The sequence below is a fragment of the Aurantiacibacter marinus genome, from assembly GCF_001021555.1.
Lineage (GTDB): Bacteria > Pseudomonadota > Alphaproteobacteria > Sphingomonadales > Sphingomonadaceae > Alteraurantiacibacter > Alteraurantiacibacter marinus.
In genome coordinates, this window is sequence record NZ_LDCP01000002.1 from 227,275 (window position 1) to 339,749 (window position 112,475).

Sequence of the window (112,475 nt, forward strand, 5' to 3'; positions counted from 1 at the left end):
GATATCATTCCAGAGCGATTGCATGATGCCGAAGCGACGGTGAACCTGCTGGGCGAATTGCTTGGGTTTACCGAAGTCGAAAAGATCGACCTTCTGGAACGGGTGGAAGACTCGCGCGGTTTTGCCGCGGTGCCCGTCGCAAACGGGCTGCAATACGAAAAATTTGCTGCTGTAAGCGTGAGACTACCGGAATTGCCCGGCGTTGTTCCGCAGCGCGGTTTTTCCCGCTTTTATCCAACCGGCGCCTCTGTTGGCCATCTGATAGGTTATGTCGGTGCACCCAGCCGGGAGGAGTATGAGATGGAACCGCAGCCTTTGCTGCTCACCCCCGGCTTCAAGATGGGCAAGGACGGACTGGAACAGCAGTTCGAACAGACTTTGCGCGGAGAGCCCGGCGCGCGCCGCGTTGAAGTGACTGCATCGGGCCGCATCGTGCGCGATCTTGAAACACGCGATGATGTGCAGGGGCAGGCTGTGCGGCTGACGATCGACGGCCCGCTCCAGGACTATGCTGCGCGGCGTATTGGCCTTGAATCAGGTTCGGTCGTGGTCATGGATTGCATGACCGGCGACCTTTTGTGCATGGCCTCCATGCCCAGTTTCGATCCTAACAGCTTTTCCGATGGCATCGGCCGGCTGGAATATTCGATGCTGAGCGAGAACGACCGGGTCCCACTACGTAACAAGGTGCTGCAAGGCCTGTACCCGCCCGGCTCAACCGTGAAGCCTACAGTGGGTATGGCCCTGCTTGGTGAAGGTGTTGACCCGGATCAGACGGTGAATTGCAGTGGCGGGCTTCGTGTCGGCAATCGCGTTTTTCGCTGCTGGAAGCGCGGTGGGCACGGTAGCGTAGATCTGGCCAAGGCCATCTACCAAAGCTGCGACGTGTATTTTTATGCGATGGCTCAGCGCACAGGCATGTGGCCCATTGCAGAAGCTTGCAAGAAGTACGGAATGCAACAGCAGTTCGATTTGCCTGTTGTCAGCCAGTTTTATGGAACGGTGCCCGATCCTGACTGGAAAATGGAGAAGTACGGGCGCGAATGGGCCGCGTTCGACACAGTGAACGCGACGATCGGACAAGGTTACATGCTGGCCAGTCCCCTGCAACTCGCAGTTATGGCCTCTCGTCTCGCCACATCGGAAATGGTGACGCCGCGCCTTGTGCTGAACAACACCAGGCCGCAGTTTGCCGGTATGGGTGTCAGCAGCGAATACAAGGCATACATTCGCCAAGCGATGAGCGATGTCGTCAACGGCCCTGGCACCGCTGGCCGCGCGCGCTTGCCCGTCGAAGACGTGCTGATGGCTGGCAAGACCGGAACAGCGCAGGTCGTTGGCCTGAACCTGTCGGATGGACGCACAGGACCGTGGCGTTACCGCGACCATGGGCTCTTCATTTTCTTCGCGCCATTCGACAATCCGCGCTACGCCGGTGCAGTGGTGATCGAACATGGCGGTGGTTCAGGCTCTGCCTACCCCGTAGCGCGTGACGTCATGACGTTTCTGTTTGATCCGCAAAAGGGTCTTGATGCGCTGCACAGCCTTGAAGCCCAGTGGGGCGGGACGGCGCAGGAACGGCTCGACCGGCAGTATAATGCATATGCCACCGCAGCAGGTGTCGATCTTCCCCCTGCTCCTCCGCCAATCACTCTGGCACGGCAGGTCGATGCAGAGGCACGCGCCGCAGTTGCCGAACCGCAAGTTGCAGACACCGACGCCTTTACTCCGCGCGAAGATGCAACGCCGCGGTCTGATGAAAACGTAACATGAGAGGTGCTGTCGCCCTTCCCCCCGTGGTAGCGGAGTTCCCTTGGCGCGTCGTAATTCCATTGACGCTCTTGGTAGCGTTCGGGGCTGCGGTTCTGCACTCTGCGGCAGGCGGCTCGATGAGCCCTTATGCCTCGTCGCACCTCATACGATACGGCGTGTTTCTGGTCGTGGCGCTGGTCATCTCGTACTTTCCACAGGAATGGGCGCGATTTGCGGCCATACCGGGATATCTTGCGGTCCTGCTTCTGCTGTTGGCGGTGGAGATAGCCGGTCAGATCGGCGGCGGTAGTCAGCGCTGGCTGGAACTGGGCTTCATACGCTTGCAGCCTTCCGAAGTGATGAAGCCGGGAATTATCCTTATTCTCGCCGCGTTCTTCCACGGATTGCCTGTGGGCATGATCGGTTCATGGCGCGCTCTGCTCATTCCGCTTGGATTGATTGCCCTGCCCATGGGTCTTGTGCTGCTGCAACCTGATCTTGGCACTTCGCTGGCGATTGCCTTCGGGGGGGTAGTTGTAATGTTTTTGGCGGGCATCCCGCAGAAGTGGTTCATTGGAGGCGGTATTGCAGGGATTATTGCCGTGCCGCTGCTCTATCAATTTGCCCTGCAGCCCTATCAGCAACAGCGCGTCCTGACCTTCCTTGATCCGGCAAGCGATCCACAAGGCAATGGCTATCACATCATCCAGTCGCAGATCGCCATCGGATCCGGCGGAATGACCGGAAAGGGCTTTGGCGAAGGGTCGCAGAGCCAGCTTCAATATCTGCCGGAACCGCATACCGATTTCGTATTCGCTACCATGGCTGAGGAATGGGGACTGCTGGGCGGCCTGCTGGTCCTGCTGATTTTCGGCATTGTGCTGCGTTGGGGCCTGATCGTCGCTCGCGATGCTCAAGACCGGTTTTCGCGCCTGCTTGCCGGCGGACTGACGGCAACGATTTTCTTTTACGTCGCCGTCAATCTGATGATGGTGATGGGCCTGGCACCGGTGGTCGGTATCCCACTGCCTTTCATGAGCCACGGGGGATCTTCGATGATGACGAACATGCTGTGTGTGGGCGGCCTCATGATGGTAGAACGGTGGAACCGCCAGAGTGGCGAGCGCAAATTGTGAGGCCTTGGTGCAAACTTGCCCTTTTCACGGCGCGAACAGCCGCTATATGAGCGCCTCCCCGCGATTCGCCTTTGGCAGCTTGCAGGGCACCAGCCTCACCGTTGGTATGGACGCATAGCTCAGTTGGTAGAGCAGCTGACTCTTAATCAGCGGGTCCTAGGTTCGAGCCCTAGTGCGTCCACCATTCCCCCTATCGGTAAAGTCTTGATAGCAACGCAAACCTGCGTAATATCCTTCCGGTGAAGTCCTTCCGCACATTCGCGCTTTCGGCGCTGCTTGGCGGCGCACTTGTGGCCGCTCCAGCCCATGCGCGTCAGGATGCCGCGCAAGACAATCAGGCGCAATGGGCCGCGCTGGCGCGTGAAGATGTGCGATTGGCAGGCATTGCTGACACGCTCCTGCGCGCCAATGCAGAGCTGTGTCGTTCTACGATGCCGGTAACGGGCATGATCCTGCACAGCGCAGATCAATATCGCGCCGGACTAGCAGAGGCGCGATTTGCCAATGGCCCGCTGGCCGTTTCCTCCCTTGTCCCCATATCGCCAGCGGCTCGATCAGGCTTGCTGCCAAACGATGCCATTCTTGCGATCGGTGGACGCAGCATTGCTACGATTGCCCCTCCCGAGGATGGCAATCTACGTGAAGCGGCGTTCGACTTACTTGCATCCCAGCCTGCCGATCGCCCGATCAATATTCTGATCGCGAGAGGCGGCGCGCAAATGGAACTGGCGGTTTCAGCTCCAGCGGGCTGCCGCACATTGGTGGAAATTCTTGTCGGGGATGGTCCTCGGGCGCGTTCGGATGGCCGTGTGATACAGGTGCAATATGGCTTCGCTGGCGAGCTGACCGATCAGCAAATGGCCGTCGTCATCGCGCACGAACTTGCCCACACTGTTCTTGAACACCGAAGACGCAAGGAAGAGGCCGGTATCGACAACGGACTTTTCGCAGAATTGGGCCGAAACCAGCGAGTGAACAGGGCGGCAGAGGTCGAAGCAGACCGGCTATCCATCCATCTGCTTGCCAATGCCGGTTATGATCCGACGACGGTGCCAGAGTTCTGGCGTTCGGAAATCGGGCGCGGCCTTGGGGGCATTTTGACAAGCTTCGTATACCCTAGTCAGGAAGCGCGTGCGCAGATCGTGGAGGAGGAAATGGTTCGCTATCTTCCACAGCGTCGCGGACCAAGCTGGCCGGGCCACTTGCTTGGCCTGCGGGATCGAAATTTTCGCGCGGATTAGGTCTGGCGCACACGCTCCGGCGCAGCGCTGATGTCGATGTAATTCCGGTCAAAATAGGTCAATGGTGTTGCGTCATGACGATGATTGGCCTCGATCAGCTCACCGATGAAGATCGTGTGCGTGCCGAATTGATGGCGGTCCGCTACTGTGCAGATGAGACTGGATTGTGCATTGGTGAGCACAGGCACACCGTGGTGATCCTCCCATTCACCCACTGCAAAACGTTCTTCGGTGGGGATCATGAAATGCTCTGCCACGTCCAGGTTGCTGAGGCCAAGAATGTTGACGCAGAATCGTTCCGCCTTCGCTAGCGGTTCGTGCAAAGACGCATCCCGATTGATGCATGCGAGCAAGGATGGAGGTGCGAAACTGAGTGAGCTGACTGCAGTGGCAAGAATGCCGTAATCGCGCCCTTCATATGTTGTTGTGACCGCATAAACGGTTGCCGCAACGTGGCGCATTGCTTCGCGAAACGATTGCCCGAGTGCGATTTCGCTCTTTCCTACAGGGTCCATACGCGTTCATTGGCGGCGTCTGCCCTCCGGCGCAAGATGGAATTATGATGGGCAATGTGATATTCAGCCATTGCGCTCACATTATAATGTGATACTGGCGCCGCATGACCGATACAACAATCGAAAAAGTCCGCAAGATCGTGTCCGGGGGCCTGATGACCCGGGCAGGCCTTGCCCGCGCAGCCGGCCTCCATGCTAACACCTTGCGTGATTGCGCCGACGAGGGCTGGAACCCCACCACTGACACGCTAAACAAGCTCGACCAGTTCCTGACCGAGAATGACGAGACTCCCGTCCTTGTCGGTATTGAGGAGATTATCGACGAAGCCCGCAATGGCCGGATGTACATTCTGGTGGACGACGAAGACCGGGAGAATGAAGGCGATCTGATCATCCCTGCGCAGATGGCAACACCTGCCGCGATAAATTTCATGGCCATGCACGGCCGCGGCCTTATTTGCCTTTCGCTTGACAGTGCGCGCGTTGACCAGCTTGGCCTTGAGCCGATGAGCCGGAACAACCGTGAAAGCATGCAAACTGCCTTCACCATCTCCATCGAAGCGAAGGATGGCGTCACCACTGGCATCTCTGCAGCCGACCGTGCACGTACCGTCTCGGTCGCGATCGACAGCAGCAAGGGCCCGGACGACATCGTCACCCCCGGCCATGTCTTTCCTCTCACCGCGCGTGATGGCGGCGTGCTGGTACGCGCAGGGCACACAGAGGCAGCCGTCGATATCTCCCGCCTTGCCGGCCTCAATCCTTCAGGCGTGATTTGTGAAATCATGAACGAAGACGGCACCATGGCACGCATGGACGATTTGATGGCTTTTGCTCGCAAGCATGACCTGAAAATCGGCACAATCCGCGATCTGATTGCCTATCGCATGCGGAACGATCATCTGGTCGAGCGCGGCGATGAACGCGCGTTTGAATCCGATTATGGCGGGCAGTGGCGGATGATCACCTATCGCAATACGGTTTCCAACAATGAGGCCTATGTCCTTCAAAAAGGGCATATTGTTCCTGGCGAACCCACCCTCGCCCGGGTTCATCCCATTTCCGTTTTTGATGACGTATTGGGCCAACCCGGAGCACGCAAGCGCACGCTTCAGCGCGCCATGCAAGCGGTTGGCGATCATGGGTCCGGCCTGATCGTGATCCTGACCGGACGTGTCGGTACCGGCGATACGTGGACTGCGGATGAAGAATTGCGCAATATCGGTATCGGGTCACAGATCCTTGCCGACATGGGCGTGCACGATATGATCCTGCTGACCAATTCCCAGCCCAATCTTGTCGCAATCGAAGGCTATGGCCTGAACATTGTCGGCCACCACCCCATTCCGGAGTAAACCATGGCCAATTTTCTGATCGTCGAAGCGCGTTTCTATTCCCACCTCAACGACATGCTGATCGCCGGAGCGAAAGCCGCGCTGGAATCCGGCGGCCATAGCAGCGAGGTTGTTACCGTGCCTGGCGCACTGGAAATTCCGGGCGCAATTGCAATGGCAGCCGAGTCCGGACGCTACGATGGCTTCGTGGCTATCGGAGTGGTTATCCGCGGGGAAACCTATCATTTCGAAATTGTCGCAGGTGAAAGCGCCCGCGCGATCATGGCACTGACTATGGACGGCATCCCCATCGGCAATGGTATTCTAACGACCGAGAACGAAGCGCAGGCGCTTGTTCGCGCAGACCCTACTCAGAAGAACAAGGGCGGCGAGGCGGCACAGGCAGCCATGCGTATGCTGGAATTGCAGAACCAGTTTGCCTGACGAAACCACCGCACCATCTCATCGCAACACAGTGCAATGTGATGGTGTTGGGTTCTACCTCAAATCAAAGCTGGCTTTAACGGCACCAAAGCGGGCCTGAAACCTAGGCAAGACGTCCGAAACAGCCCCTGCCAGCGTAACTTGCAGAACTGCCCAGCTCTTCCTCAATGCGGATAAGCTGATTGTACTTCGCCAGCCTGTCTGACCGCGCAAGCGAGCCGGTCTTGATCTGCCCGCAATTGGTCGCAACCGCCAGATCGGCGATGGTTGCATCTTCGGTTTCGCCAGAACGATGGCTCATAACCGAAGTGTAACCTGCGCGGTGGGCAATATCGACGGCCTGCAAAGTTTCGGTCAGCGTGCCGATCTGGTTAACCTTCACCAGCAGCGAATTGGCGAGGCCTTTCTCGATGCCCATGCGCAACCGCTCCGGATTGGTGACGAACAGATCGTCACCAACCAACTGCACCTTGTCGCCAATCGCGTCCGTCAAAGCCTTCCAGCCTTCGAAATCGTCTTCGTCCATGCCATCTTCAATCGAGAGGATCGGATAGTCGCTGGCGAGTTTGGCGAGGTAATCGGCCATTTCATGAGGGGAGAGCGAGAGGCCCTCGCCGGAAATCTCATACTTGCCATCGCGGAAGAATTCTGTCGCCGCGCAATCGAGTGCCAGCACGACGTCCTTGCCCGGAGTAAACCCAGCCTTTTCAACCGATGCCATGATGAAATCGAGCGCCGCACGGCTGCTCGCCAGATCGGGCGCAAAACCGCCTTCATCACCAACAGAGGTGGACAGGCCCTTCTCCGACAGACCCGACTTTAACGTATGGAAAATTTCGGAGCCCCAGCGCACCGCTTCGGCCAAAGTCGGAGCGCCCACAGGCATCACCATGAATTCCTGCACATCAATAGGATTGTCGGCATGTTCCCCGCCATTGACGATATTCATCATCGGAACCGGCAGCACATGCGCCGACACGCCGCCAAGATAGGCCCACAGCGGCATGCCGCGCGCATTCGCCGCCGCCTTGGCCACGGCCATGCTGGCACCAAGAATGGCATTCGCGCCCATATTGGCCTTATTGCTGCTGCCATCCAGGGCAATCATCGCCAGATCGATATCGCGCTGGTCTTCGGCGTCCATTTCCCGCAGCAAATCAGCGATAGGGCCATTAACCGCATCAACCGCCTTGGTAACGCCTTTGCCAAGGTAGCGATCCTTGTCGCCATCGCGGAGTTCCACCGCTTCGTGCGCACCAGTGGACGCGCCCGAGGGCACTGCCGCGCGGCCCATGCTGCCGTCTTCCAGCAACACATCGACTTCAACCGTAGGGTTGCCCCGCGAGTCGAGAATTTCGCGGCCATGGACATCGATAATAGCGGTCATTGGATGGGCTCCTGATAGTAACTTCGTGCGCGTCCTATAAGCCGGAACCTTGCACTGCAACATGCGTTAGTATCTTGAAGCCCGGTGTGTTATACTCATAACACAATCACGGGACATCAGATTGAGGGGTGCTCGCCCCCAGACTCAAGGAAGGGAAACAGCCATGGCTGCCAAGAAGAAACAACCCACGACTGCAACGGTTGCTGCAACCGAAAATGCGACTGAAACCGTACAGATGGTTGAAACCACCACAACGGGCAACACGTCCGAAGCCAAATCGCGCTTCAATGCTGCGCTTGATGAAGCCAAGGCTGGCGCATCGGCGCTGGGTGACGAAGCCAAGGAGCGTGCCGAAAAGGCCCGTATCGAGGCAAAGGCCCGCGGTGAAGAATGGTCGGTCGAAGCCAAGACCAAAGCCAGCGAGCTTGCCCAGGAAGGCAAGCACAAGGCCAGCGAAGCGCTGACCGGCCTGTCGCGCGTGATCAATGAGAACGCACCGGCTATCGACGAGAAACTTGGCGCGAAATACGGCGATTTTGCCCGTAACGCATCCACCAGCCTGCAGGACAATGCCCGCAAGCTTGACGAAAAGAGTTTCGAAGAGCTGGCTGAAGATTCGCGCACGGCGATCCGCAAAAGCCCGGCAGCCGCCGTTGGCCTTGCGGCTGTCGTCGGGTTCTTCTTCGCTCGCCTGTTCCGCTAAACAGCGGTGCCTGCGAGCGCGGACGACGCTCTCGTCCACACATCGGACAATGTGGATGCCGATCTTTCGGACCATCCCTTTATAGATGCGCCTGCCGTGGACCTGGATGAGAAATCCGGGTCCACTGCACAGCGTTCATTGTACGACGATGTAGAAGCGCTCTTCACAGATGCGCGGACATATTTCGACGCAGAGCTAACTTACCAGAAAAGCCGGGCGGGTTTCGTCGCGAACCGGCTCAAGGTCACTATCGCATGCGGCATTGCCGCCGCGTTTCTGGCCGTTCTCGCCTTGATCGGACTGACGATGGGAATGATCATTGCCTTAACCCCTCTCATTACAGCATGGGGAGCAACGGCGGTTGTCGTCTTCGGGATTCTGCTGATCGCGTACTTGTTTGTCCGCCGCGCGGGTAAGGCATGGCGGGATCTGACAGGGGTCATGAGCTCTTCCCAGGAGGATGCAGGCCAAAATGACTGACATGAAGGCACGATTGAAAGAAGATCGCGCGATGCGTGATGTCGCAAAGTCGCTTGTCACAAACGACCTCCACCATTTGCGCGGAGATGTGCAGGCCCAAAGCATCGCATCGCGCTTCGCTGGCCGGATGCGCGAAGGTGCCGAAGGTCTGGCTGAAGACACGACAGATTTTGCGCGCGAAAATCCGGGCCGATTGGGCAGCGCAGCCGGGCTTGGCTTAAGCTTGCTGTTTGCGTGGCTGTTCCGGGACCAGATTTCCGAATTGGTCGAGAAGCACTGGCATCATGTCGAAGAATTCGCCGATCAGGTTACAAGTCGCGACGACTGACAGCTTCTTTTGGAACCGAGCGCCAATCTGGCCCGTTCCCTAATCAATATCACAATTTACCGGAGACTTCCCGATGACAGAGACAACCAACGCAGCCGACGAGAAACGCGCCGAGATCAAGGCCCGCATTGCCGAAGCCGAAGCCCGTGAAGAAGCGCGCGGCGGCCAGAGCCTGACGACGCGAGCGAGCGAAACTGCATCCGACGCGGCGACCACGATTACGGAATTCGTGAAAGAGCACCCGATTGCCTCCGCAGCGGGCGGCCTCGCACTGGGCGTCCTGATTGCAGGCCTGTTCAAGGGCCCGCGGCAGGCCGCTGTTCGCGGCGGAACCAAGGCAGCAGGACTGGCGGCAATCGGTGCGGAAATCGCTACCGGCTTCGCTACCCAGCTTATGGACGATGCAGCTGACCTTGGCCGCGAAAGTGCGCGCCGGGTGGAGGACGTGTCTGACAAAACTGCGGACAAGGCCCGCAAGGTTGGCCGCAGCGCCGGTCACAAGGTCGGCGACGCCGCCGACGCTGCACGTATTGCCCGCCGCGAAACCGGCAAGGCCATTGCACGCGCACTTGGCCGACGCTGACACCGGCGGCGTTTTCGCGCCATATTAGCACTTGCGCGCCCTGCTGGATTTTCTAACAGGGCGCGCAATCGCATTTGTACCAGGGGAAATTACAATGTCCGAAGAACAACAGCTCCTTCACCTCGTGATCGGTGGCCGCGTTTCTGACCCGCGCGGCGTCGAATTTCAGGATCTGAAGGACATCCACACTGTCGGTTATTTCCCTAATTACGAAGAAGCAGAAAATGCCTGGCGCGCATGGGCGCAGCGAACCGTGGATGATGCAGAGATGAAATATGTGATCGTCCATCTCCACCGCTTGCTGGAACCAAACCTGCCAGCGGGCTGATCCAGTCCTGACAGACAAACAAAAGGCCCCGCGGAAGCGGGGCTTTTCGTATGCAATGAACGATCAGATCAAATAAATTCGATCTTCTTGATCAGATAAAACTTCTCGCCGGAAGGCACAGTCACTTCGACCTCGTCGCCAACGCTTTTACCGATAAGGGCGCGTGCCAGCGGGCTTTCGTAAGATACGCGGCCGACCTTGGCATCGCTCTCCGCCTGACCCACAATCTGGTACTTGAACGGCTTATCGTCTTCGTCCAGAATTGTCACAGTCGCGCCAAATACCACCCGGTCACCGGACAACGATGCAGGATCAATGATCTGTGCGCGACTGGTCTTGTCTTCCAAATCGGAGATATAGGCTTCAACCTGCCCCTGACGTTCCTTCGCGGCATGATATTCGGCGTTTTCCGAAAGATCACCGTGAGCACGCGCTTCCTCAATCGCTTCCACGATCTTCGGGCGTTCATCACGCAATGCCTTAAGGTCTGCGGTCAGCTTCTCATAGCCTTCCGCCAGCATCGGCACTTTCTGCATCGCATTCCCTGTCTTCGTCTGAATTCGCCCGTCAAAACGACCCTGCCCCGCCTGAACGGCGGATGGCGCGGACCAAAATGGGGGGAAAAGTGTGTCTAAGTCCTAGTTATAATAGTCCTGCAAGCTGCGAACTGCAAGATCAGCAACAGAAACGGTGACAATTGCCTGCGCCGCAGCAGCCGACGCCGCAGCCGTAGTGTAATAAGGGACCTTCATTTCCAGCGCCGATGCGCGGATCGATTGGCTGTCCTTGTGGCTTTGCCAACCTTCCGTCGTATTGAACACCAAAGACACTTCACCATCGCTGATCTTGTCGACGATATGCGGTCGGCCCTCTGCCACCTTGTTGACCCGTTCGACCGGCAGGCCCTGCTCGAACAGATATTGCTGCGTACCGCCGGTGGCGATGATATTGAAACCATGATCTATCAACGCGCGAACAGCCTCCACAATGTGGGCCTTGTCGCCATCCTTCACGGATACAAACACCGTCCCGCTGGTGGGCAGATTGGATCCTTCGCCCATTTGCGCCTTGAAGAAAGCGGTGGGGAAATCGACGTCGATACCCATCACTTCGCCGGTGGATTTCATTTCCGGCGTCAGCACCGGATCTGATCCGGGGAAGCGGGCGAAGGGGAACACGGCTTCTTTCACCGCGACATAATCCATCTCGCGCCGGACCTTCGGCAGATCGGCCAGCATTTCGCCCGCCATTACGCGCGCGGCGATCTTGGCGATTTGCGATCCGGTCGCCTTGGCGACGAACGGCACGGTGCGGCTGGCGCGCGGATTCACCTCGATCAGGTACACTTCGCCGTCTTTCACTGCGAATTGCACATTCATCAGGCCGCGCACGGAAAGCGCACGGGCGAGAGCATCGCCTTGTCGTTCCAGTTCCTCAACGATTTCATCGGGCAAGCTGTAGGGCGGCAAAGAGCATGCGCTATCGCCCGAATGGACGCCGGCTTCCTCGATATGCTGCATCACGCCTGCAATCACAACGTCCACACCGTCGCACAGAACATCGACATCGCACTCGATCGCGTCGCGCAGATATTGGTCGACCAATACGGGGCTGTCGCCAGACACATTCACGGCAGTGGCGATGTAATTGTCGAGCTGCGCATCGCTGTCGACGATCTCCATCGCACGGCCGCCAAGCACGTATGACGGGCGCAGCAGCACCGGATATCCGATGCGGTGCGCGACAGCCATTGCCTCGTCCCGGCTGTAGGCAATGCCATTATCGGGCTGTTTCAGCTTCAGCTTGTTGACCAGCTTGGCAAAGCGTTCACGGTCTTCGGCAAGATCAATGGCGTCGGGGCTGGTGCCCAGGATCGGAATGCCAGCTTCTTCCAGTGCGCTGGCCAGTTTCAGCGGGGTTTGCCCGCCAAACTGCACGATCACGCCTTTCAGTGTGCCCCTGGAATGCTCCACCCGCAGGATTTCCAGCACGTCTTCAGCCGTCAGCGGTTCGAAATACAGGCGGTCGGAGGTGTCGTAATCGGTCGAAACCGTCTCAGGATTGCAGTTGACCATGATCGTTTCATAGCCCGCGGCGCTCAATGCAAAGCAGGCGTGGACGCAGCAATAATCGAACTCGATACCCTGCCCGATGCGGTTCGGCCCACCGCCGAGGATGACGATCTTCTCGCGGTCGCTCGGCCATGCCTCGTTCTCCGGCTCGCCGAAGCTGGGGGCTTCGTAGGTGGAGTACATGTACGGCGTGATCGCCTCGAATTCGGCGGCACAGCTGTCGATCCGCTTGTACACGGGCAGTACGCCAAGTTTCTGGCGCAGTTCACGCACTTCCTGCTCGCTTGTCGCACCGGCCATGGCGCGAAGGGCATCGTGCAGCAGGCCAGACCGTTTCGCCTGCGTCTCGCCCAAGCCGCCAGCCACACCAACTGAACGGACTGCCAGAATGGCGAGGCGTTTGTCGGAAAAGCCCATCGCCTTCAGGCGGCGCAGGCGCGCGGCATCATTGGGCAAACCATCGGCGGCAATCATCTTCTCTTCGTAAATGATTTCCTCAATGTGCCGCAGGAACCACGGGTCGTAATGGGTGATCGCCTGCACTTCTTCCACGGTGAAGCCTTCGCGGAAGGCCTGCCCGATATTCAGGATACGCTCCGGCGTGGCGCGGCTGAGTGCAGCGGTGATGGCATCGCGGCTTGCGCCTTCCAGCTCCGTCATACGGTTGAAGCCGTCGAGATCGGTTTCGAGGCCGCGCAGGGCCTTCTGCATCGATTCCTTGAAATTGCGGCCGATTGCCATGACTTCGCCGACCGACTTCATCGCCGTGGAAAGCAAATTGTCCGCGCCTTTGAACTTCTCGAACGCGAAGCGCGGGATCTTGGTGACGACGTAATCGATGCTCGGTTCGAAACTGGCAGGCGTTGCGCCGGTGATTTCGTTGGTAATCTCGTCCAGCGTGTATCCGACGGCCAGCTTTGCCGCGACGCGCGCGATGGGGAAGCCGGTGGCCTTGGATGCCAGCGCAGAGGAGCGCGAAACACGCGGGTTCATCTCGATCACGATCAGCCGGCCATCCTTGGGATTGACTGCGAACTGAACGTTCGACCCCCCAGTTTCCACACCGATTTCGCGCAAACACGCGATGCTGGCGTTGCGCATGATCTGGTATTCCTTGTCGGTCAGCGTCAGCGCCGGTGCGACAGTGATGGAATCGCCTGTGTGGACACCCATCGGATCGACATTTTCGATGGAGCAGACGATGATGCAATTGTCCGCCTTGTCGCGCACGACCTCCATTTCGAACTCTTTCCAGCCGAGCAGCGATTCCTCGATCAGAACCTCTGTCGTGGGGCTGGCGTCGAGGCCGGTCTTCACAATGCGCTCAAATTCCGCCTTGTTGTAGGCGATGCCGCCGCCGGTGCCGCCCATGGTAAAGCTGGGGCGGATGATGGACGGCAGGCCGGTGCGCTCCAGCACTTCCAGCGCCTCTGCCAGATTGTGCGCGGTGCCGCTGCGCGCGCTTTCGAGGCCGATCTTGTCCATCGCATCGCGGAAACGCATGCGGTTTTCGGCCTTGTCGATCACGTCTGCCTTGGCCCCGATCATCTCGACGCCGTATTTCTCCAACGTGCCATCGGCATCCAGCGCCAGCGCGCAATTGAGTGCAGTCTGCCCGCCCATTGTGGGCAGCAGCGCATCGGGCCGTTCCTTGGCGATGATCTTGGCGACGATACCGGGCGTGATCGGCTCGATATATGTCGCATCCGCCATGTCCGGATCGGTCATGATGGTGGCGGGATTGCTGTTCACCAGAATGACGCGGTAGCCATCCTCGCGCAGCGCCTTGATCGCCTGCGTGCCGGAGTAATCGAACTCGCAAGCCTGTCCGATAATGATCGGGCCAGCGCCAATGACGAGGATGGAGGAGATGTCAGTGCGTTTGGGCATCTATATCAACTTCAAAAGGGCTTCGATGAGTTCTCCAGCCAATTTTCCAATTGCTCCGGAGGAAAACTTATCAGCCAGTTTTCTCAAAAGGGGAAGTATCAGACCTATGAGCTTGCTTAGTCGGAACGACTCACCTGCCACCAATGCTTCGCCAGCATCAATCTCAGCAAGAACAGCGCCTTTCGGTTCATCAAGAGTTTCTTCAACTGAGTTGCTTTTCTTAATTTCAGACTCAAGGTCTTTAAGTCGGCTTTCAATCTCTTTGATCGCTGGTAAATTATCGGATCTCGTTACGATGCGGTCTGACGCAGGAATTACATTTAGCGTCGAGAGTGACAGAGTTTCTTCCTTGTCACGAGCATACTTGGCAAAGAAATCGCTTGGTTCAGACAAGCCCTTCTCCACCTGCATGTAGCCTCGTCGCAAAATCGAGTAGCCGTTCAACTCGTACTCGCTGGTCTCGTAATGGACCAATGACTGATTTTGCAGTTCTATCATTGCCATATCGGTACGCGTCTTTGAAACGGCTACTGGCAATCGCTGACGGAGGCCTTCCGCTTCAATTGGCTCGTCTCTATCCTGTGAGTGGTCAAAAAGCTCGAATAGCAGCGCATCCTCAAGGGCCTTTTGCGAAATGAAGTTGCGCATCACCCCAACATCCCCACAAACTTCTCGAACAGGTAAAAACTGTCCTGCGGGCCCGGCGAGGCTTCCGGGTGGTACTGCACCCCGAAGGCCCTCTTGCCGCTGATCGCGATGCCGCAGTTGCTGCCGTCGAACAGCGAGACGTGCGTCTGCTCCACGCCTTCGGGCAGGGTGTCGCCATCGACCGCGAAGCCGTGGTTCATCGACGTGATCTCGACGAGGCCGGAAGTCTCTCCCCAGCCCTCCCCAACACGCTGCACCGGATGGTTCGCGCCGCGGTGGCCCTGGTGCATCTTGGTGGTCTTCGCGCCAGCCGCCAGCGCCAGCATCTGGTGGCCAAGGCAAATGCCAAACAGCGGCACGTCCCTCTCCAGCAGAGCCTTGATCACCGGCACCGCATATTCCCCCGTCGCCGCCGGATCGCCCGGGCCGTTGGACAGGAACACGCCGTCGGGCGATAGCGCCATGATCTCATCAAGCGAGGTTTTCGCCGGAACCACCGTCACCCGTGCACCGGCCTTCACAAGATTGCGGAAGATGTTGTCCTTGCTGCCGTAGTCGATCGCGACAACGTGCGGCTTGTTGTCCCAAGATGCACGGGAATGACCCTTGCCAAGCTCCCACGAGCCGCCGCCCCATTGCTCCTGCTTTTCGCGGCTAACGCGAACCGCGAGGTCCATGCCTTCCAGCCCCGGCCATTCTTGCGCGCGCTGAAGCAGCGCGTCGATGTCGAACTTGCCGTCCGGCGCATGCGCGATCACCGCATTGGGCGCGCCTTGCATGCGGATACGGCGCGTCAGTGCGCGGGTATCGACGCCCGAAATGCCGATCTTGCCTTGGGCCTTCATCCAGGCATCGAATTCGCTGGTGGAGCGGAAGTTGGACTGGCGTGTAACGTCTTCGCGCACGATACAGCCAACCGCTGCCTCCACAGTGCTTTCCACATCTTCCGAATTGGTGCCGACATTGCCGATGTGCGGGAAGGTGAAGGTGACGATCTGGGCCGCGTAGCTGGGATCGGTCAGCACTTCCTGATAGCCGGTCATCGCGGTGTTGAAGCAGATTTCGCCGACCGCATTGCCGGTGGCGCCAAAGCCCTGGCCCCATACGACAGTGCCGTCTGCGAAGACTATTACGCCGGTGGCCCCTTTGGGCGCAGGCGAAGAAGCGAGAAAGGCCATTTTGGCTCCCGTGGAATCAGTTAAACCGGCGATGTGTGCTAAGTCCTATCGGCTAGATACCGCACCCCCTGCCGTCAAGCAGAAGACTTGGCTTTATTTCGCTTGGCCCTAAGTAGAGCGCAATCATCCACAGGAAAGAGCGCCACATGCTTCGCGATACGATCAAGACTGAAACCGTCACTGCCATGAAGGCCGGCGACAAGCCGCGCGTGGCCGCGCTCCGCCTGATTTCCGCCAAAGTGAAGGACCGCGATATCGAACAGCGCGGCAAGGCCGAGGTTGCAGACGATGATGCCATGGTGATCGACGTGCTGCAGAAAATGGCCAAGCAGCGCCGCGAATCGATCACGATGTACGAAGACGGCGGCCGCACCGAACTTGCCGAGCAGGAAAAGACAGAGCTGGCGGTGATCGAGGAATTCATGCCGCAGCAGATGGGCGAAGCCGACACGAAAGCCGCGATCGAATCGATCAAGTCCGAACTTGGCGCAGACAGCATGAAGGATATGGGCCGCGTCATGGGCGAGCTGAAGAAACGCTACGCGACGCAGCTCGACATGGGCCGCGCCAGTGGCTGGGTAAAGGAATCGCTTTCGTGAAAAAGGCAGCGTTTGCCCTTCCCGCGCTGTTGGCGCTGGCCGCTTGCAGCGCAGAGCCGCAGCCCGAGGCAGAACCAACGCCCGAAGCATCGCCAACCGTTTCCGGCGTGCGTGCCTTGGTCGCGTCGGGCTTTGAAGAGCTGAAGCTTGGACCGAAGATAGCAGGGCCGCAGGGCTCTGAAGTGGCCGGCACGATCATGTTCGAAGGTCGGCTGATCGCGGAAATCACCTCCTTTGTGGCGTGCCCCGAACTTGAATCCAATACAGAGCTGGTAACGCAGTGCGATCCGGCAGCACAGGCAGAAGGCGCGGTTTATACATACGCTCACCGCATAACCCCTGGCGAAGGTGCCAAAGGGCCCATCCTGTCATTCCGTACTGCGCGGCGCGCAAACGGATTTGCCAATGTCATCGGGTTCGACCGTCAGCAGGCCGAGGCGGCGCTGGGCGAAGGCTACAACATCGGTGTCTCTGTCGACAACGGAGCGCTGGTATGGCGCATCGAAGCGGGCGATGGCTGGGACGCTGGCGAGGAAATCACCCTGTTCTGGCAAGGCGAACTGCCGCCTGAAGGGCCGGAAGAGGTTTACGAGGTGGAAACAGCGGAAGGCCGCGCGGCCGCAACCGGACCTTTCCCTCCGGCAGAGGCGCCCGAATCACCCGAAACGGAATAGACGCTGCCCCGAAAGTAAAGCTGGCATTAACCGTCAAAATGATCGGACGCCGGAACCGCGCAATGATGTGGGTGGTTTTCCGGGCAATACTTCCTGCGCCAGTACCGGCGCCTACCGGAGAATTGCCATGAAGACTGCGTTTGCTGCTTTGCCAGCCCTTGCCCTTGCACTCGCTGCCTGTTCGGCCGAACCGGAAGAGCAGATCGACGATACCGATCTGGCTGCGGAAGACGAGGAGCTTGAAGTCGCTATGCAGCGCCGTGAAGCGGTGGATTTCATGGACCTTCAACTGGGCGCAAAGATTGTCGGGCCTCAGGGTGAAGAGGTCAACGGCCGCATGACCAACGCCGAAGGTGCCTTCGCCGATATCACATCCTTTGTCGCCTGCCCCGCTGGCATGGATCCGTGCGATCCGGCCACCGCCCCCGAAGGGACGGTCTATACCTACGTCCACGTCATCTATCCGGGCGAAGACAACGATGCGAGCACAGGCAGCGGCTCTGGTAATGATTCGTCCAATGTCGAAACCACAGAGGCGTTCCGCATGACCATGCCAAGCCATGGATTTACCGGCGTTGCCGGCTATTCGATGGCAGAGGCGGCAGGCGCGCTTGGCAATATCGGCGAGATCTACATCACCTGCCACGAACAGGGAATTTCCTGGACCGTGGAGGAGGGCGACGGCGGCGATCAATGGTCGCAGGCTGAACCGATCACTTTCTTCTGGCAGAGCACCCTTCCCCCTGCCGGACCATCGAATGCGTATGAAGTATTCGCCAATTACACCGCAGCCAGCGGCCCCGGCCCCTATCCCGCCGCGGACGAAACCGTGACAAACGCCTGCGCAGCGGGTTGAAGAAACGGCGCCATGCGCGCATTGGTTGCGCATGGCGCTGTCACCTCAATGGCTGGATGAACTCAGGTCGCGGATTACGCTGTCCACGCTGATTCAGCGAACGACCAAATTGCAGCGCGCCGGGCGCGAATGGAAGGCGTGCTGCCCGTTCCACAGCGAAAACACGCCCAGCTTCTACGTGAATGACCAGAAGGGTTTTTATCACTGCTTCGGCTGTCAAGCGCATGGCGGCGCGATCGACTGGATGATGGGCCAGCGCGGTCTGGAATTCATGGATGCGGTGAAGGAACTTGCAGCAGAGGCCGGGATGGAAGTCCCCGCCCCCGATCCACGCGCAGCTGCCCAGGCCGAAATACGCTCCAGCCTGCATGACGTCATGGCAGCAGCGCAGGAATGGTTCGTTTCCCGGCTCAATTCGGACGAGGGCATCAGCGTCCGGCAATATCTGGAACGGCGCGGTCTGTCGCAGCGGGTGATCGAACAATTCGGATTTGGCTACGCGCCCGACGACAAGATCGCGCTGAAAAAGGCGCTCAGCCAGTTTGACGAAGCGATGCTGGTCGAGGCCGGCCTGCTGATCAGCGTCGAGGACAAGCTGCCCTATTCGCGCTTTCGCGGACGGGTGATGCTGCCGATCCAGGACGCCCGCCAACGGGTAATCGCTTTTGGCGGACGCATTCTGGAAGACCGCGACGGTGTCGCGAAGTATCTCAACAGTCCGGACACGCCCTTGTTCGACAAAGGACGCACGCTTTACAACATCCACCGCGCCAGCGCGGCGAGCCGCAAGGTGGACCGTGTAATAGCAGTCGAAGGTTACATGGACGTGATTGCCCTTGCGCAGGCGGGTTTCGAGGACGCTGTTGCGCCGATGGGTACTGCGTTGACCGAACAGCAGATCGAACTGCTGTGGCGCATGGCGGACAAACCCGTGCTGTGCTTTGATGGGGACGCTGCGGGCACCCGCGCTGCAATGCGCGCGGCGGAACGCACCCTGCCCCTGCTGCGCCCCGGTTGCAGCTTGCAAATCCTTCAGCTGCCAGCTGGAATGGACCCTGACGATCTGGTGAAGCGTGACGGTCCGCAGGCGATGGAAAAGCTGCTTGCCCGGCCCAAGTCGCTGCTCGACCTCATTTGGGAACATGAACAGGCCGCGCAGCCTCTCAGCTCGCCGGAGGACAAGGCAGGCCTGAAAGCGCGGCTGATGGATCATGTCGATACTATCGAACATCCCGACATCAAATCGCTCTACCGGCGCGAATTGCTTGAACGCTACGGCGATTTTGCATTTCCGAAGCGGGAGTTCCAACCGCGCAGCGGACGCGGCAATGCGCCCTTTGGCAAGCAGCAGCCGCAGCGCGCGCCGCCGCACGTGGCAGACCGACTGCGACGCGCAGTTGCCGGTGCCTTTCGTGATAATCTTACAGAAGCCGTGCTTGCCGGATTGCTGCGCCACCCCGGCGAAATCCATCGTCATGCCGATAGCCTGTTGCTGCTTTCTGACAGTGACCGGAACGCTGCACAGGCAGTAGATTATCTGCTCGATTATGCACAAACGCTTGAAGCGGGAGGAAAGCCGCCCATATCGCCAGCAGGCATTCTGCCGCCGCCGCCGGATAACACCCGTTTCTCCTTCCTTGTTGAAGGATCTGATCCGGACGACGCGAGGGAGGACTTAGCCGAAGCCGTGGCGATGCTGGTCGAAAGGCCAGGACTCGACGCGGCAATTGCCGCCGCGACCCGGCGCTTCGCATCCGACCCGCAAGGGGCTTTCGAGGAGCAGCAGCGGCTGCGCAAACGAAAGCTGGAAATAAGCGAGCGTCTGGGGCAGATGGCAAGAAAGCGTGCTGCTTCGGCAGCTGAAGAGAATTATTCCTCCGGCATGGAAGACTCCATCGCCGGCGGAAAGGAAACGGACTGATAACCTGAACATGGCTTCCAAAGTAAAAACTTCCAAGCCCGCAGAAGACGCGCCCCTGATCGACCTCAACGAGGCATCGATCAAGAAGATGATCGCGAAGGCAAAGCGCAAAGGTTACGTCACCTATGACGAGCTGAACGCGGCCCTGCCCTCCGACCAGATGAGCGCGGACCAGATTGAAGATATCCAGACCGCGATCAGCGACATGGGTGTGCAGATCGTGGAAAGCGACGAAGAAGCGCAGGAAGATGATGACGGTCCGGAAGAAATCGCTCCAACCGGTTCCGAGTCGCAGGCGCAGGATAAGCAGAACGTTCCCGAAAAGAAGAAATCCGTCGCCGGCGAAGGCCGCACGGATGATCCGGTGCGCATGTACTTGCGCGAAATGGGCGCTGTGGAGCTGCTCAGTCGCGAAGGCGAAATCGCAATTGCCAAGCGTATCGAGGCCGGCCGCGATACTATGATCATCGGCTTGTGCGAAAGCCCGATCACGTTCCACGCAATCATCATGTGGTCCGAAGCACTCAACAACGAAGAAATGCAGCTGCGCGAGATCCTTGATCTCGACGCCATGCTTTCCAAGGAACCTCCCGTCGACAAGATGGAAGAGGAAAATGAAGACGACGATGGCGAGATCTCCGAAGAGACCGCCGGCCCCACGATCCGCGACGATGACGAGGATGATGACGACGATTCCGAAAACGGCGACGACGAGGACGGCGAAGGCTCCAGCAAAAAAGACGACGATGAAGAGGAAGAGGACAACACCATGTCCCTTGCTCAGATGGAAGCTGCGCTAAAGCCGGACGCTCTCGAACGGTTTGCGCGCATCACCGACCTGTTCAAGAAGTTCGAAAAGCTTCAGGCGGAACGCGTTGATGTGCTGGCCTCCGGTGAAACTTTCACCAAGGCGAAAGAAAACCGCTACGAATCGCTGCGTGAGGAACTGACAGCGGAAGTCGAATCCGTGCAATTCCACGCGAACAAGATCGAATATCTGGTCGACAATCTGTACGCCTTCAACCGCCGCCTCACCGCGCTGGGTGGCCAGATGCTTCGCCTCGCAGAGCGTCACAAGGTCAAGCGGATCGATTTCCTGCAGTCTTATGTTGGCAACGAGCTTGATGAAAGCTGGCTCGCAGACAAGGCCAAGAAGGACAAGAAATGGGCCGCCTTCGCTGACAAGGAAGCCGATGCGGTTGAGCGTATTCGCGCCGAAATCGCTGACATCGCCAGCCAGACAGGCATGAGCCTGACCGAATTCCGCCGCATCGTGAACATGGTGCAAAAGGGCGAACGTGAAGCGCGTATCGCCAAGAAGGAAATGGTCGAGGCAAACCTGCGCCTGGTGATTTCCATCGCCAAGAAATATACCAACCGTGGCCTGCAATTTCTTGATCTTATTCAGGAAGGCAACATCGGCCTGATGAAGGCGGTCGACAAGTTCGAATATCGCCGTGGGTACAAGTTCAGCACATACGCCACATGGTGGATCAGGCAGGCGATCACCCGCTCGATCGCCGATCAGGCCCGCACGATCCGCATTCCGGTCCACATGATCGAAACGATCAACAAGCTGGTGCGCACCAGCCGGCAGTTCCTGCATGAGCAGGGCCGTGAACCTACTCCTGAGGAAATGGCAGAGCGTCTGTCCATGCCGCTGGAAAAGGTCCGCAAGGTGATGAAAATCGCCAAGGAGCCGATCAGCCTTGAAACGCCCATCGGCGACGAGGAAGACTCGCATCTGGGTGATTTCATCGAGGACAAGAACGCAATCATCCCCGTGGATGCGGCGATCCAGGCGAACCTCAAGGAAACCGTCACCCGCGTCCTTGCCAGCCTCACCCCACGTGAAGAGCGCGTGCTGCGCATGCGCTTCGGTATCGGCATGAACACCGATCACACGCTGGAAGAAGTCGGCCAGCAGTTTAGCGTGACGCGCGAACGCATCCGCCAGATCGAAGCGAAGGCGCTGCGCAAGCTGAAGCACCCGAGCCGTTCGCGGAAGATGCGCAGCTTCCTGGATCAGTGAGAGTTGCGCTGGGGGCTGACATTATAAACAGAATGCTCTCCCATCTGGGAAATCGGGGACTAATAGTAGGTCCTGGCACGTTTCGCATCATACTGGCGCTGATGGTGTTCGTATCCCATACGACACGTCTAAATATCGGCGTGTTGGGCGTAATGCTGTTTTTCATGCTGAGTGGGTACTGGGTCACCAGCATTTGGCGTGAGAGGTTCTCGGGCCACAATGTCCTCTGGTTTTATGCCAGCAGGTATTTTCGCATTATACCAGTATACCTGCTTGTCGCCATTCCAGCCGCGATCGCTCTGGATCGTCCGCTGTTGCCGAATATTCTTCTCTTCGGGATCGCAACAAACAATGAAGCAGATGCCCTGACGATTTCGTGGTCGCTGGATATCGAACTGCAATTTTACCTGATTTTGCCCCTCCTCCTTACGGCGTTCAGCAGAGTATCGAAGGTGATGGTGGCTGCATCGATCGGGGCTGCCGCATGTGCATGGGCACTTCGTTCAGAGATCGAACTGGTAACGGTTTTCCAATATCTGCCCGCCTTTCTGATCGGCGCCTACTTTTACGATAATCGCGTCCATGTCTCGAAGCGGGCGGCGCATATTTCAGCGGCATTGTTCGTGCTTGTTTCTGCCGTTCTTGCGGTGCTTCCGGCGACAGCCCCGTTCCTGTTGAAGACCACGATTCTTCCGGAAGGCACCGCCGTCTTCTCCATGGTGTGGATGCTTTTTCTCGTTCCCTATGTGATGGCATCCTTGGAAATACAGTCGACGCCCCTCGATAGGCACCTTGGAAACATCAGTTATCCGTTCTATCTCGTCCACACCATCGTGTTGTACGCGATGACTATGCTGCTCGGTGGGATGGAACGTAAGGTGGCAGCGCTGATCACGACAAGCGCTCTTGCACTCATGATCTATGTGGTCGCAGATCGCCCGATAGAAAAACTGAGAAACCGCTATTTATCACCGGGCAACAAAGCCAAGGCCCGGTCGGTTCCCGATCCTGCGCTTAGTCGATTGCCATAGCGATCGGGGTTAATGCCCAATGCGCGCAGACTTAAGGTTCGGGAAGGACCTTGACGTGTTATCGATAACTGGCCGCTCACATGCCGGACATGCGCAACAACACTCCGCACCAACTGAAGTTCATAACCGATCTTCGGACGCATCAAACCAAATGGCCTGACATGGATTTCCCCGGGCCTCGCGGCAATTGTATGAACCATGGCATATCGGGCCGGAAACGTCGAAAACAGGTTTGGCAGGGGTGGCGACTCTAATGGTAAGCCACTATGTCCGTCCCCATGCGTATCGCCATTGCCTCAGACCACGCTGCAACCGACCTTAAGGCCGAATTGCGCGATTGGCTTATCGAAGAAGGTCACGAAGTGGCCGACCTTGGGACCAACCCCGGTGAAAGTGTCGACTATCCCGATTACGGCTACAAGCTGGCGGAAGTCGTGGCCGAAGGCACGGCGGAGCGCGGTATCGCGCTGTGCGGCAGCGGCATTGGCATCTCCATTGCGGTCAACCGCAACCCGGACGTGCGATGCGCGCTCGTATCTGAACCGCTATCCGCCGCCCTCGCTCGCGAGCATAATGACGCGAACGTGATTGCAATGGGCGCGCGCCTGACAGGCGGCGAGATGGCCAGGGCCTGCGTCACTGCTTTCCTCGAAACCGAATTCGCCGATTCTCGCGATACAGGCGGCCGTCACCGACGCCGCGTAGACAAACTATCCAAGCAAGGTTCCTGACATGAGCACCCTTCCCGCCGACGCCTCTCCTGCATCCGACGCACTGCAGCGTTTCTGGCATGATGATCTGGCCACTGCCGATCCGCAAATCCACGCAGCGATCCAGCATGAACTGAAACGCCAGCAGGACGGCATCGAACTGATCGCCAGCGAAAACACCGCCAGCACCGCCGTGCTGGAAGCGGCGGGCAGCGTGTTCACGAACAAATATGCAGAAGGCTATCCCGGCAAGCGCTATTACGGCGGTTGCGAATATGCCGACGTGGTCGAAAACCTCGCAATAGAGCGTGCCAAACAGCTGTTTGGATGCAATTTTGCCAATGTGCAGCCCAATTCCGGCAGTCAGATGAACCAGGCCGTTTTCCTCGCGCTGTTGCAGCCGGGCGATACTTTCATGGGCCTCGATCTGAACTCTGGCGGCCACCTTACACATGGCTCTCCGGTCAACATGTCCGGCAAATGGTTCAATCCCGTTCCCTATGGCGTGCGCAAGGATGACGAGCGCATCGACATGGACGAGGTCATGGCCATCGCCAAGGAACACAAGCCCAAGCTGATCATCGCCGGCGGCACCGCCTATTCACGCGTGTGGGATTGGGAAGCCTTCCGCCGCATCGCGGATGAAGTGGGCGCGTATTTGATGGTCGATATGAGCCATATCAGCGGCCTTGTGGCAGGCGGCGCGCACCCTTCGCCTTTCCCCCACGCCCACGTTGTCACCACCACCACACACAAAAGCCTGCGCGGCCCGCGTTCCGGCGTAATTCTGTGGAATGACGAAGAATTCACAAAGCCGTTCAACATGGCAGTCTTCCCCGGCCTTCAGGGTGGCCCGCTGATGCACATCGTCGCCGGAAAGGCCGTTGCCTTTGCCGAGGCGCTGCGTCCGGATTTCAGCGATTATGCGCACCGCGTCGTCGAAAACGCCCGCGCACTCGCTTCCAGCCTTGAAGAACAGGGCCTGCGCATTGTTTCGGGCGGGACAGACAACCATTCCATGCTGGTTGATCTCACGCCGATGGACGTGACCGGAAAGGCTGCGGAAAAAGGCCTCGACCGCGCCCTGCTCACTTGCAACAAGAACGGCATTCCGTTCGATACGCGTAGCCCGTTTGTCACCAGCGGTATTCGCCTTGGTACGCCATCTGGCACGACGCGCGGATTTGGACCTGCGGAATTCCGCAAGATCGGTGTTATGATAGCCGATGTCGTCGGCGGCATGAGTCGTAATGGCGACGAGGGGGACGCTCAGGTAGAAGACCGCGTACGCCGTGAAGTCGGGGAGATGTGCGCTGCCTTCCCCGTATATCCAGGAAGAAAATAATGGACGATCCGCAAAAGAACCCCAAAGATCCGATCGACAGCCGCATTCTTTCAGACGCTGTTGAGGAAGCAAAGGCCATCGGCCGCGAAGGCATGCATCATCCATCCGCGAAGCCTGTGCTGACCGGCGCAGCCATTGGCGCAGTGGCAGGTTTCGTGTTGCCGGTCGTTGGTCCGATTGTGGGCGGCATCGCTGGCGCGGGCTTCATGCTCTATAAGCGCGTGCGGCCCTGATATTCCATGAGATGCCCCTTCTGCGCGAATGAAGACAGCCAGGTTAAGGATTCGCGCCCTACCGAAGATAACACCGCCATCAGACGGCGGCGGCAATGCGAAGGGTGCGGCGCGCGCTTCACCACGTTCGAACGGGTGCAGCTTCGTGACGTTATGGTGCTGAAATCGGGCGAAAAAGGGGGCGACGTGCGGCGCCAACCCTTTGACCGTGCAAAGATCGAGCAATCCGTCGCCCTCGCCTGCCGCAAACGCAACGTCGATCAGGAACGGATCGATCAGCTGGTGTCCGGGATCCAGCGTCAGGTGGAAACCGCGGGCGAAAGCGAAATTCCCGCAAGCCGTATCGGTGAAATGGTGATGGACGGCCTACGCCAGCTCGACAGCGTTGCCTACATCCGCTTCGCCTCCGTCTACCGCGACTTCAGCGAGGCGAAGGATTTCGAAGAATTCGCCAGCACCGTGCAGCAGGCCGGAACGGGCGAGTAGGTGGCAGACGCACCGCCCCCGGTCATAGTGCTTGTCCGCCCGCAGCTTGGCGAAAACATCGGCAAGGCGGCGCGCGCCATGCTCAATTTCGGGTTTGCCGAAATGCGGCTTGTCGCGCCGCGCGATGGCTGGCCAAATCCTTCTGCCGGCCCTGCCGCTGCAGGAGCGGACATTGTGCTGGAACAGGCACAGGTTTTTGCGACCACGGCAGAGGCGGTGGCCGATTGCGCCCACGTTTACGCCACCACTGTGCGCAAACGCGGCGTTACCAAGACGGTGCTGACGCCGGAACAGGCCGCGCAAGAGGTACCGGCGCAGCCGGGACGCAGCGCTTTCCTGTTCGGGCCGGAACGTTCGGGTCTGGATGCAGAAGATGTAGCGCTGTCCCGCACCATTGTAACAGCCCCGATCAATCCGGAATTCGGATCGCTTAATCTGGCACAGGCCGTCATCCTCATCACCTATGAGCTTTCCAAGCATCAGGATTTGGTCATGCCAACGCAGGAGGATGTGCTCCCCCCGGCCCCGCAGGAAGACCTTGAAGGGTTGATCAATCATTTCGAGACGTTGCTGGAACCGAAGCGGTATTTCTTCCCCGAAGATCGCCGCGTTGCCACGCGTCACAATCTGCGCGGGCTGCTGACCAAGCCAGGCTGGAACCATCTGGAGGTCCGCACCTTGCGGGGCGTGCTTTCGGCTCTGGCCAAACAGCCGCGCGATTGAACCTTCGCCAAGCTTGACTTTAGCGCGCACGCAGCTACATGCGCGCCTTCGCTACAAATTTGGCCCCGCACCCCGGTGAAGCGGTGGCCGCATCATGGATTTCGCCATGATGGTGCGATGCCGGGTTGAATGGCTGCCATTTGGGCGGTCCAGCTATTATAAGGAAGCGACTTATGTCGAAGCGTACGCGCGCCAAGCACAAACTCGATCGCCGTATGGGCGAAAACATTTGGGGTCGTCCCAATTCTCCTGTGAACAAGCGTTCTTACGGTCCAGGCCAGCATGGCCAGCGCCGCAAGAGCAAGGTTTCCGACTTCGGCCTGCAGCTGCGCGCCAAGCAGAAGCTGAAAGGCTATTACGGCGACGTAACCGAAAAGCAGTTCAAGGCGACTTACAAGGCTGCCAGCAGCATGAAGGGCGACACCGGTCAGAACCTGATTGGTCTGCTCGAACGCCGCCTCGACATGATCGTATACCGTGCCAAGTTCGCGCCAACGGTTTTCGCTGCACGCCAGATCGTCAGCCATGGCCACATCAAGGTCAACGGCGTGAAGTGCAACATTGCCTCGCGTCGCTGCGATGTTGGCGATGTGATCTCGCTGGGTGACAAGGCCAAGGAAATGGCTCTCGTCATCGAAGCGCAGAGCCTGCCAGAGCGTGAAATCCCTGACTACGTTGTCACCGATGGCAACGACAAGGTCAGCTTCAGCCGCGTACCCACGCTGGATGAAGTGCCTTATCCGGTACAGATGGAACCGAACCTGGTTGTCGAGTTCTACTCGCGCTAAGTCTGGTCACACGATTTGCTCGACTGGGCAGATACAAAAAGGGCGGTCCTTACGGGCCGCCCTTTTTCGTTGGTGCTGCGGGAAAGCGCTTCAGACGCGCGTGTTATCCCATTCGGCAAGTTCATAGGCGATAGAGCCTTCGACCAGCCGCTCCCAAATATCGCCGATCACATCTCCCGGAATGCCGCGGCTTTCCGCCTCAGCCACAGCGGCTGCGATAACCGATGCCTTGCGCGCTTCATCCCGTACCGTGTCCCGGCTTGGCTTGATCCGGGCGGCAGCGCGCATGTAGCCAAAGCGGCGCTCCAGCAGATCGACCAGCTCGCGATCGGTGGCGTCCACGCCTTCGCGCACTTCGATCATTGTGGTGCAATCATCGGGGAGCTTGGCCGAAAATTCAGGCATCATTCGCGTCTTTCAAGATAGTCACGCCGGAAGTCGGCGGCAAAGGCTGCAAAGCGTTGCTCCGCAATGGCAGTGCGCATCGCTTGCATCAAGTTTTGGTAGAACGACAGATTGTGTTCCGTCGTCAGCATGGCGCCAAGTATCTCTCCGCTCTTTTGCAAGTGATGGAGATAGGCGCGCGAATATTGCGTACAAGTCGGGCACGGGCAGCGCGGATCAAGCGGTCCGGTGTCCTCTGCATGGCGCGCATTGCGCAGGTTTACCGGACCATTCCACGTAAACGCCTGCCCGTTGCGACCAGACCGGGTAGGGAGAACGCAATCGAACATGTCGATCCCCCGCTCCACCGCGCCGACCAGGTCATCGGGCTTTCCGACGCCCATCAGATAACGCGGCGCATCTTCGGGCAACATGGCGGGTGCGAAATCCAGCACCCCGAACATGGCTTCTTGCCCTTCACCTACAGCCAGACCGCCGACGGCATAACCGTCAAAGCCGATCTCTCGCAGGGCATCGGCCGACCGCTTGCGAAGGCCCTCGTCCAGACAGCCTTGCTGGATACCGAACAGGGCTGCACCCGCCGCATGTTCCCCGCCTGCATCAAAGGCATCGCGGCTGCGTTTCGCCCAGCGCATGGAAAGTTCCATGCTGGCCTCGATTTCCGCCATGGGCCGGTCGGCGCGCGGACATTCATCGAACGCCATCACGATATCACTTCCGAGCAGTCGCTGGATTTCCATGGAGCGTTCCGGTGACAGCATATGTTTGCTGCCATCGATATGGCTGCGAAACTCGACGCCCTTCTCGGTAAGCTTGCGCAGGTCACAAAGGCTCATCACCTGATAGCCGCCGCTATCTGTCAGGATCGGGCGGTTCCAACGCATGAACTTGTGAAGGCCGCCCAGCCGCGCCATCCGCTCTGCCCCAGGGCGCAGCATCAGATGGTAGGTATTGCCCAAAATGATGTCGGCGCCGGTGGCCCGCACATCTTCGGGTTTCATCGCCTTTACCGTTGCAGCCGTTCCGACAGGCATGAAGGCAGGCGTCCGTATGGTGCCGCGCCGCATGGCAATCTGGCCAGTGCGGGCACGCCCATCGGTCGCCTTCAGCGTGAAGGCAAAGCGCGGTTTCTCAGAAGCCATAGATCAACGTGAACCGGGTTATCGTGTCTGTACTGACGGAGCCTGCAGGCGGGTTGCTGTCATATTCGATGGACCATGACGCTCTCGCTCTTAAGCTGCCGATTAACGTCGCTTCGATCCCGGTGACGGCATTGAGGCTGGTGTTCGAGCCATCGACGATCAAGAGCGCCTCTCCGCCTGTTTCGACGGTGGAATTGGCATCCTGTGTCAGTTTGATTGAATCGGTCAATCGCCAGTCGAAATCCACGCCCAGAAGGCCCGCGATGCGGCTGCTGGAGCCGCCTTCGACAAATTCCGTGACGCGGTAGGCCGGGCCAGCCTTGATCGACAGGTCCATCGTGTCGGTATCAACCAAGCGGTAGCCAAGACCACCTGACGCAGCATAGCGAGCGGAAAAGCCCTGCTGCACATTGCGATCAAACTGGATCAGCCCGTAAGAAAACAGCCGGTCGTTGATCTGGAAACGCGGTTCGTATCGTGCAAGGATCTGCTCTCGTGAAGTGACGCCGTCTGTCCTGCGGAAATCGCCCGACAAGCGCAGGCGGTGTTCCCAGTCGATCCCTTCGCGTTTTGCTTCCAGCGCAGCGGTAACGCCGAATTCGTCGCTATTGCCAGAGGACTGGAAACCACCGATCTGCCCTTGGCCGCTCCAATTGTCGAACAGGCCTGCATTACGGATCGCTTCCACTTCTGCGGCCGCCTGAACTGCGGCAACTTCAGCTTGCTCGGCCCTATAGCTTTGCCAGATTGTGTCTATCTGCCCGCTGCCTTCGGGAAATGCAGTGCGGGCAGCGGCAACAACTGCCTCCACAGCGTCCGCATCACCGCCGGCAATAGCTGCGTCGATCATCGCACGCGCAGCATCAGGCAGACTTTCATCCTGCAAATCTTCAGGTCCGGCTGCTGGTGCAGCTTCAGCCACAGCTTCGTCCTGCGCGGCGGCGGGCGCCGTCCAGAGCAGCATGGCAGCTGCACAAAGCGTCACATTTCTCATGGTGCGTCTGCTAACGCCTCATTCGCGCAATCGCCAGTCCCGAAACACAAAAAGGGCCGGTCCCGCAGCAGCGAAACCAGCCCTCATGTTATGCAAATTGCACTTTAGAAGCGGAAGCCGAAGCCTGCCGTGGCGCGTGCGGAATCGAACGCAATCGTATCGACGTTGGCGCGCAGGAACGTGTTTGCGCCCAGCGGGAATTCAACGCCGGCACCGACAAGATAATCGCCTGATGTGTCGTCAAGACCATCGTAGGTGTTTGCCGGAACATCAAGGTCGATGATTTCAGCGAAATCGAAATTCACTTCCTGATAGCCGCCGCGCAGATAATACTTCGCGCCGCCCGCATCACGGAAACCAATACGGAGCGATGCGCCGTATTCGCTATCAATCGCGCTTGTGCCGACGTGGTAATTGCCTTCAACACCGGCAAAGAAAGATTCACCGACAGGTACATCAACGCCAGCGAAAACACCGACGATCGGGCTGCCGTCATCAATGCCGACGCCTGGGAAATCATCTTCGATTTCGCCATCAACGCCAAGGTCGTGATAGCCACCGGAGATACCGGCGAAAACTTCGGCTTCCTGGGCATGAGCCATTGATGGGAGAGCGAGAGCGGCCAGCGATGCTGTCGCCGCGAGAGCAAACTTTTTCATGATGTGAAACATCCTATTGTTGTTTTAAGTCCCGTTACAATCGGGATGGAAGCGAATGGTTCCTGCACCCTTGCGGGCTTCTGAATAGCGCATTCAGGATAGACGAACTGCCTATATCAATGGGACGAACGACATGAATGTGCTACATTTGCGCAACATTATTCGCGATCTTATTCGCGCAGGCGCCAGCCTGTTTTGAAAATCCATGCGATGGCTGCCACGCAAATCATCAGGAAAGCCAGCGTAAATCCGAGCGATACCATGATGGGAAAATCCGATGCACCAAGGAACGTCCAGCGCAGCCCGTTGACAAGGTAAACCACCGGATTGATCATCGCGACCGTCTGCCACGGTTCGGGCAGGACGCTGATCGGATAAAATGTTCCGCCAAGAAAAGTCAGCGGCATCAGGATCAGCAAAGGCACGACCTGCAATTTCTCGAATCCGTCCGCCCAAAGGCCGATGATGAAACCCAGCAAGGAAAAGCTGGCAGCAACCAGAAGGATGAACCCGAAGGCGTAGAACGGATGCGCGATCTCATAATCGATGATCAGGGCTGCTGTCCCAAGGATGATTCCCGCAAGGATCAGCGATTTCACCGCCGCCGCGCCGACAAATCCGATCAGCGTTTCGACAACCCCGACAGGCGCGGAAAGAAGCTCGTAAATGGCTCCGGTGAATTTGGGCATATAAATGCCGAAGCTGGCATTGCTGGTGCTTTCCGAAAGCAGCGTCAGCATCAGAAGGCCGGGGATGATGAACGCCCCGTAGCTTGCACCATCGGGTAATTCCATCCGGTCGCCGATGGCAGCACCAAACACCACGAGATACAGCGAGGTCGTGATGACAGGCGACAGGATGGAGCCGAATATGGTGCGGAACATACGCATCAGTTCATTCCGGAAAATCGCGAGCGCGCCGCGCAGATTGAGGCGGCCCGTCATACTGCCGCCTCCGCTTGCTTGTCTTCCACAAGGTCGACGAAGATATCCTCCAACGTGCTTTCACGCGTGTCGAGGCCAGTAAACTGGATGTTGTTACGGACAAGATCCTGCGCAAGATCTGCCACTTCCCGCTTGCCCTTCCCCGTCCCATCACCGCCGCGATAGACGAGGCAAGTGCCCTCCTGCTCAAGATGTAGCGGATAGGCGGAAAGTGATCCTGGCACACGGTCCAGCGGTGTTGCCAAGGTAAAATGGGCTTCTGTTCGGCCCAGTTTGGCCATCATTGCATCCTTATCGTCCACCAACAGGATCCTGCCCTTGTTGATCACGCCCACACGATCGGCCATTTCCTCGGCCTCCTCGATGTAATGCGTGGTGAGAATGATCGTCACGCCTTTCGCCCGCAGTGCATCAATCTGGCGCCACATGTCACGGCGCAATTCTACATCGACGCCGGCAGTGGGTTCATCAAGAAACAGCAATTCGGGGTCGTGAGACAAAGCTTTCGCGATCATGACGCGCCGCTTCATCCCGCCCGAAAGTTCGCGGATTTGCACATTGCGCTTGTCCCACAGGCTCAGGCTTTTCAGCACTTCCTCGATGCGTGCCTCATCAGGAGGGCAGCCGAACATGCCGCGCGAGTAACGCACCTGCCGGATGACCTTGTCGAACATATCGAAGCTGAGTTCCTGCGGCACCAGTCCAATCCGGCGGCGCGCAGCTTTCCAGTGGCGACTGATGTCCTCTCCAAAAACCTCGATCGCGCCGCCAGTGGGCCGCACCAGTCCGCAAACAGCCCCGATTAAAGTCGTTTTGCCTGCGCCATTTGGGCCAAGCAGCGCGAAAATTTCACCGCGGCGGATGGAAAGATCCACTTGGTCCAGCGCTTTCACGCCGCCCTTGTAGGTTTTTTGGAGCCCGCGAATTTCGAGAATGTTATCCATGCGCCTGACGTGGCGCGGTTTGAGGCGCTTGGCAAGCAGCGCGCTACGGCAGCAGCAGGCTGGAATCTCCGTAGCTGTAAAAGCGGTATTCATTCGCAATAGCGTGCGCGTAAACCTCTTTCATCCGCTCCATCCCCATCAGCGCACTGACCAACATCATCAGCGTGGATTTGGGCAGATGGAAGTTCGTCATCAGCCCGTCCACGACGCGAAAGCGATAGCCCGGCGTGATGAAAATATCGGTGTCGGCGGAAAAAGGCTGGACCAGTCCGCTGTCATCCGCTGCGCTTTCCAGCAGGCGCAGACTGGTTGTACCGACCGCGATCAATCGCCCGCCAGCCGCACGCGCCGCGTTCAACCGGGCCGCCGTTTCGCCGTCGATCTGACCCCATTCCGAATGCATCGCATGGTCATCGGTGTCCTTCGCCTTGACCGGCAGAAAGGTCCCCGCACCAACATGCAAGGTGAGCGTTTCGCGTTTGATCCCGCGCGCGTCCAGAGCCGAAATAAGTTCGGGCGTGAAATGGAGCGCCGCCGTAGGGGCAGCTACGGCGCCGTCTTTTTGCGCAAACATGGTTTGGTAATCGGACTGGTCACGTTCATCCGTAGGACGCTTTCCGGCGATGTAAGGCGGCAGCGGCATGCGCCCTGCCCGCTCCAGCAGGACTTCGACTGGCTCATCACCTTCAAACGCCAAAGTGAAAGAACCATCCTTGTGGCGGGCTTCCGCAATTGCGGTCACGTTTGCGCCAAATTCTACAAGGTCCCCTTCGCGAAGACGTTTCGCATTACGGATGAATGCCTGCCAGCGGCGCAAATCGATCCTTTTGTGCAAGGTTGCGCCAATGCGGGCTTCCCCGCGCTCGCCTTCCAGCTGGGCCGGAATGACACGCGTATCGTTGAACACAAGCACATCGCCGGGCTCAAGCATGTCCGGCAGATCGCGCACGATACGATCGGCCAACGGCGCACTGCCCCTTGCCAGCAACATCCGCGCAGAATCGCGCGGAGCCACCGGGCGCAAGGCAATCAGCGCCTGCGGCAATTCAAAATCGAAGAGATCAACGCGCATCGGTGATCACCAAAACAGACGCAATTATTCGGGCAGCGCGTCGTTCAGCATGTCCAGCGTAATTGTCTCATCCGGACGCCGCGCCTGCGGCAGTGCCTGCGGAATGCCATCGGCAGCGATGGAAGCTTGCAAGACGCGGGTCGGATTGGTGGGTGGCTCTCCGCGCGTAATGGCATCAACGGCAGGCATGTTGGAAATCACCCGGCCAAAATTGGTGTAACGGCGATCCAGTGCGAAGCGCGGATAAAATACGATGAAGAACTGGCTGTTCGCGCTGTCGTCAGAATCGGCGCGCGCCATGGAAACCGTGCCGCGAACATGCGGCAGGAAATTGAACTCTTCCTCCAGATCGGGAAGCGTCGATCCGCCCTGACCCGTTCCGGTCGGGTCGCCGGTTTGTGCCATGAACCCGTCAATCACGCGGTGAAACGGCACGCCGGCGTAAAACCCCTCGCGGGTCAGGGTCTTGATCCGTTCGACATGGTTCGGCGCCCATGCGGGCATAAGCCGGATCGCCACGCGTTCTCCGGTGGAAAGGTCGAGCAGCAGGATATTTTCCGGATCTTCCGCCATATCGAAGCTGACCGCAAGCGGCAGGCGGGCGGCTTCCGCGTTGGTCGCCTCCACGGTTTCCAGAGCAGGCGAAAGCGCCGTGTCCTGAGCGGCTGCGGGAGCAGAGATTGTAAGAGCGGCAGCGATGGCCGTCAGCGCGAATTGGCGAAACATGTTATCGTCCGGGAGTAATTGCTGGGTTGATGGTGTCCTACGGCGAAGCATCTGACAGTTCAATGAACATAACTCCGGCGGGTGAACATAAGTCCGGCTTCGGCAATCGCGTCTAACAATCGCCCTTGCGGCCAATCGCCTCGACACGCGCATCGACCAGTATCTTTACCTGCGGGCTGACAAACGGCGCGATGTCGCCGCCGTAGATGGCGATTTCCTTCACCAGCTTGGAAGCGATGGGCTGCAAGGCGGTATCAGCCATGAGGAAGACGGTTTCGATCTCGTCATTGATCTGCTGGTTCATGCCGGCCATTTGATATTCGTATTCGAAATCAGCGACAGCACGCAGGCCGCGAATAATTACGCTGGCACCCTGATGCTCGGCAAACTTCATCAGCAGTGCATCGAAGCCGCGGATCTCGACGTTCTTCAATCCGAGACGCGAAATTTCGCCTTTCATCATGTCCATCCGTTCTTCCGGAGTAAACATGGGGTTCTTGGAAGGATTGGTGGTGATGCCAATGATCAGCCGGTCAACCAGCTTCGCGCCGCGCCGGATAATATCCGCATGGCCCAAGGTGCATGGGTCGAATGTACCAGGGTAAAGGCCGATGCGTTCGGTCATCAATCAAATACTCTCCATTCGACTTTCAAATCATCCATTACATCGCCTGGTCTTATCAGCACCGTTTCACGACTGCCGGACGGAAGGGTCAGGAGATATGTCAATGGTCCAGTTTCCTTGAAACCGCCTTCCGCAAGGCCAACGCGGATATCCTCGGCGCACGCTTCGCTGATGCCAAATGCATTGATGACACCCTCTCCCTCTTCATCAGGCAGCCGCCCAAACCGTTCGAAGCGTGCATCCTCGCAATCGGTCGCATCAAATCGCGTGATGAGTCGGTCAACCTGACGTTCCACGAAGGCGTCGGCTTGGTTGCAGCCAGAGGCAAGGATCGAAAAACCCAGCAGAAAAAGCAGCTTTTTCATCATCTGTCTCTCTCAACGATAAACTTCGCCAGGGCCCGCAACAGGTCTGCCTCCTTGCCGTGGCTGGAGAGGTGGCCAATGGCTTGCTCACTCAGCGCTTTCGCCTGCTGCCGCGCATCTTCGATGCCCATCAGGGAAACGAAGGTCGCCTTGCCCGCATCGGCATCCTTGCGCAGCGCCTTGCCGGCCAGTTCCTCATCACCTTCTTCGTCCAGCAGATCGTCTGCAATCTGGAACGCGAGGCCGATATCGCGGGCGTAGGCGCGCAGGTGAGCGCGGCCCTCCTCCGGGACCTTGCCCAAAATCGCGCCCATTTCCACCGCTGCACATAGCAGTGCGCCGGTTTTCAGCTGTTGCAGCTTTGTGATCGTGTGAAGATCCAACTCGCCTCTGGCGTTCTCCGCTGCGATATCCATCACCTGCCCGCCAGCCATGCCCTTGTGGCCACTGGCGCTGGCGAGAGCGTGGACCAGTTCGGCACGGACATAGGGATCGGTGCTGACCTGCATTCCGCCTAGAATTTCAAACGCCAGAGCATGCAGCGAATCGCCTGCGAGGACGGCAATGGCCTCGTCATACTGCTTATGCAGCGTCGGTTTGCCGTGGCGCATGTCGTCATCGTCCATGCACGGCAGATCATCGTGGATCAGTGAATAGACATGGATCGCCTCAATCGCGCAGCCCGCGAAAACAGCAGCAGCGCGGCTGGCGCCGTACATTTCGGCGACCGTGGCCAGCAGCAGCGGACGTACCCGTTTGCCGCCGCCGATGGCTGCATAGCGCATCGCTTCGACCAGCTGGATGCTGTTGTCGTCCGGCAGCGGAAGCAATCCGTCAAAAGTGTCGTCAATTTCCCGCTGGATTTGCTGGAGCCCGCGCCCGAGCACATCATCTGCCATCTTCAGTCCCATTCCAGGCCGCCCTAGGCCGCATCGAAAGGCGCTGTGCCCGATGGCTTGCCATCCGGCCCGCTTACGATCTTCTCGATCCGCTCCTGCGCCGCATCAAGCCTCGCCTGACACTTCTGCCGCAGTTGTTCACCGCGTTCGTACAGATCAATCGACTCGTCGAGCTTGGCTTCGCCGCTTTCCAGCTTGCGGACCACATCTTCAAGCGCGCGCAGCGCGTCCTCGAAGCTCATTTCGGAAATGTCAGGGCTGTCTTCTACCATCTTTGGGACCATTGACGCTGGACCGGCGCAGGGTCAAGCTGCGCCATCTATCAGGAGAGCCCGATGAAGTGGATTATTGCCTACGTCGCCGCCGCCATCGCGTTTGGCGTGCTCGATTCCTTTTGGCTGCGGTGGGCCGGACCGAACCTGTATCGACCGATAATCGGGGAGATACTGGCCGACAGCTTCCGCATGGGGCCCGCTCTGGCGTTCTACTTCATCTATATTGGCGGGATGGTGTATTTCGGGATCAAGCCGGGGATTGAAAGCGGGCAAGTGCTAACCGCTGCGCTGAATGGTGCGATTCTGGGCTTTGTTTGCTACGCCACCTTCGACTTGACCAGCCAGGCCGTGATGAAGGTGTGGTCTACGCAAATCAGTATTGCAGATATTGCCTGGGGTACTTTCGCGACCGGAACGGCTTCCGCAGTCGCGGCATGGGTGACGTTAAAGTTCACCGGATAGGGGGAAATCCGCGCGCGAAGGGCTAGCGAGTTTGCGGCGCGCTCGCTAAAGCGCTGGCCATGTCCACGAAAACGTCAGAAATCACTCCTGAAGTCGTCGCCCAGCACGGCCTTTCCGAAGAAGAATACGCCCGCGTCCTCAAAGGACTTGGGCGAGAGCCGAATCTGGTCGAGCTCGGCATTTTCTCGGTTATGTGGTCGGAGCATTGTTCTTACAAATCCTCCCGCCTGCACCTGAAGAAACTGCCGACAGAGGCACCATGGGTGATTTGCGGTCCGGGTGAGAACGCGGGCATCATTGATATCGGTGCCGGACCTGATGGAAAACCTCAGGCCGCGATCTTCAAGATGGAGAGCCACAACCACCCCAGTTACATCGAGCCTTATCAGGGCGCGGCGACAGGCGTTGGCGGCATTTTGCGCGACGTGTTCACGATGGGCGCGCGTCCCGTTGCAAACGCCAATGCGCTGCGGTTCGGTCGTCCCGATCATCCGAAGATGAAGCATCTGGTGCAGGGTGTGGTCGCTGGAATCGGCGGTTACGGCAATTGCGTGGGCGTGCCGACCGTGTGCGGAGAGACCAATTTCCATCCTGCCTACGACGGCAACATTCTCGTCAACGCGATGACCGTTGGGGTCGCCGATCAGGACAAGATTTTCTATTCCGCCGCGACAGGCGTGGGCAATCCGATCGTCTATGTCGGCTCCAAAACCGGACGTGACGGCATCCACGGCGCCACCATGGCAAGCGCGGATTTCGAGGAAGACGCAGAGGCCAAGCGCCCCACGGTGCAGGTTGGCGATCCTTTTACAGAAAAGCTGCTGATCGAAGCCTGCCTGGAACTGATGGCAACCGATGCCATCGTCGCCATTCAGGATATGGGCGCGGCTGGCCTCACCTCCTCCAGTGTGGAAATGGCCACAAACGGCAAGGCCGGCATCCGGCTGGACATGAACAAGGTACCCTGCCGCGAAGAGGGCATGACGCCGTACGAAATGATGCTGAGCGAAAGCCAGGAGCGGATGCTCATGGTGCTGAAGCCGGGCAAGGAAGCCATGGCGCAGGCCATCTTCGAAAAGTGGGAACTGGATTTCGCGATCATCGGCGAAGTCACCGATACGCAGCATATGGTGCTGGAATTCGATGGCGAAGTCGTATGCGATATCCCGCTTGGTCCCCTCGCCGCAGATGCGCCGGAATATGACCGCCCTTATTTGAGCCGCGAAGATTACGCTACGTGGGCCGGCATTTCCCCGATGACGGACCGTCCTGACAGCGCAGACGTCGGTGCGGACCTGATCAAGTTGCTGGCCAGCCCCAACCTTTGCTCCCGCAGCTGGATTGCCGAGCAATATGATAGCCAGGTCGGCGCGGACACGTTGCAAACCGGCGGCGATGCCGGTGTTGTGCGCGTTCACGGCACCAAGAAGGCGCTGGCGATCAGCACCGATTGCACGCCGCGCTATGTCTATGCGGACCCCTATGAAGGCGGCAAGCAGGCCATTGCCGAGGCATACCGCAATCTGTGCGCGGTGGGCGCACGCCCGCTCGCGGTCACGAATTGCCTGAACTTCGCCAATCCGCAGCGGCCCGAAATCATGGCGCAGCTTGTCCACGCGCTGGACGGGATGGGCAAAGCGTGCCGTGTGCTGGATTTCCCGATCGTGAGCGGCAACGTCTCGCTGTATAATGAAAGCAAGGCGACCGGCGGCGGCTCTGCAATCCTGCCGACGCCCGCCATCGGCGGCGTCGGCATCATCGACGATTATGATTACATGATGACCATGCCGTTCAAGGCTGCGGGCGAGACGATCTATCTGATCGCGCCGGAAACATGGGCCACGCCCGATCCGGAACGGTCACATCTTGGCAAATCGCTCTGGCTGAGTGAAATTCACGGACGCGACGAAGGCCGCGCACCGCCAGTTGATCTCACGCTGGAAAAGGCCGCGGGCCGCATCATCCGCGAACTTATCGCAGACGGGCTGGTAAGCGCGGTGCATGACATTTCCGACGGCGGCCTGGCGGTAGCTTTGGCGGAAATGGCGATGGCGAGCGGCATCGGTGCACAGCTTGATGCAGGCCACGCAGACTATTCTGCAGCGCAGTGGTGGTTTGGCGAAGATCAAGGTCGTTATGTCGTCACCGTACCCGATACGGACGCGCTTAACCGCGCGCTCGCCAAGGGAACCGAGAATGACGAGACGGCAGCAGTCGGCTTCACGCGTATCGGCACCACTGGCGGCGACAGCGTGCTGGGTGCCAGCGTGGATGATATGCGCGCCGCGCACCGCCGCTTCTTCAGTGAGTGGATGGAGAGTTGACGCTGGCCTGAAGGACCAGAGGGCTGAAGAGCCAAAGGACTGAAGTACCGGGGTGCTGACAGCAAAAAGGCAATGTCCAGCGCAACCTGACATGGAGCGCAAGCGCTAGGGCAGTCAGCAAATTGCCCTGTGCAGAGGCCTACACCCTATCCTTGTCGCAGGATCGGCAAATGCGGCTCTTGGCACTTGGACATCGTACAGGATCAGTAACGCGCCGGAAGCGCTTTTCGCGCGGCCACTCGCGACATCGAAGGCCATTCTCGGCACGAACTGGCGCGGACCACCCGTTCGCGTTAGGGAACCTGCATGAGCGAGGCACACCATCCTTTCCCCGACCTTCCTGCATATTCTGATCAGGAGCGCGTCGCCCGCGCCCGTGCTGCATATGACCTGCTGAAAACCCGGCATTCCTGCCGCGCTTTTACCGACACGGCAGTGCCGCGCGAAGTGATCGAAAACGCCATCCGCGCCGCCGGAACAGCGCCCAACGGCGCGAATCACCAGCCGTGGCATTTCACGGTCATCGCCTCACCAGAAAAGAAGCGCGCGATTCGCGAAGCTGCAGAAGCCGAGGAGCGGCGCTTTTATGGAGCAGACGGAAACGATCCCAAGGCGAGCGAGGAGTGGTTGGATGCCCTAGCCCCGATTGGCACCGATGCCAGCAAGCCATTCCTCGAAACCGCACCCTATCTGATCGCCTGCTTCGCCCAACGCACAGGCGGGATCGCAGAGGATGGCGAAACGAAGAATTACTACGTCAATGAAAGCGTCGGCATCGCCTGCGGCATGCTGATTTCAACCTTGCACGCGGCAGGCCTCGCCACTTTGACGCACACGCCCTCCCCCATGGGGTTCTTGCGCGATCTGTGCGGACGACCAAGCAATGAAAAGCCGCTGATGATTGTGGTGGCCGGCCTGCCCGCTGCGACTGCAACTGTGCCGGAACATGCGATCAGGAAGAAGCCGCTGGAACAGATTTCCAGCTGGATCTAGCTGATACGCCAGTCCTTCTCGGGGATTTCGAGCAGTCTCAACAGGCTCGTCAGGTCGCCGCGATCGACCCAGCCATTTGCCGCAGCGCGGGCCTTCGGCTTGGCGCGGTAGGCGATACCATATGTTGAGGCTTCCAGCATGGGTATATCATTCGCCCCGTCCCCTGCTGCCATACTGACAGCATTCTGCCCGCGCGCGGCCATTTCTTCGACCAGCACAGCCTTCTTTGTCGAGCTGTCAGTGATGGTGCCGACAAGTCCGCCAGTCAATTTGCCATTGGCGACTTCCAAACGGTTTCCAACCACACGTTCGAACCCCAACTGCTCGGCCACACTATCGGCAAAGTGGTGAAAGCCGCCTGTCACCAACACAGTCCGGCAGCCGCGTGATTTGAGCGTTGCAACCAGACTGCGTGCACCCGTGGTAAGACGGATCCGCTCTGCAAGGCACTGTGTGATGGCATCTTCGCCTAAACCTGCCAGCAAGCCTACCCGCTCGCGCAGGGCAGTTTCAAAATCCAGCTCACCCTGCATCGCGCGTTCAGTGATGCCTGCAACCTGATCCTTCAAACCCGCAAAATCCGCGAGTTCGTCAATACATTCCTGTCCGATCATGGTCGAATCCATGTCCGAGACGAAGACTTCGGGTACGCTAATGACGTTGCGGGCCAAAATCGCATCACTATGCGGGAAATGCGTATCGAGCGCGGCCCGCAAACCGGCCATATCGTCTCCCGGGCTCTCGATCTGGAGCACATCATCGCAGAAATCGAGCATCGCTGCGTGGGCAACTTGCGCATCGGTGTCCGCAAGATTGGCAATCAGCCCATCAAGGGCTTCCTCCAGCGTCGATGGCTCTGCTATCAGTCGGGCGATGAGCAATTTGGAAACTCCTGCAAGAAATCAGGTCGCGCTCATCGCAGGGCCGACCGCGAGCGGCAAGAGCGATCTTGCGGTTCGCCTGGCTCTGGCCCTCGATCGGCCTTGTGTCGCAATCAACGCAGACAGCGCACAGGTTTACAGCGACCTGCACGTGCTTTCCGCAAGGCCGGAAGACGCGGAAATGCAAGGCGTGCCGCATCGCCTGTTTGGCGCTTGGGACGGCGCACAGCCTTGCTCTGCTGTAGATTGGGCAAAGGCTGCGAAACAGGAGATCGCGGCGGCGCATGCGGATGATGCAGTGCCGATCCTTGTCGGCGGGACCGGGCTGTATGTGCGTACGCTGCTGGAGGGAATTGCCCCCATTCCGGAAATCGACCCTGAAGTGCGCAAGACTGTCCGCGCCCTGTCAGTTTCAGACACCTACACCGCATTGCAGAATGAAGACCCCGACCGGGCAGAAAGGCTTCACCCATCAGATAGCCAGCGGATCGCCCGCGCACTTGAGGTCGTCCGCTCTACGGGGCGCTCGCTGGGTGAATGGCAGGTGCATACCGAAGGCGGGATCGCGCAGGAAATCAACCTTGTGCCGGTGGTGCTTCTGCCGGACCGCGAAGCGGTTTATGCGCGGTGCGATGCCCGCTTCATCGCGATGCTGGAACAGGGCGCAATTGCGGAAGTCGAGGCGCTGCTGGAACGCGGCCTTCCACCAGCCTTGCCTGTCATGCGGGCGATAGGCGTGCCTGAAATAGCAGGGTTCCTGCGCGGAGAATGGTCCCGTGAAGAAGCGATAGCACGGGGTCAGCAGGCGACTCGTAACTATGCCAAACGGCAGTTTACATGGCTGCGCAATCAACTTCCCGCCGATTGGCCACGCGTTCAGCCCGAAGATGTCAATCTGGAGAGTGTTTTTGAAACTTTATTTCACTATTAGCTGTTGACAGGACATATTATGCTGCGTATCGCGTCCGTCGCAGTTGGATTATATCGACCCGGTAAGAGCAATCTTGCCGGGTCAGCTTTATCTGGCGAACGGCAAATTACAGGAGCTTCACGTGTCTGAAGAGCGCAGCGGCGCAGCAATATTGGTCGAAAGCCTTGTGCGGCAGGGGGTCGAATTTGTATTCGGCTATCCTGGCGGCGCAGTCTTGCCGATCTACGACGAATTGTTCTCTGACAAGCGCATCCGCCACATCCTCGTCCGGCATGAAGCAGGCGCTGCTCACGCGGCCGAAGGCTATGCGCGCTCAACCGGGAAGCCCGGCGTTGTGCTCGTGACTTCAGGCCCGGGCGCGACCAATGCGATTACTGGCATTGCCGACGCCCATCTGGACTCCATTCCGCTGGTGGTGATCACCGGTCAGGTGCCCACCAATCTGATCGGTACCGATGCCTTTCAGGAAGCCGATACCATCGGCCTGACGCGGCATTGTTCCAAGCACAATTATCTCGTGAAAGATCCTGAGGTTCTGGCTGCAACCATCGAAGAAGCCTTCGAAATTGCGACAACCGGTCGTCCCGGTCCGGTTGTGGTCGACATTCCCAAGAACGTCCAGATCGCAACAGCCATGATGTCCGATGGTCCGGCTGAGCGGCGCAAGCGGTACCATCCGCGCACGGTGGCTGCGGCGGACGAGATCGCGGAAGCCATCGAGATGATCGCGGCGGCAGAACGACCTATCCTCTACACCGGCGGCGGCGTTATCAATTCCGGCCCGCAAGCGAGCGAACTGCTGCGCCAATTGCAGCAACTCACCGGCGCTCCGCTTACTTCCACGCTCATGGGCCTTGGCGCATTCCCGGCAGACCATCCGGACTGGCTCGGCATGCTAGGCATGCACGGCACGTTCGAGGCAAATATGGCCATGAACCAGTGCGATGTGATGATCTGCGTTGGCGCGCGCTTTGATGACCGGGTTACCGGCCGGCTTGATGCGTTCTCGCCTGACTCAAAGAAAATCCACATCGACATCGACCGCGCCAGCATCAACAAGATCGTACCCGTCGATCTTGGCATTGTTGGCGATTGCGGACAGGTGCTGGAACAGCTGATCGCAGGCTGGGGCAATCGCAAACCGCGTGACCTTGGCGAATGGAGAGCGCGTATCTCCGGCTGGAAAGCGCGGGACAGCCTCGCCTACCCGCCAAGCGATAGTGAAATCATGCCGCAACTGGCGGTCGAGCGTCTGTTCGCGCTCACCAAGGACCGTGACCCCATCATTACGACCGAGGTCGGCCAGCACCAGATGTGGGCGGCGCAATATTTCGGTTTCATGGGGCCGAACAAATGGCTCACCAGTGGCGGCCTTGGCACAATGGGTTACGGCCTGCCCGCAGCCATCGGTGCGCAATTGGGCAATCCCGATGCGCTGGTGATCGACATTGCTGGAGAGGCCAGCATTCAGATGAATATTCAGGAACTTGGCACCGCCAGCCAGTTCCGCCTGCCGGTTAAGATTTTCATCCTGAACAATGAATACATGGGCATGGTTCGCCAGTGGCAGGAACTCACCTATGAAAGCCGCTATTCCAACAGCTATTCCGACAGCCTGCCCGATTTCGTGCGGCTCGCTGAAAGTTACGGCTGGAAAGGCATCCGCATCTCAGCTGAGTCCGAGCTTGATGCCGGGATAGAGGCGATGATGGCGCATGACGGGCCAGTGATCGTGGATTGCCAGGTGTCCAAAAACGCCAATTGCTTCCCGATGATCCCGTCGGGCGCGGCGCATACCGACATGCTGCTGTATGGCGACATGGTGGAAGGCAGCATGGATGATGCAGCCAAGGCTTTGGTTTAGAGGCTTGCAGGAAATGAAAATCGAACATCGCGAAGCCGAACGGCATGTGCTTACCGTTGTCGTGGACAATGAACCGGGTATCCTCGCCAAGATCACCGGCCTGTTCACGGCACGCGGTTACAATATCGACAGTCTGACGGTGGCTGATATCTCCGAAGATCACGCGATCAGCCGGATCACGATCGTAACCGGCGGTCCGCCGCAAGTCATCGATCAGATCATGGCGCAGCTTGAACGGCTGGTGCCGGTGCACCGCGTTATCGACCTCACCGAAGAAGGCCCGCATGTCGAACGCGAGCTGGCGCTGGTCAAGGTCCAGGGCACAGGCGAGATTCGCGTCGAGGCGCTGCGGACGGCAGAGGTTTTCCGGGCCAACGTTGTCGACACTACCCCGCAAAGCTTCGTTTTCGAATTGACCGGATCGTCGGATAAGGTGAACAGCTTCATCGTCCTCATGCGCGGGCTGGGATTGGTCGAGGTTGGCCGGTCGGGCGTCGTTGGCATGATGCGGGGAAGCGAAGGATCATAATGGAATATCTCAACCCAACTTTCATGCTGCTTATGGCAGCGGCGCTCGCTGTGATTACTGCGGCGGCGCACTCGGTTCTCGGAGAGCAGCGCCTGATCGGGCCGCTTCTCGGCAGCGGTGAGGGTTTGCTGGAAAGCCCCCTCGCCCGCGCCGTCACCCGCTTTGCATGGCATTGGACGAGCCTTCTGTGGCTGATCGTCGCCGCAGTTCTGGCACTGTCGGCTTACGGCGATATCAACGCACCCTATCTCCTGCTTGGCATTGGGGCGGTCCATCTTGCCGCTGGCGTTGCCGACGCAATCCTTTCACGTGGGCAGCATATCGGCTGGCCGCTTATCACGATCATCGGGGGCCTGGTGCTCCTCGCTTATTACACTCTTCAGACCCAATAGGACGACCCATGAAAGTCTATTACGACGCCGACGCCGACCTGAACCTCATCACCGACAAGAAGATTGTTGTGCTTGGCTATGGCAGCCAAGGTCACGCCCATGCTCAGAACTTGCGCGATAGCGGCGTGAAGGACGTGGCCATCGCCCTGCGCGAAGGCTCTGCCACTGCCAAAAAGGCTGAGGCTGCAGGCTTCACGGTCCTGAGCAACAAGGAAGCCGCCGAGCAGGCCGACATCCTCATGATCCTGGCACCGGATGAACATCAGGCTGCCATCTGGGAAGATGATATCAAGGGCAATATGAAGCCGGGTGCCGCGCTTGCGTTTGCTCACGGTCTCAACGTCCACTTCGGCCTGATCGAACCGCCTGCCGATATCGACGTGATCATGATCGCTCCCAAGGGCCCCGGCCACACAGTGCGCAGCGAATATCAGAAGGGCGGCGGCGTGCCGTGCCTGATCGCCATCCATCAGGATGCCAGCGGTAACGCGCATGATGTCGCACTCGCCTATGCCAGCGGCGTTGGTGGCGGCCGTTCGGGCATCATCGAGACAAATTTCCGCGAAGAATGCGAAACCGATCTGTTCGGCGAACAGGCCGTGCTGTGCGGCGGTATCACGCACCTGATCCAGGCCGGGTTCGAGACACTGACCGAAGCCGGTTACGCGCCGGAAATGGCTTATTTCGAATGCCTTCACGAAACGAAGCTGATCGTCGATCTGTTGTATGAAGGCGGCATCGCCAACATGCGCTATTCCATCAGCAACACGGCGGAATATGGCGATATCACCACCGGCCCGCGCATCATCACCGATGAGACAAAGGCAGAAATGAAGCGGGTGCTGGATGATATCCAATCGGGTCGCTTCGTGAAGAATTTCGTGCTCGACAACCGTGCCGGGCAGCCAGAATTGAAAGCCGCCCGCAAACGGGCAGAAGCGCATCCGATCGAGAAGACCGGATCACAGCTGCGCGCCATGATGCCGTGGATCACCGCCAATCAATTGGTGGACAAGGACAAGAACTAGACCAGGTCACGAGCGCCCGGATTGCCGCCCAGCGGCGGTAATCCGGGCACTTTGCGCCCGATCAATCGTTAGAACCGATACATTTTCAGCGGCAGCGCGAGAGCGCTTGGCGATAACTATCGGGGAAACACGATGAAGAAGACAGTTCTCACCCTTGGCGTGGCAGGATCACTGGCAGCATTTACGGCATCCGGTGCGCTTGCTGTTGTGCACGATCACGCGCCGCAGGAGATGGATACCAGCTCCATCACTTCGGGCACGTACACGACGGACCCCTCGCACACGCTTGTATCCTGGCGACTCGATCACTTCGGTTTCAACGACTATTTCGGGTTGTTCGGTGATGCTGAGGGCACGCTGGAACTCGATACCGAGAACCTGACAAATTCAAGCGTTGACGTCATGATCCCAATCACTTCGCTTAGTGTGGTGAGCGAGGGGCTGCGTGATCACATGCTGCGACCGGGCAGTGACGGCGGGGAGCCCGATTTCTTCGGCCCCGATCCGGCCCCGGCACGCTTTGTCTCGACCGCGATCCACCAGACCAGCGACACGACTGCGCATATCATCGGCGACCTGACATTCAACGGCCAGACCAATCAGGTGATGATCGAGGCGGAGCTTTCCGGCATGGGCGCAAATCCGATGAGCCAGAAAGAAACAGTCGGCTTCCATGGAACAGCCACAATCATGCGCTCCGAATGGGGCATGGGATATGGTACCCAGATCGGCCTTGGTGACGAGGTCACACTCGACATCACGGTTGCGTTCGAAAAAGAATAAGGCTTTGCGCTGCCATTCTCTCTGGACCTGTTAACCATTCGGCGTTAGCTTCTGTCTCATGAGCATGGCAGCGCACCTCACCCTGCTACTTCGACTTACACGCCCTTAGGCGTGCGATTTTCCCTGCCTTGCGTGCAGGGAACAATGCCTAAGGGCTTTCATCCCCCCAATCGTTGATACGCCGGCCCTCGCCCTTGCGCGCTGGCACGAAGTCGAAGAAAGTCAGTTCCGATGCCCATGCTCCCCAACCCGAGCGCGAAATATCGCCCGTTTCCGCAGATCGATTTGCCTGACCGGCAATGGCCCTCGCGCACGATCACTACACCACCGCGCTGGCTTTCGACAGACCTCCGCGACGGCAATCAATCGATCATTGATCCCATGGACAGCGCGAAGAAAAACCGCTTCTTCGACCTGCTGATCGAAGTTGGCGTAAAGGAAATCGAAGTTGGTTTTCCGGCTGCAGGACAAACGGAATTCGATTTCATCAGCGGGCTGGTCAATTCGGGCAAGGTGCCGGAAGATGTGCTGCTGCAGGTCCTCACCCAGTCGCGCGAAGATCTGATCAAGCGTAGCTTTGAAAGCCTTGAAGGCGCGCATTCCGCGATCGTTCACCTATACAATGCCGTCAGCCCGGCATGGCGCGATATTGTATTCAGGATGAGCCGCGATGAAGTGCGCGACATAGCCGTGCGCGGTGCACAAATGTTGGTGGATGAGGCCGCGAAGCGCCCCGGTACCAAATGGCATTTCGAATATTCGCCCGAAACTTTCTCCACCGCTGAACTCGATTTCAGTCTGGAGGTTTGCGAGGCCGTGATGAACGTGGTCGGCCCCACCAAGGATTGGCCGATTATCCTCAACCTGCCCGCCACGGTGGAGGCGGCAACGCCCAACATTTACGCCGACCAGATCGAATATTTCTGCAACAATCTGCCAAACCGTGAAGCTGCTGCCATCAGCCTGCACACGCATAATGACCGCGGCACCGGCGTTGCGGCGGCAGAGCTTGGCCTGATGGCGGGCGCGGACCGGGTTGAAGGCTGCCTGTTCGGCAATGGCGAGCGGACCGGCAATTGCTGCCTCGTAACCGTGGCACTCAACATGTACACCCAAGGGATCGATCCCGGCCTTGATTTCTCCGACATCGACCGCGTGATCGAAACAGTGGAATATTGCAACGAATTGCCCGTTCACCAACGCCACCCATACGGCGGCGAACTGGTATTCACGGCATTTTCCGGCAGCCATCAGGATGCGATCAAGAAGGGCTTCGAAGCCCATGACCAGCAGAATGATGAATATTGGCGCGTGCCCTATCTGCCCATCGATCCCGCCGACCTCGGTCGCAATTACGAAGCCGTCATCCGCGTCAATTCACAAAGCGGGAAAGGCGGCTTTGCATGGGTCTTGCAGCAAGGCCAGGGCCTCAGGCTGCCCAAGCGTTTGCAAGCCGATTTTTCCCGCCATGTACAGTTCATGGCAGATGAACTGGGCCGTGAACTCAACGCCGCCGATATCTGGGATTGCTTCCGCCAGACCTATTATTTGCAAGTCGACAAGCGCCGCTTTGCACTTGTGGATTACGATGAAAGCCGGGCAAGCGATGGGACCCGTATTTTCACCGGAACGGTCGAAGTTGACGGGGAGGAACAGCGGGTGTCCGGGCGCGGCAAGGGTCTGATTTCGTCAGTACTTGCCACCTTGCGAGATACATTCGGCCTCGATTTCGAAGTCACGGATTATTCGGAACACGCACTCGGCACTGGTGTCGATTCACGCGCCGCCGCCTACATCGAATTTGCGTGCGCCGATGGGCGCACCGGATGGGGCGTGGGCGTTGATGACGATGTGGCAACAGCAGGGGTTCGCGCTCTGCTCAGCGCCGCCAACAGCGCATCGCATGGCCCCGGGACACAGCGGTTTTAGCGAAGAAAATTCGACGACCCTTTGGCAATTGCTTTGGCACTATGTGATCACCCTTAGGTCGGCATCCGCTCAATCGTAGCGATGCAGGGATATCTCCGGCGAACAAGCAACAGCCGGATGATGACCATGCTCGATACGTTGTTTCTGATATTGGCGCTCGCCGCTGCGGGAGTTTTCGCCGCACTGTATCTGCGCGCGAGAAAGGCTGCGAGACACGAAGATCTGGCAGCGTTGAGTTTTTACACGCTTACCCAGGTTGCTCCGGCCGGAATCTGGCGAACAGACCCGGAAGGCAACGCGCTGTTTGTCAACGCCACCTGGGAGGAAATGACTGGAATGGGAGAAAAGGCCTGGTCAGGATCGGGCTGGTCCCAAGCGCTCCATCCCGACGACAAGAGCCGGGTTTTTTCCAATTTCATGCGCGCTGTCGCCAACCATGAAAAATTCGAGGACGAATGGCGCTGGAAGCGCCCTGATGGATCGCCTTTCTGGGTTAAAGGTCTTGGCGCTCCTGAATATGACGAACGGGGCGAGCTGATTGGTTACGTGGGTATCAATATCGATATCCAGCGATCCAAAGAGCTCGAACAAGAATTGGTGAAAGCGCGAGACAGTGCAGAGAAAGAGGCCGCATCGAAATCCACTTTCCTTGCCAATATGAGCCACGATATCCGCACTCCGATGAACGGCGTGATCGGGTTTACCGAACTGCTTCTGGAAACCGACCTGGATGAGGATCAGCGCGGTCATGTCCAGCTGATTGCCGATTCGGGCAGGGCCATGATGCAATTGCTCAACGATATCCTTGATCACGCCAAAATCGCATCCGGCCAATTGAGTCTTGTGATGGAGCCAACCGATCTGCGGCAACGGTTGGCGCATTGCGCCAAGCTGGTGGAACCGATTGCCCGGTCGAAGGGCCTGTCAATCAGCGTTTGGGTTGACGATACGGTTCCGCAACATGTGAAGCTTGATCAATTACGCATCGGGCAAATTATGCTCAACCTGGTCGGCAATGCGGTAAAGTTCACGCAGGCAGGCGGTATCGATATCGAGGCGCGGATGGAAAATTCCTCGGAAGGCAGGTCGCTGCTTATTTCCGTGATCGACACCGGCATCGGAATTGATGAAGCAAGGCTGGAAGACATCTTTTCGGAATTTGTCCAGGAAGATGGCTCCACCGCCCGCGATTATGGCGGCACCGGTCTTGGTCTGGCAATCAGCAGCCAGCTGGTGACGCTGATGGGCGGCCGTATCAGTGTCCATTCAAAGCGCGGCGTAGGAACGCAGTTTACGGTACGTTTGCCCCTTTTAGCCACGAAAGCCGTGAACAAGGTGGATGCACAGCCGCCCTCCATGTCCGACGCTGATGTCGTGTCGTGCCTCAGCGGCGCACATGTGCTGATCGCAGAAGACCACGGCATCAATCAGGAGCTGATCCTGGCGATGACCAATACTCTTCGGCTTGATGCCCACCTTGTCGAGAACGGCGAAGAGGCTGTGAGTGCGGTTGTAGAGGCGGACAAGGCGGGTGTCCCGTTCAAGGCCATCTTGATGGATTTGCAGATGCCAGAGGTAGACGGTCTGGAAGCCACACGGCGGCTTCGCGCGATTGGCTATGACGGAGAAAAATTGCCAATTATCGCCCTGACAGCCAATTGTTATCCGGATGATATTGCCGCCTGCACAGCTGCTGGCATGCAGTCCCATCTTGGCAAACCAGTGACTACCGTAGCGCTTGCGCGGGAACTGGCACGCTGGCTGACACCGGATAGAGGCGAAAAAGTTACAGAGCCGGGCGATCAAGCCTATCTACTGCATGAAAACCTGCCCGCCATGTCGCCAGCATCATCAATGCCCGCGCTGGAAGACCGCTATCGCAACCGGAAGGTTGAGATAGTCTCCAGCCTTCGCCAGCTGCTTGATTCGACCGCGGAGCAGACCGACTGGGAGGAACTGGCTGGCAAATTGCACAAGCTGGCCGGAGTGGCCGCGAATTTCGGCGAGCCGGAACTTGGCGAGGCATCGCGCCGGTTGGAGCGTTGGCTGACCACATCCCGTGAACCGGAAGAATTGCTGGTAGCCCTGAGGCGCGAATGGCCGCATTTCGAAAAGGCGGCCTGAACTGGCAAAGAATATTCAGGCAGCAAAGCTGGTTGCAGACCACAGCGATTCAGCCATTGCATCGAGCTCTCTAAAGTCGATTCCGGTGCGAAAGGGGTCTTTTCGGTTCAGTACAAAACCGCAGGCTCTCCGGTCCAGCAAACGGCGCCGCAGCGCCCGTTGGATCAGCCCAAGCCGCATCAACGCCTCTTCACGCGCAAGCACCGGAGACCGCAATCGCGCGCGGCTCCAGCTCGCCTCCACTTGACCTACCCGCTGCGCCACCAATTCATTGTAAACGCGGTGCGGGCCGCGGTGCAGCGGCAATCCGCTGGATAATGCCGCCGATCCACTGGCGGGAAGAAGCAGGCCGTTAGCGCGAAAATCATTAAAACCGATCCTGGCCTGACCCAAAGTCTCGAACAGGTCACCGAAGTAGTCTGCACGCAGCAATTGGCGCGGCAAAAGATGATGGCGCTGCATGTTTTTGCAATAACCGATGCTTCCTCGCCGATTGACTGATTGGAATGGCAGCCTGGCGCGAATTGCACAATTTTCCGGGTTACCTGCCCCATCGGCAGAGTTGATTAATGCGACCGTTTCCACACATGAAGAATGGCCGAGTTATCCACAGGTTCCAACTCGAGCGTCTCCCCTGATGGCCCGGTGAAGGTGAAGGGCTGCTCGATCCGGCCATGTTCCACCAACCAGTTGAGCAACCGCAAGGCAACTTTTGCAGCCTCGGCACGGTCTCCGCACATTTCCGGAGAGAGTCGAAGCTCCTGACTCGTGAAAAGCGAAAGGCCCTCACTTTGCATACTGCCATCGGGATTGCTTTTTAGCGCCGTCAGACCGAGGCCGGGGAAAGGTCCGCCTTCGATCCAGCCGGTCACGCCCCGCCGGAAATAATCCGGCGCAGAACATGTGTGCGCGGGATGCCACGCAACCGCGCGAACATCCTCCAGCCCAGCCAGTTGGGCGCCCAAAGAGGCAAGACACCGCACTACGGGAAACATTGCTCCGCCACCGGAAAGATGTGGTCCTGGCGAAAGCGTAATCGCCTCCAACCCGCTCTGGTCAAAGCCTTGCGGCAAGGCGAAGTGATGCCGGCAATCCGGAACTCTCGGGGGAGCAGAGGTGCCCAGGCCGACAAGATCAAATGTCAGTCCATTGACCAGCAGTTCCACCCAGCCGCCGTCTTCGATGCCATCGCTGGCAGGGTCGATACTGAGGGAAAATTGCCGCGACTTGCGCGCCAGCTCGCGGATCTCTTCGGCACGTGGACGATGCCCCGCGTCAAACAGCAGCGAGACGGCGGAGATCAAATTATTCGTCTCAAGTCGTTGAACACTTGCGATCGAACTTAACCCCTCTGCTCAATTGGTTTCCACCGTCTATAAACCCGCCAGACGCCGAGTGATAGTCAAGCAGGTATGATGTCCCGATAATAGACTGAATTACAGAGATAGTCTGACAAGTGATTCTGTCGAGAGGCGTCAAGCGGCTCTTCCCTGATTTCAGCTCAGACTGTAAGGTGCCCACATGCATACGAAAGTCGCAGTCTTGGGTATCGAAAACTCGCTTTCGGGCAAGGCCTGGCGCTGGCGCGGCGGAAATATGGAGATCAATGGAGGCATTGCCGGGCTGGAAGACGACATAACCACCCAGCTTCTACTTTCGCGCGGCGTCCCGCGTGAAGATCTGGACAAACATCGCCAGCCAAACTTGCGGTCCTTCTTGCCCGATCCTTCTGAATTTGCCGACATGGACCGCGCCGCGGAACGGATTGCGGAGGCAGTCATCGCAAACGAAACGGTCACTGTTTACGGTGATTACGATGTTGATGGTGCGACCAGTTCGGCCCTGCTGATCCGGCTTATTCGTATGCTAGGCCATGATGCCAGCCACTATATTCCGGATCGCCTGCTCGAAGGATACGGCCCAAGCGGCGAGGCTTTGCTGCGTATCGGGCAGGATGGATCGAGCCTGATCGTGACCGTCGATTGCGGAGCGATGGCGCATGAGGCGCTGGGCATGGCACACGATGCAGGAATCGATGTCATCGTCGTGGACCATCACAAATGTTCCCCCGAATTGCCGCGCACATATGCGCTGGTGAACCCCAATCGTCTGGACGAGAGCGAAATCGGCGCAGAGCACGGTCATCTGGCCGCTGTGGGCGTGGCTTTTGTGCTGGCAGTGGCAATCGTGCGGACCTTGCGCCAACGCGGTTATTTCGAGGGAAAGCCAGAGCCGGATCTCATGTCGCTTCTCGATCTGGTGGCGCTGGGGACAGTGGCCGATGTAGCAGCGATTCGCGGTCTCAACCGTGCTTTCGTGGCCCAAGGGCTCAAGGTGATGGCCAAGCGTGCAAACACCGGCATGGCAGCACTGATCGATGTCAGCCGCCTGAAGGCCGCGCCAGCTGCAAGCGACTGCGGATTTGCGCTTGGCCCGCGCATCAATGCTGGTGGACGGGTCGGGGAAGCAACGCTTGGCGTCCGGTTGCTGACGACGGAAGATCCCGAAGAAGCCCGCGCCATTTCCGAACAGCTTTCGCGGTTGAACGAAGAACGCCGCGCAATTGAAGCTGCCGTGCAGGAAGCGGCCGAAGAACAGCTTGGTGCGCAGCACAATCGCCCCGTAATTGTCTGCTCAGGACGCGGCTGGCATCCCGGTGTGATCGGCATTGTTGCAGGGCGCATCAAGGAAAAATCGGGCAAACCGAGCGTTGTTATCGCGCTGGACGATGAAGCGGGCGAAGGCAAAGGGTCCGGACGTTCTATTCCTGGCGTCGATCTTGGTGCAGCCATCATCGGCGCGACTGCAGCGGGGTTGCTCGTCAAAGGCGGCGGGCATGCGATGGCAGCAGGGCTGACAATTGCAGAAGGCGGCGTCGATGCCTTTTCCGATTGGCTGGCTGAACATCTTGCAGGACCGGTAGCGCGCGCCAGCGCTGAACAGCAGATGGTGCTCGATCTGGCAGTGGCGCCGGGCGGCCTCACTCCCGAACTGGTCGATACGCTGGACGGTGCCGGGCCCTACGGCATGGGCTGGCCCGGTCCGCGAATCGCTGTGGGGCCAGTTTATCTTGTGAAGGCCGATATCGTTGGCACCGATCACTTGCGCGTCATTGCCGCTGGTAATGATGGTGCTCGCTTCAAGGCGATCGCATTTCGCGCCGCAAACAGCGACATGGGCCAAGCCTTGCTTCACGGCACCAAAGGACGAAAGCTGTGGTTGGCAGGGCGCGCGAAGATAGATGATTGGGGCAGCCGGCCCGCCGCAGAATTGCATTTGGAAGACGCGGCATGGGCAGATTGATGACGGTTTTCTTTCTAACCTTGCGTAACAGGCTTGACCGCCACGCGGGACCACCCTAAGTGCGCCCCTCCATCGCATGTGGCCCCTTCGTCTAGCGGTTAGGACGCGGCCCTTTCACGGCTGAAACACGGGTTCGATTCCCGTAGGGGTCACCACCGATGGAGCGCCACCCTGGCGCAGCTTCCCCAGACCGCTGTTGAACAGTGCCGCGCGCCTCTCGGCGTGCAGAGGCATCGCCGCAAATATTTATGCGGCACCCAGTGGTGTTTGTCCCAAATCTGTGTCTATGGCTGCCCTTATGCAGGAGCGCTTCGTTCCATCAGCGGGACTTTTTCTCGCAGGGCTTACCGGGGTGGCAATGCTTGTCGCCGGGGTTGGCGTATGGCTGGTTCTGGCCGTCGTTGTGGTTTGGTCTGCATCGTTCTGGATTGCCGCGCCGCCGCCGCCAGCTCGCACGGAAATCAAGGTTGACGGGCTGACGATCAGTCGCTCGGGCATGCGCGACCTGATCGAACATTCAGGCCTTGCCATGCTGCTGATCGAGGATGACCGGATCATAGTGGCCAACGCCCAAGCGCGCGAAGAAATCGGCAAACATGTTATCGGACAAGATGCCCGTGTCGCATTGCGCCACCCGGCAGCAATCGATCTGTTGTCCCGTCCCGAAGGAGGTCACGCCGTCATCCAGGGGCTGACAGGGCCGCGCAGCAGCTGGCAAATGCAGATCCAGAAGATCGATCGCCGCTACAGCCTGGTGGAGCTTATCAATCGCACATCAGAAGCCGATATCAGCCGCGCGCATACCGATTTCGTGGCCAATGCCAGCCACGAACTGCGCACGCCGCTCTCCTCTATCATCGGTTATATGGAGACGCTGCATGACGAAGGTGACGCAGTCGGGCCGGAAAAAACCAGGAAATTCTACGGCACGGTCCTGCGCGAAGCACGCCGACTGCAGGCGCTGGTCGAAGATCTGATGTCCCTGAGCCGTGCCGAAGCAGAAAAGCACGATCAGCCAAGCGAAGAGCTCGATCTGGTGAAGCTTGTGAGCCAGGCGGCACGCGACGGCGCAGGCTTTAAGGAGCCTGGCCGTCTGGAACTCGAAATGCCGGAGGGCGCACTTACGGTACGCGGTGATCGCAACCAGCTGGAACAGCTTGTCCGCAATCTCGTCGACAATGGCATGAAGTACGGCGATGCCGACACTCCGGTGACTGTCAGAGTGCGGCGCGGTGAGCGTGCGATGGCGATCCTGGAAATCGCTGACCGGGGCGAAGGGATCGATGCCACGCATCTGCCGCACCTCACACGCCGGTTCTACCGCACAGATCCCGGTCGCAGCCGCGCGGTTGGCGGCACCGGACTTGGTCTTGCCATAGTCAAACATATTGTGGAGCGGCATCGCGGGCGACTGGATATCGCAAGCATCAAAGGCACTGGCACTACTGTAACGGTGCGCTTGCCGGCGCTTTCGGAATAAGTTCCGCCAGCCTCGGCGCAAGCTGCGCCATATCTATCCACAGGTCGGTTACGAAGAGTCACAAAACTGTCATGCCGCGCGACTAATGGCGCTGTCACAGACTGGACGCGATCCAGTCACATGACGGGATTATTACATATGAATCGAACCCCACTTCTCATTTCTGCGGCGGCGGTCGCGGTGTTTTCCGGCCCGGTGCACGCTCAATCCGCAGATGAGGTTGAGGCACTGCGCGCCCAGGTTGCGCAAATGTCTGCTCAGCTTGCAGAATTGAACGCGCGCCTCGACCAGGTTGAAACCGAAGTTGATGCCGTGCCTGAAGCTGTCGCGGTTGCGGTCGCAGCGGCGCCTGCGCCGGCGGTATCGCATCCCACCGTCACGGCCGGTTCGGCAACAGAAATCAGCATGGGTGCGGCGCCCGAGATCGAAAGCGACGACGGTTTCTCTTTCAAGCCCTTCGGCCGCATCATGCTCGATGCGGGTTGGACCGCCCTGCCCGGCGGTCTTGGATTGGGCGACGGCTTCGACGCCGAAGCCCGCCGTGTGCGACTGGGCGTGCAGGGCGACATTCCCGGCGGCTTTGGTTACAAGATGGAAGTCGACTTTGCCGGTAATGAAGTGGTTATCACCGATGCACTGATTGAATATGGCGCTGGCGATTTCGACATCACCGTGGGCCAGTTCAACAACTTCCAGTCCATGGAAGAATTGACGAGCAGCCGCTTTACCTCATTCATCGAACGCGCAGCCTTCACCGATGCCTTCGGCTTTACCCGCCGCGCCGGTGTGGCCGTGGAATATGGTGGTGGCAATGTGCTGCTGCAGGGCGGCGTGTTCAGCGACAACCTTGAAGACCTGCCCGGAAGCGACCGCTGGAGCGTGGACGGCCGCGCAGTATTCTATCCCGAGGTTGGCGACACCCAGCTCCATTTCGGCGGATCTCTGCACTACGCCGAAATCGGCGAAGGCGAGACTGTCCGCTACCGTCAGCGCCCGCTGGTGCACTTCACTTCGAACCGCCTGATCAACACAGGCAGTTTCGGGGCGACCAGCGAGTTTGGTGCAGGCGTGGAACTGGCGGCTATCAAAGGCCCGTTCCACTTCGCGGCCGAGGGATATCGCCAGGAAGTTTCCGGTGTGCCGGCAATGCAGGATGCTGTCTTTCATGGCGGCTTCGTCGAGGCGGGCATGTTCCTCACATCCGGTGACAGCCGCGGATACAGCGGCGGCCGTTTCAACCGTACCCGGCCAAATACGCCAGTTGGCGAAGGCGGGATCGGGGCGGTCCAGCTCAATGTCCGTTATGACTATCTGGAACTGAATGATGCGGACGCCGGAATCGTTGGAGGAACACAGAACGGTTTCCTCACTTCACTGATCTGGACCATGACCGACTACACTCGCTTCCAGATCAACTACGGTCGGCTTGATTATAGCGACGCCGTGCTGGCACTGCCTTCCGGGGACAGTGATTACGGCGCCGACGTGATCGGCATGCGTGCAGAAATCGACTTCTAAACGAGCAATCATCTACCCCTTCTGGTGGACAAGTCCGCGGTGTGACGCAAATCTGTCGCATACGGTTTATACAGGCCCACCAGCACAACTTCTCTATCCAGAGGCAAATCACTATGAAAAAGATTACCATTGCTGCTGTCGCGCTCGCCGCGACTGTTCTCACCACCGGATGCGAAGACAAGGTTGGCGGCGGCAACAGCCGTGACGCCATCCACGCTGTCGGCTCCTCCACAGTGTTTCCCTTCGCGCGCCGCGTGTCGGAACTTTTCACACGCGAATACACCGACTTCAATTCGCCCAGCATTGAATCGACCGGTACTGGCGGCGGCATGAGCCTGTTCTGCAGCGGCGTCGGTTTTGACACGCCTGACTTCGCCAACGCATCGCGCCGCATGAAGATGGACGAATTCGAAACTTGCCAGGCAAACGGTGTTACCGAAATCACCGAACTGCAGGTTGGTATGGACGGCATCGCCATCGCTGCCGCACAGGGCGGTATCAACATGGATCTGACACCGGAAATCATGTACCGCGCACTTGCCGCCAATCCTTATGGCGAAGCGCAGACAGCCCAGAACTGGAATGATGTCGATCCATCACTCCCTGCTCTTCCGATCCTGGTTTATGGTCCGCCAACCACGTCCGGTACGCGCGACGCCTTTAACGAACTGATCATGCTGGCCGGTTGCGAAGCGAATGAAGAATTCGCCGCGACAGAAGAAGCTGATGAAGACGCATTCGAGCGGACGTGCACCGAATTCCGCAGCGACGGCAAGTTTGTGGAACAGGGCGAGCAGGATAACCTCACCGTGCAGAAGATCGAAAGCGATCCGAATGCAGTCGGTATCTTCGGATATTCCTACCTTGAGGAAAATGCAGATCGCGTGCGCGGCCTGAACATCAACGGGGTTGAACCGACTTACGAAAACATCGCCAGCTTTGCGTACCCCGGTGCCCGCCCGCTGTATGTCTATGTGAAGAAAGCCCACATTGGAATCATCCCTGGTCTTCAGGAGTTTCTGGCAACCTGGGTTGCGAACTGGGGAGAAGATGGCACACTTTCCGAGATTGGCCTTGTGACAAACCGTGGTGAGGTTATGGCGCAGATGACCACAGCGGTCACCGAATTGCCGAATCTGACGGCCGAAGACCTCCAGTAGGAAACTGAGCACGCATCATGTCACCAGTTCTACCGCTTCTCCTGGCCCTGGGCCTCGGGCTTGCCGGTTGGCTGGTGGCCCGTGCGCGCGCCTGGTCTTTTAAGCGAGCCGCCCCGGATGGGCGGCTCGCTGCACTTCCCAGCTACCATGCATGGTATGCCGCCCTGTGGATCGCAGTGCCGCTGCTGGCGTTTTTCGTTGTCTGGGATTTTGTCTGTAGCCAGTTGATCGTGGCGCATGTTCTGGCCAGTCCGGAAGCGCAATCGTTGCCTGCATCGGGGCTGCTTCGCGACACCATCCTGAACGAAGCGTATGGCTTGGCAACGGGCGATGTGCAGCGCGCGATGAATGACCAGTCAAACGCTCTGGCCGTTCCTTTCCGAGAAGCTATTTCGCGGTACAATCTGTTCGGGATACTCATCGGTCTGGCGATCGCCGCAGCAGGTGCAACCTGGGCCTTTCTTCGGCTGAAGCCTGATTTTGCTGCTCGCACGAAGGTCGAACGGTTGGTGCTGCTCGCCCTGCTGCTGGCATCCATGGTCGCCATTCTTACGACGCTGGGCATTTTCCTGACGCTGGTGTTTGAAACCGTGCGCTTCTTCGGGATGGTTTCACCCATTGATTTCCTTTTCGGGACCCAATGGAATCCCGACCCGATGAGCAATGCGACCAATCCCGATGGCGATCGGTACGGCGCTATTCCCCTGTTCTGGGGAACGCTTTTTATTGGCGCCATCATTGCGATGATCGTCGCCATTCCCCTGGGTTTGATGAGCGCAATCTACCTTACGCAATATGCCAATCCGAAGGTCCGCAGTTGGGTCAAACCCGCGCTGGAAATTCTCGCCGGTGTGCCCACAGTGGTTTACGGCTATTTTGCAGCGCTCACGATTGCACCGTTTATTCGTGACCTTGCCACCTCCCTTGGCGCCAGCAATCCGTCCAGCGAAAGCGCCCTGGCCGCCGGCCTTGTTATGGGCGTGATGATTATCCCGTTCGTATCATCCATGGCAGACGATTCCATTGCTGCTGTTCCGCAGGCGATGCGCGATGGATCACTGGCGATGGGCGCGACGACCAATGAAACCATCAGCCGTGTGCTTGTGCCTGCCGCACTGCCGGGCATTGTGGGCGGCGTTATGCTGGCGATCAGTCGCGCTATCGGCGAAACCATGATCGTGGTGATGGCGGCATCGACCGCCGCCAATCTTTCGGCCAATCCGCTAGATTCCATGACCACCGTGACCGTCCAGATTGTTTCACTGCTGACCGGAGAAGGCAGCTTTGATCACCCAGCTACTCTGGCCGCCTTTGCACTTGGTTTTGTGCTGTTCCTGGTAACTTTGGCGCTCAATTTCATCGCTCTGCGCGTCGTAAAGAGGTTCCGCGAAGCTTATGAGTGACACGGCCCCCGCCACCCCGCCAACGCGCACTCCCGTATTCGAAGCGCGCCTCAAGAAGCGTTATGCTGCCGAACGGCGGTTCAAGGCGCTTGGCCTCTCCGCAATTCTTTTCTCGATTGCGGTGCTATTGTTCCTGCTTGTGACAATGACGCTGAATGGTTTCGGCGGCTTCCAGCGTGCAGAAATGAAGGTATCCGTTGATTTTCCTGCCATGGGAATGTCGCTCAACCCTTCCATTACTGATCCCGACGCCGCAGCCCGGTCCTTGCAAGGCCAAGGCCTGCCCGAATTTCTCGAATTTGCAGCAGAGGAATCGCTCGGTGCCGATGGGGCAGCGCAGCTCAATGGTGAAGCATGGCGGATCGTGGCCCGCCAAATCGTTGCTGATCCCACTCTGCTCGACCGAGAAAATGCCTTCTGGCTGCCGACGAGTGAAGACCTTGCCAGCGCCTTTTCCGGCGACGGCAAAGCGGATCTGCAACCGCTCGCCGCGCAATTGTCTGATCGCGGCCTTCTGGATGAACGGTTCGATCCGGGCTTCCTGACCCGCGCCGATGCAACCGACCCGCAGCTTGTCGGCATCTGGGGAGCGCTCAAAGGATCGATCCTGACGATGATCGTCACATTGCTGATCGCATTCCCGATCGGTGTCTTGGCCGCGCTGTACCTTGAAGAATATGCGCCGAAAAACCGTTGGACGGACCTGATCGAGGTTTCGATCAACAATCTGGCAGCTGTCCCGTCGATCATTTTTGGCCTGCTGGGCCTCGCCGTGTTTCTCGCGATCTTCCCGGCATATCGTTCGGCGCCGATAATCGGCGGCATGACGCTGGCGCTGATGACGATGCCGGTGATCGTAATTTCGGGCCGTAATGCCATCAAGGCCGTGCCACCATCTATCCGTGATGGCGCGCTGGCGGTGGGTGCCTCGCCCGTGCAGGTCGTATTCCACCACGTGCTGCCGCTCGCGCTGCCCGGGATTCTTACAGGGACCATCATCGGCATGGCCCGCGCGCTTGGCGAAACCGCGCCGCTGCTGCTTATCGGCATGCGCGCCTTTGTGTCTTCGCCCCCCTCCGGATTCACCGATAATGCGACCGTTTTGCCGATGCAGATATTCCTGTGGTCCGATGAAATCGACCGCGGGTTCGTAGAACGCACCAGTGCGGCGATTATTGTGCTATTGATATTCCTCCTGCTGATGAATGGCCTGGCCATCTATCTGCGCAACCGCTTCGAGAAGAAATGGTAATGCATAGCGAACTTAACCCACCGACCGAGCCGGGCAGTCCATTGGCTGACCAAACGCAAGTTGGCGCTCCTTCCGCTGAAAATGTGGAATCGGCCAAGGTGAAGATGCGCGCGCGGGACGTTTCGGTTTATTACGGGAACAAGAAAGCTATCGACGAAGTTTCTGTCGACGTTTTCAGTGAATATGTGACCGCTTTCATTGGTCCGTCCGGATGCGGCAAATCAACTTTCCTGCGCGCTCTCAACCGCATGAATGACACGATCCCTTCCGCCCGCGTGGAAGGCACGATCGAACTGGACGGTGAAGATATCTATTCCAGCGGCATGGATGTGGTGCAGCTTCGCGCACGCGTCGGCATGGTCTTCCAGAAGCCCAACCCCTTTCCGAAATCAATCTACGACAACGTCGCCTATGGCCCAAAAATTCACGGCCTGGCCGAAGGCAAGACAGAGCTTGATGCGATTGTCGAAAAGAGCCTTACCCGAGCAGGCCTGTGGGAAGAGGTCAAGGATCGACTGCAGGATTCGGGCACCGCGCTTTCCGGCGGACAGCAGCAACGCCTGTGTATTGCCCGCGCCATTGCCGTTGATCCCGAAGTGATCCTGATGGACGAACCATGTTCGGCGCTCGATCCGATCGCCACTGCGCGGATCGAGGAATTGATCGACGATTTGCGCGGCCGTTATGCGATCGTAATCGTTACTCACTCAATGCAACAGGCTGCTCGCGTTTCGCAGCGCACTGCATTCTTCCATTTGGGCCACTTGGTAGAGTATGGACATACATCGGACATATTCACAAATCCGAAACAACAGCGCACACAGGATTATATCACCGGCAGGTACGGATGATGGGAACCGACAACATGGACCACACGGTCAAAGCGTTTGACGATGACATCACCAGGCTTCGCGGGCTTATCGCGGAGATGGGCGGTCTGGCTGAACTCGCGATCAGCGAAGCACTCAGTGCGCTGGTCAGCGGTGACGAGGATCTGGCGCAGCAAGTTATCGAACGCGATGTAAAACTCGACGCGCTCGAGGCAGAAGTTGACGCAATGGCGGTCAGGGTTCTCGCCCTGCGCGCGCCGATGGCCGCCGATCTACGAGAAATCGTTGCCGCGCTGAAGATCAGCGGCGTTATTGAACGTATCGGCGACTATTCCAAGAATATCGCAAAGCGCATTGGCCACATCGAAGGCCGCAGCAAGTTTGAACCTCTCACGCTGCTTCCCGCCATGGGCGAAGTCGCGGCAGAGATGGTCCATGATGTCCTGACAGCTTATGCCGCACGCGATCCGGTAATGGCGCGTGAAGTAATCGAGCGTGACGCGAAGGTCGATGCCTTTTACGACAGCATTTTCCGCAATGTCGTCAGTCACATGGTCGAAAACCCGGCAACGATCAGCTCCGCCGCGCAATTGCTGTTTGTCGCTCGCAATATTGAACGGATTGGCGACCATGCGACGAATGTTGCAGAAATGGTCCATTACTCGGCAACCGGCACCTATCCGGACGATATCGAAAGATAGTATTGCGCTGCCGCATGACTGCTGGCGAGAACATTGCAACAATACTGTCATGAGAATGTCATAAGGCTGCTGTGAACGTCGCACCTCCGTGCGGCCTGAAACGGGAATCCAGACCAATGTCCGCTCCTAAACTGCTGCTGGTTGAAGACGATTCCTCGCTTGCCGAGCTGCTCGAATACAGGTTCGAGAAAGAAGGCTATGAGGTCCGAATTACTGCCGATGGCGAAGAAGCGATGGTCATGGCCGCAGAAGACGTGCCTGATCTCGTCATTCTGGACTGGATGATAGAAGGCATAAGCGGGATTGAAGTCTGCCGCCGGTTGCGCCGAGAAAAAGCCACGGCCCACGTTCCCATAATCATGTTGACCGCGCGGGAAGCGGAGGATGACCGAGTGCGCGGCCTTGAAACCGGTGCAGATGATTACCTGACCAAGCCTTTCTCCCCGCGCGAGTTGCTTGCACGCGTGTCCGCCGTTTTGCGGCGGGTTCGCCCTGCCCTGGCCGGTGAATCAATAGAAGCCGGGGACCTTCGCCTTGATCCTGTGGCACACAGGCTTGAACGATGTGGCCAGGAAGTTCAGGTCGGCCCGACCGAATACCGCCTCGTCAAATTCCTGATGGAGCATCCCCGCAGGGTGTTTTCCCGCAGTCAGCTGCTGGACGCTGTATGGGGCACTGACAGTGAGATTGAGGAGCGCACGGTCGATGTACATATCCGGCGTCTGCGTAAGTCCATCGCTTTGGAAAACGTCCGCGATCCGATTCGCACCGTCCGCTCTGCCGGTTATGCTCTGGAACCGGTTTAGTCATAGGTAGAACTACGTAGCGCTTGCAGCATTCCATGCTGCGAACGCATAATTACCCGTTATCGCATGTAAATTTGTTGCAGCCCGGCAACAACCTACCGCAATAATGCCTCCGTTCGGGACACATTCGGCCGTCCGGGGGTTCACATGATATCGCAACCGCGTTACAGGTTTGATTGTAATTCGAACACGCCTCTAAAAAAATTCGAGGGATTTATGAAAAAAATTATCACTTCCGTAATGGCCACTGGCCTCCTGCTTGGCACCACTGCCAATGCAGCTTCCGCACAAACTTTTGACCGCGATGCGGCTGCTGTCACCGAAGCCGAAGGCGTCGCAGAAAGCGGCTCGCTTTTGATCGTGCTGTTGATTGCTGCTGCCATCGCAGCCGGCATTGTCTTCCTGGAAGACAGCGAAGATGCGGACAATCTGCCGACCAGCCCATAACAGGCAAGGTACGACAGTTACCAAATACGATAACCCCCGCTTCGGCGGGGGTTTTTGTTTGTCTGGAATAGTTTGCGTTCTCGTCGGCTGTTCGTGGACTACACTGCCTCAGCGGCAAATGCCGCGGTCCGGGCTTCGTGCCTGGTCGAGATGAAAGTGGTCTGCGTGGGCGGCATTGTAGTCGGGTGACAAGACAGTGCCGAAGCTACGGCATGCAGAATCGCGTGTTTCCCGAAGGAACCGCGCGGATGCATTGTCTCCAGCGCTGCCCGCCTCCCAATCCTCCAGCAGGCTGATTTGTCTGCCATCTGCCAGGATAAAGGCGGATATATCGATTGCATTGCCAGTCGCATGCTCGCTCCAGTCGCCGCCTGGTGCGCCATACATCCTGCGGCAGCTATAGGTGCCAAGTTGTTCGACCCGGATGACAGACGATCCGAGAATGTCGCGTGCGAGCCGTTGAACATCCTGATCAATCCACATGGAAAGCCCCGCTGCCACCGGGCAGGTCATCTGCGGATCTGCGGGGACCAAAAGCGTGTCACCAAGGATCACGCGGTCTGGCCGCGCGCATTCACCGTCAATTGCTGGCTCCAGCGACGTAAAGGTCACTTCGCTGCGGTTCAAAACTGCGTGGCAGGCGGGAATATCGCCGCGCAAAGACGCCAGTTTTGCTCCGGTGAACAGGCCATGCGGATCACGCAAATCAAGCGATGCCCAGGGGTTGTGCTGCGGGTTTTCTGCCAGCCAGACACGCGCGCCCAGCAGCATTGCCGCCGCCGCCAGCAGCAGGGCAAGCCTTCCATCAGCCGCAGGGAATGTCGGCGAGATACGCCTGGCTCTTGCCTTTGACGCCTTCGCCATCAGTGAAAATCGCGTGATTTGGGAATTATCCGGACATTGCGCGGGTGGCTGTGCGTAGCGGGCAATTCGTCAATCAAGTCGCGCGGACGGATTGCAGTATCTTCGTGCGGCACAGATTTTTGCCTGCCCTTACCCGAAGGCAGCGGCGAATTGACATGATCGGCCCGCGCGACCGGCGCGTTGAGCAGATCATCCGAAAGGCGGTGCAATTCCTGCGTTGCGTCGGTCATGTGGTGGGCGATAACGTGAATCACCTCGTCATCATACTCCACACGCCCGCGCACTTCCATTAATCGCGCGCCCATAACCACCTTGCGCTGCTTGTCCTTGAGATCGGGCCAGACAACCAGGTTGATGACGCCGGTTTCATCCTCCAGCGTGATAAAGCACACGCCCTTCGCGCTGCCCGGCCGCTGGCGGATCAGCACCACGCCCGCAACATGCACCATGGACCGGAATTTCTTGGCCCGCAGATCGCAGGCCCGCACAAATCCGCGCTGTGCCAGACTGGCGCGCAGGAATGCCATCGGATGCGCCTTCAAACTGAGCCGCGTGGTCTGATAATCTGCCACGACCTCCTCTGACAGCGGCATTTTTGGCAGGATTGCGCGGCGGCGCTCTGCTCCCTCGTCACGCTCGTCTGCATGGGCGAACAACGGCAAATCCTCCCCGCCCACCAGGCTGCGCGCATCCCACAGGGCCTGCCGCCGCGACAAATCCATGGAGGTGAAGGCATCGGCATTGGCGAGCCGTTCTATATGGCCAACCGGCATGCGCGCCCGGCCCCGCAATTCCCCGACATCGGTGAAAACGCCGTCCTCCGCCCGCGCCGCCAGCAATTGCGCGGCGACATGTTCGGGCAGGCCATCAACCTGGCGCAGGCCGAGGCGCAGGGCGATATGCTTGTCCGCCCTGCCGCTGACGTCCTCGCCTTCAGGGCCCTGCGCACCAGAGGGATTGAGAACCTCCAGCGTGCAATCCCATTCGCTGCAATTTACATCCACCGGCAGCACCTGCACGCCGTGCTCACGTGCATCACGCACGATCTGCGCCGGGGCGTAAAAGCCCATCGGCTGGGAATTGAGCAGTCCGCAAGCGAAGGCGGCGGGGAAATGACATTTGAGCCAACTGCTCACGTAAACCAGATGCGCAAAGCTGGCCGCATGGCTCTCTGGAAAACCATATTCGCCAAAGCCGCGGATCTGGTTGAAACACCTCTGCGCAAAATCCCGGTCATACCCGCGCGCAACCATCCGCTCGACCATCATATCCTGCAGTTCGTCCACCATGCCGCGGCTGCGGAATGTCGCCATGGCCTTGCGCAGCCGGTTGGCTTCCAGCGAAGAAAACTTCGCCGCATCGAGCGATATCTTCATCGCCTGTTCCTGAAAGATGGGCACGCCCAACGTCCGCTCCAGAATGCTGGAAAGCTCATCCGGTGGCCCATGCTCGGGCGATGGCGCGGGGATCACCACCTTTTCCGCACCCCGGCGGCGTTTGAGATACGGATGCACCATATCGCCCTGGATTGGTCCCGGGCGCACGATGGCAACCTGAATCACCAGATCATAAAACTCACGCGGGCGCAGGCGCGGCAACATGTTCATCTGCGCGCGGCTCTCAACCTGGAAAACACCCAGCGAATCGCCCTTGCGCAGCATCGCATAGGTTTCCGGATCTTCACGCGGAACGCTGGCCAGCGTCAGCGTGCGGCCGTGATGGCCTTCCAGCAGATCGAGGCATTTCTTGATGCAGGTGAGCATCCCCAGCGCCAGCACATCGACCTTCAGGATGCCCAGCGCCTCTATGTCATCCTTGTCCCATTCAATGAACGTGCGCTCTGGCATCGCGCCATTGCCGATCGGCACCGTTTCCGTCAGCGCACTTTGCGTGAGGATAAATCCGCCAACATGCTGGGATAAATGTCGAGGCATTCCAATCATCTGCGTGGTCAAGGCAAGAACGCGCCTGAGGTGCGGATCGGTCATATCCATGCCTGTTTCCGCGACATGGTCCTCACCGATCTCGCGCCCCCACCCACCCCACACGGTCTTGGCCAGCGTGGCGGTCACATCTTCGGACAGGCCCATCGCCTTGCCCACTTCGCGGATCGCCATGCGCGGGCGATAGTGGATGACTGTGGCGGTAAGGCCCGCACGGTGGCGGCCATATCTGCGGTAAATGTACTGGATCACCTCCTCGCGCCGCTCATGCTCGAAATCGACATCGATATCGGGCGGCTCCTTGCGCTCTTCGGAAATAAACCGGTCAAACAGCAGGGCATGGCGTGCAGGATCCACGCTGGTGATTTCCAGACAATAGCAGACGGCAGAATTGGCTGCGCTGCCCCGCCCCTGGCACAGGATCGGTGGATCAACGCTGCGCGCGTAATCGACGATATCCTTGATGGTGAGAAAGTAGCGGGCGAGATCCAGCTTTCCGATCAACGCCAGCTCGCGGTGTAATGTTTCGCGCACGCTGTCCGGCACGCCGGAGGGATAGCGGTGATCTGCACCCTTCCATGTTTCCGCCACCAGATGTTGCTGCGGGGTCATGCCGTCAGGGTAAATCTCCTCGGGATATTCGTATTTGAGCTCGTCCAGACTGAAATCGCAGGCATCGGCCACCGCCCGCGCCGCGGTGATGGCATGTGGCCAGCGTTCAAACAGCCTTAGCATCGCTTCAGGGCCTTTCAGGTGCCGTTCGGCATTGGCGTGCAGCAGGTGCCCCGCCCTCGCTACAGTGGTCTTGTGATGAATGGCGGTCATCACATCCTGCAGCGGACGGCGACTGGGCGCGTGGTAATGCACATCATTGGTGGCGAGCAGCGCCAGCCCATTTGCGCGCGCCAACGTATCGAGCCGGTCGATCCGGGCGATATCGTCTCCGCGATAAAGATAAGCGGCAGCAAGGTGGCGCAGTGTGGGAAGACCCGCTGCCAAGTGGCTGATAATGTCCACAAACCGCCCACGCACAGCCTCCTGCACGCGTTCCCCGTCCATGGTGATAACATTGCTGGCCCATGCCGGAACGGTAAACTCCTCCTCCAGATCGCTTGGAGGCAAAAGGATAAGCTGCAGACCCTCACTATCCTTGGCCAGCATGGCAAGGCTGATGTCGCACGCACCCTTGTCCTGCCATCCGCCATCCAGCGTCTGCATTCGCCCGGCACTGATCAGGCGGCACAGCCTGCCGTAAGCGGCACGGTTTTTTGGATAGGCAAGGAAGATGAGACCCTCCACCGTCTCTATTCGCGTACCGATAATCGGGCGCAATTTCAGGGTTTTCGCTTCTGTATGGATACGCACCACGCCGGCCATCGAATTGGCATCGGCAATCCCGATGGCATCATAACCCAGCGTGTGCGCGGCCATCACAAGGTCGACCGCATCGGACGCGCCGCGCAGGAAGCTGAAGCAGGAGACTAGGCCCAGTTCCACAAAAGGCGCACGCGGCGGGGCTTCGATCAAGTCAGGATCGAGCTCTATCGTGCGTTTGTCAGGGGTAAGCGGAGCTTCGGGCACGTCACTGCCCTGACTTCTGGGCCAACTCCTCTAGCCGCGCCTTCACCGCCGCCAGATCAGCCACAAACAGCTGTTCCTGCTGCGCCTTTGCTGCGCCATCGAGCCGGAGGAGGTAGGAAGGGTGCGCAGTGACCCACAGCTCGCTGCCATCATCCAGCGGGATCGGGCTGCCGCGCGATCTGGAAATGTTCACCGTCTTGCCGAGCAGCCCACGCGCAGCAGAAGCGCCCAGCGCCAGCACCAGCTTCGGCTTCACAATGGCGCGCTCTGCCTCCTGCCACCAGCGGCAGGTGTCCACTTCCTTGGCGGTAGGGGTCTGGTGGAGGCGGCGCTTGCCACGCTGTACGTATTTGAAATGCTTGACCGCATTGGTGACGTAGGCGGCGCGGCGATCAATCCCGGTCGCTTCCAGCGCCGCATCGAGCACTTGTCCGGCAGGGCCTACGAAGGGGCGGCCCGCCAGATCCTCCTGATCGCCGGGCTGTTCGCCCACAATCATCAGGGCTGCATCCTGCGGCCCTTCGCCCATCACTGCGTGGTTTTCGAGAGAGCCGATCGGACAATTGCGGCAGGCGTGTATCGCCTTGGAGATGGCCTCCAGCGTATCGGGCTGCGCTGCGTAATCCGCCTTTCCTTCCGCCACCATCGCGCTTTCCCGCTGCTGCGCGCCTGCAATCAGTTCCGGAATAAGCGCCGCTTCGGGCATGTTCTTCCAGTATTTCTTGGGCATTTCCTTCAGCATCGCGCCGATCTTCAACCGCGCGGGATTGAAGGTGGAGGCATAATATTTGCGCCACAGATCCTCCGCCGGATCGCCACTGGGCGCATCGGACTTTTGCGCAGGCGGACCTTCGCACAACACTTTGGTGTCCCAATGGAGGCTGCCGCGCGGGGTGAGGATCGACCAGTGCATATTGGCGAAACGGCGCACGAAGAATCCCGCCTCCCGGCGCAGGATGTGATGGTCAGGTTCAAACCACGCAACATAATGCTCCGGCGCCTCTGGCTCATCGGCATTCTCTACGCGGCGGAAGCGCACGAAGGCGTGCATCTTATGCGCATCGCGGCGCACTGCCTTTTCCAGTTCCTCCACCCGGCGCACATCAGTGTCCGCCTTGTCTTCCATCATTCGCGGGCTGGATTGTAGCCGCCACAGCAGGCGATAAAGCAGGGAAAACCTTTCAGGGTCAGAATGATGTGCGGCAGTCTTCGCTATTTGCATGAATCGCTTGCTGGCGCGCACGGGGCAGCCAGGATCATCCGGCACTGGCAAGCGCTTTTCCGACCGCGCCGGCCCCTCTTGCGCAAACAGATCGCTTGCCCCGCCCGGCTCCACCCAATTCACCCGGTCCGGCGGAATATCGCATTGTACCAGCTGCCGCGCCCGTTCCCGCCAGAAGGCGAAATCATCGGGCTCCGGCAGGTGCACCGCGTAATAGGCACCGAAATTGACATGCTGGAGCGCGGTCATGCCGCAAACAGTTCCAGCTGCTCCTGTTTAGGAGCCAGCAGGCTACGCAGGTCAGCGCGGTCGGTCAGCATAACAGGCCGCCAATCCGCCGTCTCAATAAAGGGCCGCACCTTGGTGATGGAGACTGTCAGTTTTGCCACATCATCCAATCGCAAGGTCCGATGGCGGCGGCTGGCGAGAATCTGGCTGACAGCACGGGTCCCCAGCCCTGGTACACGAAGCAACATTTCGCGGGAGGAGCGGTTCACATCCACCGGATATTGCTCACGAAATTTAAGCGCCCATGCCAGCTTGGGATCGATATCGAGCGGCAGATTGCCGTCCGCCCCGGTCGCCTGCATCACTTCGCGCGGGGCAAAGCCGTAAAACCGCATCAGCCAGTCAGACTGGTAAAGCCGGTGTTCGCGCATCAGCGGGGGACGCTTCAGCGGCAGCACTGCGCTCGCATCGGGAATAGGCGAGAACGCCGAGTAATAAACGCGGCGCAGCTTGAAGCCGGTATAAAGCCGGCTCGCCTTGCCCACGATATCGGCATCGGTGGCAGCATCGGCCCCAACGATCATCTGCGTCGATTGCCCGCCCGGAGCAAACCGCGGCGCATGTTTGAACCGCTTGCGCTCATCCTTGGCCTGAATGATCGCGCTTTTTACACCGCCCATCGCGCCTTCAATCTGCAACGCATTCTTGTCCGGCGCGAGGCGGGTGAGGCCAGCATCGGTCGGCAATTCGACATTGATAGAAACGCGGTCTGCATACAGCCCGGCCTGATGCACCAGCTGCGGATCAGCCTCCGGAATGGTTTTGAGGTGAATATAGCCGCGGAAATCATGGTCTTCCCGCAGGATACGCGCGGTTTCTACCATCTGCTCCATCGTGAAGTCGGAGCTTTTGATAATGCCCGAAGAAAGGAACAGCCCTTCGATATAATTGCGCCGGTAAAAGGTCAGCGTCAGGTCCGCGACTTCCTGCGGCGTGAAGCGTGCGCGGCGAACATTGCTGCTCTTGCGGTTCACGCAGTAATGACAATCGAAGATACAGTGATTGGTCAGCAATATCTTGAGCAGCGATATGCAGCGGCCATCGGGAGCATAGGCGTGGCAAATGCCCATTCCCTCTGTCGAGCCGACACCCTTCCCGCCCTTGGAATTGCGTTTGGCCGTGCCGGACGACGCGCAGGACGCATCATATTTCGCCGCATCGGCAAGGATTTCCAGCTTTTGAATGGTATCGAGTGCAGGCATTTGTTCCTTATATGTTCTCACAACGGATTCGCCAAGCGTCATCTGCCGGAAAATCACCGGATGCCTGTGTAAACCATATCTGTTCGCCTGATCTTAACCACTCTGGGCCGAGAGACCCTGCAGGAGGAAACGCACCCATGAGATTGTTCGCCCGTGCCAAAACTGCTGACGTCCCTGAAAGACGCGGCGGACCGCGAACAAGGGTGGATTGCATTGCAACACTGCTGATGCCCAGCGGGGACCGTCCCGGGCGGCTGTTCGATATTTCCGCCACCGGCGCGCGCCTGTCCACGCAAGTGCCGCCATCCCCCGGATCTGCGGGTATTCTCGACTGGTCGCTCCACGAAGCCTTTTGCAAGGTCACATGGTCAAAACCCGGCATGTGCGGGATTGTGTTCGACAGGCCGATCAGTGCGGAAGTCCTGCAAGAAACCATTGAAAAGGCACCTGCCGGAACGCGGATAATTTCCGCCGCGCACGCAAACGACGCTGGTGAAGCAACGCAGGATACACACGGGAACCCTCCTCCGGCACGCCTACCTTGCTAGGGATGAGGCCATGTTGCGCGTTGTCCGCGGATGAGCATATCGGCCCGGTGAGTATATCGGCCCGTAAGTTTATCAGCATTGTAAACGCTTGAGCAGAAACCGCAGGTCGGGCATCAGGCTGCCATGGATATCATGGCACTACTCACCGATCCGGCCGCTTGGCTGGCCCTGCTCACCCTCATCGCTCTCGAAGTGATCCTGGGGATAGATAATCTGATCTTCATCGCGATCCTGTCCAACAAACTGCCCGAGCATCAACAGAGCAAGGCCCGGCGCATCGGGCTGGCGCTGGCGCTGATCATGCGGATCGGCCTGCTGATGCTGATCGGCTGGATCGTGACCTTGCAGACCCCGCTTTTCGATCTCGGCATAGAAGGTGCCCGCGGACCATACGGCGAACCGACCTTTGAAACGGCCTTTTCCGGGCGCGACCTGATCCTGCTGGTGGGCGGCCTGTTCCTGCTGTGGAAGGCCACCAAGGAAATCCACCATTCGATGGAGCCGGAAGACAATTCAGGCGACCTGCTCGACAAAACCCCTGGCATAGCCAAGGCCGCCACCGCCACTTTCGGAACAGTGATCGCGCAGATCGTTGCCATTGACATCGTGTTTTCAGTGGATTCGATTCTGACCGCTGTTGGCATGACCGATCACGTGCCGATCATGATTACCGCCGTCGTTATAACCGTGGGCGTCATGATGGTTGCCGCCGACCCGCTGGCGCGCTTTATCGAGCAGAACCCGACGCTGGTGATGCTGGCGCTCGCCTTCCTGGTCATGATCGGCCTGGTGCTGATCGCCGACGGCTTCGGCTTCCACGTGCCCAAGGGGTATATCTATGTGGCAATGGGCTTCTCGGTTGGCGTGGAAATCCTCAACATCGTGCAACGGAACAAGCGAGCGCGGCTGGCGGCTGGCGCAGGGCAAGTGTAGCCTTAGGGAACGGTGACGTCCTCTCGCGGGACACCACCTACGGTATAGAGCCGTTCGACCGGTAGCTTGATCAGAAATCCGGTGTTGCTGGTCGTCAGGTCGTAAACAGCACCCAACAGCCCGGCCATCGCGTGCCCTTCCAGTTCTGCACCCTGCGCCTGGAGACCAATCGCAAGGCCTTCTCCCATGCTGCCTGTCCAGCGACCGACCCGGACGGTTACGTGTCCATCGAAATTCTTGCCTTCGCGCGGGACGATATATTCGGCCCATTGACGTGCGATGCCGGTCTGGCGCTGTTCGGCTGGCAGCGTATGGATCTGGTAGGGTGACGGCTGATCCACAAACCAGCCCATGATGCCGCGCGCGACAACGGTGTTGCCCCCGCTTGGCGTGTCAGTCAGATCAAGCAACACCCTTTCGGCATCGCCTGTCTGTTCCATTGCGCTGTCGAAAGCCGCGATGGTGCCGTTGTTGCCAAGGGAATCGTTGAACCGGACCTGCAAGGTATTGCCTTCACGCGTGACGGTGACCGGTTCGCTGCCGGCTTGCTGGCCCTGATACAGGTTGGGAAGTTCGATTGATACGTCCCGGCCAGCTCCCTCCAGCCCGAGAATGCGCGGCCTGTCCCGTCTTCCTGCCACGAGCACGCGGGCTGCAAAGGCTTTGCTCTCGGCATCTCTCGTGTCATCGCCAAGGTCGTTCCAGAAAGCATCGACTGCTTGCGCGATAGGTACGCCGCCGACTTCGGTCAGCCTTGCGCCGGGCAATATGCCTGCCTGCTCTGCTGGCGATGCACTGCGGACGGCATCGACAAGATATTCGCCGTCACGATAAATGATCCAGAGGTCCGCATAGGATGGAACCACGGCCCAGCTGTCCGAGGCAGAACTGCCGGTGATCGCGTGGTGGTCGCGCAGGATGAGCAGGAGGTTTTCGGCAAAATGCAACAGGCTGGAACTGTCGCCGACGGCGTCTGCCTGAGCCTGCAGGACGGCGTTAACGGGTATCTGACCGCCTTCGAAGCGTTCCGGATAGGCATATGCCTGTTGGACCATTTCGATCAGCTGTTGCGCATCTTCCTGATAATCTGCCGACGTGGTCTGGGCCAACAGCGGTGTCGGCAGCAACAGCAGAAGCGGGGCGAGTATACGGAGAAATTTCATGCCGTGGTATGTGGTTACTGACCTTTCCGGTCAAGCAAACAGCCCTTGCAGGAACCAGTCCGGCTCTCCGCCGCGCCCGTCCCCGGCGATGCCAGCGCGGTATATCCAGTAACGGCGGCCGGTATCGTCTTCGATGCGGTAATAATCGCGCAGGCGGGTAGAGCCTTTCTCGCGCCACCATTCAGGAGCAATGCGTTCCGGCCCTTCCACCCGTGCCACTTCGAACACACCGCCGCGCCAGCGGAAACGGCGGGGATAGCCGTCCGGGCTGGCATAAAGCACCGCGATCCGCTCTGCCTGGTCCAGCAGTTTCAGGGGCCGTGCGTGAAAGGCGAGTTCCTCCTGCTGCGGGGCTTCCGCCTCCAGCGGCGGCTGCCAGCCTTGCGCCCGTTCCGGGATATGGCTGGCGCGCAGGACCGGGCGCTGCACGGCCGCTGTGCCCAGCCTGACGGTGAGCCGATCGATACAGGCTGCCAGACTGGTGCCGTGCTCCTCCGCTGCCGCTTCGAGATCGGCCTGGCCCAGCTTCAGCGGCTCTGCCCAGCTGGCGCGCAGGCGCAGCATCTCTATCCCGAAACCCGCATCGACATCGTCCAGCTTGGCGGCAAACAGGCGGCAGATGTGGGCAGGATCGCGCGTGGCGGCCGCCAGTTCCAGATCGCGCAGCACAACCTCGCCGTCCACCCGCCACAGGCCAAGCTGAAGGCGGCGTGCACCCTCGCCCCGCCCTTCCAGCTCGCGCGCCATATCCGCGGCAAGGTCTTCCACCACCTTGTCGAGCAGGTTGCGATGCCGGATCGGCTCCATCAGGCGGCGCTGTACCAGTGCGGCGGAAAGCGGGATGACCGGAAGCAAGGGTTCAGGCACGCGGCCCCTCAACTGGTCCATCCGGATCAGCGGATTGGCGGCAGGCGATTTGCGGTTGCGGAAGCGGCGGTGGACAGCATCGCGGCCATTGGCCCCCTCCCCGATACCGGCAAGATCGCCAAGCCGTTTTAGGCCAAGACGCCGGAGGACGAGCAGCACGTCATTATCAAGCCGCAGTGCTGCAACAGGCAGGTCTGCAAGGCGGTCCGCGATATCATCACCCGGTGTAAGAATGGCCTCCGGCGGGGCGTAATGCGCCAGCGCCCAGGCGGCCCCGGCAGTGGGCGCGACGGCAGACCTGACAGACAGCCCGCGCGCCTTGCAGCGCTGTGCCACATCGGCCAGCAGGCGGCGCTCTCCGCCGAACAGATGCGCAACGGCGGTCACGTCCACCAGCAGGCCATCAGGCGCGTCGATCGCGCTCCACGGCCCCCAGCGCTGCGCCCACACCGCCAGCCGTTCCAGAAATGCGAGATCGCCCGCCGGATCGCTCGGGCGGACTTGCAGATGCGGGCATAGCGTGCGGGCATCGGCCAACATCATGCCGCACACGGAACCCTCTGCCCGTGCAGCGACATTTGCGGCATCGATGCGCGGGCCATGCGCAGTTTCGGTGATCAGCGCCAGTGGCTGCGCATCTGCGCCTTCGCCCGCTGTGCAGGCTTCAGAGTGCCGCCAGCGATCGAGCGCCAGTTCGCAGGTCCAGATCGCCATGATTCGCCGGGGCTGGGTCTGGCGAGGTGGCGGTGTCTGCATGACGTTCTGGGGGGCGCTCGGCGGCGAGGAAAGATCCTTCATCGCGCAAGGTCCATTCTCCGGGGGCGTGCGTACGGGCACGAAACAACTGTGCCTGCCACGCCGGATGACCGGGCGCGGCGGGATTCCACAGCGGCGGAGCGGAAGGTGCGGCGACCACATCCCAGCGCATGCGGGCGGAACTGAGATCGTGCTCGGCGTTCAAACGGACAAGAAACAGCGGCACACCATGTCTTTTCGCCGCCAGACTGAGCCGGCGCGATGCAGTAAAATCCAGTGCACGCGGATTGCCTGCCACTTCACCTATGACGCAGGCGAGATCACGGCAGCGAACGCCCTCTTCCAGTGCGAAAAGCGCATCTTCGGGAGTTTTGGCCGCAACATGGATCAGACGGTGGCGCAAGGCTTCGGGCAGACCGGGGCGATAGGGCCGCCCAGCCAGGCGCTGCGCCTTCATGTCCTGCACCCACAATATACAGCGCTCTTGCGTATCGTCTTTTGGCGCGCCTTCAGATTCGCGCGCAGAGGCACGCATACCGTCCAGCGCAAGCGCCAGTGCTGCGCCCGCGCCACTCGCCTCAGTGCCGGGGGTGAAAATCTCGCTATGCAATGCAGCTTGCCCGCCCGGGTGCCAGCGTGAATTGCGGGCAGCGGGACAGGCCAGCTCCACTGCGCGCGGCAGGGAAGCCATGTCCATGTCGAATCGACTCCTTTGTTCTACTTATGTTCCCATATGTGCTGCCATGCAACCGCTTGTCGATGCCCAGCGACACTTCAACCCACAGTTCGGAAACATTGCGCGGTTTGTCAGTTGGATAGGCAAAGGAGATATAAATGACCGACCGCACTGAACTTAAAGAAAAATTCTGGAAAGCCCTCTCTGGCAGCCCCTTCGTCTTCCTCCAGCTCGATAGCGAGCCTGACAATGCTGTGCCGATGACCGCACAGCTGGACAAGGATGCCAACAGCACGATCTGGTTCTTCACCACACGCGATCACACACTTGCCAAGGGTGGCCCGGCAACGGCCACGTTCGCAGGCAAGGATCACAAGATGTTTGCCCGCTTTTCCGGCACGCTGACCGAAGAAACCAGCAGTGACCGCTTGGACAAGCAGTGGAGCACCATCGTCGAGGCATGGTTCCCCGGCGGCAAGGACGATCCCAACTTGCTGATGTTGCGGATGGATCTGGGCCAGGCCGAAATCTGGAACAGCGATCTGGGCTTTATCGACAACGCCCGCATGCTTCTGGGCTTCGACGTCCGCAAAGAAGCGCGTGAAGAGCATCTCGAAACGACGCTCTGATACCGACCGCACGTTAGAACAAAAGAGCCGCCGCCCTTACCGGGGCGGCGGCTCTGTTTTAATCAGAGTAACGCTTTTCAGTCGCCCAGCACGCCGGGGAAGATCCCGACAATCAAGATCAGCGTAAGCGCTATCGGGCACAGCCAGCATACCAGGAAGCGCCAGAACAGGTGCAATCCGCCATCAAGGCCGTTCTCGCTATCGACCAACCGCTTGTTGGCGACCCAGCCAATGAAGACCGATGTCAGCAAGGCACCAATCGGCATGGTGATCTTGCCCGTAAGTGTGTCAAGCGTATCCAGCACGCCCATGCCTTCGAACATTGGCAGGAAGCCAAGCGGGTGAAAGCCAGACAGAACGCCCATCGACAGCGCCGAAAGTGCGCCCAGCACAGCCGCCGAAAAGGTCACGATACCGGCTGCAACCGGGCGGGCGAAGCGGAACCGCTCGCTAACCCATGCTGTCGGCACTTCCATCAGCGCGACCGAACTCGTCAATGCGGCAAAGCCTACCATCACGAAGAAACCAAGACCAAGCAGCGATCCGCCCGGAATTTCCTGGAAGGCATGCGGCAGCGTCGTGAACATCAGCCCCAGCCCGCCGTCAGCCGCAAGGCCTGCGGCAAACACGATGGGGAAAATGCACAGGCCTGCCAGCAGGGCGACCGCAGTATCCGCTGCAGCGATAATTGCAGAGGTGCCTGCAAGATTCACATTGCGGCCCACATACGCACCGTAGGTCACCATCCCGGCAACGCCCAGAGACAGCGAGAAAAACGCCTGCCCGACCGCAGCGAGCATCACCGGACCGGTCAGCCGCTCCGGCTCAAACGTGAACAAATACGCCAGCGTCCGGCCCATTTGGCCCCCGAAAAGACCGTAGATCGTGATGCCCAGCAGCAGCACGAAAAAAGCAGGCATCAGGTACACCGCGACCTTCTCGATCCCGCCAGAAACACCGCGCGACACGAAGAAAACTGTCACGGCAAGAAACACCAGATTGAGCATGACAGTCATCGTGCCGTTGCTGATCATGGCAGGAAACAGGCCTTCCACCTCGGCTACTGTCATATCCGAAAAGGCGCCGCCTGAAATGCCTGTGGTAAACAGATCTCCAGCAAAAACGCCTACGTAATACAACACCCAGCCGCCCAGCACGCAGTAGAAAGCAAGCACCAGAAAGGCCGACAGGACACCCAGACTGGCAACGTGTTCCCACGCCGTCGATTTGCCGGATTGTTCTGCCACCTTGCGAAAGCTTTCCGGTGCAGCAGCCTGCCCGTGGCGGCCGATAAGTGTTTCCGACAACAAAACCGGAAGACCGATCAGCACGATACAAAGAATGTAAAACAGCACAAAAGCGCCGCCGCCATTGGCGCCTGCCTCAGCCGGAAAGCGGACAAGATTGCCAAGCCCGACAGCAGATCCGATGGCAGCCAGAATAAAAGCGGTCCGCGAAGACCAACCGTCTCGACCGGATCCCGATTGGGTAAGTGCCATTTATATTTTTCCTCTCGACCTGAAGGTTGCGCCCTCATGCAATGAATCAAAGCTCGCGTCGAGGGGGCAGTCTGATTATGGAAGGGCATGTCCACGACCTTTACACTCGACACTTCGACCAGCCGGGCCAACCCGACGCCCGCGCCCATGCGGCGGCTGACAGTCCCCAAAATCCGCGCCCGCAAGGTGGATGGCGTCACCCAGGAACCGCTGGTGATGCTGACCGCCTATACCGCCCGGCAGGCCCAATTGCTCGATCCGCATTGTGACCTGTTACTGGTCGGGGATTCGCTGGGACAGGTCATCTACGGTTTGCCCTCTACCATCCCTGTCACCATGGATATGATGGCGAACCATGCTGCGGCAGTGGTACGCGGCAGCTACCACGCGCTGGTGGTGGTCGACATGCCGTTCGGTGCCTACGAAGCCTCGCCCCAGACTGCATTTGATGCCGCCGCCACTTTGCTGAAGGCAAGCGGTGCTGCGGCGGTTAAACTGGAAGGCGGGGAAGCCATGGCCGAAACAGTCGCTTTCCTGACGCAGCGCGGCATCCCCGTGATGGGCCATATCGGGCTCACCCCCCAAGCGGTCAATGTGCTCGGTGGTTATGCCGCGCGCGGACGCAGCGACGCAGAAGCCGAGAAGATTGTCGGCGACGCCAAGGCATTGGAACAAGCCGGCGCCTTTGCTGTCGTGGTAGAAGGGGTGATTGAACCGATTGCCATTGAAGTGACCGAAGCCATCGCGTGTCCCACAATCGGCATTGGCGCATCGGCGCGATGCGATGGCCAGGTATTGGTCACCGAAGATATGCTTGGCATGTTTGAACGCGTACCGCGCTTCGTAAAACGTTACGAGGATATCGCTACTACCATATCGCAAACCGCATCAAAATACGCGGCCGAGGTTCGGGAACGATCCTTCCCTGGACCGGAACAATTGTACCAGCCCAAGGATTGACGGTCAGACCGCCGCTTACTTCCAGACTATTTCCAAAAAAACTCAGGACAATTTCCCGCATGGACACGCTCAAGCGATTCTACGGATTCTCTTTGATCTTCACGCTGATCTGCCTTTCGCTCGGGGTCTGGTATGGCTGGTCGAGTTCAGGTGGAAGCGTGCAAGACACGCTTGCGATGTTGTGGATCATCGTGATCCTTTCAGTCCTCGAAATCTCGCTCAGTTTCGATAACGCGGTCGTCAATGCCTCGGTCTTGAAGGAAATGGACGAGGTCTGGCAACGGCGGTTTCTCACATGGGGCATCGCCTTTGCCGTGTTTGGTATGCGGATTGTTTTCCCGCTGGCGATCGTCGCCATCGCAGCCGGCATCGGTCCGATCCAGGCAGTCGACCTGTCACTGAACGATCCGGTAGAATATGAAAGACTGGTCAATTCTGCACATATCGGGATCGCCGGGTTTGGCGGTGCTTTTCTTGCCATGGTCGGAATGAAATTCTTCTTCGACGCTGACAAACAAGTACACTGGATTGCCAGCATCGAACACGCTCTGTCGCGGGTATCCGCACTCCCGGCCATTGAAATCGCCGTCCTGCTGCTTTCACTTTACGGGATATCATTGGCGCTGCCTGCTGACGATGCACTGACCTTCCTTACCGCCGGGATGCTGGGTCTGGTCACGTTCATCGCGGTGGAGGCCGTTAGTCACTGGCTGGAAATGCGCGAAGAAGCCGCACGGCTGCGCGGCAATATCGTGCGCAGCGGGCTCGGCGGATTTCTCTACCTCAACATCCTCGACGCATCTTTCAGTTTCGACGGCGTGATCGGGGCCTTCGCCTTGTCCAACAATATGATCGTTATCGCGCTGGGCCTGTCTATCGGCGCGATGTTTGTGCGTTCGATGACCATCCATCTGGTGCGCAAGGGCACGCTGACCGAGTATCTCTTCCTTGAACACGGTGCCTTCTGGGCGATTATCGTGCTGGGCGCGATCATGCTGCTGTCAGCCGTGTGGCATATACCGGAAACGATCACCGGCCTTATCGGCGGTGTTCTGATCGGGCTGAGTTTCTGGTGGTCTGTGCGCCACAAGCGCCGAGAAGAGGCGGCGAACGCTACGACTGAGACGATCTGAAACGGCTCGCCAAAGGAGCGGAAATCACCATCTGGAGCAGGTGGTACAACAGCACTGGAAGCAGCGCGAGGCCTGCCATCTCGGGCGGAAACAGGATGGTGGCCAAAGGCGCACCCATGACAATGCTCTTCTGCGCTCCGGCAAACAAGAATGCCTTGCGGTCGGCAAGTTCAAGCCGCAACGCGCCGCCGAGCCACCACGAACCGCCAAAGCCAATGGCCAGCATCACGCCTACTATACCGAGAAGAATTCCCCACTCGCTCAAAGCGATAAGGGTCCAAACGCCCTGCTCTACCGCGCTGGAAAAGGCGACATAGACCGCAATAGCGATGGCAAAGCGGTCCATCCATGAGATGATATGGGCTTTGGCGGCCACATAGCTTCCGAACCAATTCTGCAGGATCTGCCCGATGACGAATGGCAGCAACAAGATCAGCCCGATCCGCTGGAGCGCGCCGATGTCGAACCCCACATTACCGTCTGCAACTCCGGAATTCGCCAGCCAGATAATCAGCGGTGCGGAAATAAACACGCCAAGTATGTTCAGCGTCGCAGCAGCCACTACGGAGTGCGCGACGTTGCCGCCTGCAAGCGAGGTGTAGGCAGTTGCCGACTGCACCGTCGATGGCAGCAGGCCCAAAAAGACAAACCCGACTGCAATGCTGGCTGGCAATGCCCGGCCTGCCAGATCAGCCATCGCCCATCCTGCCAGCCCCATGACGGCGAACACCCACAACACAAGCGGCAGCAGAAACCGCCGGTTGCCCAGTCCGCGAAGCACCTCTGCGCGCGGCAAACGCAGTCCGTTGAGAAGAAACAACAGGAATATCACCGTATTGGAAACACCCTGCGCGATCGCCCTTCCCTCGCCCGTTACCGGCAGGAAACTGGCCAGCAATATCGCCAGCAGCAACAACCGTACAAGCGGATCAAACAGGATTTGAACGCGGTTCAACATGGCCGCGCCCTGTGCAGGGCTGCGGTCAGGTGTGCAAGTCGTATTGCTTCAGCAAATCATACAGTGTCGGCCGGCTGATCCCGAGCATCTTGGCCGTGCTGGAGATATTGCCTTCGCTGCGGGCAAGCGCATGGCGGATGACCTTGCGATCGGATTTTTCCCGGGCGCTCTTCAAATTGAGTGCCTTTGAATCCTCCTCCTCGCCATCCCCGAGATCAAGATCGTCGGAGCCGATCAGCTTGCCTTCTGCCATGATCACGGCCCGCTTCACGCGGTTTTCAAGCTCGCGCACATTGCCGGGCCAACCCCACCCGTCGATAACCGCAAGTGCATCGGGCGCAAAGCCGGTGATGCTCGGGTTCATTTCGCTTGCGAACCTTTTGAGGAATGCCTTTGCCAGCAGCGTCGCATCGCCCGGTCGCTCCGCCAGCGATGGAATTTTCACGACAACTTCGGCAAGGCGGTAGAACAGATCCTCTCGAAAGGACTGGGCCGCAATCATTGCTTCAAGATCCTGATGGGTCGCGCAGACGATCCGCGTATCCACCGCAATCGACTTGCGCCCGCCGATCCGCTCGATCGTGCGTTCCTGCAAGAAGCGCAACAATTTGACCTGAAGCGGCAGCGGGATGTCGCCGACCTCGTCCAGGAAAAGCGTGCCGCCGTCGGCCATTTCGATCTTGCCTTCGGTGGTTTTTACTGCGCCGGTAAACGCGCCCTTCTCATGGCCGAAAAGCTCACTTTCCAGCAGATTTTCAGGGATAGCTGCGCAGTTGATGGCAACGAAATTGCCGCCGCTGCGATTGCTTGCATCATGCAGGCCTTTCGCCAGCAATTCCTTGCCCGTACCACTGCCGCCCAGTAGCATCACGGAAACGTTGGTGTCTGCCACGCGCTCGATCGTGCGCGCGACCTTGACCATTTCCGGTGCCGAGGTGATCAGCCCGCCAAGCACGGTGTTGCCATCGCCTGCCTTCGCTGCAAGCGCGCGGTTTTCCTGCTCGATCCGGTGTAGGTTGAAAGCCCGGCGCACGATCAAGCCAAGCTGCTCGATATCGACCGGTTTCTGGTAGAAATCATATGCCCCGCGCTCGATTGCGTTCAGCGCGCTTTCGCGGGCGCCATGGCCCGATGCCACGATGACCTTCGTATCCGGCTTCAATGCCATGATCTCGTCCAGAACGGCGAAGCCTTCGGTCGTTCCGTCCGGATCAGGCGGTAGGCCAAGATCCAGCGTTACGACAGGAGGCTCCTCAGCCCGCAAGGCGGCGATAGCGCTGGCGCGGTCGCCCACGATGACGACATCAAAATCCTCGTAGGCCCATTTCAGCTGAGCCTGCAGACCTGCATCGTCCTCGACGATAAGCAATTTGGGTTTTTGATCGGCCATTACGCCACCTCTTTCTTGGCATTGTGCATTGCAGTGATCAGATCGCTCGTTTCGCTAAGGGGTAGGCGCAGGATGAAGCGGGTGCCCAGCCCTTCGCGCGATTCAACATCAAGCCTGCCGCCCATCGCACGGATCAGTTCCCGCGCCTCGTAGGCACCGATGCCAAACCCGCCCTGCTTGGATGACTGGAACGGCTTGAACAGCCGGGTTCGGATGAATTCAGGTGACATGCCTGCGCCGGAATCCAGCACTTCGAGCACGGCGTTGCCGGGTTCCTGCCGCAAATCGAGGAACACGGGCGCATTTGCGTCGCTCGCCTCGACTGCGTTCTGGATCAGATGCACCAGTGCCTGCTCCAGCGCTTCTGCATCGCCCTTGATCCGGCAGTTTTCATTATGGACCAGCGTGACTTCATGACGCGCCGAATATTGCGCGGCGATTTTCATGAGCATGCTGCCAAGCTCGATATCGTCGCGCTCCTTGCCACCCATGCTGCCGTAACGTCCGAGGCGCGCGAGCAGCGCAGTCAGTTTATCGGTCGAATTGCGCAAGGTCAGGATCATGTCTGCACGAAATTCGGGATTTTCCGAATGCTTCTCGGCGTTCTTTGCCAGCAGCGAAATCTGGCTCGCAAGATTCTTGATGTCATGCATGACAAACGCAATGCGGCGGTTGAATTCGTCAAACCGCTGCGCTTCACCAAGAGCATCCTGGCTGGTTTGTTCGGCAAGATAGCTGGCCAATTGGCGGCCGATGATGCGCAGCAGATCGAAATCCTCCCAGTCAAGCTGGCGCGCCAAAGGTGGCCTGGCAAGCAGAACCACGCCGACAAGTCGTTCGTAATGCAACAGGGGAACCATCGCCCAGTTACGCTCATCCGCCAGCAGCCATTCAGGTGCCGCCTTTGCCGGCACGCCGCTCTCACTGCCTTTGCGAATATCGTCGAGATCAAGGATGAACTGGCTCTGTTCAAAAAAGCGCGCACCCTCGATCGGGATCGCCTCGCCGGGCACGTCCGTTTCCGGGCATTGCCAGCGCGCCGCCAGCGATAGGCCGCCATCCTCGAGCGGCGTAAACAGCATTCCAGAAGGGCTGTCGGTAATGTCGGCAACGGCTTGCACCGCGCGCTCCAGCAAAGGCGCAGCCTGCGGCCCGGCACGCCCGATTGTATCGGTAAAGCGCAGCCATTCGGACCGATAATCATACCGGTGCTGAAACAGGTTCTTGGAAACGGTCACGCGCAGCCAGCCCCGCAGACGGCTGGACGGAAGGACCAATAGCGCAGCAACACTGGCGAGCACGACAAAGCCTGTCTGCAAAATCCGGCCATAGTCGCTGCCGACATAGGAAAGGCCCTGCGCCACCACGACCATAACGATAAGATAGCCGCCTATCAGCAGCAGAGAGAATGATTGGAAGGCAAAGCTGCGCGAAGGCTGGAAGCGCATTTCCCTTTCATTGCGCAACATGCCGATCGCCAACAATCCTACAGCAGTCAGCATGACGGCCGAACGCAGCTCTGCCAGCAGGGTAGGAACACCATTGCCGAGATAAGCGATGGTGTAGAAATTCAGATCGTACAGGAAGATCGCGCCCAGCGCCGCCGCCGGCCAGCGCAGACTTAACCGCGCCTGCTGCGATGCCCCTACATAAAGATTGTGCACCAGTACGAGCGCGCCAACGCACAGCAGCAGACGGAAGGTGAAAGCAAATTGCAGGATCAGCACTTGTGCGTCAGGCTGCGTGGCATATTGCAGCCGTGCCGCAAACAGTGCGAACTGCATCAGTTCTACAAATGCCAGCGCACCGACCACCGGACGGATAGGACCGAGGCTCTTATAACGATCATCGTGACTGAACAGGCGGTAGAGCATCCATAGCCAACCCAGATTGCTGGTCACCAAAAGCAGTTCTGCAATAAGGCTGTCGCGCCCAAAACCCGCCACAGCGAAGCTCCAGACGGCGCCCAGTCCAAGCGCCGTGGCACTCGCGCTGATTGCGGGTCCCTGCCCGCGCTGGTTGGTCACCAGCCACAAAGACAGCACCAGCGCAGCGACGGCGGCCGCCAGGAAAGTGAGGTAAACCAACATATCCCAGGCAAGACCCATCAGCGCGCTCCTTCTGGCCACAAGACGACGCGTAAGGTCTGAAGCAGGATCAACAGATCCAGGAAGGGTGTATAATTTTTGGCATAATACAGATCATATTCCAGCTTATGCCGTGAATCCTCGATACTTGCGCCGTAAGGATAATTGATCTGCGCCCAGCCAGTGATGCCGGGTTTTACCATATGCCGTTCCGCGTAATAAGGCAGCTGATCGTCCAGATCCGCCACGAATTGCGGCACTTCGGGGCGCGGGCCGACAAAGCTCATATGACCGGTAAGCACGGTCCAGACTTGCGGCAGCTCATCAATGCGGACCTTGCGGATGAAACCGCCCACACGGGTTATGCGCGGGTCAGACTTTTCAGCCCATTTCGCGCCATCCTTTTCCGCATCTGTGCACATGGAGCGCAGCTTCACCAGCTCGAACGGTTCACCATACAGGCCAATGCGCTTCTGCCGGAAAAAGGCAGGGCCTTTGCTGTCCAGCTTTACGATTGCGGCAAACAGCAGGATGACAGGGAAAGTGAGCAGCAGCAGCAAACCGCTGGCGAGAATATCGAAGATGCGCTTGGCCACACTGGATATTGCTCTGCCAGAGGAAAATCCGTCGGAGAAGATGAGCCAACTGGGATTGAGGGTGTCAAGATCGACGCGGCCTGTCTCCCGTTCCAGAAAGCTGGAAAACTCGTTCACATGCACTCCCGCCGTTTTGACCCGCACAAGATCCTTGAGCGGTAGGGCATTGCGGCGCTCTTCAAGCGCCATGACCACTTCGGTCGCGCCAAGTTTGGCGACATGGGCACTCATATCGGCAATGGCCGAACGCGAAATGGCTTCTGCCACATGCGGCTGGCTGTCGGACATGTTGATATAACCGACCACGACGAATCCGCTTTCGGGTTTGTCGCCAAGGTCCTTCAACCGCTGCGCACGCAGCCCGGCTCCCAAGACCATCACTCGCCTGCGAAAGGCCGAGGTGCCCAGAATGCCGCCGACAATCAGCCTGTTAAGAATGAGCAGTCCGATCGCGAAAACCATCGCGTACAGCAGTATGGATCGCCAGAACATTGTGCCAGGCAGCGCGAAATCGATGAAGGCCAGCGCCAAAATAGCGAGGCTGACCGCAACAAGAAGGCGCGCGCAGGCAAAGCGCATCGATCGCAGCGCCTCGGAACCGTAAACGCCGACTGCGATCATTGCCGTCAAAGTGGTTACAGCAAATCCGATCAGCAGCAACGCGCGGTCTGCCAGTGGTCCGCTTGTCGTGCCGATCTGCGAGGTCCGCAGTTCCCATGCCATATCTGCAGCGACAAGCAGCAGCACAAAGTCCAGCAGGCCGAGCAGCAGCACAGCATGGGGAATATAATGTTTGAACAACCGTATCATCGCTAACACGAACCAGCTTGCCGGGAAAATCCCCGGATGCTGGTTCGGTTAACGGCGACAAGTGAAATGTCGGTAAATTTTACACTCGCCTATACAAAAGAGTGAAATTTTACTCGGAAAGGTTGTCCGCAGCGTCGCGTGCGGCATCTCCCACACCCTGCGCTGCTTCGCCAACTTCATTGGCGGCATTTCCAACGTCCGCAGCCGCTTCAGCCACGGCGTTGTCCTTTGCAGCCTCGGCACCGCCCATCTGCGAGAATATGAACAATGCGCCCGCGCCCAGTACGAGCACAATCAGGATCAAGACCCATTTGCTACCGCCGGAGGATGGTTCTGCATCACGCACGACTGTGGTGTGCGTATGCGTGTTGCCGGCCGGCGATTCCGAAGTCACTTCAGTAATACGTTCATCAGTCATGCGAATTCTCCCTTGTTCGGGGCTAAACCGCTCATGAGCGGGGCGGTTCCAGAAGTGATGGTTTTCGCAAATGGTAAGCATGATTTAACCAAGTCACGGCTCAGGTGGTTAACAAATGCAGCGTAAGGCCCCCCTTCATGGCGCAATTGTCCAAACCCCCGATCCCGCTCAAGATGTACAAGCACTTTGCCATGGCGACTATTTCGCTGACGGCCGGTATCGCCATGTTTGCGGACAGTGATAACCGTCACGCAGTATCCAATCACATCGAAGAGCGCGAACAGAATGCTCGGCTTCAGCAGGCGAGCGCTGAAATCACGACACCACGGGAACTGATACGCCGGGACAGGGGGACCCAGGGTACCTTTGGCGATGAAGCCGGGATATCGGGCTCTCCCACGGTGACCCCGCGGTCCAGCAATTCGGGAAGTTTTGCACCTCCGCAAACAGGCAGACGCAGCGCAGTTGCCGGATATGAACAAGCATTTATCGATGGCATGAGCGAAGCTGAATATCGCGCCTTTCTAGCAGCTCTGCCGCCGCAAATGCGCGGCGCAGACGCAAACGATGCCGAACAACGTGCGGCAATCGAAGCTGCGTCAGCACGGCGCAGCGGCAGGCGAGGCATTGGCGCGGATGCGCCCGGCTGACCAGCAAGATTGGCTACATCTGGTACGTTGTGACCAGCAAGAAACTTAACGTCACCACCATTATCAAAACCAGCGGCACGCCGGTGCGGACATAATCGCGGAACTGGTAATTCCCTTCCGCCATGATGAGCATGTTGGTCTGGTAGGCAATCGGGGTCGCATAACACAAATTGCAGCCAAACAGCACGGCCAGGATCAGCGGTTCCTGCGGCAGGCCAAGCTCGGTCGCGATGGCAAACGCAATAGGCGTGCCCACGGTGGCCGCCGTTGCATTCGAAGCAAAATTGGTGAGCACGGTCACGAACAGCATGACCGCCGCCAGAACCCCGGCCGGAGGCAAGTGCTGCAGCCCCAAGGCCAAAGTCTGCCCAAGCCATCCTGCCGCGCCGCTTTCCAGCACCAAACGCCCAATAGCAATGCTGGCGGCAACCAGCACGATAACCTGCGCGGACAACGCTCGGCCAACGCGGTCAAACTTTACACAACCGGTCAGGAACATGAGGATCGCGCCGCCTAGAGACGCAATCGCGATGGGCAGCAATCCTATGGACGCCATCCCGACTGATACGAGCATGATGGTCGCTGCGAGCCACGCTTTGGAACGGCGCGGCACTTCGCGCCCGCCTTCCAATTGCAGAACGCTGTCTGTCTGCGCGAATTCGTTCAGCTCCGGAGTGAGACCCATCACCAGCAGCACATCGCCTTCTTCAAGGCGGATTTCGCCGTGCATTTCTTCCGGATCGTCGAATCGCAGTGGACGTACCGGCTTGTGGATGCCGAGCACCGCCACACCGTACCGATCAGCGATTCCCGATGTTGCCAGCGTACGGCCAATCAGGCGCGAATCGGCTGTGATGACCATCTCCACCACCTGAACGTCGTCACCATTCGCCTGCGCTTTGCGCTGGACGGCATCGACAACCCAGCCGGGTGCGATCTGGCCCTGCAAGACCCGGACAGCATTCTCCAGCGCGTCATGCGTGCCGGAAACCTTCAGCCTTTGACCGGTAGAAAATGGCCCGTCCGGACGTTCCTCGAAACGGAAATCCTCCGGCAGCATGTCGACCACTTCATCGAAATGCTTGCCGTTGAGATTGCTGGTCGGTGGAACCCTCAAGCGGGTGATGAAGGTGCGCTGTCCGAAACCTTTTGCTGGTGTATTGTCTTTCAACAAGCGCGGCATAACCAGCCAGATATACGGCAGGGCTATCAATGACGCAGCCAGCACTATCGGGGTGAAGTGGAACACACCCATTTCGGGCATCCCAAGGTCCACCGCAATGGACACGACCAGAATGTTGGTGGAGGTTCCGATGGTTGTCGCCATTCCGCCCAGAAGCGATGATGCGTTAAGCGGCATGAGCGTTTTGGACGCGGGCATCGCGCCGCGCAAAGCCAGAGTGGCGAAAATCGGGATCAGAAGCACCAATACCGGCGTATTGTTGACCCCCATCGACAACACAAAGGCCAGAACCAGCGCCAGCAGCAGGCCAAGCTGAAGATTGATCTTGAATACCCGCTCCATAAACCGTGCTGCAGGCTCCAGCGCCCCGGTTACCACTAGCCCTCGCCCCATGACCATCAGCGCGCAAATCGTAATCAGGGCGTAGTGTCCGAAGCCGGCAAAGGCGAGTTCCAGGCCATCCGTAGGGTCCGAGTCCGGCAGCGGATAGAAATACAGGCCGACCGCGATCATCGCGATTGCCATCAAGGATACGATCTCGATCGAAATACGATCGCGCACGAACAGATAAAAGACGACGACTGTAAGCGCCATCGCCGCAATGGCGTGTATGGGAGGGACTTCAATCACAAGAGTGGCAGGCCTCGCAAAACATCACAGGACGTTCCAGAGTGTCTTGCTTGCTAGGGGCGGCTCGAATGGCGTCATCGACATTTTCGGCCAGCTCCTTGGTCTGGTGCGCGGCAGTGCGATCTCTCACAACCCTTTGGGTCGCATGGGACACTACCTGATAGCCGATGCGGCGCAAGCTATTCCCCGCTGGTACCTCTGGCCGGACTCGAACCGGCACTTCGTGAGAAACTCGATTTTGAGTCGAGCGCGTCTACCAATTCCGCCACAGAGGCACCTGAGCGGGGAAGTGAGCCGATTAACGGCCCTTTCGCGCGCTGTCTACGCGTGATTACGCTTCGCTGCTTGAGCGTGATTATCTCAGCGCTATTTGAGCGAAGTTGCGATCAATTTGTGCAGGCGGGAATGCAGCGGATCATTTGCGGCAATTACCTGGGAATCGCAAATTGGCAGCGACCTCCCGCGATAATCGGTCACAAAACCGCCCGCTTCACGCACCAGCAGGCACCCGGCCGCTGTGTCCCACGGCGACAGATCGCTTTCCCAGAAACCGTCGAAGCGCCCTGCGGCCAGCCATGCGAGATCCAGTGAAGCGGCGCCAAAGCGACGCATCCCGGCCACGTTCGGGCCGATAGCTGCAAAAATCTTCGCCCACTCACCGAAATCGCCGTGGCCCTGATAGGGTGTACCCGTGGCAATCAAAGCTTCCGACAGCTGACGGCGCCCGGAAACACGAAGGCGCGCATCCTGCAGCCATGCACCGCGTGTTTTCTCGGCCCAGAAAGTCTCATCGGTGATTGGCTGATAGACGACTCCGGCGGTGACATCGCCCCAGCCTCCGCCGCCGAGTTTCGGTTCCTGCACCGCAATCGAAATGGCGAAATGGGGGATGCCATGGAGGAAATTGCTGGTTCCATCGAGCGGATCGATAATCCAGCGCGGCATATCGGGCTCGCCCTCGATAATCCCGCCTTCTTCCAGCACGAAACCCCAGCCGGGGCGCGCAACTTTCAGCTCATCCCACAGGATGCGTTCCGCCGCCCGATCGGCCTTGGACACAAAATCGCTTGGCCCCTTCTGGCTGACCTGAAGGTGCTCGACCTCGTTAAAGTCGCGGCGCAAACGGCCACCCGCCTTGCGGGCAGCCTTTTCCATAACGCGAATGATACCTGAAATTGCAGCCATATCGGATCAGCCAGCCTTACCCACATAGGTCTGCTCATAAACATCGACCACAATGCGTGTGCCTGCCCCGATGTGCGGCGGAACCATGATCCGCACGCCATTGTCGAGCACAGCCGGTTTGTAGCTGGAAGAGGCGGTCTGCCCCTTGACGACCGCATCGGCTTCAACAATTTCGGCTTCGATCTGACTTGGAAGCTGCACACTGATCGGGCGTTCTTCCCACAGTTCGAGGCTTACCTGCATGCCATCCTGCAAGAACGGACGGGCATCGCCCAGAAGGTCGCTTGGCAGGGTGATCTGTTCGAATGTGTCGCCATCCATGAACACCAGCATATCGCCATCTTCATACAGGAACTGGTAGTCCTGCGTTTCCAGCCGCACCTTTTCGACCGTATCGGCGCTGCGGAAGCGGACGTTGGTTTTGCGGCCATCGATGAGGTTCTTCATCTCGACCTGCATATAGGCACCGCCCTTGCCAGGCTGGGTATGCTGAATTTTGGCAACTTTCCAGATGCCGCCTTCATATTCGATGATGTTGCCGGGACGGATGTCCACGCCGCTGATTTTCATGGGGGTGCTCGTTTGCTAAAAATTTTGAGATTGCGCCGCGCCCTAGACCGCTCCGGCGCATCATACAAGCGCGGGGGGTCTTTGATCACATGTTCATGACGATGCAAGCGGGGCATGCTAAAGGCATTGTCATGAACAAGATCACAGCCGCCATTATCGCTGCGAGCGCCGCAATTCCTGTTTCTGCAACCGGACAAGGGCAAATCGGTACGATCGAGCGGGGGCATTATGCCTGCGAACTTCCTGGAGATGCCGCCGGTTCGGTCGGCATAGCCCAGCCGAATGAAAGCTTCACCATCCAAAGCGCCTCGCGCTATTCGTCGCCGCAAGGCGATGGCACCTATTTGCGCCGCGGCGACCGGCTATCCATGACCAGCGGACCGCGCAACGGGACGAGCTATGTTATCGAAAGTCGCGGATTTCTGCGCAAGATAGAGAACGGCCAGCCTAGCCGATTGCGTTGTATCCGCCAGAGCAGTTGATCAGTGCCATGCGCGGCTACTGGGCCGGGCGAACCAGTAAATTGTAAGGATTGACCGACGTCGCCGGCTCCCACCATTCGGCACCGGGCGTAGTGCGCATCACTTCGAAATGCAGATGCGGGGATGCTGGATCGGCCCGACCTGTCGATCCGACAGTTCCCAACCGTTGCCCCCGGCGTACCTGCTGACCTTCATTCAGCCCCTCCGCATATGCGGCAAGATGTGCATAGTAATAGATTGTTTCTTCATCGACAGAGCGCACATAAACCGTGTTGCCGCCGACATCGGACCGAAACATGCGCTCAATCGTGCCGGGCGCAGCAGCAACCACCGTGGTGCCGGTATCAGCTGCGATATCAAGCGCTTCGTGCAATTGTGTATTGCCGCCACGCTCATCGGAAAACGTATCTTCCAGATCGCTTGCGCTGACACCCATCACCGGAATCATCAGCGTCGCGGCTTCATCATCCGAGTGTGTAGAGGCTTGCGCAAGATCGGCGTTAGCACCTGCTGGCAGGGACACATCGCCTGCCTGCCTCAATGGCTGGGCAGGTTCGCGATCTCCCGCTTCGCTGGCAATCTGAGCGCTTTCTTCCCTGTCGAGGTAGAACGCGCCTGCAACAATCCATCCCGCCGAAACGAGAGTGGCTGTGATTGCCGCCACCTGGAGTTTTTCTGCAAACGCTGAGGCCATGGAGATCAGATAGCACTTCGAGCATGGTATTGGCCAGATGTTCGCCCAGATACTTGGCTAGTGCTCATTCCCCAAACAGCCAGAAGTGATGCATGAAGTACGTTTCACGCGCGAGGAATCGCGCTTTTGCACCAAACGAACGGTATCGCGTTGTCGGCGTCGCGCTGGGCTGCGCGATCATGCCGAGCGAATCCGCCATTTCCATCGCGCGGCGCATGTGCAGCGGGTCCGATATGATGACCGCGTTGTCCAAACCGGCGTCCCGCATCACCAATTGCGCATTCACCAGATTTTGCATTGTGGTGGTCGATTTTGTCTCCGTCAAAATGGCTTGGGCCGGCACGCCGGCTTCCAGCGCCATGGCCATCGCTGCTTCGCTTTCTCCAAGCTCATCGCCTTCGGCGCGGCCGCCGGTGAAAAGGATATGGGAGACTCGTCCCTCCTCCTGCAAATTGATCGCATGGGCGATGCGTTCCCGGAATACAGGCGAAGGTGTGTCACCAGAAACCGCTGCACCAAGCACTATGGCGACATCTGCGGCAACATCTCCACTGGCGCCGGGGGCTTCATCCGGGCCAACACCGATCCAATAGCCAACCGCGCCAACCCACCCGATCAGGGCAGGCACAATAGCGCGGGCTATCTTCACTTCATCGCTTTCGCAAAAGCCTCGATTGCCGCCACTTCGTCCCCGCCCCATACGGCATGGCTGACGGCGAGGAAATCCACGCCAGCCTTCACCAGCGGCGCACAATTTTCCGGCGTGATTCCGCCGATGGCAACGCAGGGTATCTCGAACAAACCGCTCCACCATTCGAGCAATTCGAGATCAGGTCGGTGTTCGCTGGGTTTGGTGCTGCTGGGGAAGAAGGCACCGAAAGCCACATAATCAGCCCCCGCCTCGCCAGCGTCCATCGCAAGATGTCGGCTGGCATGGCAGGTAACTCCGATCTGTACATCTCGGCCAAGTTCCTCGCGCGCATCACGCAGGTCCAGCATTCCTTCAGGCCCATCGCCTTGACCAAGGTGCACGCCATCCGCCTTCAGACGTTTGGCCAGCGTCACCGAATCATTGACCACAAAGCCGACATCATGCGCCGCACAGATTTCCTGCAAGGGCGCGGCCAGTCGTGCGGCTTCATGATCATCAACATTCTTTACGCGGAACTGGAAAGCAGTCGCCAGCCCTTTACCAGCAGTCAGCGCCCGGTCCAGCCGGTCAGGAAAATCGCCGCCCACATCGAGCGGGGAAATCAGATAAAGCTGGCAATCGGTCATCGGCGGCAAATCAGCAAGTTGACGCTTCGCAAATCGAATCGATTGCCTTACCAAGCGTGGCATCAAATTCCGCATCGCTCTGACTGGCCCGCAGGTTCTGCAGAAGCGCGCGGCTGAAGCTGGCGATCATCCCGGGGTTTTTCGCAAGTTCTTGGCACGCTTCCTCGGTTTCATACCCCCCCGAAAGCGCAACCACCTGCAACACTTTGGGGTGATCGATCAGTTCGCCATACAGTCCCGGTGTTGCGGGGATGGACAGCTTCAGCATGACCTGACGATCATCAGGAAGCGCATCGAGGTGCTTCAATATTTCCGCCTTCAGGATTTCCTCGCCCTCAACCCGGTCAGTCGCCGTGATGTCATATTCCGGCTCAAGGATAGGCATCAGGCCAGCATCGATGATCTGGTTTCCGACTTCAAATTGCTGGGCAACAACCGCAGCTATGCCCTTGGGGTTGGCAGACTTGATGACAGAACGCATTTTGGTGCCGAACATGCCCTTGGCGACAGATTTTTCGAGCAGTGCCGGAAGCTTGTCGAGCGGCTTCATCATTTGCACGCCGTCGGCCTCGTCCATCAGGCCCTGATCGACCTTGATAAACGGCACAACGCCGCGCGCCTTCAGTGCATCGGCAGTGGACTGACCATCAACTTCGCCGTCCATCGTCCGCTCGAACAGAATCGCGCCGATCACCTTGCCGTTTGAAAAACTGGGGGAAGTGATCACGCGGCTGCGCATTTCGTGGATCTTGCCGAACATCTCTTCGTCACTGGACCACTCGCTGTCTTCAACCCCGTATCCGCGCAAGGCCTTTGGCGTTGACCCGCCTGATTGGTCCAAAGCGGCGATAAAACCGTTACCAGCGGCGATTTTTGCGGTCATTTCTGCGGTGTTCATACGATGCTCCCTCATCGGATTCATATTCTGGCATCGGCTCCTATGCCGCGAGCCTTGTGAGTGCAACCGGCAGGATATCGCCATGCCGCAGTTCTGTGCAATGTAACGGGCCGGACCGGCGCAGCGAAGTGTCATGCAACCTGGCAGAAGGACCCAAAAATGCCACTCAGCAAAACATATGCGACAACAGCGAAGACGACTTTTCCGGTTTGAAAGCCGTTCTGGTCAATGCCACATTGAAGCATCCGTCAGAACCTTCGCATACCGATGCATTGCTGGATGTGGTGGCGGAGATATCTACCAGTCAGCGCGCCGCGTTCGCCAACGAGTTTACCCAGCGCAAAACAACCTTCATGGCCTTCAATCTGCTCCATGCCGCACGCATGCCGAAAGCGCAGGATGGATATCCGGCAGTGGGCAATGTGCGGATGCAATGGGACGCAGGCTGCAAACCCGGCTGACCCAATCCAGAACATCGCTAATCTGTAAGAACAAGCGTTTAGTGAGGCTTCTTCATGGCCGGCACGAGGTTGATCGCTATCGAGACCCGCGTACCTGGTCCTTCAAAAGGCCGTACGGCATGCTGCAGCCAGCTGGGGAACATCACGATCATGCCGGTTTGCGGGCGAAAGGACAGTTCGCTGGGCAGCGGCATGCCATCTGCACCAAGCATGCGCAAATCAGGAGCAGTCATGCGGATCATCGGCATTCTTGGATCCAGCAATTGCAGCTCTCCGCCAAGCGACGGATCGTCATCTCCATCATAGCCATCATCGATGTAAGCAACCGCCGACCAGAAGCTGCCCGGATGGGTATGGTACTGGTTCGCATTGCCTTTTTCGCTGACATTGGCCCACATTTCCGGGACCCAGCCAAAGCGGGTATCCTGCAAATTCCTGGCCTGCGGAGTTTTTGCATCGTGCGTGGCTTCGTCAGCCATTGTCATGGCTTTGAAGACCAGCGCCTTGGCTGCCTCTCCGCCCCAATCCAGCATCTGAGTGTTGGAATGCCAGCCACCCAGATTGCTGATCGAAACACCAGCCGCATCGCGCATCATTTCTGCATCGATGGCATCGCGCAGCATGCCAATGCCAGCCGCGCTTTGCAGCCGGTCTATCAGGAATGGCGTCGAAAAAAGATGGCGGGTTTCTGCCATGGCTTACGCGCTTAGTGCAGCCACGCCGGGAAGAACCTTGCCTTCCATCCATTCGAGGAAAGCGCCGCCAGCGGTTGAAATATAGGTCAGATCATCGGCCACACCGGCTTGAACCATCGCCGCAACGGTATCACCGCCGCCAGCAACGGAAATCAGCGAGCCGTCCTGAGTCAGAGCGGCTGCCGTTTTTGCAAGTGCCACGGTCGCCTCATCAAACGGCGGTGTCTCGAATGCGCCAAGCGGGCCGTTCCAGACCAGCGTAGCGCAGGTTTTCAGCACATCCCCCAGCGCTTCTGTGGCCTGCGGCCCGATATCCAGGATCATCTCGTCAGCGGCCACCTCGTGCACGTTGCACGTACGCAGACTTGGCGGATTAGCCGCGAATTCCTTTGCCACTACGACATCGTAAGGCAGATGGATCGTACAGCCCGCCTCGTCAGCGGCATCCATGATCTTTCGCGCAGTGTCGGTCAGATCATGCTCGCACAAGCTTTTGCCGACATCGACACCGTTCGCCGCGAGGAAAGTATTGGCCATGCCCCCGCCAATAACAAGATGCTGGACCTTACGGCTGAGATTTTCGAGTACGGCGAGCTTGGTCGAAACCTTGGCCCCGCCAACCACGGCGACAACCGGTGGCTTGGGCGTACCCAGCGCTGCGTCAAGCGCCTTCAATTCCTTCTCCATCGCGCGGCCGGCATAGGCTGGCAGCAGATGGGCCAAACCTTCGGTTGTCGCATGCGCCCGGTGCGCGGCAGAGAAGGCATCGTTCACGTAGAAATCGCCATGCACCGCAATATTGCGTGCAAAATCAGGATCATTCGCCTCCTCACCCGGCCAGAAGCGGGTGTTTTCGAGCAGGCCGATATCACCTGCACGGAGGATATCGACAGATTGCATCACAATCGGCCCGGCAACTTCTGGAATGAACATGATCTCGCGGTCCAGCACCCGTTCCAGATCGCCCTGCACCATGCTGAGAGACATCGTGGAGTGCCGGTCACCCTTGGGCCTCCCATAATGGGCCAGCAACAGCACCTTTGCGCCGCGATCAGCCAATTCCAGAATAGTCGGAGCGACCGCAGTGACGCGCGTCAGATCGCTCGCTCGCCCGTCCTTCATCGGCAGATTGAGATCGACACGAACCAGCGCACGCTGGCCTGTCAGATCCTGCGGCAAGTCGTCGAGGGTCTTGAACGCGGCCATGCGGGCCTCCTTGCGTCAGTTGGTTTTAGAGAAACTTCGCCATCACACCAGCGGTGTCGATCATGCGGTTGGAGAAGCCCCATTCATTATCATACCAGCTGACCACACGGCACAGCTTGCCTTCGAGCACTGCCGTTTCAAGCGAGTCCACAGTGGAGCTGGCGGGATGATGGTTGAAATCGCTGCTGACGAGCGGCTTGTCGGTATAATCGAGCACACCCTTCATCGCGCCTTCGGCAGCAGCCTTCAGCGCAGCGTTCATTTCTTCCTTCGTCGTGTCACGCTTGGGCGTGAAAACCAGGTCAATCAAAGAGACATTCGGTGTCGGGACGCGAACAGAGGAGCCATCCAGCTTGCCCGCCAGTTCCGGCAGTACCAGGCCCACGGCGCGCGCTGCGCCGGTGGTGGTCGGAATCATGTTCTGTGCCCCGCCGCGCGCACGGCGCATGTCGGAATGCATCTGATCAAGCATGCGCTGATCATTGGTGTAGGAGTGGATCGTGGTCATGAAACCGCGTTCAATCCCCACCGTATCGTTCAGCACCTTCGCCACTGGCGAGAGGCAATTGGTGGTGCAGCTGGCGTTTGAAACGATCACATCATCGGCGGTCAACACTTCATGGTTCACGCCGTAAACGATTGTAGCGGTGACTTCCTTTGCCGGAGCCGAGATCAGGACACGCTTGGCGCCAGCATCGAGATGCGGAACGCAAGCGGAATGGCTCTGGAAGAAGCCGGTGCATTCCAGCACGATATCGACGCCCATTTCACCGTGTGGCAAGTTACCGGGATCACGCTCGCTGGTGACGGCGATACGCTTTCCATTGACTACCAGATCGCTGCCATCGACCTCTACCGTGCCGGGAAAGCGGCCATGGGTGCTGTCAAAAGCGAACAGCAGGGCATTGGCATCAGTGTCAGCCAGATCATTGATTGCCACCAGTTCGAGATCGTGGTCGTCACGTTCCAGAATTGCGCGGGCTACAAGCCGGCCAATACGTCCGAAACCGTTGATCGAAACTTTCGTCGCCATGAGAGAAACTCCTGCTTATCCGTTGAGATGTTTGGTGATTTTGGGAACAATAGCGTCCGCCGTGAGGCCGAATTTTTCGAACAGAGCCGGTGCCGGGGCGGATGCGCCAAAACGGTCGATACCGAAATTCAGCCCATCTGTGCCGGTATAGCGTTCCCAGCCGAAGGTCGTGCCGGCTTCGATGGAAACCTTGAGCGCATCGGAGGGCAATATGTCCGCCTTGTAAGCTGCGTCTTGTTCGTCAAAAAGCTCGGTACAAACCATCGAGACTACATCCGCCCCGATGCCTTGTTTTTCCAATTCAGCGGCACACTCCAGCGCAAGCGACACTTCCGAACCTGTCGCCATCAATACGACGCCGCGTTTGCCGCCTGCACGTTTCAAACGATAGGCGCCAAAGCTGCACATGTCGAATTCATCAGGTGCATTACGCACCTGTGGCAGCCCCTGCCGACTAAGCGCAATAATGCTGGGCCGGTCAGTCTGTTGCAAGGCAATCTGCCAGCATTCCGCTGTCTCTATCCTGTCAGCCGGGCGCATGACCAGCACATTGGGCATGGCGCGAAGGCTTTGCAGATGCTCGATCGGCTGATGCGTCGGGCCATCTTCTCCAAGACCAATGGAATCATGCGTCATCACATAAATAACCGGGCATTGCTGCAAGGCCGAAAGCCGGATCGCACCGCGCGCATAATCGGTAAAAATCAGGAAGGTGCCACCGTAAGCTATGATCCCGCCGTGCAGCGCCATACCGTTCATCGCGGCGGCCATGCCGAATTCGCGAATCCCGTAATAGACATAGCGTCCGCCGTAATTGTCCGGCGTCACCGGAGCTGTCGCAGCGGTTTTCGTATTGTTCGATCCGGTCAGATCAGCGCTGCCGCCAATCATTTCGGGCAGCAGCGGGGTCAGCACGTCGAGAGCCATTTCACTGGCCTTGCGGGTCGCTACTTTCTGCGGCTCTTCCAGCCATTTCCGGAATATCTTGGTGGCCTTGGCTTCGTCTCGCAGCTCGCCCGACATACGGCGAGAGAATTCGGCTTTATGGGGAGAGGCGCCCAGCCGGCCTGTCCATTCACAATGCGCTTCCTTGCTGCGTTCCCCGGCTGCGCGCCAGGCGGCCATAATGTCGTCAGGGATAACGAACGGATCATGCGACCAGCCCAGTTCCTTGCGTGCGGCGGCGATTTCGTCTTCTCCCAAAGGCGAACCATGAACGCCGCTTGTGCCGCCCTTGTTGGGCGCGCCCTTGCCAATTACCGTGGTGCACTGGACCAGCGTGGGCTTGCCGGTTTCCGCAACGGCTTCATCGAGGGCGCGGCGAATGTCGGCCGGATCATGGCCGTCACAGCGCGTCACGTGCCAGCCCGTTGCCCGGTAGCGCGCAGGAATATCCTCGGATGAGGAAAGACCAACCGCACCATCGATGGTGATGTTGTTATCATCCCACAGCACGATCAAACGGCCCAGTTGGTGATGGCCAGCAAGACCAATTGCCTCATGATTGATGCCTTCCATCAAGCACCCGTCACCGGCTATCACCCAGGTACGGTGGTCCACCAGATCATCGCCAAATGTCGCGTTGAGATGACGCTCTGCCATCGCCATGCCCACGCCCATTGCAAGACCCTGCCCCAGCGGCCCGGTGGTCGCTTCAACCCCGTCGAGCAGGAAGTTTTCCGGATGGCCCGCACAAGGGCTGCCCAGCTGGCGGAAATTCTTGATGTCTTCCAGCGTCGGAGCGGCATAACCCGTCAGGTGAAGCAAGGAATATATAAGCATCGAACCGTGACCGGCGCTGAGCACGAAACGATCACGGTCGGCCCAGTCAGGCGCGGCAGGATCGAACTTCAGATATTCGGACCACAGGATGGTCGCCACATCGGCCATACCCATCGGCATTCCGGGATGTCCCGAATTTGCCGCCTGCACCGCATCCATCGAGAGGGCGCGTATGGCGTTGGCCATATCGGAAAAAGATGTCTGCTCGTCGCTCATTAAATGCTCCATGCGCCGCGCAATGGCGGGCGATTCGGTTCGGCGTTGTGTGGTGGTGGCTGACCGCGAGGTCAAGCAAGACACCTGCCTTGCGCGCATACGAAGAGCCCGTTCAGCGAGGATTATTCACAGCTTTCCCGGTTAAGGCTTTGCTGCAACGCAAAACTTGGCTAATATTTGCAGCATGGATGGTGATCGCACCGAAGACCGGGTTGCGAAGGCAATCGCCCGCATCGATACCGCAGCAGGCCGCATAGCCGCTGCCGCTGGAGCACGTGATTCTTCCGGATCGGTGCGCGATCATGAATTGGAGGCACGCTATGCCGCGCTCCAGCAGGAGGCTGGTGAAGCTCTCCAACAGCTTGATAAGTTGATCGGTACGTTGGAAAAACCATGAGCAACGTCACTCTCGAGATCGTCGGCCGCCGTTACACTATCGCTTGTGCGGAAGGTGAGGAAGCGCACATCCAGATGCTTGGCGCATCCATCGACAAGAAGCTGTCAGCGCTTGAAAACCTTACCAACCAATCGCCGGAAAGAGTGCTGCTATATGCCGCATTGTTGCTGGCGGACGAGCTGCACGAAACCAAGTCAGCCGACCCCGCGCTGCCCGAAAACAGCGCGGCCGAGCTTGAATCTCTGGCCGACAGACTCGAAAGCGTTGCAATGCAGCTTGAGACTGGCCCTGCGGACGCCTAGATAGGGGTTGGCGGGGCTGCCCGGCACGAGCTGCATGAATATCCCTGAGGCTATAACCATTCCTAGGGAGCTGTCCCTACTGGGGCCACGGGTTCGTCCTGGCGGTTCTGGATATACGGCGCCCACCTGACGTTTTGTCGTCAGAGGATTTTCCGGAAAACGACCCATGGTGGTCCCGCCACTACCATCATCGCAAAAACGCAGGATCATGCCGGATATTTCCAACAGTAAAGCTGAACTGCGCAAAGGTCTGCGCAAGGCCCGTCGTGACCACGCCGCGAATCTGCCGCCGCAGGTCAGCGCGCTGGTATTCCGCCGCCCGCCCGGTCCGGTCATCGATTTGGTGCCAGAGGGCGCGATAGTCGGCCTGTATCACGCCGCATCGCACGAAGCGCCGGCGGCAGGATATGCGCGCTTCTTCATGGAGGCAGGGCACACCCTTGCCCTGCCCGCCATCACGCACGCCGATGCGGCAATGCAGTTTCGCACCCATACAGACCCTTTCGGCCAGACAGACCTTGAGGAAGGCCCCATGGGTATCATGCAACCCAAGGCGGGCGCGCCGGCGGTGCTACCGCAGGTGCTTTTCGTCCCGGTTGTCGGCTTTACCGAAATCGGTCATCGCTTGGGCCAGGGTGGCGGATTCTATGATCGCTACCTTGCGGAACATCCCGGCACGGTCGCGCTTGGAATGGCGTGGGACGTGCAGAAGGTGGATGAACTGCCGCTGGAAGACCATGATATGCCGCTGACCGCCGTCATCACGCCCACTAGAATATACGGACCTTTCTGATGCGCACCGAACCGACCTTGCGAATTCCCTTTGGCATTCTTGGCCTATGCGCCGCGCTGACTGTCTACGCTGTCGTGATCGCGCGTTACGTGCCGGAACTGATCGGCGGTTGGCATGGCGCCTTTCAGACGGTGGTTTACCTTATCCTCGGCATCATCTGGCTGCTGCCGCTGCGTCGCTTCCTGATCTGGATGGAAACGGGCCGCTGGGGCTAGATCAGCTTACTCAGGCCTGCACGCCAATCCTCCGGCAAAGGTACCGGGCGGCGCGTTTCACGGTCGACGTAAACGTGAATGAAATGCCCTTCTGCGGCGGCTTCCTCGCTACCTTCAGCAAATATCCCGACTTCATAGCGGACGCTTGATGTGCCTAGCCTGGCCACACGCACGCCTGCGTCTACAGCCTGGGGAAAAGCAAGCGGGGCGAAATAACGGCAGGACGTTTCCACTACCAAGCCTATCATCGCGCCATTTTCGATATCGAGCAGACCCCTCTCGACCAGTTCGGCGTTTACTGCCGTATCGAACCACGAATAGTAGACCACATTGTTGACGTGGCCGTAGACGTCATTGTCCGCCCAGCGCGTGGGGATTTTTCTCCAGGCGCTGTAGGCGCTCCGGGGTCTGGCGGGATCACGGCTCATATGTGCTTACTCATAGGGCTGCCTCATACATGCGCCGCGCATCGGCGCGCGTGATCGGCAGCGGATTGTTCATCAGCAGGCGTTCCTGCTTCATGGCCTCATCTGCCAGCAGATCGAGCGCATCAGCGCCTACCCCTACATCGGCAAGCCTTGGACTGAGACCCGTCTGTTCGGTGATAGCGCGCAGTGCCTCGACAAAGCGCTGGGCCTGCGCCTGCGTGCCCTGCCCGGCAAGCGACGGGTCAATCTCCACGGCCAGCTCTGCATACATCTCCCGCGCTGCAGGCATGTTGTGCGCCATGACCTGCGGCAGCATCAGCGCATTGGACAATCCGTGCGGCACATGGAAATGCCCGCCCAGCGGATAGGCCAGCGCGTGTACGCCCGCGCACGGCGCATTGGCGAAAGCCAGACCCGCCAGATAGGACCCGCGCAGCATCGCATCTCTGGCGGTCAAATTGTCCGGTTGATCACAGGCCGCGGCGATGTTGGCCGCGAGCAACCGCAGCGCCTCTTTCGCCAACGTGTCCGAGAGGGGGTTTTTCAGCCGCTTCGTTGTGAAGGCCTCAATTGCGTGGACCATGGCATCGATCCCGGTGGCGGCTGTCACATGGCGCGGCAGGCCGGCGGTAAGCGAGGCGTCCAGAACGGCCCAATCGGCATAGAGCGCAGGCGCGACGATTCCCTTTTTGCTCGTCTCACCAACAGTCAGGATAGAAATGGGCGTCGCTTCAGAACCGGTTCCCGATGTGGTCGGCACCAGAACCAGCGGCAGGCCGCACCCGCGCGCCATATCGACCCCGTAGATCGTTTCGATATCGTCGCCAGAGCCCAGCAGATAGGCCGCAGCCTTGGCCACGTCCATCGGACTGCCTCCGCCGAAACCGATGACGCTGCGCGCGCCGATCTTCCTGCCCATGGCAACTGCGTCCAGGACGCTACCCTCGCTCGGGTCTTCCTGCACATTGTCGAAAATCCCGACCTCGCGCTCCGCCAAGCTCCCTAGCGCACCATCGGTCAGACCGAGGCTGCGCAAATTGGCGTCAGTCACGAACAGGACGGGTCCATCTGGCAGCAATCCGCTCAGTTCAGCGCTGCAGCCAATACCGGAACGCACGCGCGGGCCGGGATGGAAAGTGAATGAAGAAGTCATGCCGCCAGCTTTGCTCAAGCAGACAGCCGCGCGCAAGCTCTAGCCCGCACGCGACGCTGTTTGTTAGCGAAGAAAAATTCCCAAGTGGCGCGAGTGACGGGACTCGAACCCGCGACCCTCGGCGTGACAGGCCGATACTCTAACCAACTGAGCTACACCCGCGCATTTAAGCGGCTTCAGCGCCTCTTGGGAGCAGCGCATCTAGTGTAGGCCTGATAGGCTGTCAACACACTCCGCAACGCTTTTTAGCTTACTTTGATCAACCAGCCAGAATCGTTGCAGGGGCCTCTATGCGCTTCTTCACTTCGTGCACGAAAGCAGCGGCGTCATATCCATCGACTACGCGGTGATCGCAGCTGATCGAAATGTTCATCAGCTTGCGCTTCTCGATACGCTCCTGACCATCAGCGCCGGTCACGAACATGGGCCGCTCGACTATGCGATTCGGGCCGATGATGGCGACTTCGGGGCGATTGATGACAGGCGTTGTGGCAACGCCGCCAAGCGGCCCGAGTGATGTGATGGTGAGCGTTGAGCCGGACAGTTCCTGCGAAGTGGCACTGCCGCTCCGCGCCGCCTCAGCCAAGCGGCCGATTTCATTGGCAAGCTGCCAGAGGTTCTTCGCCTGAGCATCGCGGATGACCGGAACCATCAGGCCGTTATCGGTCATGGTGGCCATGCCCAGATGCACACTGCCATGACGCGTCACGATCTTCGCCTCATCATCGAAACGTGCATTGATCATGGGAAAATCGGGAATGGTCTTGCAGATCGCCGCAATGAGCAGCGGGAGCATGGTCAGCTTGGGCTTTTCACCCTTGTTCGCATTCAATTGCGCGCGGGTATGCTCCAGTTCGGTGACATCGCATTCCTCCACATAAGTGAAATGCGGGATGTTACGCTTTGCGGCCGCCATGTTTTCGGCAATGCGTTTGCGCAGGCCGATGACCTTGATGTCTTCGTCTGCGCGCGTGGCACCGGACCCGGAATAGCCGCCCGAGTAAGAGATAAAGGCGTCGAGATCGGCATGGCGTACGCGGCCATCCTCATGCGGCTTCACTTGCGACAGATCGACGCCCAGATCCTTTGCGCGGGCGCGCACTGCCGGCGTCGCCAATAGCTTGCTGCTGCTACCGCTTGCCGGAGCGGGAGTTGGCGCAGGTGCCGGTTCAGGCGCAGGCTCCGGAGCCCTTTCCGGCGCGGCCTTTGCGGCATCTTCCTGGTCGGAGGCATCGGGCGTTTCCACCTCGATACGCTTCTCTACCTGGGGAGCTTTTGGAGCGGGTGCATCGTCAGCGTCGGCCTCTTCGCCGTGATCGGGCAATTCGCCTTCGACTTCGATGACGACCAGCGGCGAGCCGATGGCAACCATGTCGCCTGCTTCGCCTGCGATTTCGACGATGATCCCTGTGACGGGGCTTTCCATCGGCATGGTGGCCTTGTCGGTCATCATGTCGACGAATTCCTCGTCTTCCTCGACGCGGTCACCGACCTTTTTGTGCCAGGCGACGATTTCCGCCTCTGTGATGCCTTCGCCGATATCCGGCATGGGGTGTGTATACTTTGCCATAGCGTTACTCGCTCAGGATCTTGTCGATGGCCTCGCCAATGCGGACAGGACCGGGGAAATATGCCCACTCGAGGCTGTGCGGATAAGGCGTGTCGAAACCTGTGACACGCTCCACCGGAGCTTCAAGGTGGTAGAAACAGCGTTCGGTTACCAGCGCGGAAAGCTCTGCGCCGAAACCGGAAGTGCGGGTGGCCTCATGCACGATCAGGCAGCGGCCAGTTCGCTTTACAGATGCCTCGATGGCCTCGATATCGAGCGGCACCAGCGTGCGCAGGTCGAGGATTTCGGCCGCAACGCCTTTTTCGCGGCAGACGCTCTCCGCCACATGAACCATCGTGCCATAGGCAAGAATGGTCATGGCATCGCCTTCAGTAACCGTGCGCGCCTTGCCGAGCGGGATCTTGTAATACCCGTCAGGCACCTGCGCGTCCTCACGGCCCTTCCAGTTTTTGGCTGGCCGGTCGTAATATCCATCGAACGGGCCATTGTAGATGCGCTTGGGTTCAAAGAAGATCACCGGATCATTGTCTTCGATACAGCTGATCAGGAGGCCCTTGGCATCATATGGCGTCGCCGGGATCACTGTTTTCAGACCGCAGACATGGGTGAAGATCGATTCGGGGCTTTGCGAGTGCGTCTGCCCGCCGAAGATGCCGCCGCCGAACGGGCTGCGCACTGTCATCGGGGCGATGAACTCAGCGGCCGAGCGATAGCGCAAACGCGCCGCTTCACTGATCAGCTGATCAAGGCCGGGATAGATGTAATCGGCGAACTGGATTTCCGGCACCGGACGCAGGCCGTAAGCCCCCATCCCCACCGCAACGCCGATGATGCCGCATTCGGAAATGGGCGTATCGAACACGCGCGTCTTGCCATGCTTTTCCTGCAATCCGGCAGTGCAGCGGAACACACCGCCGAAATAACCGATGTCCTCGCCCAGCAAGGTCACATCGGAATCGCGGGTGAGCATGACATCAAGAGCGGAGTTGATCGCCTCGATCATGTTCATGTGGCGCGCTTCGCCAGTTTCATCCGTCGCGGGGGCTTCTGCGCTGAGTGTTTCGGTGCTCATGATTTTGGCCTCCCTTCCGGCCATTTGATGGCGCGTTCGCGGATTGCCTGCTCAGCCTGCTCCTTCAGATTCCACGGCAGCTCTTCGTAAACATCTTCGAACATGGTGTGGAACGGGTGATGCAGTCCGTGGCCCAGGATGCCGTTCTTTTCAGCGTTTTTCTGCGCGGTTTTGACCATGGCATCCAGCTCTGCATCCTGCTCCGCCTGACGATCCTCGTCCCATTCGCCCAAAGCGATCAGGTGCTTTTTCAAGCGATTGACCGGATCACCAAGTGGCCATTCGTCCTGCTCATCTGCGGAACGGTAAGCCGTGGGATCGTCCGAAGTGGAGTGCCCCTCAGCGCGGTAAGTGAAATGTTCAATAAGCGTCGGCCCGCCATTGGACCGCGCACGGTCCGCAGCCCAGCGCTCCGCAGCATAGACTGCCAGAGCATCATTGCCGTCCACGCGAAGGCCGGCAATGCCGTACCCAACAGCGCGGGCCGCAAAAGTCGCGCGCTCTCCGCCTGCAAAGCCGGAGAAGCTGCTGATCGCCCACTGATTGTTGATCACATTGAAAATGACCGGCGCGTTATAGACGGTGGCAAAGGTCATTGCGGAATGGAAGTCACCTTCCGCCGTGCTGCCCTCACCCACCCATGTCGCTGCAATGCGCGAATCGCCCTTGCTGGCGCTGGCCATTGCAAAGCCGGTGGCCTGAGGAAGCTGCGTCGCCAGATTGCCGCTGATGGTGAAGAAGTTCAGTCGCTTCGAACAATACATGATCGGCAGCTGACGGCCTTTCAGCTTGTCACCCTTGTTGGAATAGATCTGATTGATCATCTCTTCCAGTTCATACCCGCGCGCAATCAGGCAGCCCTGCTGGCGGTACGAAGGGAAGATCATGTCATCGGCTGCAAGCGCGTGGGTGGCACAAACAGAGGTCGCTTCCTCACCGGTACACTTCATATAGAAGCTGGTTTTGCCCTGCCTTTGCGCGCGGTACATGCGCATGTCGAACGCGCGGACCAGCGCCATTTCGCGCAGCATGGTGCGCAGAGTATCTGGCGAGAGGCGCGGGTTCCACGGCCCATGCGCCTGATCATCATCACCCAGCACGCGGATCAGATCGTCGCACAGGTGATGCGTTTCTTTCGCATCGCACGCCTCATCCGGGCGTGGCTGCGCACCGGGTTCAGGAATCGACAAATGGCTGAAATCAACCGCATCGCCGGGGCGATAATGGGGTTCCGGCACATGCAGTTCGAGCGGCGGCCTGTTGCCGCCTTTCCCGTCCTTGGCTGTGGCCATGTTCGCTCTCCCGGTATGTTTCTTTGGCAGAATAATATTTTATCCGCCGGGAATTATATTAGTTTCGTATGAAACCGTCAATCACCTGCGCCGCTACACTGCAACCGGCGCCTTGAGAGCGCCCTGCGGTTCGTAATCGCGCACTTCGAAATCCTCGAAGCGGTAATCGAAAATCGTATCCGGTCGGCGGACCAACGCAAGCCTTGGCTCACCCGCTGGCTCGCGCTGCAACTGCGCTTCGACCAACTCGGTGTGGTTGAGATACAAATGCGTATCTCCCCCGCTCCACACAAGTTCTCCGGGCTTCAGATCGGTTTGCGCTGCCATCATGCGCGTGAGCAGCGCTGCCCCCATCAGGTTGAACGGCAGACCAAGGGCAACATCGCAGCTGCGCTGATAGAGCAGGCAATTGAGCCGCGCCTCCCCACCCTCTCCAGCAACGTGAAACTGGTAGGTCTTGTGGCACGGCGGCAGAGCCATCCGGTCCAACTCGGCCACATTCCAGCCTTCGATAATATGCCGGCGGCTGCCAGGACTGGTCTTCAGGCTTTCGACCACCTGCGCTACCTGATTGATACCGGCGCCTTTCTGGTATTTGCCGTCCGGCCCGTATTCATACGTCGGCCAATCGACCCACTGCTTGCCATATACGGGCCCAAGATCGCCCCAATTGCGCGCAAAGGTCGAGTCGTCGACGATCCGCGCCTCGAAATCGTCTTGCGAAATCTTTTCGCCCGTCGCCTGGCGATATTTTTTGAGCGGCCAGTCGGTCCAGATCTTTACACCGTCCTTCAGCAGTGGCCGGATATTGGTGCTGCCGGTCAGGAACCACAGCATCTCCCGCGCTGCCGCCTTCCAGTACACACGCTTGGTGGTGAGCAGAGGGACACGGTCATCTGCCAGATCGAACCGCAGCATGATGCCAAAAACGGAGCGTGTGCCCACGCCCGTGCGGTCCATCCGTTCGTCACCATGCGCCCAGATATGGCGCATCAGGTCGAGATATTGCCATTCAGGGTGGCGCTTGTTTTCGGTCATGCTGTCCTTGCTAACACCAGTCACAGAATCGCGCCACCATCACAATTGGTGGTAGTCCTTGTACCAATCGACGAAGCGCGGAATGCCTTCATCAATCGAGGTCCTTGGCTGGTAACCAAGATCGCGCTGGATAGCGTCGATATCGGCGTAGGTCCGCGTCACATCGCCCTGCTGCATCGGCTGCCAGTCGATCGTTGCCTTGGCGCCGCAGGAATCCTCCAGCAGTTCGATCACGCGGGTGAGCTTTTCCGAACGATGGTTGCCAATATTGTAAATTGCGTGAGGCTTTGCCGAACCACCCGCCTTCACCGCGCCATCATCAGCAGGCGGATGATCGAGCGATGCGATGACGCCCGCAATGATGTCATCGATAAAGGTGAAATCGCGCCACATCTCGCCCTTGTTGAAGACCGGGATTGGCGTCCCGGCGAGAATCTTGCCGGTGAAAATCCACAGCGCCATGTCCGGACGCCCCCACGGGCCATATACCGTGAAGAACCGAAGCCCGGTTAGCGGGATGCGGTAAAGATGCGCGTAGGTTTCGCTCATCAACTCGTTCGCCTTCTTCGTCGCGGCATACAGGCTGACAGGATGATCGGCGCGGTCGTCTACACTGAATGGCAGCTTGTGATTGCCGCCATAGACGGAACTGGAGCTGGCATAGACCATATGCGCCACTTCGCGGTGACGCGCGACTTCCAGCATGTTCGCATGGCCGACCAAATTGGACTGCACATACGCCGCCGGATTTTCGAGCGAGTACCGAACCCCGGCCTGCGCGCCGAGATGGACGATCGCATCGAACCTGTCGCCATCAAGCGCAGCGGTGAGCGCATCCATGTCTGCAAAATCGAGCTGGTGGAAAGTAAAGTCCCCTGCCGCTTCGCGTAACCTTGCAAGCCGCGCCTGCTTCAGTGCCGGATCGTAATAATCATTGCAATTGTCGATCCCGATCACGGAATCGCCGCGCGCCAGCAGCTGGCCAGCCAGGGCTGCCCCGATAAACCCTGCTGCTCCGGTGATCAGAACCCGCTTTGACATTACATTCCTTGCGCTTTGTTTGCACGTGCCTGATGGCAGTGTGTCTGCCGATCGGCAATGGCATTCAGGGGTTACGACTGCGTGAAAAGCGCGGCTTATTCGGCCTGCTTAGGTCAGACTTGCAAGACATCGGCACGGTCCGTATAGCGCCGCCTCTGCCTCGCGGAGCAACGCGCTTCGCTTAGGTTCCGGTCGGGGAGTAGCTCAGCCTGGTAGAGCACTGTCTTCGGGAGGCAGGGGCCGGAGGTTCGAATCCTCTCTCCCCGACCAATTCTACCAAATTTGATCGTCCGGGCTGCTGTTCAACCCAAGGATTCCCGATCGACAGCCAGCGACGATGCACGCGGCTTGAAGGCATCATGACCGGACATCTGCTGACAATCCCCCACCACAACACTTGTAATAAATCCGCAACAACGCCATTGGAGGCGCGCGGCAGGCCACATAGCGGACATCCATGAACTTTACCCATCCCTTCAAGGACGCGGACGGTGACGACAAGCTGCATGAAGAATGCGGCGTTTTCGGCATTATTGGCGGAGAAGAGGCTTCAGCGACAACTGCGCTAGGCCTTCACGCGTTGCAACATCGCGGGCAGGAAGCTGTCGGCATCAGCAGTTTTGACGGCACCGAGTTTTTCAGCCGCCGGGCGCTGGGCCATGTGGCGGACAATTTCTCCACCGCTGAATCGCTAGCCGAACTTCCCGGTCGCATGGCCGGCGGTCACGTGCGCTATTCCACAACCGGCGGCGCGGGTCTGCGCAATGTCCAACCGCTGTATGCTGACCTTGCAAGCGGCGGGTTCGCCGTGGCGCACAATGGGAATATTTCCAACGCCCGCACCTTGCGTCAAGAATTGGTCCACAAGGGCGCCATCTTCCAATCCACTTCCGATACCGAGGTGATTATCCACCTGGTGGCAACCAGCCGCTTCCCGACGATGCTCGATAAGCTGGTTGATGCGCTGCGTATGGTCGAAGGTGCTTATGCGCTGATTGTGATGACGCCGCGCGGCATGGCCGCCTGCCGCGATCCGCTGGGCGTGCGCCCGCTGGTTATGGGCAAGCTGGGCGATGCCACGGTCTTCGCCAGCGAAACCGTTGCACTGGATGTGGTTGGCGCAGATTTCGTGCGGCAGGTTGATCCGGGTGAATTGATCGAGGTCGATTTCGACGGCACGATCCGTACGCACCGCCCATTCGGTAATGTGTCCCCGCGCCCATGTATTTTCGAACATGTCTATTTCAGCCGGCCCGACTCGGTCTTCAATGATCGGTCTGTGTACGACAGCCGCAAGAACATCGGCATTGAACTCGCCAAAGAAGCGCCCTGTGACGCCGATCTCGTGGTGCCGGTACCCGATAGCGGCGTCCCTGCTGCCATCGGTTTCGCTCAGCAAAGCGGCATTCCGTTCGAACTGGGCATTATTCGGTCCCACTATGTCGGGCGGACCTTCATCCAGCCGTCGGATGGTGCTCGCCATGCCGGTGTGAAGCGCAAGCACAATGCCAATCGCGCCATCGTCGAAGGCAAGAGCATCGTCCTGATCGACGATTCCATCGTTCGCGGCACCACCAGCATGAAGATCGTCCAGATCATGCGCGATGCAGGCGCAAAGGAAGTGCATTTCCGCGTGGCCAGCCCGCCGACTGCGCACAGTTGTTATTACGGGGTCGACACGCCCGAACGTTCGAAGCTGCTGGCAGGGCGGATGGATCTTGCAGCAATGCGCGAGTTTATCCGGGCTGACAGCCTGGCCTTCGTCAGCTTTGACGGATTATACCGCGCTGTCGGATTGGCCGGGCGGGACAATGATAATCCGCAATATTGCGATGCCTGCTTCAGCGGTGAATATCCCACTCCGCTGACCGACCTCACCGCCAAGACCCTTGGTGAGGCGCAGCTTTCACTCCCCGTAAACGAGGAAGCCTGATGAACGACGCAGTTTCCGACAGCTCGCCGATGGCGGGCAAGATCGCGCTTGTGACAGGTGCCAGCCGCGGTATCGGCGCAGCCACGGCCGTCGCGCTTGCGGCAAAGGGTGCGCAGGTTGTTCTCACAGCCCGCAAGACCCGCGATCTGGAAGCAGTAGAAGACCGGATTCATGATGCAGGAGGCAGCGCGACCATTGCTCCGCTCGACCTGACCGATGGAGAATCAATTGGCCGCCTTGCACAGGCTATTGCCGAGCGCTGGCAAAAACTTGATTACCTGATCATCAACGCTGCCCAAATGCCCACTTTGACGCCTGTCACACAGATTGAGCCGAAGCAGTTCAATCAGGCGCTGACGCTCAATGTGCTCGCCACCCAAGCGCTGCTTGCTGCGTTCGATCCTTTGCTGAAACGCGCAGATGCCGGACGTATTGTCGGCCTGACCAGTTCTGTCGGCACCGATCCGAGGCCATTCTGGGGTGCCTATGCTGCTTCCAAGGCAGCGTTCGAAGTGCTGCTGCAATCCCACGCGAAGGAAGTTGAGCGCATCTCCAAAATCCGTGTCGCAATCGTTGATCCAGGCGCGACTCGCACCACGATGCGTGAACGCGCCTACCCCGGTGAAGACCCGCAAACGGTCAAGCCGCCAGAGGCCGTGGCAGACCGCATTGCTGCGCTGCTGGAGGAAGACTTTGCCAACCTCCACCGCGAAAGAGTGGAAATATCCGCTTAACCATTTCGGGTAAGTCGTTGGTAAGCAAATCGGCTCATTTTGTGCCAAGCAAAGGCCGTAAGGCCATACCAACCACTTCACACCGGAATGGAGCCATAGGCACCATGAATATGCAGAACACTCTAGGCCGCTACGAAGTGGCCGCACAGGAAGATCGCAGCGCGCCGCGCACGCGGATCATGATCCCCGCGCAGTTACGGGCTTCTGGCAATCGGGCCTTTCAGACGGTCGTGAACGATCTGTCGCTGTCCGGCTTTTCGGCAACGGCGGTAAACCGCATGCATGTCGGTTCGGTCTGTTGGCTCACCCTGCCCGGCCTGGAATCGCTTCAGGCTGAAGTGGTGTGGTGGGAAAACGGCACAGCTGGCTGCGCCTTCACCAATCTGCTTTCGCCGATTGTGCATGACAACATTCTGGCCCGCTATCGCGGCGACGGAAGTTTCCGCTCCTGAGTTTAAGTACCCTGACAATTCGGTATCCGGGAAAAGGGCTTCGCTTACGGGGCCCTTTTCTTCTCCGGGAGGCGGCGTTCAATCCCGCTCCACCGCAATCGCCTTGCGCGTCGAGAACATGCCCGTGGTGTCCACCACCGCCTTCGACAAATAGCTATCCGCTTCCAGCCGCTTGAACTGGCGGTGGCCGACAAGGAACGTCACGATATCCGCTTGCTCGCGCGCTTCGTCTGAGGTGGCGTGGCGCACGTTGGGGCGATTTACCAACGAAGCAGGCAGCGCTGACAGGTTAGGTTCCACAACCAGCACCTGCGCGCCTTCGATATCCGCGACGGCTTCGACAATCTCAAGCGCGGGGCTTTCGCGCACATCGTCCACGTCGGGCTTGTAGGTTATGCCGTAGCAGGCAATCGTGGGAACCTTGAACTTGTCCGCCAGCCCGCGGATCGTGCTGACCACGCGGTGCGGCTTGTCGTCATTCACCACGCGCGCCATGCGGATCAGGCGGGCTTCTTCCGGCGCGCTGGAGACAATGAACCACGGGTCCACCGCGATGCAATGCCCACCCACCCCTGCGCCCGGCATCAGGATGTTCACGCGCGGATGCTGGTTCGCCAGCTCGCGCACTTGCCAGATATCGGTGCCGAGCTTTTCGCAGATGATCGAAAGTTCATTGGCGAAGGCGATATTCACATCGCGGTATGCGTTTTCGGATAGCTTACACAGCTCCGCCACGCGGCTGTCCGTGATGTAGCAGGTGCCCATTACAAAACTTTGATACAGACGCGCGGCCTGCTGCGCGCAATTGGTGGTTAGTCCGCCGATGATCCGGTCATTACTGACCAGTTCGCGCAGCATTTGCCCCGGCAAAATGCGTTCCGGGCAATGGCACAGCGCCACATCGGCCTCTCGGTCTTCATCGCGGTAACGCGGGAAAGTGAGATCGGGGCGCTCCTCGGCCA

General features: G+C 58.9%; 111 protein-coding genes and 5 tRNA genes (2 of these 116 only partly in view). 61 read left to right on the forward strand and 55 right to left on the reverse strand.

The features are described 5' to 3' along the window. The 4 genes from mrdA to AB731_RS07455 form a co-directional block, all read left to right on the forward strand. Nucleotides 1-1,773, forward strand: partial view of a penicillin-binding protein 2 gene (gene mrdA / locus AB731_RS07440; protein WP_047093646.1) — the 3' portion only. 255 nt of this gene lie to the left of the window's left edge; only the last 1,773 of its 2,028 coding nucleotides appear in the window; its start codon lies off the left edge, out of view; its stop codon occupies nucleotides 1,771-1,773. Continuing rightward, the gene (gene rodA, locus AB731_RS07445) at nucleotides 1,770-2,888 is read left to right on the forward strand and encodes a rod shape-determining protein RodA (RefSeq protein WP_047093645.1); all 1,119 of its coding nucleotides are present in this window, start codon (nucleotides 1,770-1,772) and stop codon (nucleotides 2,886-2,888) included. Before mrdA ends, rodA begins: the two co-directional genes overlap by 4 nt. A 108-nt stretch (nucleotides 2,889-2,996) precedes the next feature. Beyond that, nucleotides 2,997-3,072 (forward strand) — tRNA-Lys (locus AB731_RS07450). A 55-nt stretch (nucleotides 3,073-3,127) separates the two neighbouring features. After that, a complete protein-coding gene (locus AB731_RS07455; protein ID WP_052768997.1) occupies nucleotides 3,128-4,129 on the forward strand; it encodes a M48 family metalloprotease in 1,002 nt (333 codons plus the stop codon). Here the strand turns inward: AB731_RS07455 and AB731_RS07460 are convergent. Then, the gene (locus AB731_RS07460; RefSeq protein WP_047093644.1) at nucleotides 4,126-4,644 is read right to left on the reverse strand and encodes a flavin reductase family protein; all 519 of its coding nucleotides are present in this window, start codon (nucleotides 4,642-4,644) and stop codon (nucleotides 4,126-4,128) included. The two genes, AB731_RS07455 and AB731_RS07460, sit on opposite strands and share 4 nt — an antisense overlap. Before the next feature lie 104 nt (nucleotides 4,645-4,748). Here AB731_RS07460 and ribB point away from each other — a divergent pair, with 104 nt between their 5' ends. Together ribB and ribH are read left to right on the forward strand one after the other, a co-directional pair. Next, nucleotides 4,749-5,999: a 3,4-dihydroxy-2-butanone-4-phosphate synthase gene (gene ribB / locus AB731_RS07465; RefSeq protein WP_047093643.1), complete on the forward strand. Its 1,251-nt coding sequence runs from the start codon at nucleotides 4,749-4,751 to the stop codon at nucleotides 5,997-5,999. Between the two features lie 3 nt (nucleotides 6,000-6,002). Next, nucleotides 6,003-6,422: a 6,7-dimethyl-8-ribityllumazine synthase gene (ribH, locus tag AB731_RS07470; RefSeq protein ID WP_047093642.1), complete on the forward strand. Its 420-nt coding sequence runs from the start codon at nucleotides 6,003-6,005 to the stop codon at nucleotides 6,420-6,422. Nucleotides 6,423-6,525: 103 nt separating this feature from the next. On the opposite strand, the gene eno is transcribed toward ribH, so the two are convergent. Continuing rightward, a complete protein-coding gene (gene eno, locus AB731_RS07475; protein ID WP_047093641.1) occupies nucleotides 6,526-7,809 on the reverse strand; it encodes a phosphopyruvate hydratase in 1,284 nt (427 codons plus the stop codon). A 163-nt stretch (nucleotides 7,810-7,972) separates the two neighbouring features. Here eno and AB731_RS07480 point away from each other — a divergent pair, with 163 nt between their 5' ends. From AB731_RS07480 to AB731_RS07500, 5 genes are all read left to right on the forward strand, one after another. Then, on the forward strand, nucleotides 7,973-8,512 hold the full coding sequence (locus tag AB731_RS07480) for a hypothetical protein (RefSeq protein ID WP_231638881.1): 540 nt from the start codon (nucleotides 7,973-7,975) through the stop codon (nucleotides 8,510-8,512). 6 nt (nucleotides 8,513-8,518) lie between these two features. Next, entirely contained in the window at nucleotides 8,519-8,992 is a 474-nt protein-coding gene (locus tag AB731_RS07485; RefSeq protein ID WP_052845700.1) for a phage holin family protein, read from the forward strand. Next, nucleotides 8,985-9,320: a hypothetical protein gene (locus AB731_RS07490; protein ID WP_156167406.1), complete on the forward strand. Its 336-nt coding sequence runs from the start codon at nucleotides 8,985-8,987 to the stop codon at nucleotides 9,318-9,320. Before AB731_RS07485 ends, AB731_RS07490 begins: the two co-directional genes overlap by 8 nt. Nucleotides 9,321-9,393: 73 nt before the next feature. Beyond that, nucleotides 9,394-9,903 (forward strand): hypothetical protein, encoded by a 510-nt coding sequence (locus tag AB731_RS07495; RefSeq protein ID WP_047093639.1) that lies wholly within the window; start codon nucleotides 9,394-9,396, stop codon nucleotides 9,901-9,903. Between the two features lie 94 nt (nucleotides 9,904-9,997). Then, a complete protein-coding gene (locus tag AB731_RS07500; RefSeq protein ID WP_047093638.1) occupies nucleotides 9,998-10,231 on the forward strand; it encodes a DUF4170 domain-containing protein in 234 nt (77 codons plus the stop codon). Nucleotides 10,232-10,299: 68 nt separating this feature from the next. Here the strand turns inward: AB731_RS07500 and greA are convergent, their stop codons facing one another. The 4 genes from greA to carA all read right to left on the reverse strand — a co-directional run bounded on the left by greA (nucleotide 10,300) and on the right by carA (nucleotide 16,019). Next, a complete protein-coding gene (gene greA / locus AB731_RS07505) occupies nucleotides 10,300-10,767 on the reverse strand; it encodes a transcription elongation factor GreA (protein WP_047093637.1) in 468 nt (155 codons plus the stop codon). Between the two features lie 102 nt (nucleotides 10,768-10,869). Beyond that, nucleotides 10,870-14,193, reverse strand: a complete 3,324-nt coding sequence (carB, locus tag AB731_RS07510) for a carbamoyl-phosphate synthase large subunit (protein WP_047093636.1) — start codon at nucleotides 14,191-14,193, stop codon at nucleotides 10,870-10,872. Continuing rightward, nucleotides 14,194-14,841, reverse strand: a complete 648-nt coding sequence (locus tag AB731_RS07515; protein WP_047093635.1) for a hypothetical protein — start codon at nucleotides 14,839-14,841, stop codon at nucleotides 14,194-14,196. Then, nucleotides 14,841-16,019 carry a glutamine-hydrolyzing carbamoyl-phosphate synthase small subunit gene (carA, locus tag AB731_RS07520; protein WP_047093634.1) on the reverse strand — a complete coding sequence of 393 codons (1,179 nt, stop codon included), beginning with the start codon at nucleotides 16,017-16,019 and terminating at the stop codon, nucleotides 14,841-14,843. The genes AB731_RS07515 and carA overlap by 1 nt, the downstream gene beginning before the upstream one ends. A 146-nt stretch (nucleotides 16,020-16,165) precedes the next feature. Here carA and AB731_RS07525 point away from each other — a divergent pair, with 146 nt between their 5' ends. From AB731_RS07525 to rpsD, 12 genes are all read left to right on the forward strand, one after another. Further along, nucleotides 16,166-16,618, forward strand: coding sequence for a GatB/YqeY domain-containing protein (locus AB731_RS07525; RefSeq protein WP_047093633.1), 453 nt, complete (start codon nucleotides 16,166-16,168; stop codon nucleotides 16,616-16,618). Beyond that, a complete protein-coding gene (locus AB731_RS07530) occupies nucleotides 16,615-17,292 on the forward strand; it encodes a hypothetical protein (protein ID WP_047093632.1) in 678 nt (225 codons plus the stop codon). Before AB731_RS07525 ends, AB731_RS07530 begins: the two co-directional genes overlap by 4 nt. A gap of 127 nt (nucleotides 17,293-17,419) precedes the next feature. Next, entirely contained in the window at nucleotides 17,420-18,148 is a 729-nt protein-coding gene (locus AB731_RS07535) for a hypothetical protein (RefSeq protein WP_047093631.1), read from the forward strand. A gap of 31 nt (nucleotides 18,149-18,179) precedes the next feature. Further along, nucleotides 18,180-20,069 (forward strand): DNA primase, encoded by a 1,890-nt coding sequence (dnaG, locus tag AB731_RS07540; RefSeq protein WP_047093630.1) that lies wholly within the window; start codon nucleotides 18,180-18,182, stop codon nucleotides 20,067-20,069. 10 nt (nucleotides 20,070-20,079) lie between these two features. Continuing rightward, nucleotides 20,080-22,101, forward strand: a complete 2,022-nt coding sequence (gene rpoD, locus AB731_RS07545; protein ID WP_047093629.1) for an RNA polymerase sigma factor RpoD — start codon at nucleotides 20,080-20,082, stop codon at nucleotides 22,099-22,101. 32 nt (nucleotides 22,102-22,133) lie between these two features. After that, complete coding sequence (locus tag AB731_RS07550; RefSeq protein ID WP_082126414.1) at nucleotides 22,134-23,132, forward strand: acyltransferase family protein; 999 nt, start codon at nucleotides 22,134-22,136, stop codon at nucleotides 23,130-23,132. 278 nt (nucleotides 23,133-23,410) lie between these two features. Then, nucleotides 23,411-23,863, forward strand: coding sequence for a ribose 5-phosphate isomerase B (gene rpiB / locus AB731_RS07555; RefSeq protein ID WP_047093627.1), 453 nt, complete (start codon nucleotides 23,411-23,413; stop codon nucleotides 23,861-23,863). 1 nt (nucleotide 23,864) lies between these two features. Next, nucleotides 23,865-25,187: a serine hydroxymethyltransferase gene (gene glyA, locus AB731_RS07560; protein WP_047093626.1), complete on the forward strand. Its 1,323-nt coding sequence runs from the start codon at nucleotides 23,865-23,867 to the stop codon at nucleotides 25,185-25,187. Then, nucleotides 25,187-25,420, forward strand: a complete 234-nt coding sequence (locus AB731_RS07565; RefSeq protein WP_047093625.1) for a hypothetical protein — start codon at nucleotides 25,187-25,189, stop codon at nucleotides 25,418-25,420. The genes glyA and AB731_RS07565 overlap by 1 nt, the downstream gene beginning before the upstream one ends. Before the next feature lie 6 nt (nucleotides 25,421-25,426). After that, a complete protein-coding gene (gene nrdR / locus AB731_RS07570; protein WP_047093624.1) occupies nucleotides 25,427-25,906 on the forward strand; it encodes a transcriptional regulator NrdR in 480 nt (159 codons plus the stop codon). Further along, complete coding sequence (locus tag AB731_RS07575) at nucleotides 25,907-26,629, forward strand: RNA methyltransferase (protein ID WP_047093623.1); 723 nt, start codon at nucleotides 25,907-25,909, stop codon at nucleotides 26,627-26,629. It abuts the gene before it with no gap. 173 nt (nucleotides 26,630-26,802) lie between these two features. After that, nucleotides 26,803-27,417 (forward strand): 30S ribosomal protein S4, encoded by a 615-nt coding sequence (gene rpsD / locus AB731_RS07580; protein WP_047093622.1) that lies wholly within the window; start codon nucleotides 26,803-26,805, stop codon nucleotides 27,415-27,417. A gap of 90 nt (nucleotides 27,418-27,507) precedes the next feature. Here the strand turns inward: rpsD and AB731_RS07585 are convergent, their stop codons facing one another. The 12 genes from AB731_RS07585 to AB731_RS07640 all read right to left on the reverse strand — a co-directional run bounded on the left by AB731_RS07585 (nucleotide 27,508) and on the right by AB731_RS07640 (nucleotide 36,464). Continuing rightward, nucleotides 27,508-27,822 (reverse strand): chorismate mutase, encoded by a 315-nt coding sequence (locus AB731_RS07585; RefSeq protein ID WP_047093931.1) that lies wholly within the window; start codon nucleotides 27,820-27,822, stop codon nucleotides 27,508-27,510. Next, complete coding sequence (tgt, locus tag AB731_RS07590; protein WP_047093621.1) at nucleotides 27,822-28,964, reverse strand: tRNA guanosine(34) transglycosylase Tgt; 1,143 nt, start codon at nucleotides 28,962-28,964, stop codon at nucleotides 27,822-27,824. Before tgt ends, AB731_RS07585 begins: the two co-directional genes overlap by 1 nt. Next, on the reverse strand, nucleotides 28,954-29,958 hold the full coding sequence (locus AB731_RS07595) for a DUF481 domain-containing protein (protein ID WP_047310205.1): 1,005 nt from the start codon (nucleotides 29,956-29,958) through the stop codon (nucleotides 28,954-28,956). Before AB731_RS07595 ends, tgt begins: the two co-directional genes overlap by 11 nt. 104 nt (nucleotides 29,959-30,062) lie before the next feature. Then, on the reverse strand, nucleotides 30,063-30,617 hold the full coding sequence (locus AB731_RS13660) for an outer membrane beta-barrel protein (RefSeq protein WP_162199470.1): 555 nt from the start codon (nucleotides 30,615-30,617) through the stop codon (nucleotides 30,063-30,065). 170 nt (nucleotides 30,618-30,787) lie between these two features. Next, nucleotides 30,788-31,561, reverse strand: coding sequence for an ABC transporter permease (locus tag AB731_RS07605; RefSeq protein WP_047093619.1), 774 nt, complete (start codon nucleotides 31,559-31,561; stop codon nucleotides 30,788-30,790). Then, the gene (locus AB731_RS07610; RefSeq protein ID WP_047093618.1) at nucleotides 31,558-32,505 is read right to left on the reverse strand and encodes an ABC transporter ATP-binding protein; all 948 of its coding nucleotides are present in this window, start codon (nucleotides 32,503-32,505) and stop codon (nucleotides 31,558-31,560) included. The genes AB731_RS07605 and AB731_RS07610 overlap by 4 nt, the downstream gene beginning before the upstream one ends. 43 nt (nucleotides 32,506-32,548) lie before the next feature. Beyond that, a complete protein-coding gene (gene queA, locus AB731_RS07615) occupies nucleotides 32,549-33,577 on the reverse strand; it encodes a tRNA preQ1(34) S-adenosylmethionine ribosyltransferase-isomerase QueA (protein WP_047093617.1) in 1,029 nt (342 codons plus the stop codon). A gap of 24 nt (nucleotides 33,578-33,601) precedes the next feature. Continuing rightward, nucleotides 33,602-34,303: a peptidylprolyl isomerase gene (locus AB731_RS07620; RefSeq protein ID WP_047093616.1), complete on the reverse strand. Its 702-nt coding sequence runs from the start codon at nucleotides 34,301-34,303 to the stop codon at nucleotides 33,602-33,604. Between the two features lie 112 nt (nucleotides 34,304-34,415). After that, nucleotides 34,416-34,928: a pantetheine-phosphate adenylyltransferase gene (gene coaD, locus AB731_RS07625; RefSeq protein ID WP_047093615.1), complete on the reverse strand. Its 513-nt coding sequence runs from the start codon at nucleotides 34,926-34,928 to the stop codon at nucleotides 34,416-34,418. Next, nucleotides 34,928-35,296: a hypothetical protein gene (locus AB731_RS07630; protein ID WP_047093614.1), complete on the reverse strand. Its 369-nt coding sequence runs from the start codon at nucleotides 35,294-35,296 to the stop codon at nucleotides 34,928-34,930. The genes coaD and AB731_RS07630 overlap by 1 nt, the downstream gene beginning before the upstream one ends. Next, nucleotides 35,293-36,204, reverse strand: coding sequence for a polyprenyl synthetase family protein (locus tag AB731_RS07635; protein ID WP_047093613.1), 912 nt, complete (start codon nucleotides 36,202-36,204; stop codon nucleotides 35,293-35,295). Before AB731_RS07635 ends, AB731_RS07630 begins: the two co-directional genes overlap by 4 nt. Before the next feature lie 11 nt (nucleotides 36,205-36,215). Continuing rightward, nucleotides 36,216-36,464, reverse strand: a complete 249-nt coding sequence (locus AB731_RS07640) for an exodeoxyribonuclease VII small subunit (protein ID WP_047093612.1) — start codon at nucleotides 36,462-36,464, stop codon at nucleotides 36,216-36,218. Between the two features lie 63 nt (nucleotides 36,465-36,527). Here AB731_RS07640 and AB731_RS07645 point away from each other — a divergent pair, with 63 nt between their 5' ends. From AB731_RS07645 to AB731_RS07655, 3 genes are all read left to right on the forward strand, one after another. Then, complete coding sequence (locus tag AB731_RS07645) at nucleotides 36,528-36,929, forward strand: DUF2177 family protein (protein ID WP_047093611.1); 402 nt, start codon at nucleotides 36,528-36,530, stop codon at nucleotides 36,927-36,929. Between the two features lie 59 nt (nucleotides 36,930-36,988). After that, nucleotides 36,989-39,253 (forward strand): phosphoribosylformylglycinamidine synthase subunit PurL, encoded by a 2,265-nt coding sequence (purL, locus tag AB731_RS07650; protein ID WP_047093610.1) that lies wholly within the window; start codon nucleotides 36,989-36,991, stop codon nucleotides 39,251-39,253. A 306-nt stretch (nucleotides 39,254-39,559) separates the two neighbouring features. Further along, nucleotides 39,560-40,246: a nitroreductase family protein gene (locus AB731_RS07655; RefSeq protein ID WP_047093609.1), complete on the forward strand. Its 687-nt coding sequence runs from the start codon at nucleotides 39,560-39,562 to the stop codon at nucleotides 40,244-40,246. Here AB731_RS07655 and serB read toward each other — a convergent pair. Then, nucleotides 40,243-41,127: a phosphoserine phosphatase SerB gene (gene serB / locus AB731_RS07660; RefSeq protein ID WP_047093608.1), complete on the reverse strand. Its 885-nt coding sequence runs from the start codon at nucleotides 41,125-41,127 to the stop codon at nucleotides 40,243-40,245. The genes AB731_RS07655 and serB overlap by 4 nt on opposite strands. On the opposite strand from serB, the gene miaA reads away from it, so the two are divergent. From miaA to AB731_RS07700, 8 genes are all read left to right on the forward strand, one after another. Further along, on the forward strand, nucleotides 41,120-42,058 hold the full coding sequence (gene miaA, locus AB731_RS07665; protein WP_047093929.1) for a tRNA (adenosine(37)-N6)-dimethylallyltransferase MiaA: 939 nt from the start codon (nucleotides 41,120-41,122) through the stop codon (nucleotides 42,056-42,058). The genes serB and miaA overlap by 8 nt on opposite strands. Nucleotides 42,059-42,179: 121 nt before the next feature. Further along, a complete protein-coding gene (gene ilvB, locus AB731_RS07670) occupies nucleotides 42,180-43,922 on the forward strand; it encodes a biosynthetic-type acetolactate synthase large subunit (protein WP_047093928.1) in 1,743 nt (580 codons plus the stop codon). Between the two features lie 13 nt (nucleotides 43,923-43,935). Beyond that, nucleotides 43,936-44,451: an acetolactate synthase small subunit gene (gene ilvN / locus AB731_RS07675; RefSeq protein ID WP_047093607.1), complete on the forward strand. Its 516-nt coding sequence runs from the start codon at nucleotides 43,936-43,938 to the stop codon at nucleotides 44,449-44,451. Beyond that, entirely contained in the window at nucleotides 44,451-44,843 is a 393-nt protein-coding gene (locus AB731_RS07680; RefSeq protein ID WP_052768994.1) for a hypothetical protein, read from the forward strand. Before ilvN ends, AB731_RS07680 begins: the two co-directional genes overlap by 1 nt. Before the next feature lie 8 nt (nucleotides 44,844-44,851). Continuing rightward, the gene (gene ilvC / locus AB731_RS07685; protein ID WP_047093606.1) at nucleotides 44,852-45,871 is read left to right on the forward strand and encodes a ketol-acid reductoisomerase; all 1,020 of its coding nucleotides are present in this window, start codon (nucleotides 44,852-44,854) and stop codon (nucleotides 45,869-45,871) included. Nucleotides 45,872-46,003: 132 nt separating this feature from the next. Further along, the gene (locus tag AB731_RS07690) at nucleotides 46,004-46,654 is read left to right on the forward strand and encodes a YceI family protein (protein ID WP_047093605.1); all 651 of its coding nucleotides are present in this window, start codon (nucleotides 46,004-46,006) and stop codon (nucleotides 46,652-46,654) included. Between the two features lie 231 nt (nucleotides 46,655-46,885). Beyond that, entirely contained in the window at nucleotides 46,886-48,583 is a 1,698-nt protein-coding gene (leuA, locus tag AB731_RS07695) for a 2-isopropylmalate synthase (protein WP_047093604.1), read from the forward strand. 117 nt (nucleotides 48,584-48,700) lie between these two features. After that, nucleotides 48,701-50,707 (forward strand): PAS domain-containing hybrid sensor histidine kinase/response regulator, encoded by a 2,007-nt coding sequence (locus AB731_RS07700; RefSeq protein ID WP_052768993.1) that lies wholly within the window; start codon nucleotides 48,701-48,703, stop codon nucleotides 50,705-50,707. 15 nt (nucleotides 50,708-50,722) lie between these two features. On the opposite strand, the gene AB731_RS07705 is transcribed toward AB731_RS07700, so the two are convergent. Both AB731_RS07705 and AB731_RS07710 read right to left on the reverse strand, forming a co-directional pair. Next, nucleotides 50,723-51,274 carry an AHH domain-containing protein gene (locus tag AB731_RS07705; protein ID WP_331386698.1) on the reverse strand — a complete coding sequence of 184 codons (552 nt, stop codon included), beginning with the start codon at nucleotides 51,272-51,274 and terminating at the stop codon, nucleotides 50,723-50,725. After that, nucleotides 51,274-52,011, reverse strand: a complete 738-nt coding sequence (locus tag AB731_RS07710) for a hypothetical protein (RefSeq protein ID WP_052768992.1) — start codon at nucleotides 52,009-52,011, stop codon at nucleotides 51,274-51,276. The genes AB731_RS07705 and AB731_RS07710 overlap by 1 nt, the downstream gene beginning before the upstream one ends. Before the next feature lie 217 nt (nucleotides 52,012-52,228). Between AB731_RS07710 and recJ the strand changes: the two genes are divergently transcribed. The 11 genes from recJ to AB731_RS07765 all read left to right on the forward strand — a co-directional run bounded on the left by recJ (nucleotide 52,229) and on the right by AB731_RS07765 (nucleotide 63,607). Beyond that, nucleotides 52,229-54,010, forward strand: a complete 1,782-nt coding sequence (gene recJ, locus AB731_RS07715) for a single-stranded-DNA-specific exonuclease RecJ (protein WP_047093602.1) — start codon at nucleotides 52,229-52,231, stop codon at nucleotides 54,008-54,010. Between the two features lie 80 nt (nucleotides 54,011-54,090). Beyond that, a tRNA-Glu gene (locus AB731_RS07720) sits at nucleotides 54,091-54,165 on the forward strand. A 131-nt stretch (nucleotides 54,166-54,296) separates the two neighbouring features. Beyond that, entirely contained in the window at nucleotides 54,297-55,490 is a 1,194-nt protein-coding gene (locus tag AB731_RS07725; protein ID WP_231638882.1) for a sensor histidine kinase, read from the forward strand. A 138-nt stretch (nucleotides 55,491-55,628) separates the two neighbouring features. Further along, a complete protein-coding gene (locus AB731_RS07730) occupies nucleotides 55,629-57,008 on the forward strand; it encodes an OprO/OprP family phosphate-selective porin (protein ID WP_052768991.1) in 1,380 nt (459 codons plus the stop codon). A 113-nt stretch (nucleotides 57,009-57,121) separates the two neighbouring features. Further along, entirely contained in the window at nucleotides 57,122-58,168 is a 1,047-nt protein-coding gene (locus tag AB731_RS07735) for a substrate-binding domain-containing protein (RefSeq protein ID WP_047093599.1), read from the forward strand. Nucleotides 58,169-58,185: 17 nt separating this feature from the next. Then, nucleotides 58,186-59,571 carry a phosphate ABC transporter permease subunit PstC gene (gene pstC, locus AB731_RS07740; RefSeq protein ID WP_047093598.1) on the forward strand — a complete coding sequence of 462 codons (1,386 nt, stop codon included), beginning with the start codon at nucleotides 58,186-58,188 and terminating at the stop codon, nucleotides 59,569-59,571. Continuing rightward, nucleotides 59,564-60,823 carry a phosphate ABC transporter permease PstA gene (pstA, locus tag AB731_RS07745; protein ID WP_047093597.1) on the forward strand — a complete coding sequence of 420 codons (1,260 nt, stop codon included), beginning with the start codon at nucleotides 59,564-59,566 and terminating at the stop codon, nucleotides 60,821-60,823. The genes pstC and pstA overlap by 8 nt, the downstream gene beginning before the upstream one ends. A gap of 104 nt (nucleotides 60,824-60,927) precedes the next feature. Next, nucleotides 60,928-61,674: a phosphate ABC transporter ATP-binding protein PstB gene (pstB, locus tag AB731_RS07750; protein ID WP_231638912.1), complete on the forward strand. Its 747-nt coding sequence runs from the start codon at nucleotides 60,928-60,930 to the stop codon at nucleotides 61,672-61,674. Further along, nucleotides 61,671-62,354 (forward strand): phosphate signaling complex protein PhoU, encoded by a 684-nt coding sequence (gene phoU, locus AB731_RS07755; RefSeq protein ID WP_082126416.1) that lies wholly within the window; start codon nucleotides 61,671-61,673, stop codon nucleotides 62,352-62,354. The genes pstB and phoU overlap by 4 nt, the downstream gene beginning before the upstream one ends. Nucleotides 62,355-62,470: 116 nt before the next feature. Continuing rightward, complete coding sequence (phoB, locus tag AB731_RS07760; RefSeq protein ID WP_047093596.1) at nucleotides 62,471-63,160, forward strand: phosphate regulon transcriptional regulator PhoB; 690 nt, start codon at nucleotides 62,471-62,473, stop codon at nucleotides 63,158-63,160. 216 nt (nucleotides 63,161-63,376) lie between these two features. Next, the gene (locus AB731_RS07765; RefSeq protein WP_047093595.1) at nucleotides 63,377-63,607 is read left to right on the forward strand and encodes a hypothetical protein; all 231 of its coding nucleotides are present in this window, start codon (nucleotides 63,377-63,379) and stop codon (nucleotides 63,605-63,607) included. Between the two features lie 108 nt (nucleotides 63,608-63,715). On the opposite strand, the gene AB731_RS07770 is transcribed toward AB731_RS07765, so the two are convergent. Genes AB731_RS07770 through AB731_RS07785 form a run of 4 tightly spaced genes read right to left on the reverse strand, consistent with a single transcriptional unit; the run spans nucleotide 63,716 to nucleotide 70,707 of the window. Continuing rightward, nucleotides 63,716-64,471, reverse strand: a complete 756-nt coding sequence (locus tag AB731_RS07770) for an extensin-like domain-containing protein (protein WP_047093594.1) — start codon at nucleotides 64,469-64,471, stop codon at nucleotides 63,716-63,718. After that, nucleotides 64,471-67,995, reverse strand: a complete 3,525-nt coding sequence (locus AB731_RS07775) for an error-prone DNA polymerase (RefSeq protein ID WP_047093593.1) — start codon at nucleotides 67,993-67,995, stop codon at nucleotides 64,471-64,473. The genes AB731_RS07770 and AB731_RS07775 overlap by 1 nt, the downstream gene beginning before the upstream one ends. A gap of 1 nt (nucleotide 67,996) precedes the next feature. Then, nucleotides 67,997-69,466 (reverse strand): UdgX family uracil-DNA binding protein, encoded by a 1,470-nt coding sequence (locus tag AB731_RS07780; RefSeq protein WP_047093592.1) that lies wholly within the window; start codon nucleotides 69,464-69,466, stop codon nucleotides 67,997-67,999. Continuing rightward, nucleotides 69,463-70,707: a putative DNA modification/repair radical SAM protein gene (locus tag AB731_RS07785; protein ID WP_047093922.1), complete on the reverse strand. Its 1,245-nt coding sequence runs from the start codon at nucleotides 70,705-70,707 to the stop codon at nucleotides 69,463-69,465. The genes AB731_RS07780 and AB731_RS07785 overlap by 4 nt, the downstream gene beginning before the upstream one ends. Before the next feature lie 137 nt (nucleotides 70,708-70,844). Here AB731_RS07785 and AB731_RS13990 point away from each other — a divergent pair, with 137 nt between their 5' ends. Together AB731_RS13990 and AB731_RS07795 are read left to right on the forward strand one after the other, a co-directional pair. Then, complete coding sequence (locus AB731_RS13990; protein WP_047093591.1) at nucleotides 70,845-71,255, forward strand: PilZ domain-containing protein; 411 nt, start codon at nucleotides 70,845-70,847, stop codon at nucleotides 71,253-71,255. 123 nt (nucleotides 71,256-71,378) lie between these two features. Further along, a complete protein-coding gene (locus AB731_RS07795; protein WP_047093590.1) occupies nucleotides 71,379-72,188 on the forward strand; it encodes a TerC family protein in 810 nt (269 codons plus the stop codon). A gap of 2 nt (nucleotides 72,189-72,190) precedes the next feature. Here AB731_RS07795 and AB731_RS07800 read toward each other — a convergent pair whose 3' ends face one another. Genes AB731_RS07800 through AB731_RS14135 form a run of 3 tightly spaced genes read right to left on the reverse strand, consistent with a single transcriptional unit; the run spans nucleotide 72,191 to nucleotide 75,671 of the window. Further along, nucleotides 72,191-73,351, reverse strand: a complete 1,161-nt coding sequence (locus tag AB731_RS07800; protein WP_047093589.1) for a S41 family peptidase — start codon at nucleotides 73,349-73,351, stop codon at nucleotides 72,191-72,193. Between the two features lie 30 nt (nucleotides 73,352-73,381). Beyond that, nucleotides 73,382-74,974: a DUF6504 family protein gene (locus tag AB731_RS07805; protein ID WP_047093588.1), complete on the reverse strand. Its 1,593-nt coding sequence runs from the start codon at nucleotides 74,972-74,974 to the stop codon at nucleotides 73,382-73,384. Next, nucleotides 74,883-75,671: a hypothetical protein gene (locus AB731_RS14135; RefSeq protein WP_193788000.1), complete on the reverse strand. Its 789-nt coding sequence runs from the start codon at nucleotides 75,669-75,671 to the stop codon at nucleotides 74,883-74,885. The genes AB731_RS07805 and AB731_RS14135 overlap by 92 nt, the downstream gene beginning before the upstream one ends. Before the next feature lie 137 nt (nucleotides 75,672-75,808). On the opposite strand from AB731_RS14135, the gene AB731_RS07815 reads away from it, so the two are divergent. Further along, nucleotides 75,809-76,279 (forward strand): pyridoxamine 5'-phosphate oxidase family protein, encoded by a 471-nt coding sequence (locus tag AB731_RS07815; RefSeq protein WP_047093587.1) that lies wholly within the window; start codon nucleotides 75,809-75,811, stop codon nucleotides 76,277-76,279. Between the two features lie 77 nt (nucleotides 76,280-76,356). Here the strand turns inward: AB731_RS07815 and AB731_RS07820 are convergent, their stop codons facing one another. Then, nucleotides 76,357-77,778: a sodium-dependent transporter gene (locus AB731_RS07820; RefSeq protein ID WP_047093586.1), complete on the reverse strand. Its 1,422-nt coding sequence runs from the start codon at nucleotides 77,776-77,778 to the stop codon at nucleotides 76,357-76,359. A gap of 87 nt (nucleotides 77,779-77,865) precedes the next feature. Here AB731_RS07820 and panB point away from each other — a divergent pair, with 87 nt between their 5' ends. Both panB and AB731_RS07830 read left to right on the forward strand, forming a co-directional pair. Continuing rightward, nucleotides 77,866-78,738 (forward strand): 3-methyl-2-oxobutanoate hydroxymethyltransferase, encoded by an 873-nt coding sequence (gene panB / locus AB731_RS07825; protein ID WP_047093585.1) that lies wholly within the window; start codon nucleotides 77,866-77,868, stop codon nucleotides 78,736-78,738. A gap of 59 nt (nucleotides 78,739-78,797) precedes the next feature. Next, the gene (locus AB731_RS07830) at nucleotides 78,798-79,871 is read left to right on the forward strand and encodes a DUF475 domain-containing protein (protein ID WP_047093584.1); all 1,074 of its coding nucleotides are present in this window, start codon (nucleotides 78,798-78,800) and stop codon (nucleotides 79,869-79,871) included. Here the strand turns inward: AB731_RS07830 and AB731_RS07835 are convergent. The 5 genes from AB731_RS07835 to AB731_RS07855 all read right to left on the reverse strand — a co-directional run bounded on the left by AB731_RS07835 (nucleotide 79,852) and on the right by AB731_RS07855 (nucleotide 86,130). Continuing rightward, nucleotides 79,852-80,829 carry a bile acid:sodium symporter gene (locus AB731_RS07835; RefSeq protein WP_047093583.1) on the reverse strand — a complete coding sequence of 326 codons (978 nt, stop codon included), beginning with the start codon at nucleotides 80,827-80,829 and terminating at the stop codon, nucleotides 79,852-79,854. The two genes, AB731_RS07830 and AB731_RS07835, sit on opposite strands and share 20 nt — an antisense overlap. Before the next feature lie 25 nt (nucleotides 80,830-80,854). Continuing rightward, on the reverse strand, nucleotides 80,855-82,219 hold the full coding sequence (gene prsR, locus AB731_RS07840; protein WP_047093582.1) for a PEP-CTERM-box response regulator transcription factor: 1,365 nt from the start codon (nucleotides 82,217-82,219) through the stop codon (nucleotides 80,855-80,857). Continuing rightward, nucleotides 82,219-84,327 (reverse strand): XrtA/PEP-CTERM system histidine kinase PrsK, encoded by a 2,109-nt coding sequence (gene prsK, locus AB731_RS07845; protein ID WP_047093581.1) that lies wholly within the window; start codon nucleotides 84,325-84,327, stop codon nucleotides 82,219-82,221. Before prsK ends, prsR begins: the two co-directional genes overlap by 1 nt. Continuing rightward, nucleotides 84,327-85,712: a TIGR03013 family XrtA/PEP-CTERM system glycosyltransferase gene (locus AB731_RS07850; RefSeq protein ID WP_047093580.1), complete on the reverse strand. Its 1,386-nt coding sequence runs from the start codon at nucleotides 85,710-85,712 to the stop codon at nucleotides 84,327-84,329. Before AB731_RS07850 ends, prsK begins: the two co-directional genes overlap by 1 nt. A 109-nt stretch (nucleotides 85,713-85,821) precedes the next feature. After that, nucleotides 85,822-86,130 (reverse strand): flagellar basal body-associated FliL family protein, encoded by a 309-nt coding sequence (locus tag AB731_RS07855; RefSeq protein ID WP_047093579.1) that lies wholly within the window; start codon nucleotides 86,128-86,130, stop codon nucleotides 85,822-85,824. A gap of 137 nt (nucleotides 86,131-86,267) precedes the next feature. On the opposite strand from AB731_RS07855, the gene AB731_RS07860 reads away from it, so the two are divergent. Then, the gene (locus AB731_RS07860) at nucleotides 86,268-86,780 is read left to right on the forward strand and encodes a hypothetical protein (protein ID WP_047310207.1); all 513 of its coding nucleotides are present in this window, start codon (nucleotides 86,268-86,270) and stop codon (nucleotides 86,778-86,780) included. Between the two features lie 13 nt (nucleotides 86,781-86,793). On the opposite strand, the gene AB731_RS07865 is transcribed toward AB731_RS07860, so the two are convergent. The 4 genes from AB731_RS07865 to efp all read right to left on the reverse strand — a co-directional run bounded on the left by AB731_RS07865 (nucleotide 86,794) and on the right by efp (nucleotide 90,348). Continuing rightward, nucleotides 86,794-88,557, reverse strand: coding sequence for an SLC13 family permease (locus AB731_RS07865; protein WP_173425747.1), 1,764 nt, complete (start codon nucleotides 88,555-88,557; stop codon nucleotides 86,794-86,796). A gap of 226 nt (nucleotides 88,558-88,783) precedes the next feature. Beyond that, nucleotides 88,784-88,868 (reverse strand) — tRNA-Leu (locus AB731_RS07870). Between the two features lie 91 nt (nucleotides 88,869-88,959). Beyond that, complete coding sequence (locus AB731_RS07875) at nucleotides 88,960-89,778, reverse strand: inositol monophosphatase family protein (RefSeq protein ID WP_047093577.1); 819 nt, start codon at nucleotides 89,776-89,778, stop codon at nucleotides 88,960-88,962. Between the two features lie 6 nt (nucleotides 89,779-89,784). Then, nucleotides 89,785-90,348: an elongation factor P gene (gene efp, locus AB731_RS07880; protein ID WP_047093576.1), complete on the reverse strand. Its 564-nt coding sequence runs from the start codon at nucleotides 90,346-90,348 to the stop codon at nucleotides 89,785-89,787. Between the two features lie 131 nt (nucleotides 90,349-90,479). Between efp and AB731_RS07885 the strand changes: the two genes are divergently transcribed. Beyond that, nucleotides 90,480-90,830, forward strand: a complete 351-nt coding sequence (locus AB731_RS07885) for a hypothetical protein (RefSeq protein WP_047093919.1) — start codon at nucleotides 90,480-90,482, stop codon at nucleotides 90,828-90,830. 16 nt (nucleotides 90,831-90,846) lie between these two features. Here AB731_RS07885 and AB731_RS07890 read toward each other — a convergent pair whose 3' ends face one another. The 4 genes from AB731_RS07890 to AB731_RS07905 all read right to left on the reverse strand — a co-directional run bounded on the left by AB731_RS07890 (nucleotide 90,847) and on the right by AB731_RS07905 (nucleotide 93,700). After that, nucleotides 90,847-91,524: a M23 family metallopeptidase gene (locus AB731_RS07890; RefSeq protein WP_052768989.1), complete on the reverse strand. Its 678-nt coding sequence runs from the start codon at nucleotides 91,522-91,524 to the stop codon at nucleotides 90,847-90,849. A gap of 64 nt (nucleotides 91,525-91,588) precedes the next feature. After that, nucleotides 91,589-92,173, reverse strand: coding sequence for a YdcF family protein (locus AB731_RS07895; protein ID WP_052768988.1), 585 nt, complete (start codon nucleotides 92,171-92,173; stop codon nucleotides 91,589-91,591). Beyond that, complete coding sequence (thiE, locus tag AB731_RS07900) at nucleotides 92,170-92,802, reverse strand: thiamine phosphate synthase (protein ID WP_047093916.1); 633 nt, start codon at nucleotides 92,800-92,802, stop codon at nucleotides 92,170-92,172. Before thiE ends, AB731_RS07895 begins: the two co-directional genes overlap by 4 nt. 10 nt (nucleotides 92,803-92,812) lie before the next feature. Then, nucleotides 92,813-93,700 (reverse strand): fructose bisphosphate aldolase, encoded by an 888-nt coding sequence (locus tag AB731_RS07905; RefSeq protein WP_047093575.1) that lies wholly within the window; start codon nucleotides 93,698-93,700, stop codon nucleotides 92,813-92,815. Nucleotides 93,701-93,936: 236 nt separating this feature from the next. Here AB731_RS07905 and AB731_RS07910 point away from each other — a divergent pair, with 236 nt between their 5' ends. After that, nucleotides 93,937-94,161 (forward strand): hypothetical protein, encoded by a 225-nt coding sequence (locus AB731_RS07910; protein WP_156172345.1) that lies wholly within the window; start codon nucleotides 93,937-93,939, stop codon nucleotides 94,159-94,161. A 38-nt stretch (nucleotides 94,162-94,199) separates the two neighbouring features. Here AB731_RS07910 and AB731_RS07915 read toward each other — a convergent pair whose 3' ends face one another. From AB731_RS07915 to tkt, 4 genes are read right to left on the reverse strand one after another with little or no spacing between them, the layout of a single operon-like run. Further along, nucleotides 94,200-94,856 (reverse strand): 2OG-Fe(II) oxygenase family protein, encoded by a 657-nt coding sequence (locus AB731_RS07915; RefSeq protein ID WP_047093573.1) that lies wholly within the window; start codon nucleotides 94,854-94,856, stop codon nucleotides 94,200-94,202. 3 nt (nucleotides 94,857-94,859) lie between these two features. Beyond that, complete coding sequence (locus AB731_RS07920) at nucleotides 94,860-96,062, reverse strand: phosphoglycerate kinase (protein ID WP_047093572.1); 1,203 nt, start codon at nucleotides 96,060-96,062, stop codon at nucleotides 94,860-94,862. 25 nt (nucleotides 96,063-96,087) lie between these two features. Next, nucleotides 96,088-97,095 carry a type I glyceraldehyde-3-phosphate dehydrogenase gene (gene gap, locus AB731_RS07925; RefSeq protein ID WP_047093571.1) on the reverse strand — a complete coding sequence of 336 codons (1,008 nt, stop codon included), beginning with the start codon at nucleotides 97,093-97,095 and terminating at the stop codon, nucleotides 96,088-96,090. 15 nt (nucleotides 97,096-97,110) lie between these two features. Continuing rightward, nucleotides 97,111-99,093, reverse strand: coding sequence for a transketolase (gene tkt, locus AB731_RS07930; RefSeq protein ID WP_047093570.1), 1,983 nt, complete (start codon nucleotides 99,091-99,093; stop codon nucleotides 97,111-97,113). Nucleotides 99,094-99,277: 184 nt separating this feature from the next. Between tkt and AB731_RS07935 the strand changes: the two genes are divergently transcribed. The 4 genes from AB731_RS07935 to AB731_RS07950 all read left to right on the forward strand — a co-directional run bounded on the left by AB731_RS07935 (nucleotide 99,278) and on the right by AB731_RS07950 (nucleotide 100,800). Then, on the forward strand, nucleotides 99,278-99,490 hold the full coding sequence (locus AB731_RS07935; protein ID WP_047093569.1) for a hypothetical protein: 213 nt from the start codon (nucleotides 99,278-99,280) through the stop codon (nucleotides 99,488-99,490). After that, a complete protein-coding gene (locus tag AB731_RS07940; RefSeq protein WP_047093568.1) occupies nucleotides 99,487-99,792 on the forward strand; it encodes a cell division protein ZapA in 306 nt (101 codons plus the stop codon). The genes AB731_RS07935 and AB731_RS07940 overlap by 4 nt, the downstream gene beginning before the upstream one ends. 166 nt (nucleotides 99,793-99,958) lie before the next feature. Then, a complete protein-coding gene (locus AB731_RS07945; protein WP_231638883.1) occupies nucleotides 99,959-100,585 on the forward strand; it encodes a 5-formyltetrahydrofolate cyclo-ligase in 627 nt (208 codons plus the stop codon). Beyond that, nucleotides 100,585-100,800: a DUF2842 domain-containing protein gene (locus AB731_RS07950; protein ID WP_047093566.1), complete on the forward strand. Its 216-nt coding sequence runs from the start codon at nucleotides 100,585-100,587 to the stop codon at nucleotides 100,798-100,800. The genes AB731_RS07945 and AB731_RS07950 overlap by 1 nt, the downstream gene beginning before the upstream one ends. On the opposite strand, the gene AB731_RS07955 is transcribed toward AB731_RS07950, so the two are convergent. The 8 genes from AB731_RS07955 to AB731_RS07990 all read right to left on the reverse strand — a co-directional run bounded on the left by AB731_RS07955 (nucleotide 100,797) and on the right by AB731_RS07990 (nucleotide 108,394). Beyond that, a complete protein-coding gene (locus AB731_RS07955) occupies nucleotides 100,797-101,228 on the reverse strand; it encodes an acyl-CoA thioesterase (RefSeq protein ID WP_047093565.1) in 432 nt (143 codons plus the stop codon). The genes AB731_RS07950 and AB731_RS07955 overlap by 4 nt on opposite strands. Nucleotides 101,229-101,238: 10 nt before the next feature. Then, nucleotides 101,239-102,381, reverse strand: coding sequence for an iron-containing alcohol dehydrogenase (locus AB731_RS07960; protein ID WP_047093564.1), 1,143 nt, complete (start codon nucleotides 102,379-102,381; stop codon nucleotides 101,239-101,241). An 85-nt stretch (nucleotides 102,382-102,466) separates the two neighbouring features. Next, a tRNA-Asp gene (locus AB731_RS07965) sits at nucleotides 102,467-102,543 on the reverse strand. A gap of 97 nt (nucleotides 102,544-102,640) precedes the next feature. After that, entirely contained in the window at nucleotides 102,641-103,951 is a 1,311-nt protein-coding gene (locus AB731_RS07970) for a dihydrolipoamide acetyltransferase family protein (protein ID WP_047093563.1), read from the reverse strand. Between the two features lie 4 nt (nucleotides 103,952-103,955). Then, a complete protein-coding gene (locus AB731_RS07975) occupies nucleotides 103,956-105,023 on the reverse strand; it encodes an alpha-ketoacid dehydrogenase subunit beta (protein ID WP_047093915.1) in 1,068 nt (355 codons plus the stop codon). Continuing rightward, nucleotides 105,020-106,315 (reverse strand): 3-methyl-2-oxobutanoate dehydrogenase (2-methylpropanoyl-transferring) subunit alpha, encoded by a 1,296-nt coding sequence (locus tag AB731_RS07980; RefSeq protein WP_047093562.1) that lies wholly within the window; start codon nucleotides 106,313-106,315, stop codon nucleotides 105,020-105,022. The genes AB731_RS07975 and AB731_RS07980 overlap by 4 nt, the downstream gene beginning before the upstream one ends. A gap of 93 nt (nucleotides 106,316-106,408) precedes the next feature. After that, nucleotides 106,409-107,353, reverse strand: coding sequence for a thymidylate synthase (locus AB731_RS07985; protein WP_047093561.1), 945 nt, complete (start codon nucleotides 107,351-107,353; stop codon nucleotides 106,409-106,411). A gap of 39 nt (nucleotides 107,354-107,392) precedes the next feature. Continuing rightward, nucleotides 107,393-108,394: a GDP-mannose 4,6-dehydratase gene (locus AB731_RS07990; protein WP_047093560.1), complete on the reverse strand. Its 1,002-nt coding sequence runs from the start codon at nucleotides 108,392-108,394 to the stop codon at nucleotides 107,393-107,395. A gap of 193 nt (nucleotides 108,395-108,587) precedes the next feature. Here AB731_RS07990 and AB731_RS07995 point away from each other — a divergent pair. The 4 genes from AB731_RS07995 (at nucleotide 108,588) to AB731_RS08010 (ending at nucleotide 111,513) form a co-directional block, all read left to right on the forward strand. Next, nucleotides 108,588-108,664: transfer RNA gene (locus AB731_RS07995), tRNA-Pro, on the forward strand. 187 nt (nucleotides 108,665-108,851) lie between these two features. Continuing rightward, complete coding sequence (gene purF / locus AB731_RS08000) at nucleotides 108,852-110,327, forward strand: amidophosphoribosyltransferase (protein WP_047093559.1); 1,476 nt, start codon at nucleotides 108,852-108,854, stop codon at nucleotides 110,325-110,327. Next, nucleotides 110,327-111,061 carry an SDR family NAD(P)-dependent oxidoreductase gene (locus AB731_RS08005; protein ID WP_047093558.1) on the forward strand — a complete coding sequence of 245 codons (735 nt, stop codon included), beginning with the start codon at nucleotides 110,327-110,329 and terminating at the stop codon, nucleotides 111,059-111,061. Before purF ends, AB731_RS08005 begins: the two co-directional genes overlap by 1 nt. Nucleotides 111,062-111,165: 104 nt before the next feature. Then, on the forward strand, nucleotides 111,166-111,513 hold the full coding sequence (locus tag AB731_RS08010; RefSeq protein WP_047093557.1) for a PilZ domain-containing protein: 348 nt from the start codon (nucleotides 111,166-111,168) through the stop codon (nucleotides 111,511-111,513). Between the two features lie 78 nt (nucleotides 111,514-111,591). Here the strand turns inward: AB731_RS08010 and wecC are convergent, their stop codons facing one another. Then, on the reverse strand, nucleotides 111,592-112,475 hold the 3' portion of the coding sequence (gene wecC / locus AB731_RS08015) for a UDP-N-acetyl-D-mannosamine dehydrogenase (protein ID WP_047093556.1). The gene runs 385 nt beyond the window's last position; 884 of the gene's 1,269 nt are visible here — the last part of the coding sequence; the start codon falls outside the window, past its right edge — the gene reads right to left on this strand; the stop codon is at nucleotides 111,592-111,594.

Excerpts from the sequence above, each read along its gene's own strand:
- rodA (WP_047093645.1), top strand. The coding sequence starts at position 1,770 with ATGAGAGGTGCTGTCGCCCTTCCCCCCGTGGTAGCGGAGTTCCCTTGG.
- AB731_RS07460 (WP_047093644.1), bottom strand. The coding sequence starts at position 4,644 with ATGGACCCTGTAGGAAAGAGCGAAATCGCACTCGGGCAATCGTTTCGC.
- ribB (WP_047093643.1), top strand. The coding sequence starts at position 4,749 with ATGACCGATACAACAATCGAAAAAGTCCGCAAGATCGTGTCCGGGGGC.
- ribH (WP_047093642.1), top strand. The coding sequence starts at position 6,003 with ATGGCCAATTTTCTGATCGTCGAAGCGCGTTTCTATTCCCACCTCAAC.
- eno (WP_047093641.1), bottom strand. The coding sequence starts at position 7,809 with ATGACCGCTATTATCGATGTCCATGGCCGCGAAATTCTCGACTCGCGG.
- AB731_RS07480 (WP_231638881.1), top strand. The coding sequence starts at position 7,973 with ATGGCTGCCAAGAAGAAACAACCCACGACTGCAACGGTTGCTGCAACC.
- AB731_RS07490 (WP_156167406.1), top strand. The coding sequence starts at position 8,985 with ATGACTGACATGAAGGCACGATTGAAAGAAGATCGCGCGATGCGTGAT.
- AB731_RS07495 (WP_047093639.1), top strand. The coding sequence starts at position 9,394 with ATGACAGAGACAACCAACGCAGCCGACGAGAAACGCGCCGAGATCAAG.
- AB731_RS07500 (WP_047093638.1), top strand. The coding sequence starts at position 9,998 with ATGTCCGAAGAACAACAGCTCCTTCACCTCGTGATCGGTGGCCGCGTT.
- greA (WP_047093637.1), bottom strand. The coding sequence starts at position 10,767 with ATGCAGAAAGTGCCGATGCTGGCGGAAGGCTATGAGAAGCTGACCGCA.
- carB (WP_047093636.1), bottom strand. The coding sequence starts at position 14,193 with ATGCCCAAACGCACTGACATCTCCTCCATCCTCGTCATTGGCGCTGGC.
- AB731_RS07515 (WP_047093635.1), bottom strand. The coding sequence starts at position 14,841 with ATGCGCAACTTCATTTCGCAAAAGGCCCTTGAGGATGCGCTGCTATTC.
- carA (WP_047093634.1), bottom strand. The coding sequence starts at position 16,019 with ATGGCCTTTCTCGCTTCTTCGCCTGCGCCCAAAGGGGCCACCGGCGTA.
- AB731_RS07525 (WP_047093633.1), top strand. The coding sequence starts at position 16,166 with ATGCTTCGCGATACGATCAAGACTGAAACCGTCACTGCCATGAAGGCC.
- AB731_RS07535 (WP_047093631.1), top strand. The coding sequence starts at position 17,420 with ATGAAGACTGCGTTTGCTGCTTTGCCAGCCCTTGCCCTTGCACTCGCT.
- dnaG (WP_047093630.1), top strand. The coding sequence starts at position 18,180 with ATGGCGCTGTCACCTCAATGGCTGGATGAACTCAGGTCGCGGATTACG.
- rpoD (WP_047093629.1), top strand. The coding sequence starts at position 20,080 with ATGGCTTCCAAAGTAAAAACTTCCAAGCCCGCAGAAGACGCGCCCCTG.
- AB731_RS07550 (WP_082126414.1), top strand. The coding sequence starts at position 22,134 with ATGCTCTCCCATCTGGGAAATCGGGGACTAATAGTAGGTCCTGGCACG.
- rpiB (WP_047093627.1), top strand. The coding sequence starts at position 23,411 with ATGCGTATCGCCATTGCCTCAGACCACGCTGCAACCGACCTTAAGGCC.
- glyA (WP_047093626.1), top strand. The coding sequence starts at position 23,865 with ATGAGCACCCTTCCCGCCGACGCCTCTCCTGCATCCGACGCACTGCAG.
- AB731_RS07565 (WP_047093625.1), top strand. The coding sequence starts at position 25,187 with ATGGACGATCCGCAAAAGAACCCCAAAGATCCGATCGACAGCCGCATT.
- nrdR (WP_047093624.1), top strand. The coding sequence starts at position 25,427 with ATGAGATGCCCCTTCTGCGCGAATGAAGACAGCCAGGTTAAGGATTCG.
- rpsD (WP_047093622.1), top strand. The coding sequence starts at position 26,803 with ATGTCGAAGCGTACGCGCGCCAAGCACAAACTCGATCGCCGTATGGGC.
- AB731_RS07585 (WP_047093931.1), bottom strand. The coding sequence starts at position 27,822 with ATGCCTGAATTTTCGGCCAAGCTCCCCGATGATTGCACCACAATGATC.
- tgt (WP_047093621.1), bottom strand. The coding sequence starts at position 28,964 with ATGGCTTCTGAGAAACCGCGCTTTGCCTTCACGCTGAAGGCGACCGAT.
- AB731_RS07595 (WP_047310205.1), bottom strand. The coding sequence starts at position 29,958 with ATGAGAAATGTGACGCTTTGTGCAGCTGCCATGCTGCTCTGGACGGCG.
- AB731_RS13660 (WP_162199470.1), bottom strand. The coding sequence starts at position 30,617 with ATGAAAAAGTTTGCTCTCGCGGCGACAGCATCGCTGGCCGCTCTCGCT.
- AB731_RS07605 (WP_047093619.1), bottom strand. The coding sequence starts at position 31,561 with ATGACGGGCCGCCTCAATCTGCGCGGCGCGCTCGCGATTTTCCGGAAT.
- AB731_RS07610 (WP_047093618.1), bottom strand. The coding sequence starts at position 32,505 with ATGGATAACATTCTCGAAATTCGCGGGCTCCAAAAAACCTACAAGGGC.
- queA (WP_047093617.1), bottom strand. The coding sequence starts at position 33,577 with ATGCGCGTTGATCTCTTCGATTTTGAATTGCCGCAGGCGCTGATTGCC.
- AB731_RS07620 (WP_047093616.1), bottom strand. The coding sequence starts at position 34,303 with ATGTTTCGCCAATTCGCGCTGACGGCCATCGCTGCCGCTCTTACAATC.
- coaD (WP_047093615.1), bottom strand. The coding sequence starts at position 34,928 with ATGACCGAACGCATCGGCCTTTACCCTGGTACATTCGACCCATGCACC.
- AB731_RS07630 (WP_047093614.1), bottom strand. The coding sequence starts at position 35,296 with ATGATGAAAAAGCTGCTTTTTCTGCTGGGTTTTTCGATCCTTGCCTCT.
- AB731_RS07635 (WP_047093613.1), bottom strand. The coding sequence starts at position 36,204 with ATGGGACTGAAGATGGCAGATGATGTGCTCGGGCGCGGGCTCCAGCAA.
- AB731_RS07640 (WP_047093612.1), bottom strand. The coding sequence starts at position 36,464 with ATGGTAGAAGACAGCCCTGACATTTCCGAAATGAGCTTCGAGGACGCG.
- AB731_RS07645 (WP_047093611.1), top strand. The coding sequence starts at position 36,528 with ATGAAGTGGATTATTGCCTACGTCGCCGCCGCCATCGCGTTTGGCGTG.
- purL (WP_047093610.1), top strand. The coding sequence starts at position 36,989 with ATGTCCACGAAAACGTCAGAAATCACTCCTGAAGTCGTCGCCCAGCAC.
- AB731_RS07655 (WP_047093609.1), top strand. The coding sequence starts at position 39,560 with ATGAGCGAGGCACACCATCCTTTCCCCGACCTTCCTGCATATTCTGAT.
- miaA (WP_047093929.1), top strand. The coding sequence starts at position 41,120 with ATGAGCAATTTGGAAACTCCTGCAAGAAATCAGGTCGCGCTCATCGCA.
- ilvN (WP_047093607.1), top strand. The coding sequence starts at position 43,936 with ATGAAAATCGAACATCGCGAAGCCGAACGGCATGTGCTTACCGTTGTC.
- AB731_RS07680 (WP_052768994.1), top strand. The coding sequence starts at position 44,451 with ATGGAATATCTCAACCCAACTTTCATGCTGCTTATGGCAGCGGCGCTC.
- ilvC (WP_047093606.1), top strand. The coding sequence starts at position 44,852 with ATGAAAGTCTATTACGACGCCGACGCCGACCTGAACCTCATCACCGAC.
- AB731_RS07690 (WP_047093605.1), top strand. The coding sequence starts at position 46,004 with ATGAAGAAGACAGTTCTCACCCTTGGCGTGGCAGGATCACTGGCAGCA.
- leuA (WP_047093604.1), top strand. The coding sequence starts at position 46,886 with ATGCCCATGCTCCCCAACCCGAGCGCGAAATATCGCCCGTTTCCGCAG.
- AB731_RS07700 (WP_052768993.1), top strand. The coding sequence starts at position 48,701 with ATGATGACCATGCTCGATACGTTGTTTCTGATATTGGCGCTCGCCGCT.
- recJ (WP_047093602.1), top strand. The coding sequence starts at position 52,229 with ATGCATACGAAAGTCGCAGTCTTGGGTATCGAAAACTCGCTTTCGGGC.
- AB731_RS07725 (WP_231638882.1), top strand. The coding sequence starts at position 54,297 with ATGGCTGCCCTTATGCAGGAGCGCTTCGTTCCATCAGCGGGACTTTTT.
- AB731_RS07730 (WP_052768991.1), top strand. The coding sequence starts at position 55,629 with ATGAATCGAACCCCACTTCTCATTTCTGCGGCGGCGGTCGCGGTGTTT.
- AB731_RS07735 (WP_047093599.1), top strand. The coding sequence starts at position 57,122 with ATGAAAAAGATTACCATTGCTGCTGTCGCGCTCGCCGCGACTGTTCTC.
- pstC (WP_047093598.1), top strand. The coding sequence starts at position 58,186 with ATGTCACCAGTTCTACCGCTTCTCCTGGCCCTGGGCCTCGGGCTTGCC.
- pstA (WP_047093597.1), top strand. The coding sequence starts at position 59,564 with ATGAGTGACACGGCCCCCGCCACCCCGCCAACGCGCACTCCCGTATTC.
- pstB (WP_231638912.1), top strand. The coding sequence starts at position 60,928 with ATGCGCGCGCGGGACGTTTCGGTTTATTACGGGAACAAGAAAGCTATC.
- phoU (WP_082126416.1), top strand. The coding sequence starts at position 61,671 with ATGATGGGAACCGACAACATGGACCACACGGTCAAAGCGTTTGACGAT.
- phoB (WP_047093596.1), top strand. The coding sequence starts at position 62,471 with ATGTCCGCTCCTAAACTGCTGCTGGTTGAAGACGATTCCTCGCTTGCC.
- AB731_RS07765 (WP_047093595.1), top strand. The coding sequence starts at position 63,377 with ATGAAAAAAATTATCACTTCCGTAATGGCCACTGGCCTCCTGCTTGGC.
- AB731_RS07770 (WP_047093594.1), bottom strand. The coding sequence starts at position 64,471 with ATGGCGAAGGCGTCAAAGGCAAGAGCCAGGCGTATCTCGCCGACATTC.
- AB731_RS07780 (WP_047093592.1), bottom strand. The coding sequence starts at position 69,466 with ATGACCGCGCTCCAGCATGTCAATTTCGGTGCCTATTACGCGGTGCAC.
- AB731_RS07785 (WP_047093922.1), bottom strand. The coding sequence starts at position 70,707 with ATGCCTGCACTCGATACCATTCAAAAGCTGGAAATCCTTGCCGATGCG.
- AB731_RS13990 (WP_047093591.1), top strand. The coding sequence starts at position 70,845 with ATGAGATTGTTCGCCCGTGCCAAAACTGCTGACGTCCCTGAAAGACGC.
- AB731_RS07795 (WP_047093590.1), top strand. The coding sequence starts at position 71,379 with ATGGATATCATGGCACTACTCACCGATCCGGCCGCTTGGCTGGCCCTG.
- AB731_RS07800 (WP_047093589.1), bottom strand. The coding sequence starts at position 73,351 with ATGAAATTTCTCCGTATACTCGCCCCGCTTCTGCTGTTGCTGCCGACA.
- AB731_RS07805 (WP_047093588.1), bottom strand. The coding sequence starts at position 74,974 with ATGCAGACACCGCCACCTCGCCAGACCCAGCCCCGGCGAATCATGGCG.
- AB731_RS14135 (WP_193788000.1), bottom strand. The coding sequence starts at position 75,671 with ATGGACATGGCTTCCCTGCCGCGCGCAGTGGAGCTGGCCTGTCCCGCT.
- AB731_RS07815 (WP_047093587.1), top strand. The coding sequence starts at position 75,809 with ATGACCGACCGCACTGAACTTAAAGAAAAATTCTGGAAAGCCCTCTCT.
- AB731_RS07820 (WP_047093586.1), bottom strand. The coding sequence starts at position 77,778 with ATGGCACTTACCCAATCGGGATCCGGTCGAGACGGTTGGTCTTCGCGG.
- panB (WP_047093585.1), top strand. The coding sequence starts at position 77,866 with ATGTCCACGACCTTTACACTCGACACTTCGACCAGCCGGGCCAACCCG.
- AB731_RS07830 (WP_047093584.1), top strand. The coding sequence starts at position 78,798 with ATGGACACGCTCAAGCGATTCTACGGATTCTCTTTGATCTTCACGCTG.
- AB731_RS07835 (WP_047093583.1), bottom strand. The coding sequence starts at position 80,829 with ATGTTGAACCGCGTTCAAATCCTGTTTGATCCGCTTGTACGGTTGTTG.
- prsR (WP_047093582.1), bottom strand. The coding sequence starts at position 82,219 with ATGGCCGATCAAAAACCCAAATTGCTTATCGTCGAGGACGATGCAGGT.
- prsK (WP_047093581.1), bottom strand. The coding sequence starts at position 84,327 with ATGGGTCTTGCCTGGGATATGTTGGTTTACCTCACTTTCCTGGCGGCC.
- AB731_RS07850 (WP_047093580.1), bottom strand. The coding sequence starts at position 85,712 with ATGATACGGTTGTTCAAACATTATATTCCCCATGCTGTGCTGCTGCTC.
- AB731_RS07855 (WP_047093579.1), bottom strand. The coding sequence starts at position 86,130 with ATGACTGATGAACGTATTACTGAAGTGACTTCGGAATCGCCGGCCGGC.
- AB731_RS07860 (WP_047310207.1), top strand. The coding sequence starts at position 86,268 with ATGGCGCAATTGTCCAAACCCCCGATCCCGCTCAAGATGTACAAGCAC.
- AB731_RS07865 (WP_173425747.1), bottom strand. The coding sequence starts at position 88,557 with ATGGCGCTTACAGTCGTCGTCTTTTATCTGTTCGTGCGCGATCGTATT.
- AB731_RS07875 (WP_047093577.1), bottom strand. The coding sequence starts at position 89,778 with ATGGCTGCAATTTCAGGTATCATTCGCGTTATGGAAAAGGCTGCCCGC.
- efp (WP_047093576.1), bottom strand. The coding sequence starts at position 90,348 with ATGAAAATCAGCGGCGTGGACATCCGTCCCGGCAACATCATCGAATAT.
- AB731_RS07885 (WP_047093919.1), top strand. The coding sequence starts at position 90,480 with ATGAACAAGATCACAGCCGCCATTATCGCTGCGAGCGCCGCAATTCCT.
- AB731_RS07890 (WP_052768989.1), bottom strand. The coding sequence starts at position 91,524 with ATGGCCTCAGCGTTTGCAGAAAAACTCCAGGTGGCGGCAATCACAGCC.
- thiE (WP_047093916.1), bottom strand. The coding sequence starts at position 92,802 with ATGACCGATTGCCAGCTTTATCTGATTTCCCCGCTCGATGTGGGCGGC.
- AB731_RS07905 (WP_047093575.1), bottom strand. The coding sequence starts at position 93,700 with ATGAACACCGCAGAAATGACCGCAAAAATCGCCGCTGGTAACGGTTTT.
- AB731_RS07915 (WP_047093573.1), bottom strand. The coding sequence starts at position 94,856 with ATGGCAGAAACCCGCCATCTTTTTTCGACGCCATTCCTGATAGACCGG.
- AB731_RS07920 (WP_047093572.1), bottom strand. The coding sequence starts at position 96,062 with ATGGCCGCGTTCAAGACCCTCGACGACTTGCCGCAGGATCTGACAGGC.
- gap (WP_047093571.1), bottom strand. The coding sequence starts at position 97,095 with ATGGCGACGAAAGTTTCGATCAACGGTTTCGGACGTATTGGCCGGCTT.
- tkt (WP_047093570.1), bottom strand. The coding sequence starts at position 99,093 with ATGAGCGACGAGCAGACATCTTTTTCCGATATGGCCAACGCCATACGC.
- AB731_RS07935 (WP_047093569.1), top strand. The coding sequence starts at position 99,278 with ATGGATGGTGATCGCACCGAAGACCGGGTTGCGAAGGCAATCGCCCGC.
- AB731_RS07940 (WP_047093568.1), top strand. The coding sequence starts at position 99,487 with ATGAGCAACGTCACTCTCGAGATCGTCGGCCGCCGTTACACTATCGCT.
- AB731_RS07945 (WP_231638883.1), top strand. The coding sequence starts at position 99,959 with ATGGTGGTCCCGCCACTACCATCATCGCAAAAACGCAGGATCATGCCG.
- AB731_RS07950 (WP_047093566.1), top strand. The coding sequence starts at position 100,585 with ATGCGCACCGAACCGACCTTGCGAATTCCCTTTGGCATTCTTGGCCTA.
- AB731_RS07955 (WP_047093565.1), bottom strand. The coding sequence starts at position 101,228 with ATGAGCCGTGATCCCGCCAGACCCCGGAGCGCCTACAGCGCCTGGAGA.
- AB731_RS07960 (WP_047093564.1), bottom strand. The coding sequence starts at position 102,381 with ATGACTTCTTCATTCACTTTCCATCCCGGCCCGCGCGTGCGTTCCGGT.
- AB731_RS07970 (WP_047093563.1), bottom strand. The coding sequence starts at position 103,951 with ATGGCAAAGTATACACACCCCATGCCGGATATCGGCGAAGGCATCACA.
- AB731_RS07975 (WP_047093915.1), bottom strand. The coding sequence starts at position 105,023 with ATGAGCACCGAAACACTCAGCGCAGAAGCCCCCGCGACGGATGAAACT.
- AB731_RS07980 (WP_047093562.1), bottom strand. The coding sequence starts at position 106,315 with ATGGCCACAGCCAAGGACGGGAAAGGCGGCAACAGGCCGCCGCTCGAA.
- AB731_RS07985 (WP_047093561.1), bottom strand. The coding sequence starts at position 107,353 with ATGACCGAAAACAAGCGCCACCCTGAATGGCAATATCTCGACCTGATG.
- AB731_RS07990 (WP_047093560.1), bottom strand. The coding sequence starts at position 108,394 with ATGTCAAAGCGGGTTCTGATCACCGGAGCAGCAGGGTTTATCGGGGCA.
- purF (WP_047093559.1), top strand. The coding sequence starts at position 108,852 with ATGAACTTTACCCATCCCTTCAAGGACGCGGACGGTGACGACAAGCTG.
- AB731_RS08005 (WP_047093558.1), top strand. The coding sequence starts at position 110,327 with ATGAACGACGCAGTTTCCGACAGCTCGCCGATGGCGGGCAAGATCGCG.
- AB731_RS08010 (WP_047093557.1), top strand. The coding sequence starts at position 111,166 with ATGAATATGCAGAACACTCTAGGCCGCTACGAAGTGGCCGCACAGGAA.